Here is a 115,343-nt window from a genome sequence, read left to right on the forward strand (position 1 = left end):
AGTTTGCTTTGTTATTCAATGTTGCAAGATCGATTTCTCTATCAAATGTAAGTGCAACAGTTCTGTTTGCGTTATTTACATCAATTCCATAAGTAGTATTCAACGCAGGTGCAGCACTATCACTTGCTACGAAAGTACCTTCGTAGTTAACCATAGTATTTTTCAAAGCAGTTCTATCTTGAACTCCAGAAACTTTAAGTGTGTAAGTTCCGCTGAGGTTAGAATAGAATTCCAAATTAAATACTTTGTTATCAGATCCAGGAGCTACTGTAACGTTTTTAACTGGAATTACATCGCTACCTTTATTAACTGTGAAGTGTTTGATATCAGCAGCATCAACTGATTTGTCAAAACGTACAGTCAATTGGTTAGCAACTTCTGTTCCGTAAGAAACATCAATTAATTTAGGTTGAACCAAGTCTACACTTGCAGTAACTTTATGCTCTTTTGTAGAGTTAACGTTACCTGAGTAGTCTTTAACATCAACATAAAGTGTAGTTTCATATCCTGGCAGACGGTTTTCAGTGAAGTCCACTTCGTATACGTTACCAGAGATTTGTGTTGCCTTACCAGTTTTCTTAGTAGTACCAGACAACCAGTAGAAGCTTTCACTTGTCAAAGCTTGTGGATCGATTTCTTCGTCAAATGTTACAGTTACTTTTTCCAAAGTTGCAGTGATTTCAGTCACTTTAGGACCTTCAGTATCAACTGCTGCTGTAAAATCAGTAGTTGCAGACAAAGATTTCAGACCAGCGTAATCTTCAACCAAAGAAGTTGTCAGCTTGTGAGCTCCTTCAGCGATTGTGCCTGTGTAGTCACGAAGAATTACTTCTCTTTCGTTAGCACCCAGAGTTACAGATCCAACATAAGCTTTGTCATCCAATTGGAAGTTGCTGCTTGTTGGAGTTTTGATTGGCTCAGAGAAAGTTACTTTGATAACTTTAGTTCCCAGAGCTTTAACTTCTGTTACTGTAGGCAAAGTGTTGTCAGCAGATGTGAAGGAAACTTCACCTTGTGGCACTACTGTACCTGTAGAAGATTTCACGTTTTTCACAAGTACTTTATAAGTAGTACCTTGGGAGAAACGACCTTTGGAAGTTGTATCCAAAAGTACACGAACTGTTTTACCATCTTCCAACAGAGTTACTGATTTAACCGCTCTGGAACCAGCATCTACAGTGTAGTTAGCTTTGTCAGTTGCAGTAGCTTTATCTACTTTACCGTCGAAAGCAACGTCAACTTCTTTCAGGTTAGTGGAAGAAGCGGATTGTACTTTAGTTGCAGCTTCTACAACATAAGTAACTTTTTCAGTGAAAGATTTTTCTTTGTAAGTAAATTTCACTTCAGTTTCTTTGTTAGCTTCAAGAGCTTTATCCAAAGTAACTTTTACAGTTTCGCCGTCGCTGATTTTGAATTCAACAACTTTTCCACCTTCAGTTACTGTGTAAGAAGATACTTTCAAGCTTTGCGCTTGGTCAATTGAGTAAGCAGCGCCTACAAGCAATTCACGGGAAGCGTTAGCTGTGAAGTTAGTGTTTGCATCAACCAAACCAGCGTTGATTGCTGCTTGCACATAACCTTTAGCCCAAGCTGGAGCAGTGTTGTTTGTTTCAGCTGGGATTTCAAGATCCAATGCACGAGTCAGGATTGTAGCCATCTCGGACACAGTCACTTTACCGTTGAAGTCGAAGATTTTCTTCTCAACGTTTTTACCTTCCATGATACCAGCAGCAGTTACTGCTTCGATGTAAGGTACAGCCCAGTTTTTAGCTGTGTAGTTTTTGTCAGTGTAAGAAAGAGTTCCAGTGATCTCTTTCAGACCCAGCAATTTAGTGATAACTTTTGCAAACTCAGCGCGAGTCATGTCTTTGTCAAGACCTGCTGTACCATCCGGATAACCGTTGAAGATACCTTTTGCTTTCAATGCATCAAACTGTTGTTGCGGGGAAACTGCTGTGTCACCGAATGCTACAGATGCAAACATTGAGAATGCCATTGCTGTAGACAATGCTACGGATAAAATTTTCTTCATAACCTTTTTTTCTCCTCCTTGGGCGTTCATAACATTTGAATTTTCTTTTTTAATAGGGTCGCTCGTATTCCTCATATATTGTTGCACCCCCTTTCCAGAGTTGTGAGCAAGTTAATATAAATGATGTCTGTGAGCATATCACAGAAACTTGTAAACTAGTTTGTAAATCAGAATCACACGTAAATAGAGTAGTTTCCTAATCCTACCTTACGTATTATACAATGGGTCTCTCGTGCCGTAAAGCAATTTTTTCTAAAAAATAGACAAGATTCTTCACGAGGTCATTCTTGGTAACAGGCCCAATGTTTTCGACTCTACACTTTAAACGCAGTAGATTTCAAAAAGTTGCGGATTGCACAAAAAAAGTTTTGATTTTTTTTATGTATAGGTACAGTGCGGGTATTGAAGCCATTCAAAACCTTTTCAAACCGTTGATACAGCAGTGAATCTGGAATTGTGATCTCTGGTTTACCTGTGCTACCAACGTTTATTTATACCCGCAACTTCAGCCCATGAAGCGACAAAATTCACAAAAAATAAAATAAAAAAGCACCCCTATTGGGATGCTTTTCCTGCATTTCTGGAAATATAAGTTATTTAATCTTCATCGCGAGTTCAATGATTTGAGCACGCATATTTGGATCACTATTCAATCTCAGATACATATCGTCAATTGGTTGTCTGTTCTCACGGTACGTTTTCTCATGCTTCATCGTTGTGTGAGACCATTCAATCAACTCATTCTCAGCCAGAACCAGATTGTTATACGCATCATGGAAGCCAGTGGACTGTACAAGCCCTTCCATAACTTCCTGAGAGATCTCCTGAGTCTTGCGTGTATCTTCCAACTTTTTCTCCAGAATGACTGCCTGCTTCTCAAACTGTGTCTTTGCCTTCATGTAGCCCAGCTGGGCTTTCGAATAAATCGGTTTCATTAGCTAACTTCACCCTCTAGATCATTGTGTATTTACCGTTATTGTATCTTAAACTCTAGCAAATTACAAAAATAGTTATTGGTAATAATTCTGTTTCTTCTATTATAAAAGTACTCTATGTCAATTCATTGACAGCCATGAAAAGGACCTGCCCCTTTAGAGTAAGGGACAGGTCCTTCCTAAATTGCATCGATGTATCAAATGAATTAACTCAAGGTTTTAGGGAATACTTTTGTGCTCTTCTTGAGCAATTCTACTGCAATTTTACCCGCTTCTGCACGTGTCAGATTTCCTTTCGGGTTGAATGCAAACTGTTGCTTGCTCTGACCTGCTACTGTGACTGGAGATCCCTCCATAATTTTAGCCTTCGTAACCGCTTGTATCGCTGGTCTTGAATAAGCTTCCATGCTTCCTGAGTCAATAAAGGATTTGGCCAATGCACTAGTTAACTTACTATCATTGCTTGCTAACTTTAACTCAAGAGCTCTTGCGATCATTACAGCTGCTTGCTCACGTGTAAGAGGTTGATCTGGACCAAAGTTTCCGTCCGTAAGTCCTGATACAATACCTGCTCTGGCTGCCGTTTCAATACTTGCATAGTCCCACGTAAATGAACTTGTCCCTGCGCCTACATCTGTAAATGTAGGTTTATTATCCGAAGTAATCGGCAAGTTCAATCCTTTCACGAGAATGGTAGCAAATTCGCCACGGGATGCACGATCATCTGTTCCGAATTGTTCGAAACGAATCGGTTGCATGAAACCTTTGGCATACAGTGCATTCAGAATATTTCTAGCCCATCCATGATTCGTGATGTCGTTGTAACTTCTTCTTAATTTCATGACTTTATAATATCCGAACTGATCAAATGGCACAGTAACTGTGTGTTTCTTGGAATCCACTTCTCCACCAATTCGTTTCCACTCGCGTCCTGGTGTGTAATAGAAGACGGAAATAGTCGTTCCAGCATCATCTACTACATTTGAATCATAGGTCAGTGTCAATGTTCCACGCTGTGAAGGCTTGATTGTACGCTCCGCTGGTACCTTAACATCTCCGTATAGAGCGTCAGGTGTATACGGTCCGATACCATTCGTCGGCGCTTTATACGTTGTTGAATCTCTTGAACCATATTCGCCCAGACCACCGCTGACCCAATAAATATCAGAAATTGGACTGAAGTTCAATGTATCTCCTACAATGGCAGAAAATCTTCTGAAGTATTCTTCTTGTACATCGAAGTTGACTGGGTCACCCTCACCTCTCTCTGCACCTACGCCCATGACAGTACCATAATCATTGCGACGCTCTACAATACCATTATTGGGATCTGCGATACCAAAGAGAAGTTTATTGTCTGGATAAAATTTCTTGATTCCGCGAATATCAGTACTTTCCATAACTGTACCTTTCGGGAAACTCAATTCCAGCTTTTTATTAAAGGCTGAATACTTATTAGCTACTTTCGGAGCCATGTATTGGGAATCTATACCTGGACTTGTTGTGTAGAATACATCAATAGTGTCGGTGGTTGTTACACCATCACGGTTAATGGTTAGTTTAATTTTATTAGATTTGTCCGGCTTCAACCCTACATAATCCAGGACAAAGCGATCTGTCTCTACACCTTGCAGCTTCTGTGCAGGTTCTTTATCAATGATAACCCCTGTTGCACCTTCTGCTTCGATGTCAAAATGAACAAAGTTCTTATTTACAACTACACGATCACCTGAAGTCGGTTTAGGTGATAAAATACGGTATCCAGTTACTTCTTTAACAATTTCAAGTTTCTGACTGGTCTTCGCTCCCGTCCGATTGAAGAGGTCTAGTGTATAGATATACGTTCCTGGTGTATCCATTTTGAGATTACGCAGACGAATAACAAAGTCCTGTTGGCGACCTGCTCTGTCAACTGTAACAGTACCATTATCCAGTGCATACTGAGGATCAATCTTTGCATTGTCCCAAGTTGCCGTGTTTCCATCTGGAATGTCCTGATCGAATATCTTCTGAGTCCCCATGCTCAAACTCATCCGTGTCGCACCTGCTCCGCGAATGACAATATCAAAGTTCTTCAAGCTGGTGGTGATTTTATTATCAGAATACACAAACTCTGGTGACATATTGAAAGCATCTTTGACCCATTGTGCATCCTGGTCTAATGGTTCAATAAATTCTGGTCGACCTTTCGTAATTGCAGGTTGGAAGTTTCGAATGTTCGAAATATTATTATCATTAATATAGATTCGAAGTTCCTTAGATACCTCTTTAAGTTGTCCGTTCTCATCCTTAGTTGTTCCTGTCAGCACAATTCGGTTCTCACCGAAAAATAACAAGCCATCGGGTTCTCCAATAGGAATGATCACGCTATTAATTGTTCCATCTGCCCCCAGGTTCAACTTGCGTGGGAAATCCGTATTTCCGCTACCCTCAGTAGAATATGCTTTTGTACCGTTGGCAAAAATTTCAGCTACAAAATATGGACTGCTAAGCGTATCAAATCCAATGTACTGACCCAGAATTGGAACGCCTGTGGCATTGTCTTTCAAATCATGAGTTTGACCATCAGTAAGATTTTCTACAGAGATAAAGCTCTTTGAAGCGAATGAAATCGTTGCATTCCGACCTGTGCTCGATCCGGAATACTTAAATTGAACAACTTGATTTCCCGTTTTGAACCCTTTAATCTCGTAAATATTTTTTGTAGTATCTGTCGCACTAAGCGGACCTACATGGTTCACGGTAATTGTGCTTGTTCCTCTAGGCAGATAGTCCGCAACCAAAGTTTTTGGATCACTCGGTGCTCTGCTAGTCTCCACTAAAATATAAAAGTTAGATCCACTTACGCTGGCACCATCAAGTGGTATTCCATCTGGAACAGTACCAGACCCATTGTAGTCTCTAAGATACTTCAATCCTGTAATTACAACTGCATCTTGTACATATTCAAAATTCATACTTGTTGTAACTTTTTTATCCCCATAGTCTACCGATAGACTATGATTCTGTAATCGGTCAGGAGCTCCGTTGAATGTGATCGGGTTAATATCAAAGGAAATTAGGACATAAGCCGGTGTGTTTTGTCCCACGCTAGGGATATGTTCCACATTTACATTACTTACACCCGTGTTCCCATTTCCATCGACATCAATGACCGGAACTTCAGTAACATCAGCTCCCGGAAGCAATAACTGTGCTTTCACATTGGCACTAGCAGGAGTGCCTCCATAGGTCGGTCTAGCTGATGAAAGCATACTCTGCGGCAGCCCGTTTGCACCTTCAATTAAATCCAACTGAGTGAATGGTTTTGTTTCATCATAATATAACAAAGAATAATTAAATACTTTCTTATCGACGCCACTCTCAATCGTCATTCTTAGGGTATTCTCACCTGATTTTAGTGTCAGTACCGGAGAGAAGAATGTACCATCCTGCAATAGTGATGTAGGCAGCTCCGAGCCACCATTCAACGATATCGTTACTTTGGATGAGTTCTGCGCAACACCTTGAATTGTAACTTCGCCGGTGTTAACCACAACCTGAGATCCCTCATTCAAGTTGAGGTTATCCGCTCCACCAAGGACTTGCAACTTCTCAATGTATGGGACGGAATCGTATAAAATATAAAAACTCTCAGAGCGTTCACTTGGTCCTTGGGAACCTGTAAACGTAATTTTATTCATCCCTGGGAACAGTGTAATGGTTGATCTAAACCGATTATCCGGTCGATTAGGATCAACAGTTACTACCCCTGGTGCAACACGTGTACTATCAGGAGTCCAAGTGTCACCTTTGAGATTCATCAGCTGAACATTCACTCCGAGTGTTGAACCTGTAACATTGGTGAATGTTCCTGTTAAAACCTGTTCCTTTCCTGTAACAACAAAAGCTGATGTACGAGACAACACATCCGCATTGGCACTGTTTCCGCTCAACTTCAGTCCTACTGTATCTTTCAATTGGACATTCCCAGCATTGTCAGGAGTAAAGTAACTTGTCTGTCCCGCGGCCGATGCAACTGGTGCATAGCCAGCGGGAATCAGAGTTACTACCAGCGCTATCAGCATTAGCCAAACAATTGGCTTTTTCATACGCAGCATTAAATATCATCTCTCCTCTTTTTAAGTCAGTTACCTTTATATATCGGCAAAAGGTACCAATTATTTAGTAAAAATCTCAAAATAAACAAAAAACCTTATCCACTAGGGATAAGGTTGGGTCTGGAATAATATTCAAGAATAGCTGTAACCATTACATTTATCTATTTATGATTTCGAACGGGTCTCCGGATTCAACTTGACGCGCATACGCATCAGGAAGTTAATAACCGGTCTTCTCGTTTTGCTAACAAGCCCGATAACTTCTGCTCCCACTTGGAGGAAGAACATCATGATACAGATGACCACAAACGTTACCCAGTTCGCTTCAAACATGGCAGCGGAAGATTGGATAATCGCCAGAACTCCGAAGAACGCGGCAATTCCGTATATGATCAGTACCGTCTGACGGTGACTGAATCCAAGTTCACGCAAGCAGTGATGAAGGTGACCTTTGTCCGGTGCGAAAATCGGTTTCCGTTGTACCGCACGACGGATAATCGCGAAGAAGGTATCCGAGAGCGGCACACCGATAATGATAAGCGGTGTAATAAAGGACACGATAGCAATTTGTTTGAATCCCAGCATGGACAGCATCGCCAGAGAGAAACCAAGGAATAGTGATCCGGTATCCCCCATGAAGATCTTGGCAGGGTGGAAGTTGAAGAATAGGAATCCGATAATACTACCCAGCAATACAAGACACATCAAGGCAATCATCATGTTACCCATCAGGAAGGACATCACGGCAATGGTACCAATTGCAATACCAGATACACCGGCAGCCAGACCATCCAGACCATCAATCAGATTAATCGCATTGGTTACACCAACGATCCATAAGATCGTCAGAGGAATGGATACCCAAGCTTCGAGTGAAGAATAGGAATCCTGAAAAGGAATGTTAACGAAATCTACCCGGATATTAAATCCAAATACAACGACAGAAGCAGCAACGATCTGACCAAGCAACTTCACTTTGGCCGACAGTTCAAACCGATCATCGAGTGCTCCGATCAGCACGATAATTGTTCCACCAATGAGAAACGCACTGACAAAACTCATATCCCGAGTTGTGAACCATGCCGATACAAAAGGAAGCAATGCAGCAACTGTAATAATAAAGGCCAGGAATATCCCCAGACCACCAAGACGTGGCATGATCCGTGTGTGTACTTTACGTGCATTCGGCGTATCCATTGCGCCAATGCGGACTGCGAACTTTTTGACAAGTGGTGTCAGGGCAAGAGCCAGTCCCATTGACACGATAAATCCAATGATAAAGATCGCTACCATTTGAACATTCGACCCCCAATTATAATACCTGTACGAAATTATAAATCCCCTGATCTCTTTTTATATATAAAAAATTATTGTTAGTCACTTTTGATGAAAAATCTTGTTACACGATAACGGAGAGTGCAAGGAAAACCTAGAGAAGTGTAACGTTCGCATTTATCACCGGATTTCATCCTTTAAAAAAGGATAAAAAGAAATCTGGGGATAACGGCGATCGACAGGTTGCCTTGCAATCGTAGTGCCAAGTGTAACGCTTCTGTTTTCATGGAGTGGCGCACATGTAATCCGGAATGAATTATACGCTCATCACACCCGAAAAGCCATCCTCAATTTCTAGCAAAAACACGCATTTATCTCGCAATTACCTGTTTTTAACGGACTTTCGTCACGTTTTCTTTGTCACGCATCACCTTAACAGCGAATTTCGGAAGCGCAAGCATCCGTCCAGCCCGGCTTGGTTCACGCAATAAGCGATAGAACCACTCCAGTCTTAACTTTTGGAACAGCATAGGCGCACGTTTGGTTTTGCCCGAAATCACATCAAAGCTGCCGCCAACGCCCATGGTTACAGGAACCCGTAGTGCATCTTTGTGCTTGTGAATCCACGGTTCTTGGGTGTCCGCCCCACGTGCTACAAACAACAGATCAGGTGCCGCTTCCCGAATAGAAGCGATGACCTGTTCATCCTCAGCCGGACCAAAATAACCGTCGCGATAACCCACAATTCGAATCGCCGGATATTGCTGTTGTAACCGAACTGCCGTTTCTTGAATCACCTCAGGGGTGGAACCAAGCAGATATACGCCCCATCGATAGTTTTCTCCAACACGCAGCAATTCATGTAAAAGCTCAAAACCCGGCACTCGCTCAGCTACAGGATCTCCACAATAGTTTGCAGCCCATACGACACCTGTTCCATCAGGAACAATCAATTCCGCAGCTTGCATGACTTCCATGATTGCGGGATTTTCCAATGCGGCCATAACCATAATTGGATTGGCTGTAATGACCTGATGTGGTGTCTGCTTGGATAGCACAGCTTCCTGGAGAACCTTTACCGTTTCTTTCATCGTCAGTTTGGAAAAAGGAATGCCGTAGATCGAAACGGTAGGTATTGATCCGGTCTGACTCATCTTTATCTCATCCTTTGCGGCCTAAATAGTTAATAATCTGCTGTGCAGGCACTCTGGCTTCCTGCTTCAGTTGGGTGATGCTTTCTTCATGTTCCTTCAACCACTGTGAACGTTGATCCAGCAGTCCAACAACAGTCTTAGCGAGTTTGTTCCCATCGAGTGTATCCGTATTGCCTGCTGGCTCACTGTCCAGACGAAGCAAGAATTGATCAATTTTCGGATCATACGAGATACCCACCGGAGGCACATATTGCGAAGCTGCGTAGATCAGACTGTGCAGACGCATCCCAATGACGAGATCACAGTTGCTGACTTCCTCCAGCATAAGCTGAGGGTCGGTCAGATCTTCTGTGATGCTAATCTTGCTGCCTTTGCTAGTCACATCACCGAGCATTTCCATAAGGAATCGTGATGCCTGTTCATCCACTGGCAGATGAAATGGCAGAAAACGCAGGTGCACCGCTCTTTTGGAGCACAGCTTTTTTAATCCGGCGGCAATAGCCGTAAGTTCCTTCCGGTCTGACTCCCAAAAACGTACCGATACGCCGATCACAGGAAGCTTGGTATGTCCTCCAGTTGAAGGTTCCACTCGATTAGCTTGAGTAGCAGCATTTGCTGAGACAGCACCTACGCCCCTCTCAACTTTTGTTTCAGGTAATGGCAAACCCATTACGGGGTCGGGTACAACATGGATCTGATTCCACTGTAACCCGAGCCCACGCAGGTAATCTGCAGATTGTTCATCCCGAACGGATACATAGGTGCAGGCCTTAAAGACCGATTTGATCATCGGATTGAAAATTTTACGATTCACTGGGCCAATCCCCTGTGCATAGATAAACGTTGGTTTTTTCAGCCACTGGGCCAGCTTGATTACACTCAGATAATAAGGAATGGATTTCAGTCCAGTTGCATCCTGCAATAGACTTCCTCCGCCACTGATTAACCCGTCGCTCTCCTTGAGTGCTTCACGGACTTCCTTCAATTTCATACGATGCACGGAGCGCACACCGTACATGGCGGTTGTCGACTCGGGATCACCCGAGAGAACAATAGGTTCAATCGTTATGTTCGACCTTTGGCTTTCCTCTTCCAGCGCTGTCAAAATCGACTTTAGCACCGCTTCGTCTCCGCTATTGCGGAATCCGTAATACCCCGAGATGACTAACTTTTGAGAAGTGGTGACCATTTTTTCCAACATCCTTCCGCTACTTGCCACACACCCACAGCAATGATACCGAAGATTAAGCCAAGTCCCAATCCCATCACTCCACGAATGAGTGACAATACAGCCGGCGTATGGATATGAGCGAACGTATCCACCATGGACAACTGTCCAATCGCTGCAATAATGAGCACAAAGATGACTTTACGATATTTTAAAGCGGCGAACACGCCAACGATAAATAGCGGGTGTCCCAGCATAAATTCTTTGAATCTCGGACGTACACCGAACGTATCTTCCAACGTGGTACGAAGGAACATCTCTAATGGTGTTACTGAACCCGAGTTGCCTGTACGGCTCAAGTAATAGTATCCAACAACGGCAGCAACAAGTGCCAAAACAACCATTAACACATTAATTGGCATACGAAGCATTTCTTTAATTTTCTTAATAGAGAACGAACCCGAACCACGATAAAACACAATATAGATCGCTACCAGTGCCATAGGTGCAAAGTGCAACAGACTCACGCCGCGGAACTGGTTAATCACCAGACTGTACGTAATACTGTTAAGCAATGCGATGACAAAAGGTACCGCCAGGAATGACAGAATCGAAGTTCTTACATATAACACCAACGTTTGTTTCAAACGACGACCCGCAGATGCGTCGGGTTGACGCTGTTGCTGATAGTTCACTGTACGAACGGCCAGCACCATCGCTATGGTCGGCGCGGCGATTGCCACAAGCAAGGCAATTCCTTGCTCCAGCAGCGTTGGTTTCAAAAGGAACAATCCTGCACTGCCCACCAAAGCGACCACAAATGCGATCAAAGTCAGTAGTGGGATAAAATAAGAAACCATAAGTGCAATCATGGCAATTGCACCAACAAGAGCAACCAGCTTGGCATAACGCTGAATCGAAGAATCCTTAACTGTAAATGCTTCAGCTTGTCCTAACTCGAATCCATGCTTCGCCATGCGTTCTACCGCATGACCCGGCTCACCTAAGCTATTGATCAGATTCTCAATTGGATCTGTAATCATAGCCTTTGCTGTATTCCGGCTTGGCGATGCATTCATATAGAGCATACGAATGTTACGATCCTTGGTTGCGAGAACAAAACGGTCAGCAATCGTGTCTACGTCCAGATTGGCATCTCCATCACTAAGCGAGTACAGACGCGTAACGTTGTAATCCGTTTTATATGCAAGGGTCTGGAATCCAGACTGCGGTTTCTTCAAGTTCTCAATGGCTGCAAGACCAATATTGTGCTTGTTCAGCAACTGTGCAAATTGGTCGAGACTTTTCATCTCTGCATTATCATTGTACCCTTTCACAGCATCACCATCAAACAAGATGCGCTTTACGCCATTCTCTTCGAAGAAGGTAAGCAAGCGCTCCATCGATTCCTGGCTGTATGGCACACTGTCCGAGATCCGCGGCAAAATGTAGAAACCTTTATCACGCAGCATCTTCACGGCAACCGGATCGGGCTGCAAAGGCTGCATGTTGGCATTCTCCGGAGGAGTCTGCAATATTAAGCCGCTACGACCTTCGTATTCCCATGGTACTACCGGAATCTGCCGATCAGCGAACGTTTGTTCAATAATAGGGGTATACGTCTGTGCGTTTTCCTCTGATGTAAATAACACATACGTGTAATTTGCATTAGAAGGGATCACATCTTTGGTCAGGTTCGCGAGATCCTGGCCGTTATATACCATAAGTCGGCGTGTCTTTCTCAGCTCGTCCAATGTGCTTTCGAACACAGCCATCGTTGTTACGCCTGCGTCTTTTAGACGAGTCAATTGTTCATTCATGAAATCTTGCGGATGTGCCTGATACGCTGAGATATCCAGCAGTCCTCGATAGTTGAAAACAAGTTCCACCTTTTTGGCAGAAGATTCTGTCTGCACCCGATCACTGATTACAGGGATGGACGCGACCAGACCGATGATAACGACGAGCCACAACCACTTCCGAGAAGCGTTATTCCAATAAAGCCATTTTTGACGCACTACATGTACCTCCTCAAGTGTTGGAACCAAATGCACGTTCAGCTCAAGTAATTCGTTCATTTAACATTTATACAATAGGTTACAAACAGCTTGTGTCAACAAGCCCTCTTATATGCTAGAACCATCTACACTTTTATTTCAAAGAAAAACCCCTCCGCCAACCAACCTTACGGTGCGGAGAGGCCTTCTCATGTTCTTGCTCATTGTTGCATTCGTATTATTGTGCGTCTACACGCGACATCACTGTAGTCACCAGACGCTCGATCCAGCTTTCCGCATCTTCCAAATTCTCTCCACGCACGGCGAAGTATACTTTGATCTTCGGTTCTGTTCCTGAAGGGCGCAAGCAGAACCATGAACCGTCTGCCAAAATGAACTTCAGTACGTCCGCCTTCGGAAGACCGTCCAGACCAAGGGAGTAGTCCAGTACATCTTGTACAGCAATTCCCGCTACTTCTTGTGGCGGATTGGAACGCCAGTCCGTCATTTTGGCTTGAATCTGAGCCACGCCGTCTTTGCCTTTCAGCGTACGGGACTCCAGCTTCTCCAAGAAATATCCGAATTGGTTGTACAGCTCTTGCAAGACATCATACAGCGTTTTGCCTTGACTCTTATAATACGCAGCTGCTTCAGCAATCAGCATCGAGGCAAGGACAGCATCCTTGTCACGGGCATAGTTACCGGAAAGGTAGCCATAACTCTCTTCATATCCGAACAAGAATGTATGACTGCCTGTTGCTTCGAACTGGTTCATTTTTTCACCAATATATTTGAAGCCCGTCAGTGTGTTCATCACTTCTGCACCGTAATGTTCAGCAATAACAGCACCCATCTCACTTGTTACGATTGTTTTGACAACCGCACCATTGCTTGGCAGTGTACCGGTCTCTTGCAGGCGACTGAGCAGGTAATGTACCATAATGGCACCAGACTGGTTACCGGACAAGACGAAATATTTGCCATCATTGTCTTTCACGACAGCACCCATACGGTCTGCATCCGGATCTGTTCCGATCAGAATGTCAGCGCCTACGGATTCTCCCAGCTTCATTGCAAGCGTAAACGCTTCGCGTTCTTCCGGGTTAGGGGATTTCACGGTAGAGAACTCAGCATCCGGCTGTTCTTGTTCAGCTACAATGTGCACTTGCTCGAATCCGATCTGCTCCAGCACGCGACGTACAGGGATGTTACCTGTTCCGTGAAGCGGTGTGTAAACGATTTTGAAATCACGGCCTATGCCGGATTGGATCAGTTCACGGCTCAGACTGCGGCTCGCTACGGTATCCACAAACGCTTGGTCTTGGTCTTCACCCAACCAGATCAGGAGTCCTTGAGCTTCTGCTTCTTCTTGCGTCAGCTTTTTCACGTCAGCAAGGGAAGGCACTTCCTGGATGTACTGAATGACTTTTTCCGCTTCATCCGGTACCAATTGACCGCCCTCATGATTGTAGACCTTATATCCGTTATATTCCGGTGGGTTATGGCTCGCTGTTACAACGATCCCTCCAGTTGCCTTCTGATGACGCACTGCGAATGACAGCTCAGGAGTTGAACGCAGGGATGGGAATAGCTTGGCTACAATGCCGTTTCCAGCCAGTACAAGCGCAGCATCCAGAGTGAATTCAGGTGAGAAATGACGGGAATCATGAGCGATGACTACAGAAGGTTTGCCTTCTTGGTCACCATGCTGCTCAAGCAAATAACGCGCAAACCCTTGCGTTGCCCGACCTACAGTGTAACGGTTCATCCGGTTGCTTCCGGCACCAATGACTCCACGCAATCCACCTGTACCAAACTCCAGGTTTCTGTAAAAACGTTCCTCCAGCTCTTTCGGCTGATCCTGCAAGTCACGAAGCTCCTGTTTCGTTGCTTCATCAATCGAAGCATCCTCCAACCATTGCTGCAACGTCTCTGCTGCTGCTGTGCTTAACTGTTCCATTCCGATAAACCCCTTCCGTCTATATAAATTCAGGTTTGCTGAGTTACTTCAGCATCTTGCATCATTCGGCCCGACTACGTTCCTGCATGATGTAAATGCTCACGTATGTAATCAGCTTGGGTCAGACAGTGCAAACATGATCTCGCCTTCAGCGACCACTTTGTCGTTCACTCGGGCAGTTGCTTTACCTTTACCAATAGAACCCTTCAGACGTGTAATCTCCACTTCCAGAATCAACGTATCTCCGGGCACAACTTGTCCACGGAATCGGAAGTTGTCCAGTCCCGCCAAAAAGCCGATTTTTCCTTTGTTGCCTTCCAGATTCAGAATGGCTACTGCACCAACTTGCGCCAGCGCTTCTGTAATCAGTACACCCGGCATTACCGGATACTCTGGGAAATGACCAATGAAGAAAGGTTCGTTAATGGTTACGTTTTTCAAACCAACGGCACGTTTGCCATCCTCAATCTCTAGAATCTTGTCCACCAGCAGAAACGGGGGGCGGTGCGGGATGATTTCTTGAATCTGTTTGATATCGAGCACAGTGTAATCTCCTCTCGGGATGTTTATATGAGCGTTCTTCATCATGGATTTTTCCTGTGCGCATAGGTGACCGTTACGGTTACGGATCGTTCTTTCGATCGCTGTTGTTTCCTAATGTTTCTGAACTATTTTTCAGATGGATAACATTAGGAAACAAAGGCGAGCGCTTCGCTTCTTTCGAACGATTCCGTTCCCTTCACTGACTTTAGTGCGGACATGGAAAACCTGATTATGATCAAGTCGAAGCTCATATAAAAGGTTTTTAATTTTAAATTTTGTATGGAAAGCATATTTTCGGTTAACACTAGTTATATCCTTCATGACTGCAGTAGTGAAGGTTAAGATAAGGGGTCTCTCTTCGCGATGACGAATGTCTTTCGCAGGGGAGGCCTCTTTTGTGACGTCAAACGTCATCCATCATTATACTGTTTTCAACGTCAAAAAGAAAACTCCTGCCTGCGCAGGAGTTTTCGCTTTACTCGTTACATTATGGAGCGAATACCAGATTATATACATGTTCCCATGTACTCCATTGCCATACGGAACCGATATCCTGTTTGCCCAGTACCACATATCCAGCTACCATTCCGCCAGCGAGGGCAAGAACAAGCAGGACCGGAACCAGGAACCATCTTGCGATGCGCCATCCACTCTTCTTCTTCTTCTTGACTTCCTTCTTCTCTGGCTTACTGTTCTGCTGCTGTGTTTCTGTCATCACATTCACCTTTTACGCTCTCATAGTGTTGGCAAGACCCATCATGGAATCACTTGAAGTTAGCGCCCGTGCCGCCAGCTGATATGTCCGCTGTCCTTGCATAAGCAAAGCCATCTCCTGTGTCAGATCCACATTGGATTGCTCCAGATAACCTGGACGGATCATGGCTGTCGCTTGACGTGTAGCTGCATCAGCGCCAAATACATCATCCTCGGTTAATCCCGCATCCAGTCCAAATAGGTTATCCGCATACTGTACGAGCCCCTCAGGGCGTTCAATGTCTACCACTTGCAGTTGTGCTCCAATGGTTGCGTTTGCCGCATTACCGCGTCGGATTAACAGGTTGCCATTTTCATCAAAAGCAACTTTGCTATTATTCGGTGCCGTAATACGATTGCCTTGACGATCCAGGGCAAAGTGGCCTTCGCCATTGACCATCACCATCATATCAGGTGAATTCGGAGTAGGCTTAGGTCTTGTATCAGGTACAAAATGAAATGCACCCTGACGTGTCCACATTTTCTCCCCATTCGCTTCAACTGCAAACATCGCATTTCCTTCAATGGCCAGATCGGTCGGAAGACCAGTCTCGTTCATGGGGCCTTGCGACATATCCTTCGTTACATCTGCCAAACGAGCACCAAAACCGAGGTTATATCCCATCGGTGTGGAACGCCCATCCAGTTTGTACTTGTCCGGTTGTTGTTGAACCCGGGTTAGCACATCCTCGAAGGCCGCTTGCTTGCTCTTATAGCCTGCCGTATTCACGTTGGCAATATTATCGGAAATGACATCCAGACGCTGCTGTATCGCAGTCATGGACACCTTGGCACTAATCATGGAATTATTCATTGGTGGTATACCCTCCCTTGTGTCCTGTCCACCCTCCCAAACCCTCCCTAGTAGGGAGGGCCCCAGATGGCGCTGCCCTCTGGACTCCCGAAACAGGCGGATTAGGTAAGTGGGGTACGATCTTGCTAAGTGACGGTGGTGTGTGTGCGCCGCGACTGCCCGACTATGATTCCCGCCATCGTTTCACATGGCTGAATCATAGTCGGGCACGCTCTTTATGCGGCGTGTAGCTCCGCGTGGTCTCTTCCCTGCTTTGCTCCGCAAAGGACTGTCGAGACCATCGCTTCGCTCAGGTACTGCCACGCATTCCTCGCATAGGCTCGGCTGCGTCTACGCTCTTGCGCTCCGCGGGGTCTCTTCCTTGCTTTGCTTCGCAAAGGGCGTTTGGCTCTCCGCTGCGCGGTTATATTTAAACGTCGGCGTTATACACGCCCGACTTCATTGACGGCTTTATCCAGACTGCGGTCGTAGAATTGTACGATCTTCTGGTTTGCTTCATACGCACGGAATGCGGCGTTCATATCAACCGTTGCCTGTGAGGCATCAACATTGGAACCTTCCAGGTATCCCTGACGGATCTGCACATTATCACCGGCAGCCATCATCCGGGACGTTGCCCCGTTTGCATCGCTGAGACTGAAATTTCCATTACCCTGACGAACCAGTTGATTCGGCTGGTCAATGACACTAATGCCAAGAGTAACCCCTGTTGGTGCACCCGTTGCTGCATCTACCAAACGGCCTTGCTCATCCACTTTAAATTGCTCCACAGAACCTGTCAACACTACAGGTTGTCCATTATTATCCAACACTTGTGAACCTGTTGAACTCAGCAATTGTCCCGTTCCAGTGATCTCGAAGTGACCATCGCGTGTATATCCGGTGTTACCTTCTGCATCCTGAACTGTAAAATACGCCTGAGGCTGGTAAGTCACCGTGCCGTCGGCCCGTACAAATTTGCCTGATGCGTCAAACGGGACAGGTTGTCCAGTCTGCGGATCATTGACCGTCATATTGGATGAAATGGAAAAATCATTTTTCTGCCCAGTCTCCATAATGGTCCCCTGCAAATTCATGGACAAACTCTCTTCCGCGAACACCCCCGTGTTCAGCTTGCCCAGCCGCTTTGTTGGAAGATTTGCATCTCCGCCTACCAAAGTAATGAGCATTTCCGGGAAGGAACGGCTTACGCTGTTCACCTGTTTGTATCCCGTGGTGTTCATATTTACGATATTCTGTGTTGCTGTGTCATGGCGGCGTTGTTGCGTAATCATTCCCGCAGTAGCGGTGTACAGACCTCTTAACATGAATTAACCCCTCTCCTCAAGCGCTTGACCTGCATCACAGGTTGGCTGCTTGTCCGTTCTGCTTTCCGAGCATGGCGAACCTTTGCTATTTATATCGGCAGATTAGAACTTTTTCTTAACCACCTGATCCAAATTATTAAGCATTATGCCTGTCCCCTTCACGACACAGTGCATCGGATCTTCCGCAACCCATACCGGTACATGCAATTCATTGGACAAAAGCTCGTCCAGTCCGTTCAGCAACGCACCTCCGCCAGTCAATACAACACCACGGTCGATAATGTCCGCTGACAATTCAGGCGGTGTACGTTCCAATACCGATTTGGCTGCCACGATGATGGATTGCACGGAATCCCAAAGTGCTTCCTGTACTTCATTTCCCGATATCGTTACGGTAACAGGAAGGCCGGATACCATATCGCGTCCGCGAATGTCCATCTCCGTTTGATGTCCACCCGGATGTACGGTACCAATCGCAATTTTGATATCTTCAGCGGTCCGTTCACCGATCATGAGCTTGTACTTGGCTTTGATAAACTTGATAATGGCTTCGTCGAACTTGTCCCCTGCGACTTTAATAGAAGAGGCGGTGACCACGTCGCCCATAGAAAGGACTGCAACGTCAGTCGTACCGCCGCCGATATCCACGACCATATTGCCGCTCGGCTGAAAAATATCCATTCCCGCACCGATCGCTGCCGCTTTCGGCTCTTCTTCCAGAAACACTTCTTTGGCACCGCTGCGTTCTGCCGCCTCACGGATGGCCTTCTGCTCCACGGAAGTAATGTTCGTTGGTGCACAAATCAAAATCCGAGGGTGGCTGTACCAGCTTCTTGCACCCACACGATTAATGAAATGTCTGAGCATCGCTTCTGTAATCTCGAAGTCCGCAATAACGCCGTCACGCAGCGGTCTAATGGCAACAATGTTACCTGGAGTACGCCCCACCATACGACGCGCTTCTTCCCCAACAGCAAGGACACGCTTCGTATCTCTTTCAATGGTCACGACGGAAGGTTCATCGAGGACAACCCCACTTCCTTTCACGTGAATAAGCACGTTGGCCGTGCCAAGATCAATACCGATATCCTTGCTAAACATAAAAGAGCCCCCAAAGTGATATTATTTGGTCAGCGTATCCTGTGAAAAAGAGTCCCTTATCACGTCACCGCTCGTTCGACAAAGTGCAACATATATATGTAAAAATCGGGCTGATAAGATGTCATAATTCGATCCTGTACCAGCATTTAACATATCATACTTCAGGGGAGGGATTCAATGCATGTGTGAGCTTTTTGGCCTACGTCTTTGTGAAGATGCTTACGATTTGGCGGAAGCCAACACCTCACGTTTCTTGCCACTCGTTTTTTTGTATTTAATTTTGGTCGCTTCACCGCCCCGCAAATGGCGGATGGACTTGTGATACTCCAAAATGTGTTTCACCTGGTCAGCAAGATCAGGGTTGATTTCCGGCAGACGCTCCGTCAGATCCTTATGCACAGTACTCTTTGACACGCCGAATTCTTTGGCTATGGTACGGACCGTATTCCTCGTCTCAACAATGCAGCGACCAATTTTGATGGTCCGTTCCTTGATGTAATCGTGCACGCTCCCGCCTCCCTACTGTGTGGATAGTTTGGTACATTATATGAGGAGCATGCCTATATATTCGCGGTTTAGAGGTGTGACAAGCTTCGAAGGTCCCATTATTTTCTAAAAAGCACAAAAAGAGCAGAGGTTTAACCCCCTGCCCGTCATGTTGCTGCGGTAAAATTCATTTATTTTTCCGGAAGATATCCTTGCGGGTTAACCGGCTGTCCGTCTTCGTACACTTCAAAGTGTAGGTGGTTGCCAAGCGTTTTACCCAATTCATTGACGCCAGCGGATGCAATCGCATCTCCCTGTTTCACTTCGTCGTCCTGTTTCACTTTGACGTCTGCCAAGCTTTGGTATACCGTTTTCAGGTTATCGCTGTGTGTGATTTCCACAACTTGACCTGTGAGCGGATTTTGCTCAACCCGGGTAACTTTACCGGCAAGCGCTGCTTTTACTTCAAACGTTTTGTTATCCCCACGTGCCAGATCCACACCTGTGTTCGGGATGAATGTATCATTGTACTGCACCATTGCCGCTTCATGTTCCTCGGTTGAAGCTTCGCTATCATAGAAAGGTTTTACTACCGAAATTTCAGACGGTACCGCTACCGGCCATACAAAATTCTCCGACTTTGCAACAACTTCCACACTTTCTTCTTCTCCGCCTACTGCTGTTCCTTCTGTACCCGCCGATGCGCCTGTTTCTACTACCCCGCTAGCAGGGTCCGAGTTCAGCGTTTTGTCGCCTGTGCCCTGATAGACCCACACTAAGGTTAGTATAATGCCTGCTGCTGCGATGTAGGCTGCCGGGAAGACCCAGCGTTTGGACATTGCTCTTTTCCATGAAGAGGGCTGGCTAGCCGGTACTCCTTGAGTTGTTTTAGGAGTTTCTTCTTGGTTTGTTTTTTTGTTTTGTTCATTCATGTTAATCACCTCAGTAACAAGTGTTACCGGGTGCAACTCTTTTATACACGCGCGACTCTAATTATTTTCACGGAGGTTTCAGAGAGTGCTATATATGGAGTGTGTGTGCAGCTAGTTGGTGCGCCGCTTCGGGGCCAGAAAACCTTTCGACCGCTGGTTACTACCAGATTTCTTCTATCACCTTCTTAAGAGTGAAATCCGGTAGTAAAGACGGACACTTTGTTTCTACAGGTCTTTTCTGTCCCCTGTGCTCCCCATACGCTAGCACTCTCCTCATATATAGCCGAATCTCGAAAGCTCCGGAATGGGTGGTTGGTAGACTGGTCTGGATTGGCTGTAGAGGCCAATCCTTCTATGAAGTGCATTTATCGGTGAGAGCGAAATGATATAGGATGTGACTGGATAATGCAGATTTAAACCGCCCAGGTTCTTTGAAAGTGAGATGTGAGATTAGAGATAGACAAGGCACGCCAATACTGACTGTTCCATCTAACATCTAGATTTGAAAGAAGCTAAATCATGAATGGTTACAGTATAGTTAGAAGTTGCTTGGTAGACAGGGAACATAAATCAATTTTTTAACCTTAGGGCTTGGAAACTTGATTTCAACGTTCTGGTTCTGGTTCTGGTTCGGCTTGCTTATTGCGAATGAGCATGTAGTGAACGGCAGTAACCTAAATTTTGCTAATGATTAGGATATTAAAATAATTCTAACGAACTCAGGCGGCCTTAATGGCGGGGAAATCGTGGCTTAGAAATTCTAACGAACCGTAGACACGCTAATCACTCTTTTGGGCGCTATTATCGAATCAGTTCGGTGGTATGTCGTGATATAACGCGTCTGAGATTCGTTAAAATTTCCATTCGTTGTAATATCGCCTGATAAGGCCTCCCAGGTTCGTTAGCGTGCAACTGCTCTCATTCACATACATTTGTATACATTCGCACATACTCCTACTCATTCGAATTATTTCGCTTTATCCATCCGTGTTCATCTCTCCTACTTCGATGCAAGCATCTTGGATGCCTGTCCGAATGAAATGCCGGTATAGTAGTGTTTGAGAATTTGGGTGGCCGTGTGTCCCTCCTGCGCCATGCCGTTTGCTCCCCATTGGCTCATGCCAACCCCATGACCGTAACCGTACGTTGTAATCTGGATTTCGTCACCTGTGGTCTTCCAACTGAACTGGCTGGATCTTAATCCAAGCAGTTTACGAACTTCGGGTCCGCTGAATGTTTCACCTGCGATCTGCATTTCCTTAATCCGATGCCCTTTGGTTGTAGACAATACTTCCATCCACGATCCACCCTTCTGGGCGGTAACCGGAATGGCATCCAGGTTTAACTTCTGTAGAATATCATTACGCTTCATGGTGACGGTCTGCTTGAATCCTGGTGCCAGGTTTTTGTCCCACGGACTGTCTACACTTTGCAGATACGGCACGGCGTTCCCCCATACATCCTCAGCATTCTCGGTATACCCATTACTTGTGGAAAAAAAGGATGCGGTGATTGCCTTGCCCTGATATGTCATCACCGTATCTCGACTTTCGCGCACAGCCTGTTGTAGCTTCTCCCATTCCTTCGCCTTCCCTAGACGCGTCCAATCCGCTTTCACCTGGTCTGGCGGAATAAACACCTGATGGCTGACCGTATCCGTTACATCCGCCGCACCTGATGGAACACCGCTTGTATCACTCGCAGCTAACCTACGCACGATAAATGTACGAGCAGCTATTGCCTGCGCCTTTAACGCCTCCAGTCTGAATTCCGCTGGCATCTCAGCTGCCACAACCCCGGTAACATAGTCTTCCAATGGCAGATTCATCGTTGTGCCCGTTGCAGACAGGTATACGCGCACTTTAGGTTCAGGGTACGTAACAGGAACGGCTGGCGCAGGAGCTGGGGTTCTTGTACTGCTTGAATATGTTGGAGCAGGGATCGGCTTAGGTGATTCACTTGTCCGCGGCCATACCAGAATTACCGGAATCAGCAGCGCCATCGCCAATAAGGAAGATACAGCGGCAGCAGGTTGCCATCGCGTCGTATTACGTCCCCATCGGGGTTTTCGTCCAAATGTCCGCATTCGGCGACGCTTCACTCGGCGGAACTGGTCCAGCTCAATAACAGGTATATGAATATGCTCGGTTGTCTTTCGGTTCAGTTCATCTGCCGACACCCGTCCTGGATTGGATAATCTTGCAGGCTGTGATGGAACAGTCCTCAGGTTCAATGGGGCAGGCTTGTCTTTTTCCACTCCAGAAACGGTATTTCCCTCCGGCTCTTGCATACCTGGACGAGGGACAAGGGGTACCTTTACCTGTACACGAGCTTCTTTCATTCGAATATAACCCTCCGTTATCTATGGCCGGTCATGTGCCGGTCGTGTTGTTCAAATCCATAGTTTAGGTTATGAGCTGGCTTGATCTGATAGAACCTGATTTGAGAGAAACGAGGCCCTTTTCGTTATGTTCAATTTCTTGTTTTCTTTTGCTATGTACATCTTAGAAACGTTGATCTGTCGCTGTATACCGGTGTTTAGCTGGATCCGACACCCATATAAAGTATGCTCTTTCATTTGGTTCAGAATCGATACAGAATACGATGTTATGCTATACAAGTTAGGACCAGCTATTAATAGAATCAGGTATCAAATATCTCGTTGTCTTCTTAAAAGTAAACACAAAAAAAGCCAAGCCAGATGGCTTAGCTTTATCATTTTTTACAATATACGTTCCATCGCATTCATAATCCACACAACCGTGTGACTCATAATAGAGGGCCATATTTTTTCTATTCAATCCAGTGTTAAGCCAAAGTTGGTTGTACCTTAAACATCGGTACTTCTTTCTCCACTTTTTCACTAGGTGCTTTGGTTGCTTCCAGCTTAGGCTCATCAACCGAGATCCGATAGATGTCAGCGCCAAGTCCGTTAAGCTTCTCAGCGAGATGTACATAGCCACGGTCGATGTGATGAACACCGCCCACTTCCGTTGTACCTTCAGCAACAAGACCTGCAATAATGAGTGCGGCACCCGCACGCAGATCGGTAGCCGTTACTTTGGCACCCTTCAGTTTGGCATTACCTGTGACGATGGACGAACGTCCTTCAACTTTGATCTCCGCATTCATCAATTGGAATTCATCCACATGCATGAATCGGTTTTCAAAAACAGTCTCTGTCACGACACTTGTTCCTTCAGATGCAAGCAAAAGTGCCATCATCTGGGATTGCATATCGGTCGGGAATCCTGGGTATGGTAATGTTTTCACATCCACAGCCTTAAGAGGGCGATCTGCGATTACACGCACGCCATTCTCATCCGGTTGGATTGTAACACCCATCTCTTCAAGCTTCGCGATAACGGAGCCTAAATGATCAGAGATTGCACCTTCAATGTACACGTCACCGCCCGAAATTGCAGCAGCAGCCATATACGTACCAGCTTCTACCCGATCCGGAATAACGGTGTGTGTAACACCTGTCAGTTTCTCCACACCTTCAATGCGGATCACTCCAGTACCAGCACCACGTACGATGGCACCCATCCCATTCAGGAAGTTGGCAAGATCCACAATCTCAGGTTCTTTTGCCGCGTTCTCCAGAACAGTTACACCTTCGGCCAATGTTGCAGCCATCATAATATTTTGAGTGGCACCTACGGAAGCCACATCCAGATAAATTTTCGCGCCACGCAACCGACCTTGGCTACGAGCTTCGATATAACCTTGGCCCAAGCTGATCTCTGCGCCCATGGCTTCAAAACCTTTCAAATGCTGATCAATAGGCCGTGTACCGATGGCACATCCACCAGGAAGTGAGATTCTTGTATGACCCATTCGAGTCAACAAAGGCCCCATGACCAGGAAAGACGCCCGCATTTTACTTACCCATTCATACGGGGCTTCACAGGAAGTAAGTTTCTCCGCATTTACGGTAATCACTTCGTCCCGGTATGTAACTCCCGCTCCCAGCGATTCCAACACCTTGTTAATCGTCATCACATCGTCTAGAGGAGGCGCGTCAATAATAACGCTTTGTCCTTCTTCCCCTAAGAGAGAGGCAGCGATGATCGGAAGAACAGAATTTTTAGCGCCGCTAACTTTGACACTTCCGGTCAACCTTTTGCCACCGCGGACGATAAATTTGCTCATCATGGTTCCCTCCGCGCTTTTATTCCCTTTTCTTCATTCCGGAATACGTAAGCCCCACTATGCTAGAAAGGACTGTTGCTGTGTGTGGAATTTCGACATATTCTGGCATATTGCCACAGATGTCTGTTCAGAAAAGAATTGGTTTTTATAATCCATATCAATGATACCATGTGCCGTGCATCTTGCTATTCAGCATGTAAAAATCAGTGTCTTACAAGCCAGCAGAGCATCAGAACAGACAGAGTGGGATGGTTATTAGCCGGCATGAACCGGATATCCCGTTTATAACTACAAAATAAGTGAACAATTGTGAATTCCCTAACTTCCATCATAACATTGTTGAATTGTACGATACAAGCATTTTTACATAAAACATCTCAAATTCATCCAATTTTACGTCACATTTTTTTCTTAATTTCTTTACCGACAACTCATACTCTAATTGTTAACACAATTAATCGATGTTATTCGACAATGAGCAGCTTGAAGAACCTAACAGATGATTAACCAACCATCTCAACATTAAAACAAATTACGCAACATTTGAGTCCAGGACAAGTAGTCAATGACAAAGCCAGCAACGGCATGCCCCAAAATGATGGCGAGCAACAAATGCAACAGTCTTCCCTGAGCACCTCGTGGCTGCCTGATGATTAAATCCAGTTTGAGATTTGTCAAAGCCCACCAAGACAACGCAATACATAACAGGGAGACGATGATTGAGACCAAGCCATTGGTGCTTAATGCTTGGTTCACCTGATTCGTCAGATCAGTATCCATATATTCTTTACCTCCACATTTGTTGCAGCGATCAGCATATCATATGCCCGGCACCCATAACTTGTTAGTATACTGAATGTCTTAAGCACAACATACTGAGCGTACTGTCAGATTTACTCCTGCCAGGCAGGAATCTCCTGATGCCCAATCACCGAGCAGCAACAATGCGGCTGTGCATGACTATGGAATCTACTACGCAGCTTCCTGCTTCTGCTGACTCTATGGAATATAGGCTCTTTCATCATACATTGTCAATTACATTGATTTCCACTTCTAAAATATTTTAATTTTAAAATGCCGGGATTTTGTGACTAAAACGACATAAAAGAGCGCTATTTCGATATCGATTCTGTCATTTCCTCGGAAATAATTTAAATTTACTCATGAAAAAAATGGTTCTCTTAGTGGTAAATGCGCCCACTACTTTAGTCCTACATTCTATTCAAATAATCATAATCGGTGAATATTTTGCTTAAAATACTTCTGTTTACTGAAGGGATAGGATGGATTTGTGGTCAGCCCTTTTGATATATTCGATAAAACAATTCTATTAAACAAACTCAAAAAAGCCCGGCAGACTAAGCCGCCAGGCTTCAAAGAATCGTTTATTTGCCGAACACATTAATCCGGTTAACCGCTTTTTGCAGCGCAATCTCTGCACGACGGTGATCAAAGTGGTCCTGATTGCTTTGGCTTGCAAGCCGACGTTCTGCCCGCTCTTTCGCCGCACGCGCACGATCCACATCAATGCTTTCCGGGAATTCAGCACTCTCTGCGAGTACAACAACCTTATCTTTACGAACTTCGATAAACCCGCCACCGATAGCAACTCGTTTATTTTCTTTTCCGTTATGGATATAGATTGGTGCAATCTGCAAAGGTGTAACCATAGGAATATGACCTGGCAGAATGCCCAGTTCCCCTTCAATACCACGAGCCGTAATGCTATTCACCTGTTCTGAATAGACCAAACGCTCGGGTGTTACGATTTCCAACAAAAAGGTGCTCAATTCCATCCCTCCTGAAACTATCCGAAGGATAGCCCACATAAGGACAATCCTGGATTCAGACTAAACCAGTGTTTTGGCTTTCTCCACTGCCTCTTCAATTGTACCAACAAAGAGGAAAGCTGCTTCCGGAAGATCATCATACTTACCTTCGAGAATCTCTTTAAAGCTGCGCACCGTTTCTTTAACCGGAACGTATTTACCTGGAATACCGTTAAATGCTTCAGCAACGTGGAAAGGCTGGGACAAGAAACGTTGGATTTTACGAGCACGGTATACAAGCGCTCTATCTTCTTCACTCAACTCGTCCATACCCAGGATTGCAATGATATCTTGCAATTCATTGTAACGTGCCAAGATACGTTTAACGCCTTGAGCTACGCTGTAGTGTTCTTCACCTACAACTTCAGGGGACAAGATCCGGGAGCTGGAAGCCAGTGGATCTACCGCAGGGTAGATACCCATCTCGGAAATTTTACGCTCCAAGTTCGTCGTTGCATCCAAGTGGGCAAACGTCGTTGCAGGAGCCGGGTCAGTGTAGTCATCCGCAGGCACGTAGATGGCCTGGATGGATGTTACAGAACCTTTTTTCGTTGATGTGATACGTTCTTGCAGTTGACCCATTTCTGTTGCCAGCGTAGGTTGGTAACCTACCGCGGAAGGCATACGTCCAAGCAAGGCAGATACTTCTGAACCCGCTTGGGTGAAACGGAAGATATTATCGATAAAGAGCAACACGTCACGGCCTTCTTCATCACGGAAGTATTCCGCCATCGTCAGACCTGTGAGGGCTACACGAAGACGTGCGCCTGGAGGCTCGTTCATTTGTCCGAAGACCATTGCTGTTTTGTTGATAACGCCGGAATCACTCATCTCGTGATACAAGTCATTACCTTCACGTGTACGCTCACCAACACCCGCAAATACGGAGATACCGCCGTGCTCTTGTGCGATGTTGTTGATCAATTCCTGAATGGTTACCGTCTTACCTACACCGGCACCACCGAAGAGACCGATTTTACCACCTTTAGCGTAAGGAGCAAGCAAGTCGATAACTTTGATTCCTGTCTCCAGCATTTCTGCTTGGGTAGTCAGTTCATCAAATGCAGGTGCTGAACGGTGAATCGGGTTCTTGTGCTCAGCAGCTACGGCACCGCCAGTATCAATTGCTTCGCCGAGTACGTTAAATACACGACCCAGTGTTGCTTCTCCGACGGGTACAGAGATTGGTGCTCCTGTATCTAAAGCTTCCATACCACGAACAAGTCCATCCGTGGAGGACATCGCAATACAACGTACTCGGTTGTCACCCAGATGTCTCGAAGCTTCGAGTGTAAGGTTCACACTTACGCCGCTCTCACTTACTGTAGTGATCGTAATGGCATTGAGGATTTCCGGCAGACCGCCGCGATCAAACTCGACGTCAACAACCGGACCCATGATGCTCACAACGCGTCCTTTGTTCATCTTAACGTTCCCCTCCTACAAGCCTGCTACTTTTGCAAAAATAATGTACCGTTCGTTTATCTTTGCTCTGCAAGCCTTCATTAATAAAAAAACGGTTAGCCTTGTGCTGCGTTGGCACCTGCCACAATTTCCGTAATCTCCTGCGTAATCGCCGCTTGACGGGCACGGTTATAGGTCAATGACAAGTCGTTAATGAGTTTAGATGCATTTTTGGTTGCATTACCCATTGCCGTCATTTTCGCGCCGAGCTCACTTGCCTTACCGTTCAGAAGTGCACCATAGATCAGCGTTTCCGCGTAACGCGGAAGCAGAACCTCCAGTACAGCTTCAGCAGACGGCTCGTATTCGTAGCTTGCCGTTGGTCCTTCCGCAGCAGTTACCTCAGGTGTTTCCATCGGAAGAAGTTTTTCTACCGTAGGAATCTGGGTCAACGCATTCACAAAGCGGTTATAACAAATGTACAATTCATCAAATTCAGCCAGTTCAAACCCATGAACAGCTTCGTGTGCGATGGATTTGATGTCTGCAAATGAAGGCGAATCCGACAGATCCGTTGTTGTGGATGCCATCGCAATTTCACGACGTCTGAAGTAATCGCGTCCTTTACGTCCAATGACGAACAATTCGTAGTCATCCTGGGAGTTGTGGCGCTCTTTGAGCGTCTGATTAACCTGACGCAAAACGTTCGCATTGTATCCACCTGCAAGACCACGGTCCGATGTAATGATCAGGTAAGCTGTCTTTTTGACCGGACGGCTCTCCAGCATCGGATGCTGTATACCTTGCGTGCTTGATGCAATACTAGCTACAACTTCTTTCAGTTTCTCCGAATAAGGACGGGCTGCTTCCGCTTTTTCCTGCGCTTTACGCAGTTTTGCAGCAGCTACCATCTCCATTGCTTTGGTGATCTGCTTGGTGCTTTGTACGCTTTTAATTTGCCGCTTAATTTCGCGCATGCCTTTTGCCATGATTTCACCACCTTAAAGTTTTGACAAAGTCAAAACTACATCGTAAGCACAACCCTACTTTGACGGGGTCAAAGTTACTTCGTAAGCATCATCTTTTTTTGACAGAGTCAAAGTATTACATGCAGACATGCGGAATCGGTTAGACAACTCCGCACCTGCAGTCATTTATTTAGACAGAGACAGCAAAGCTCTTTCTGAACTTCTCAATTGCACCTTTCAGTGCATTTTCGTTGTCTGCAGTCAATTCTTTAGTATCACGGATGGATGCAAGAATTTCCGGATGACTGCTCTCCATGAAGGCAAGGAACTCACCTTCGAAACGAGTCACATCACCTGTAGGAATTTCATCCAGGAATCCTTTAACGGCTGTGTACAAGCTGACCACCTGTTGTTCTACGGCCAGAGGCTGGTTTACACCTTGCTTCAGGATTTCCATCATACGTGCACCACGATTCAGGCGAGCCTGAGTCGCTTTGTCCAGATCGGAACCAAACTGGGAGAACGCTTGAAGCTCACGATATTGAGCGAGGTCGAGACGCAGGGAACCTGCAACCTTTTTCATCGCTTTGATCTGAGCAGAACCACCGACACGAGATACGGAAATACCTACGTTGATTGCCGGGCGTTGTCCAGCATTGAACAAGTCAGCTTCCAGGAAGATTTGTCCGTCCGTGATGGAGATTACGTTCGTTGGAATGTATGCTGATACGTCGGAGGCTTGTGTTTCAATGAACGGCAGTGCGGTTAAAGAACCACCACCCAGTTCATCATTCAGCTTCGCAGCACGCTCCAGCAAACGGGAGTGCAGGTAGAAGACGTCACCCGGATAAGCCTCACGGCCCGGTGGACGACGAAGCAACAAGGAAAGCTCACGATATGCAGAGGCTTGTTTGGTCAAGTCATCATAGATAACCAGAACGTGCTCGCCTTTGTACATGAAGTACTCACCCATCGAACATCCGGAATACGGTGCGATGTACAAGAGTGGTGATGGATCGGAAGCTGCTGCAGTTACAACGATTGTGTACTCCATTGCGCCTTTACGACGAAGAGTTTCCACAACTTGAGCAACCGTAGACTGTTTCTGACCAATAGCCACATAGATACACTTCATGCCGCTACCTTTTTGGTTCAGGATCGCATCAATCGCGATGGATGTTTTACCTGTTTGACGGTCACCGATGATCAACTCACGTTGTCCACGACCGATTGGAACCATTGCATCAATGGCTTTGATCCCTGTTTGCATCGGCTCATGAACCGATTTACGATCCATTACGCCTGGTGCTTTACCTTCAACCGGACGGAATTCCGTTGTAGCGATTGGCCCTTTGCCATCTACAGGAATACCGAGCGGGTTCACAACGCGTCCAATCAATGCTTCGCCTACAGGCACTTGCATGATTTGGCCAGTACGTTTCACTTGGTCACCTTCACGAATATCGTAGTAAGGTCCCAAGATAACGACACCGACATTGCTTTCTTCGACGTTCATGGCGAGTCCCATAACACCGCTTGGGAATTCAACCAACTCGTTGGACATGACGTTCTCAAGTCCGTAAACACGAGCGATACCATCACCAACCTCGATTACCGTCCCGACTTCGACTACATCGATATCGGTCTTGTATTGTTCGATTTGGCTCTTAATTAATGTACTGATTTCTTCTGGTTTGATACTCAAGTGTCCTCACCCCAATCTACTGTACTCGTCTGTTAAAAGACTGCTCAAGACGTTCGAGCTTGCCAGCCAAGCTGCCGTCATAGATCGTATCGCCAATGGCGACTTTCAATCCGCCCAGCAGAGTCGGATCAACAATGTTCTCGATACGAATCTTTTTATTCACACGGCCACCGAATTCACGGGCTACCGCTTCTTTTTCTTCATCATTCAACGCATAAGTGGAGTAGACACGTGCATCAGCGATGCCCAGCGACTCACCTTGGATCTTCCGATAATCATTCAGCAAGTCTCCCAGCAATTCAACGCGTCCGCGTTCAATTAACAACAAAACTGTACGAAGGACAGGTTCGGATACCTTACCATCAAGACTTGAGTGAAGCACGTTCTGCTTGACTTCATCAGAGATATTAGGAGATACGATAAATTTCTCGATATCTGCATCTCCGGTCAATGCACTGACTACCGCAACCAGTTCCTGTTCAACCTCAAGCACCTGCTGTTGCTGAAGAGCAACTTCGAACAATGCTTTCGCATAACGCTTGGCAACTATCGTATCGCGGCTCATTGTCGGCCTCCTACCTCATTGAGGTATTGGTTCACAAGTTCTTCTTGTGCAGGACCGTTCTCAACTTCTTTTTTGATCAACTTGGATGCAATCTGAACGGAAGCTGTACCCAGTTCGCTGCGAAGTGCTGCGACTGCTTTGTTCTTCTCGCTCTCGATTTCGCGTACTGCATCGTCTTTCAGACGATTAGCTTCAGCTTTTGCATCAGCCAAAATCGATTCAGCTTGTTTGCCACCTGTTTGTTTGGACTGTTCAATGATGTCGTAAGCATCTTGACGTGCTTGTTCAAGAGCTTGTTTTTGTTCCTCCACATAGGCAATGGCCTGTTCCCGAGTCTGTGCAGCCTCATTCATCTGCGTCATCACGAGTTCACGACGTTTTTCCATAATGGAGAACAAAGGCCCGAAGGCATAACGGCTAAGCAGCCAATATAAAATTGCAAATGCAACAATCGCAAGAAGCGTATTTTCCCATATGAAACTCAATCTGTTCACTCCTTCCTGGAGGTATCCTTGAAACGTCATCCGTTAGAACGGACATTACCTAAAAAGAAGGCGCGGATGGCTATGGCCTTCCCCGCCAAACCTTTAAAATTTGATTAAGCCATACCGTAGAACATGAACGCGAGTACCACACCGATGATCGGCAATACCTCGATCAAACCTACACCGATAAACATTGTTGTTTGAAGAGTGGATTTTGCTTCCGGTTGACGGGCAATACCTTCCACCGTTTTGCTGATTACCATACCGTTACCAATACCTGCGCCAAACGCGCCCAGTCCTGCAACAATTGCTGCTGCGATTAATGCCATTGCTCCCATTTGTATATCCTCCTTAAAATGATAAATCGAATTTTTTATTGTTCAGCCTGGTGAAGAAATCTTCGTAGGGCTTGAAACTTAATGCTCGTCATGCGTCTCGATGCTCTGTGAAATGTACACCATCATCAAGATAACAAACACAAATGCCTGGATCGCGCCGATAAAGATACTAAAGCCTTGCCACACCATAAGTAGCGGAATCGCTGCAATAGCACCAAACACTTTGAATGTGGTCAGTTTCAGGATCGTTGCGATCAGTACCTCACCAGCGAAGATATTCGCGAATAAACGCATACCGTGTGTCAACAGCTTGGATGCCGTCTCAATCAAGTTGATTGGCAAGAACAAGGCGAATGGCTTGAAGTAATGCTGGAGATACCCTTTGGTGTTACGGAACAATCCAAGTCCATGAGATACAAGGAACGCTACGAGAGCAAGTCCCATCGTTACAGACAAGTCAGCTGTTGGTGATTTCCACCAGGCCAGTTCAACGTGTGGGTGTGCTTCAGGGTCCTTGGCATGCGCTTTTTCAAACGCCTCCACCGCTGTAACAATCGGCTTACCGAATACCTGTGCCTGATTAACATCTGTTACCTCAGATACAGCCACGAGCGGAAGTCCGAGCATGTTCCCTACAAAAATGAACATAATCATGGAAAGAGCGAGAGAGATAAAATGTTTACCTTTCTTCATATCCATTGTACTGGAAATCAGATTGCGGACGAATTCTACTGCCCACTCCATAAAATTTTGCAGCTTGCCGGGATTTTCAACGGATAATCTCCGTGTTGCCAGTACAGCAAAAATAAAAACAATTGCACCTGTAACTACCAGCATCAACAGAACCGATAGATCCAGTCGAAATCCGCCAAGCATAATAATTGGAGCTTCATGCATATTTTTCTCACCCCTTTCTCGACTTGAAAGCTGCAGCCCTTAACATCATTCTGCTCTGCGGGAATAGACAATCCCTATAATCAATAAGGAATATTGTGCAATGACGAGACCGCCTGCAACCGCATATGTATTGAAGTACTGCGGAAAGCGCATCGATATGAATATACCGAGCACAGCGAATGCCGCTCTTGTCAAAAATCCCAAGTTGACACGCTTCAAGTTACCTTCTGCCGCATCATCAGACATTTTCCTTACTTTGTAGCCCAGGTAAAATGCATTGATCCAGCTAACTCCTGTACCCAGGGCCAGTCCCAAAGCAATTGTCTCCACACGTGGCATAAAGGCCGCTGCGAGAAAACAAATCATAAGAAAGTACATGACGAAAACAGTCATCGATCTGCGGTATCTGGTTAGTTCACTCATCACTTTCCCCCATGATTTTTTTCGCGATAAAGTAGATGCTTACACCGCCTGCCGCAAGAAAAAAGAGAACGCTTACGGCGATCCATATTCCGTTACCTCCGATGGTCTTGTCCAACCAGGAGCCAGCGTAATATCCGGCAACAGCGAGAATGGCAATCTCGATCCCAAAAGCTGTCACGAGTCCCATCGCTTTCCATACATTATCGTCATGGTTACGGGATGAATTTGGTTTGTTCGAATCGGCCATTTTCCACGCCACCCTTGCAATCCCAGTTAATTTTACTGAATGATGAGAGCCTTTGTCAATTGAATGATTTTAGCGTTTTAAAGGGGGAAACGACGGGAATACAGACCCTCAAAGCCCATAAACCCGCGTAAACCGTACAGTTTAACTGTATGCTTGCCCTTTATAAATCCGTCAGAAAAAATGTATTATTTTTTGAATTTTCTGTGAAATGATTCCGGACGTTCACTATTTACACCGAAATGATGCAAAATCGCATTGACAATTCTTTCCGAAGCATGTCCATCACCGTATGGATTGGCAGCCTGGCTCATGCTTGCATACAGGGTTTTGTCTGTGAGCAGAGCTTTGGTCCGTTCATACACACGTTCCTCTTCGGTACCTACCAATTCCAGCGTTCCGGCTTCAATACCTTCCGGGCGTTCTGTTGTATCGCGCAATACGAGCACAGGCACACCAAACGAAGGTGCTTCTTCCTGCAAACCGCCTGAATCGGTCAAAATCAAGTGAGTGTGCGGGTAAAAGTTATGCAAATCCACCACGTCTAGTGGATCAATTAATTGAATACGGGGATGATTCCCCAAGATCGCGTGAGCCGGCTCCTTCACAGCAGGACTTGGATGCACCGGGTACACGATGGCAATATCTTCGAATTCGTCGGCAATCCGTTTGACGGCCTGGAAAATGTTGCGGTGAGGCTCGCCTTGAGATTCACGGCGATGAGCTGTCATCAGCACAAGGCGTTTGCCTTGGGCCCAATCAAGTACCGGGTGTGTGTAGTCCTCCCGTACAGTATATTGAAACACATCTGTTACCGTGTTGCCTGTGACGTACGTACTAGACTCCGATTTATTTTCTTTGGCAAGATTGGAAGAAGACCAATCCGTAGGCGCAAAGTGTAGATCAGCCAGTACTCCCGTCAGCTGACGGTTCATCTCTTCCGGATATGGAGACAGCTTGTTCCACGTCCGCAGCCCCGCTTCCACATGTCCTACCTGAATCTGTTGCAGGAATGCTGCGTAGCTCGCTACAAAGGTAGTTAATGTATCCCCGTGAACCAGTACAATATCCGGCTTAGCTTCGGCTAACACTGGCTCCAGACCGCCAAGAACACGAATTGTAATTTCATTCAATGTCTGACGGTCCTTCATCACATCCAGATCATAATCGGGATGAATGTCGAAAACTTCAAGTACCTGATCCAACATCTGGCGATGCTGCGCAGTTACGCAAACAATAGATTCAATAGACTCAGGGTGTTTCTGCAATTCCAAAATAAGCGGAGCCATCTTGATGGCTTCCGGACGCACCCCGAAGATCGTCATAACTTTAATTTTGTTGGACATTCGAGCAAGCCTCTTTTCTACTCCGCATGCAATATGCTTATTTAGTGCCGTATAGACGGTCTCCTGCATCTCCAAGCCCTGGAACGATATAACCATGATCATCCAGACGGTCGTCCAATGCTGCTACATAGATGTCCACATCGGGATGTGCATCTTGCACAGCTTTTACGCCTTCCGGTGCCGCAACCAGGTTCATCATCTTGATTTGGGTACAGCCACGTTTTTTGAGCACGTCAATAGCTGCAATTGCCGAACCACCCGTTGCCAGCATCGGATCAATTACAATCAATTGACGCTCTGTTACGTCTGTAGGCAGTTTGGTGTAGTATTCTACCGGTTGCAGTGTTTCCGGGTCACGGAACAGACCCACATGTCCAACTTTTGCCGCTGGCAACAATTTCACAACGCCATCCAGCATTCCGAGTCCTGCGCGCAGAATCGGCACCAGTCCGAGCATACGTCCAGAGATAACTTTACCTTGTGTTGCAGCTACAGGTGTCTGTACATCAATCGTTTCCAGTTCAACATCTCTTGTAATCTCATAAGCCATCAACGTTGCTACTTCATCCACCAATTCACGAAAATCTTTCGTATTCGTACGCATGTCGCGTATAAACGTCAGTTTGTGTTGAATCAAAGGGTGATCACATATTACTAATTTTCCCATCTAATTTGTCCCTCCGGTAAGTTCTTCATGTTCAGCATTTCCAAATATACCTAGCCACCATTCATGGGCTCGATAAATCCTGTATATTATATCATCACCAACAACGAATTACACCATCAAAGGGCACCCAATCATTACAGATTACCGAATCCTATAAAAAACAGGACCGGAAAATGATCCATCCGGTCCTGTTTTGCTCCTGCTGTTATGTCGTTGAGAAAATGAAAATGATGAATACAATGGCACTCCGCCTACAGAATGATCCTTCGATCGCTGTTATCCCCAGATTTTTTTTATTCTCCTTTTAACAAGGGAAAAATCCGGGGATAAAGGCGAGCGCTTCGCTTCTGCGGTCTCATTCTGTCTGCTTCGTTTTTTTGTATCCCATTTTAAGAACATCTCAAATACAAACAGCATGAGCAAAGTTTTTTAGTATTTAAGATCGGTATAGAGCGGGAATTGGTCTGTCAGTGCAGTCACTTCTGCACGAGCTTCATCCAGCTTCGCTGTATCTTTTGGATTTTTCAGCGTTTTGGCAATGATCTTACCGATCGCTACCATCGCTTCTTCGTTCATGCCACGGGAAGTTGCAGCAGGTGTACCAATTCGAATACCACTCGTTACAAACGGGCTTGTAGGGTCGAATGGAATTGCATTTTTGTTCACGGTAATACCGATGGAATCAAGCACATGCTCAGCTTCCTTACCTGTGATGTTCACACTGCGTGTGTCGATCAGCATCAAGTGGTTATCTGTACCACCAGATACGATGTTCAATCCTTCAGCGATCAGTGTTTCAGCCAGAACCTGTGCGTTTTTTACGACATTCTCAGCATACGTTTTGAACGAAGGTTGCAAAGCTTCTCCGAATGCTACCGCTTTGGAAGCGATCACGTGCATCAGAGGTCCACCTTGGGAACCTGGGAATACGGCTTTATCAATCGCTGCTGCCCACGCTTTGCGGCACAGAATCATACCACCACGAGGTCCACGCAGCGTTTTGTGTGTAGTTGTTGTTACGAAATGCGCATGTGGAACCGGGTTTGGATGCAAACCAGCAGCAACCAGTCCTGCGATGTGAGCCATGTCCACCATGAACAAAGCGCCTACATCATTGGCGATGGAAGCTAGCTTTTCAAAATCAATGGTACGCGGATATGCACTTGCGCCTGCAACGATCAGACGAGGACGGTGTTTGAAAGCCGCTTTGCGTACTTCATCATAATCAATCAGGAATGTATCTTCCTGTACGCCGTATGCTACAAAGTTGTACAGCAAACCAGATGCGTTAACCGGGCTACCGTGTGTGAGGTGTCCACCATGGGCAAGGTTCATACCAAGTACAGTATCACCAGGTTTCAACGCTGCAAGATAAACTGCCATGTTCGCTTGTGCACCGGAGTGAGGTTGAACATTCACGTGTTCTGCTCCGAACAATTCTTTTGCACGATCACGCGCGATGTCTTCAACGATGTCCACATGCTCACAACCGCCATAGTAACGTTTACCTGGATATCCTTCAGCGTACTTGTTGGTCAGAACAGATCCCATTGCTTCGATTACTGCTTCACTTACGATGTTCTCGGATGCGATCAGTTCGATGTTGTTCTGTTGACGTTTCAGTTCAAGATTCATCGCTTCCAGTACTGCCGGGTCATTCTTGCGCAATTGTTCCATGATTAAATTCCTCCCAGTTATAAGTGAAGTTATAAAGTGAAACTAATGTTTACACGAAAACGGCGAGTGCAACACCAATCTGAAGAAACGAAGTGGTCGCCTAGAAGCTTTCTTTAGAAAGCTACTCCGGAAGCATAGGCTATCACCGGATTTCCCCTTTTAAATAGGGAATTAAAAAATCTGGGGATAACAGCGATCGGAAGATGGTGATGCAATCAAAGTCAGGAGTGTAACCCAATTAGTCTCGCTTTATATGTTAGTCACAAAATGTCGAATCTGGTTGTTCTTCCATACGATACACCGCGCGTTCGCCGCCAATCAACTTCGGACGGGTCAACGCTGTGGTTACACGAGCATCTCCAACATAGCGAAGCGCTGTACGATAGGGTACGGCTACATGCCGGAGATGCATCCCAATCATCGTCTCCCCAATGTCCAGTCCCGCATGGGCCTGCACATGTTCAGCCAGGCATGGATCGGTCAGCGAACGATATGCTGCGGATGCCATTGAACCTCCGGCCTTGGGCACGGGTACTGCACCAACCTCGGTCAATCCAAGTCGAGTAAGCACAGAACGTTCCATTACCAGCGCACGGTTCAGATGCTCACAACATTGGAATACCGTGTCAAAACCGAACTCTTCCTGCACCTCGCGTATACCCGCAAGAAGCTGCTGCGCCACTTCAATGGCACCACTCGTACCAATCCGAGCGCCTGCGACTTCACTTGTGCTTGTACCGATCACAACGATCTGTCCAGGCCCAAGCTGTCCGGCAAGCGCCAGTTCATGCAGAATAGACGCGGTCTGTTCCTGCAATCCGGGTTGTTCCGAATCTAACTCTATAGTCATCCTATTATCGCCTCCCGATAAAATCATGCCCGCTAACTCTTGGTTGTCCTTCGTATTCTTGCACGGCATCTCAGGTACTATTATAGCGAATAATCAGATGAAAGACGAAAAAAAGAGCAGTCTGCGGGTAACGCAGAATTGCTCTTTTGCCCAGGCGACCGGCCGTTTGTTCCGGTGCTCCATCGTGGTTATGCCCACTTCGTCGCCAGTTACACCGGATCCCTGTTTTCCCCTTCATCATAAAACAACCCGCGGCTAAAATCAACGGTTAATTTACATCACGTGTCCTATTTCTATAACCTGCCTCGCAGGATCAGAATTATCCCAGCTTATCCAAAAGCCGGTCCAATGCCGTCCGAATCTCAGCTGCAGCTATATTGTAATCATCACGACTTCCTCCAAACGGATCGGAGATGTCGAAACTTGGAATTCGTTGTCTAATCTCAATGGCTCGCTCACGCTCCGATGCCAGGATCTCTTGGCCAAGGGCACGTTTCATCTCAAGCGTTGCAAACAGGCTGTCCAACTCCTGAACATCACTTAATACCTGTTCATCATCCTCCACATATTCTTTCAATGTATAGGTTTTGTGGACTGAATCGGGAAAAACCTGCATGACATGTTGCTTATGACTCCGTGTTAATGTAAGAACCAGATCGGCCCAACCTACCAGGTTAGAGCTAAGCTGTGTGGAATGAGGTGGACCTTCAACGTTATGATCTCTCAAAACTGCTTCAGCATGTCGGGAGATCGGCATACCCGACGTTGCTGCCACACCTGCGGAGCGAACCTCTACCTGAATGCCACGCTCCGATGCCAATTTTCGCAAAAGCCCCTCTGCCATGGGGCTGCGGCACGTATTTCCTGTACACACGAATAAAATATGTTTCATTGTGTTAGCCTCCCCATTTTACATATGATGCGAATGATATGATATCTCAAGTTTTATTCTAAAATATAAACAAAAGTCCAAACGCAAGCAAGATTGCGCCACCAATAGCTTCGCCGTAATCCCCGAGATTCTGACTCACCCGACGGCCTAATAACAGCCCCATAACCGACATCACCCCGCCACAAACGCCGAAAGCAAGTACGGTCAAGATCAGATCACTGCTAAACATCCCTAAGGATACGCCAACGGAGAATGAATCCACACTTACGCTGAGGGAGAACAAAACAACGCCGAGCAGGGAACGGTGGTCCACCAGCTTTGTATCGCCTTCACGGAATGCATTCAGAATCATATGAGCACCCAGCAAAACAAGCAATCCACCTGCCGCATACGTCGTAATGTCACCGAGCAGGGAGCTGACGTATTTGCCCATATACATGCCGATGAGCGGCATGATGATATGAAATAGCGCCGTTACAATACTGATTCGCAATACATCCCGCAGCCGAATGCCCTTCATGCCAATTCCGATCCCGAGTGAGAACGCATCGAGGCCAAGCGCAATAGCCATGATCAAAATGGTTACCAACTGCCCTACATGGACAGACACATCCCACATCCCCATACCCCCAAGTCACGTAAAGGTTCTTGTACACGATATGCGGACAAGGACCTAAACATGACCGATGAAAGGCAAACGGCGACGGATCTCTGGTCAGATGCTGGCTTTATAGAATCTTGATTTTGTTTTGGAAAAAGAGTGATTACTCTCCTGACTGTATGATCAGGAGAGGTTATGAGGGTTGCTGGTTGCCAACTTGTATGAGTTGGTTCCCCGCAGCCTTGAGCAGCCGATTCATGACGGCTGCTCCCAGCCCTTCGCGTGAGCAGGCTTCAGCCACAATATATGTGGCGCCTTGCTCATCGCAACTGCGCAGCGCGGCGTATAGCCGGCGCGCTGCTTCTTCCAGCTCGCTGGCATCGCCCAGCGAGAACACGGCATCGGCGCGGTACTGCTCCGCGTGCTCGGCGAACGCCAGCACAGCGGTGCGCTCTCCGCGCTGCGCCGCCTCTGCGAGGGCGGCGCAGATCCAGGCCGCCACCGCTGTGGGCGGCCCCTCTACCACGCACAGCGCCCCTGCGGGTGCGTAGTGCGTGTACTTCATGCCCGGCGAGCGCGGCGCCGGGCTGCCCACGCCATCGGCCCCCTCCGCGAGTAGCGCGGGGTCCGTGGCGACACGGGCGGCAACGGCGGACAATTGTTCCGCCGTAATGCCGCCAGGGCGCAGGATGGTGACGGTACCGTCGTCACCGACCTGCACAACCGTGGACTCGACGCCCACCCCGGTGGGGCCGCCGTCCACAATGCCGCCGATGCGGCCATCCAGATCCTCGCGTACATGAGACGCGAGTGTCGGGCTTGGCCGCCCAGAGCGGTTGGCGCTTGGCGCAGCTACAGGGCATGCCGCCGCCGCGATTAACTGCAAGGCCACCGGGTGGTCCGGCATGCGCACGGCCACCGTGTCCAGACCGGCGGTGACACGCGGGGACACCGCCCCCGGCCTAACCGGCAGCACCAGCGTCAGTGGTCCCGGCCAGAAGGCCGCCATCAGCGCTTCCGCCGTTTCGTTCACTTCCGTGACCAGCGTATCCAACTGGTCACGGTGCGCGATATGCACAATCAGTGGATTGTCGGAAGGTCGGCCTTTAGCGACAAATACAGCCTCCACGGCTGCTGTGCTACGCGCATCAGCACCCAAGCCATAGACCGTCTCGGTCGGAAAGGCCACCGTCTGACCTTGACGAATGCAGGCTGCGGCAGCCTGCAAGTCGGCGAGCGCCTGTTGATCGGCGCTCCCCTTTTTCACATCCAACATTTCAATATTACCCAATCCGTGATCGTTCTCAGCGCTCACCAAGACACGTACATCCCACATCTCAGTGACCAGCTCTCCCGGAGCTTTCATATCACGTTCTTCTCTATCATCCCTCATCTCAGAGGTGTGTTGCACTGGTTCGTTTTCTCTGCTCATATATCATCATTCCTAAACTTCAAGTAGGTTAGTTCATATCCATATTCAATATAAGAGGTTGTTCAAAAAGTACGCTTTTGATTACGATAGATGCCTAGCGGCATCATCAACGTCGAATATGAAATTCAGCCGAAATAAGCGGGAGGCTTACGAAGTATGTTTCCGAAGGAAACATTTTGGTTGCTCACGTAATTTTCCTACGCTCCGCTACTCCATTTCTAGCTTCATTCCATCTTCTTGGTACTGAAAACCAGACTTTTTGAACACGCACTATAAGTAATTATAACATACCTGTCCCAACTCGGATGCCCTTCAAACTTCGCCCGGAAATTCACCACTAAATCATATCAAAAGGGCAGCTCCCTGAATCGAAGTCGCCCTTATTTTCAGTATAAATCCGTTGTTATGCGAACAATCCAGTCACCCAACTCCATAGTTTCACAGCCATATCCCACAGAAAGAATCTTGCTTCCGGTGTGTCTCCCTGCACAGATGCCTCTGCATCTCCTGGTTCAGCTGCAACGGCCGATACGGTTGAAGGTTTCGCCAGTGCATCCCCGGTCCCTGCATCAATGAAACACAGCGGCGGGAACAACACACACCACCAGTTCTGACCTTTGCCTTCGCCCAGTATGATTCGAACCGCTTCATAATCTCCGGCAGGATAGACGGTACCCCCATACAGCTTGGTCGGGAAAGGAACAGAACCCAGCTCCACCTGATACTCATAATTTAAACCGCGACTGGCCAACTCTTCTCCTACTCTATTCTCGATCTCGGACAAATGCTCACGAATAACCTTGCGCGCTTCATCTAGACTTTGCGGATTCTCCAGCTCGGCTACCCACTCGCCCATCTGAGCAACGACAGCATCCCGAATCTCGCGTTTCACCAATTGATCTCCTGGTGCATCCGAGTTTGCTAGAATACGCAAGCGAATTGATTGTTCTGGAATTGCTGTGGCCGCCACAGCTGCATCCGTTTTCTGACCTTCCCACATCATGATAATCAACATAAGACATACAATAATAAGTCCAATTTGCTTTACAATTCGTCTGCTCATTCCGTTCTCCCCCTCGGCTCTCTGATCACGTTGCCTGCAACTCTCTCATGTCTATCAGTATGCCCCGTAGAGACAGAAGTAAACCTAGCATTTGCAATAAATCTACTAAATCGTTTCTATGATTTACACTTTCTCACCTATCATGTTAAAAAGGCTGATCCGCACCTGGTTACAGGGCAAATCAACCTCTTCATTCCTATAAACGATCACGTTATACGTCCCACCGCTTTACTTTTCACCTACACCGACTCAACAGTTACACAGCACTTTTCTCTTTCTTGAGCATATTCCATAAACGTTCCGACAACCGGGGTTGTTGCTCTCCCATCAGAAGTTCATCCTCCTCTTCTTGCCCGTACAACTTAATGCTCATGACTACACCGATGCAAGCCATATTAATAAGCAAAGAGGTGCCGCCGTAACTGATGAACGGTAACGTAATACCTGTGAGTGGCATCAGTCCGAGAAACGCCCCCACGTTCTCAAACACCTGATACAACAACATTCCTATAATACCTACAATGATGACGGGTCCCGCGCAATCTCTACATGCCAGAGCAATCAGCACCATGCGGTGGATCAGGATAAAGTACAACAGAATCAGTACGGATGCACCAACAAAGCCAAACTCCTCTGCGATCACAACAAAAATGGAATCAGAATACGTATAGGGGACTCGTCCACTCTGAACGGATGTTCCTTGCAAGTAACCTTTGCCGATGATGCCCCCTGAACCGATGGCTAAACCTGCATTTTTTGTATGCCAGGAAGCTTTGGAGGTAGCCTCCTCCGGTACAAGCCAGGGATCAATACGCTCTGCCCAATGCTCACGTTTTATCTTTTCAAGAAAAGTGAATACTTCATCATGGTAGAAGGTATAGGCTTTGACAAAACCAAAGAACGCTACCCCCACAATCGCCAGTGCAATCAATGCGTGCTTCAGCCTCATATTTCCGATCCAGAATACCGCAGCCAGAATCACCACATACCCCAGCGCATTTCCCAAATCATTCTGAGCCATAACAAGGGCAAACGGAATAAACGCCCAACAGCCAATCGGCACAATATCTCTCCAAAATTTCAGTGTGCCTCGTTGTCTCTTCACGATCAAATGGGCGAGGAACAAAATCAGAATCATCTTGAACAGCTCTGCCGGTTGAAAAGAAAAGTTTTCGCCCAGCTTCAGCCAACCGTTGGCGTTATTGATTGAACTTCCCAGGACATTGGCCAGGATCAGCAGTATGATCCCCAAGCCATACAAATAAAACGCATATTTCACGTATAACTTGTAATTCACAAGCCCGATCACAAGCACCGCAATGAACCCGGCCACATAGAAATACATCGTTTTGACATGATGATTCGCCAGGTTGGCATCTGTCTGCGTTCCGCTATAAATCGCAAATACACTAATAATCATGAGCAACAGCATTACAAAAAGAATCACACCGTCCATCTTTTTCAACATTCTCAACATGACGCTGTCCATCCCCCTGAAATCTAGCATTCTATCATTTCCAATTGAACTCAATATTACTATTGTATAAAAATGGATGATAAAATGGAAATCTGGATGCTTCAGGATGACTATTAAACCATTCAATGGCCCGACTCACACTCTAAAAACAATAAAAACCCCAAAACATCCACCCCTTGTAACTTGGGTTGGTCTGTTCCAGGGTTTAATAGTTATATCGTTATTTACGCTTATACACATATATCTTACGTTCTGTTCACGAGAGTTATTGCTCTTGCTGCGACTGCTTCCGTCTGAACAACTTCATGACCATCTCAGTGATACTGAGTTGTTCTGACGAACCCAGGATATCTTCATTTTCTTCCGTATGAACTTTAATACTCATGACAACACCCATACTAAGCATGTTGAGCACAAGAGAGGTACCGCCGAAACTGATAAATGGAAGTGTGATCCCTGTTAATGGCATCAGACCGATAAACGGACCAATATTAACAAAAATCTGATAGAGAAGCATCGAAATAATACCTACAATCAGGTACGGCCCAGCCCGATCTTTGCACTCCAGTGCGATCAACACCAGCCTGTGAATCAGAATAAAGTAGAGCAGTAACAATACCGATGCTCCAACAAAACCGAATTCTTCACCAATCTGCACAAAGATGGAATCCGCATATGCGAGCGGTACTCGATTGGACTGGATTGTCGTACCTTCGAGATACCCCTTACCACTGATTCCTCCGGAACCGATGGCTAACTTGGCATTATAGGTCTGCCACAATACATCTCTGGATGTCTGTTCTGGCACGAGCCAAGGGTCAAACCGCTCAGCCCAGTGAGCACGTCCAATATCTTTGAGGAAATTGGCAACTTCATCATGATAATGAATATAGGCCTGTGTTCCACCAATAAAGGCAGCAACAGCAATCACGAAACCAATCAGTGCATGGCTGAATTTCACATTGCCAATCCACAACAGACCGACAAGAATGACTACATAACTCAAAGCATTCCCCAAGTCATTTTGAAGCAGAACCAACAACAAAGGAGGCAAAACGCACAGTGCGATCGGAATGACATCACGCCCGAAGAATAAGGGTCTGTTTTTCTTTCTCGCAAGCAGAGCAGACAGGAAAACGATTAAACACAACTTAAATAATTCCGCAGGCTGCAAACTCAGGCCAAATATGGATAACCAGCCTTGGGCTCCATAATACGTAACACCGAAAAAGTTAACGATAACGAGTAGCAGTAAGCCCACACCGTAGATATATAAATAGTTTTTGATGATCACTTTATAGTTAATCATGGACATTCCGAAGAATACGATGAAACCTATAATATAGAAAATCCCTGCCTTTTGAGGGTAGGATTCCCATCTCGGACGACCAAACGTTGTACTGTAAATCGATAAAATACTGATACCCATCAGAATAACGAGTATAAAGACAATAGAATAGTCTATCTTTTTAAATTTGTGCAGCATGTAATTATGTTCCCCCAAGCATTCAGAAATCTTCGGTATATCTCATTGTAGAGGATTTCACGGCAAAAAGAAAACCCGCGGAACCTTACATTTTCGTCACCTGTTCCGAAGTACGAACACCCAGGACATGCCGCTCGATTCCGGCAAGGTCCGGTACAATGATAATTTCCGGCCAATGTCCCGCCGTTTCAAGCAAAGCTGCGATGTCGCGAGCCTGCCCTTGGCCCAGCTCAAAACCAATGATCTGCGGCGGCGCAGGCAACAGCGCCAACTGCTCCAGCATGATACGGTACGGTGCAAGCCCGTCCGGACCGCCGTCCAGTGCCATGCGCGGTTCATGATCGCGCACCTCTTGTTGTAACCCGGCGATATCAGCCGCCGGGATGTATGGCGGGTTGGACACCAGGATGTCCACCCGTGCCCCGGCGAACGGGGCCAGCAGATCGCCTTCACGGAAGTCGATCTGTACCCCGTTCGCGGCCGCGTTCCGCGCGGCCACTTGCAGGGCAGCCGCCGAGAGATCCCCGGCGCCAACCCGCCAGCGCGGGCGCAGTGAAGCCATCGTCACCGCGATGGCGCCACTGCCCGTGCCGATATCGACGGCGAGCGGAGCGCCGTCGGGAAACACGCGGTCGGCTTCGCGTAGCACAGCCTCGACCAACAGCTCGGTCTCCGGCCGCGGAATCAGCACGGCCGGCGTGACCTCGAACGGCAGCCCATAAAATTCCTGGCTGCCGATAATGTATTGCGCCGGCTCACCCGCAGCCTTGCGCGTGACGGCGTCCTCCCAGCGGCTGCGATGCTCGCTGGGAAAAGGCTCCGGCTGCATCATGTAATACGCGGCGCCATAAACGCCGAGTACATGTTCCAGCAGCAGCCGGGCATTGTTTTGCGGCTCGTACACGCCGCACTTCTCCAAAAAAGAGGAAGCCTCCACGAAGGCTTCCCGACAGCTCTGTTCCGGCGTCATGACAAACTGCGCGCGGGTCACAGATTATTCTCCTCTATCCATCAACTCGGTCTGCTGAGCAATCGTCAGTGCAGACAAGATATCTTCAATCTCCCCGTTCATGATCTGATCCAGCTTGTGCATCGTCAGACCGATACGGTGATCCGTCACACGGCTTTGCGGGAAGTTGTACGTACGAATACGCTCACTACGGTCGCCCGTTCCCACTTTGCTCTTCCGCTCAACAGAGATCTTCGCTTCCTCTTCCATACGTTTCATATCGAAGATACGTGTACGCAGAACCTGCAACGCTTTTTCCTTGTTGGAGTTCTGTGATTTTCCATCCTGACATGTCGCCACAATTCCCGTTGGAACGTGCGTTACCCGTACTGCGGATTTCGTGGTATTAACCGATTGTCCACCTGCACCACTGGAACAGAACGTATCAACACGGATGTCTTTATCATGAATTTCGATATCAAAATCTTCGGCTTCAGGCATAACCGCAACCGTTGAAGTTGACGTATGAATTCGTCCGCCGGATTCGGTTGTCGGAATACGCTGTACACGGTGTGCGCCGCTTTCGTATTTCATTTTGCTGTATGCGCCACGTCCGTTGATCAGGAAAACAACCTCTTTGAATCCACCGAGATCATTTGTGTTAACGTCCATCAGCTCTACACGCCAGCCTTGTGCATCTGCATAACGTGTGTACATCCGATACAGATCTGCTGCAAACAACGCTGCTTCATCTCCACCAGCTGCTCCGCGAATCTCAACAATAACGTTTTTGTCGTCATTCGGATCTTTTGGCAGCATGAGTACACGAATCAATTCGTCCAGTTCCTTCTGGCGAGTGCTCAGTTCGTCAATTTCCATTTTGACCATTTCGCGCATCTCATCATCCAGTTTCTCACCCTGCATTTCCTTTGCAGCTTCGAGATCCTGACTTACCTGTTTGTATTCATTGTACGCTTCATAAGTTGGTTGCAGATCGGATTGTTCTTTGGAGTATTCCCGCAACTTTTTGTTGTCACTTGCCACATCCGGGTCACACAAAAGTTCGCTCAACTTGTCATAACGGTCGGCTAACGCCTGTAATTTATCCAACATGTATAGTCACCTCACACATTATTTTGTCCATGCAAATATCGTTTTTAATAATTATTTCGGTTTCATTATTCATAACATCTATAATCTATATTCCACAACGCACAGGATTCACACCGAATCCCCTGACCGCAGCATGTATTCACATTCCTGTATGATCGACGTATAACATCGCTACAACGTCATCAAATCCTTTACTTTTAAAGTGAAATCAAGAAATCGCGTACCCTGTATGAAACTCGCTTAAGCTCATCTGTTCAAGCGCGAATTTTAACGTGGTATACGACTCTTAATTATAGCATATTCTTATGGTTCTGAATAGTAACTGTTCCGCATGCGGATGAACTAATTTTTATAATTCAATTTTCTCAACTTTCACTCGTTGTCATTCCGCTGATGGATTCGCCTACCGAGAATGTTTGTAACAAATAGATCATTCAAGTTTATTTCTGATGTTGTAAAATATATACAAGGGCTCTATAATTCATAGTTTTGATATTTTAGTTTAGGAGGGAATGGATGCTATGAACTTAACACCAGCTGTTTTTCCAACAGAAAAATTAAAGATTGCTTTGGCACAATGTTCTTCGATCGACGGAAATATTGAAGAGAACGTTAATAGGGCTTATGAGATGATTGAAGAAGCTGGAAAAGAGCACGCCGATATTATCATGTTTCCAGAAAAATATCTGACGGGATATGTGCCAGAAATCGTAGAATCCAATGTAACTGAATATACACTCTCCATTAATGATGCGAGGATTGATAAGTTGCGTCAAGCATGCAAAAAGTACGGCATTTGGTCAATCATCGGAACCCCTGTAATAAGAGGCGAGGATGTGTTCATCTCTTCAGTTATAATAGATTCCAATGGACATGAAGTGGGTGTTTATGACAAGTCTCATTTATTTCAAACGGAGAAAGAAATGTTCTCAACCAATAATGAGCAGGTCATCATTAAATTAAAGGGCTGGAATATTGGGATGGCCATCTGTTATGACGCAGGTTTCCCTGAACATTCTCGTCTTTTAGCACAAAATGGCTGTCATTTATATATGGGTAGCTCTCTTTTTAGTAAAGGAATGGGGTACAAAGAGTCACGAGTATGGTTTCCTGCCCGCGCTCTGGATAATACGATATTTACAGCGATGTGTAATCACGTTGGAACAACCGGAGTCTGGGATACGTGTGGACATAGCGGTGTATGGAACCCTCTAGGTGATAATATAATTGATGCCTCGCAAGACAACGTTGAGTTGCTCATAGCTGAATTAGACCCCGATCTTCTTAATCAAGCTAGAAATGGCGAAAGAATGCTTGCGGATTCGTTTGATATAAATAAAGAACACTATTCTTTCAAGACTATTGTTGGTAACTAAGCAAACCTCGTATGAATTGAGCGTACATAAGTACATTACGATTGAGGTGGCCCCTTACATCGATACTAAAAACCCTACAATCTTCACAAGAAGATCGTAGGGTTTTGGTTATTGAATCTAAATATAAACGAGTAACAACTTATACGTTGAAACGGAAGTGCATAACGTCGCCGTCATTTACAACGTACTCTTTACCTTCAAGACGAAGTTGTCCGCGCTCTTTGGCACCGTTCATGGAACCCGCTGCAACCAGATCGTCGTAGGAAACCACTTCTGCACGGATGAATCCACGTTCGAAGTCGGTGTGAATGACACCCGCTGCGCCAGGCGCTTTGGTACCTTTGCGGATTGTCCACGCACGAACTTCCTGTACACCTGCTGTGAAGTATGTGTACAGACCGAGCAATTTGTAAGCCGCTTTGATCAACAGGTTCAGACCGGAATCCTCGATACCGAGTTCTTCCAGGAACATTTGTTTATCTTCGCCTTCCAGCTCAGAAATCTCTTCTTCAACCTTCGCACTGATTGGCACCACTTCTGCGTTCTCAGCAGCTGCGAATTCTCTTACTTTTTGCACGTAAGCATTGTTCGCCACGTCGCCGATTTCGTCCTCAGCTACATTGGCTGCGTACAGAACAGGCTTCAAGGTAAGCAAGTGCAGATCGCGCACGATCAGAAGCTCATCATCCGTAAGTTCCATGCTGCGTGCCGGCTTGTCATCGTACAGAACAGCCTTCACTCTCTCCAATACTTCTACTTCTTGAGAGGCAATCTTGTTGCCGCCCTTCATGTTTTTCTTGGAGCGATCGATTTTCTTCTCAACACTCTCGATATCGGCCAGGATCAGCTCCAGATTGATCGTCTGGATGTCGCTCACCGGGTCAATTTTACCGTCGACGTGTGTGATGTTCTCATCTACAAAGCAACGTACCACGTGTACAATTGCATCTACTTCACGAATGTGAGCAAGGAACTTGTTACCAAGACCTTCGCCTTTGCTCGCACCGCGAACAAGACCAGCGATATCTACAAACTCAAACGCCGTTGGTACTGTTTTCTTAGGTACAACGAGTTCTGTCAGTTTGTCCAGACGCTCATCCGGTACTTCAACAATCCCCACGTTAGGGTCAATTGTACAGAACGGATAGTTTGCCGATTCGGCACCTGCTTGTGTAATTGCGTTAAACAATGTAGATTTACCAACGTTAGGCAAACCCACGATTCCAGCTTTCAAAGCCATGTATATGACAACTCCTCATTGATTACTTGTTCGGTATGGATAATCCTATACATTATATATGACAAACCTCAAGGCATCAAGGAACTTCGCCAATTCGACCAGAGTCCCATACGCTTCCCGAAATCCCCGGTTACTGCGGATAATTCGTTTTGCGCAGATCTTAAGTTTTGCCTAGAATATCCGCTATTAGGTTTACCCTTTTATTTCCTTGTACATGGTTAGATCCGTTACCTCATATCCCATCTTGCGATATAGGCTGCTCGCCCGCACATTATGTCCAAAGACATGCAAACCAATGCGATCCACGCCAAGACTCAAGGCCGTCTGTTCAAGCGCCTGCATTGTCTCTGTTCCGTATCCCTTACCACGGTGCACTTCTTCAACCACGATATCCAGCAAAAAAGCATCTTTTCCACGACGATTATCCGTGATATTAAACCAGATATACCCTACATTTCCGTCCACAGGATGCACCAGATTGTAGAGATATGCTCCGGGTGTGTTCAAGCCTTCTGGCAGATAACGTTCATAAGATTCCTCCGCCAGTCGCTGCGCCTCTTCCTCAGCCCAGGTACCCGCTTCTACTTTTTCCTGTGCAAAATCCTTAATCGATCGAATGCAAAAACTCGAATAATCTTCCTGATTCATTGGAGAAAGTTCCATGTTGTTTACCTCCTTATTTCGAGTGATCTTAATTATGTATCATCTCTGTGCAGTCCTTTTTGCACTACTAGTATCTTATTGTATCCTGTTCTTCCGCTTAGCGCATAAAGTTATTCTGACGATTCGGTTTTCAATTTTCATATTTATCCATTTTAATCAAAACTTTTGATCTCATCCCATCGTTTATACCTCATAGGAAAGGAGTGGATCTTATTGAACACACGTCGCCGATTCTCCAAAAAGAAAATGATTATCTTATCCGCTATCATACTCGGAATCGCCATAGTCGCTTTTATGAGCTTTCTGAATGCAATGGATCCCTTTCGCCACTTAAGAATCACGATCCACAATCAGTCCGACTATGACCTCACCCATATTCAGGCCAGCCTGGTTCAAGGCGACAACTCGTTTAACAACAACGAGAGTGGCTCCACCTACATATTCGACAAGGATATTCCCAGCGGAGCAAACGTGAAATTCGCCCCGCAACTGAAACGTTCCGGGGAGGGGGTCGTCTCCTTGGCGTTCACGGACAGTCGCGGAAAAACCTATAACAAAACGGTTTGCGGTTATACGGAATACTTGTCCGGCAATTCCTACGTCACTGTAACCAATGAGAATGTCACCGTGAAAGAAGAATGTATGTAAAAGGTAGATCAGTCAATCATCAAATAAACATGCAATCTCCCTTTAGGAAGATTGCATGTTAGGGTCCTATTTTATTTCAACATCGTTTATCACCGTTAAAAGTTAGTAAAAAGAACTTTACGGGCCTTTTACTTCTTGCTATGCAATAGGTTATAGATTATCATTGCAGCCTCCTGTCGGGTTAGCTGCTTTTTAGGCATAAACTTCCGATCGGGGTATCCTTTCATAACAGATTCTTGAGTTACAAGACTGATACTATTTCTAGCCCAATTGGAGATCATTTGGTTGTCATCGTAAAGTGTGAATGATGATAATACATAACCTTGTTTTTTCATTACGTTCTCAATCATACTTGATGCTTCTTCTCTCGTAACGTCCACATTCGGTCTAAGCGAACCATCACTGAATCCTTTAAGTATACCTTGTTGTAATGCAGGAGTTATCTCCGAATAGTACCAAGAGTTAGATTGAACATCGTTGAATTCATTAATATAAGGAACCACAGAATTATATCCAAGGGCTCGTTTTAAGAAGATTGCAAATTCGGCTCTCGTCACTTTTTGATGTCCACCAAACGAACCATCGGAATAGCCTTTGACAATTCCCTTCTGTGCCAAGTAGATAATAGCCTCCTTCGCATAACTCTTTTCTATATCTCTAAAAGTAACACTTGCTGGATTTTTCACTTCTCCATTTGAACCCACAACTTGAGTATCAATTGTAATGCTGTCGTTTTTCCCCGTAACCGCACTAGGGAAAGGGATATTATTAACATTATGGTAAGGAGGAATAGGATAATTATATCCATATACCGTTGCACCACTTCCATCTGCTGGAGTTGTTACAGCAACCGTCTGCTTGCCAATGACCTCTTCTGATCCATCAGGTCTGACACGAACAGCGATGACATTATACTCATAATATTTATTTCGTTCGACGCCCACTTCACTAAACTGCAACTTACCGTTCACAGCAGTCACCATACCCTCATCACGTGTTTCTCCAGTGGCAGTATTCAAATACGTCTTACGATAAACACCGTTTCCTAGAGGTTCGTACTTCGTTTGTGGATTACGTTCAACGTAATGAACTGCTCCTTCAATAGGTTGATATTCAAAGGCAATCGTTGCGTTCGAGGCATTCATTGGAGCCACATTCATTGGTTGAGGTATGCCCGCCGTCTGCACTTCGATTGTACTAGATTCAACCTTTCCGTATTTGTTACTCGCTACAACCCGATAGGTATATGTTCTTCCTGGCTGGAGCGTGTACGCTATCATCGTATTTGAATGACCTGACCATACTTTACTCACTTGATCCTGGTAAATCTCATAATGGGTTGCTCCCTCCACCAGATTCCATTGTAGGTCCACTCTATTATCGTACACTCGATTGACTCTGATGTTAATTTGGCCTTTCGGTGCCACGTCCTCAGTCACCTTAGGTATCTTCACACTTTTAACTGCAGGAGGACCTTCATTGTCTCCGTCCCGGCCAATCACTTTATAGATGTATGTGGTGTCAGGTGTAACATTCCCATCCTCGTATGAGGTTGACTTAGTGATCGCTAAAGGCTGATCATTACGAGTAATCACATACTCTACTGCATGGTCTACCTTGCTCCACGTAAGTCTAACTTTGGTGGAATCCAGCGCTTCAGCTCGGAAATCTGGTGGATATGTAATAAAATTTCTAATTCCGATTGTAAATTTCGCTTCTTCACTGTAAACATCGCCTTTGCGAGCTACTAATGTATACTTAGTGATCGAATTAAAATTCACACCTTCATGCACATATTCTAAAAGCGGACCCTCATATAGAATTTCAGAACCACTCTTGAGAATATATTGTTCAGCACCTTCCACTGCATGCCACTGCAACCGAATCGCATTATTACCCACAGCACTCGACTGGGAGTATCTAGGACTATCTAGTTTCGTGATCACAGGTTCCCCATCAGCTAGCGTCGGAATAACGTAAGGATCTTCAGGAGTCCCCTGTCCTTTAAATTCCACATTATTTTTTAAGAAGGCTTTATATTTGAAGTTTTGTACCGCGCTGCCTGCTGCAACAGAGTTTATATGATTATTTGGGAATGCATCAGATCCAGTGGCTATCTCCGTAAAAACAGGCCCCTTATTACCATGTTTTGCATTTTCATATGTATTAGGATTAGCCAAAGCCAGACTGGATATCATCTGATTCGGACGATTAGGATCATTTAGAACAACCCCTGTATATTTCTCTAAATCCTCCTTGGTAACGATCCCTACAGGAGATGAATAGCCATGAACGTACTCCCCTGTATCAAACGCATTGACATTCCACCATAGCGTGTTAAAAGGAGACTGCTTGTCTTCTTTAATTTTATTTAGTTCATAGCCCACACTATCTGCGAACTTGGAATACAGGTCTACTCTCCATCTAGCACTATCACCTTGTGTATCAATGTATTTAGAAACGGTATTCTGAGAGATTAAGGTTTGATTATCCACGAGGTACCATTTACCGTATTGCTTAAGATCAACGACTGATCCAAACCCCGCCTTGGAAACTCCTAAAGTATAAGCATCCTTTGCAGGAGGCGTAATAATAAACTCGACTGAGTCTTGAGTGGAGTCTGTAGAATTCGTCCAAGCTAACTTGATCACATTTTTCTCACCTTGTTTCAAACCATTAATGAGAGCACTTGAGCTGGATTGGCTGTTCAGATCAGTATTTTTCACGTCATTGACGTACACCTCAGCCAGTACATTGGCATCTTGCTTGTAAAACAGACTGATCGCATTGCCATTCACAAGCCCCCAGTTTACATAAGCGAAGCCACCATTAACAATCTCTAATTCACCTGAAATTTTCCCCGTAAAATCAATTCTACCCGCATCATCGTAGATTGGCGCAGGTCCCTTCAATCTAACGAAGAGTAACTCTTGTTCTCCGTATTTTTCCCCGTCATAAGCGAGAACTCCGATCCTATATGTTTCATCTGGTGCAACTCTTGTTATTGTGTACGTTCTTATATTTTTATCCATAGCAACTTCTCGATTGACAGTAACAGCATATTTAGTTGCTCCGGGAACTTCATCCCAAGACACCGTTATGGAGTTTTCCGTTGTCGTTACCGTTACGTTAGGTTTCGGCAAATATGACGTAGTAATAGTGTCACTTATTGTTTCAATTGATGCAGACGTATTAGTCGTGTTGGTATTATACGAGTCTATAAAGTTATCACTCGACTTGGAAGACTCCGTAGTTATTTTATCTGTACGAGGCTCATAATTTGCATGAGCTACTTCTGTCCCTGCTCCTGAAATCAGTAGATTAACCAACAATAAATTAATAACTAGCATGAAAATTAATACGTTCTTGAACTTCATGTATGTATCACCTCTTAGAAATTGTGTTTAATGCCTCATATGTATGATCTTAAAAAACCTGCATTATTACTTTGGATATCTAAAACTTAAATATATACTTATAATTTCGAAATTTTAACTTCTAGTCTTGAATCAATCCATCCTTTCCTTAATTTCAAGTGAGTCTTCGTGCCTATAAAATTATTAAAAACCATTCCTTAAGACTCATCAATCATAAAGTGTAATGTATTAACAAACAATAAAAAATTTTACTTTGAATTAAATCTTCATCTTGTTATACATTACAAAAAAGCATGCCGTTGATTATCGACATGCTAAAAGTAATACACCAATATTAATCAATTGACTTGTCGCAGTCTACAGTTGAAGTGCCAAGTTCGGTCCATGAACCGTTCCACGTTTCCCTCACATTCTAACGAACCCGAGAGACACTATTCAGCATTTTTCCTGCGTTTTGAAAATCTAACGAACTATAGACTCGTTATTTACTCTTTCTTTGGCGTCATCCGCTGCAAATCGCAGTTTTCTAACCCATTAGCGTGTGTGAGATTCGTTAGATTCCCAACTAACGCCTATATTGCCAAATAAGGTGTTGCAGGTTCGTTAGCGGAAGTTGCTCCATCGGGCCCAGCGCATACTCTCACAAGTCAAAACTGTTCAGCAAGACTTCACCTCTGGTTTTATCTAACGCCGTTCCACCAGACGTGATGTCTGCTTCAGATCCTCAATCCGACCTGCACCAATGCCAAACATGACAGTACGAAGTTCAAACTCAACCTGTTCCAGCCGCTCATTCAGCGCATCATCGGAAGCTACTGCGGATTCGAGAAGAGATCGACCAAAACCAGCGAGATCCGCACCGAGCGCGAGGGCTTTGGCCGCATCCACGCCAGTGTGCAGTCCACCGCTGCCAATCAGGGCACCAGTAGGATTCAGCGCTCGTACTTCCTGAATACACTCCGCTGTCGGAATGCCCCAGTCGGCAAAAGCTTCAGCTGCTGCCCGGCGTACCGGGTTATTGTTGCGGTACTTCTCTACCTGCACCCAGCTTGTGCCCCCTGCTCCGGCTACATCAATGAACGCGACACCCGCTTCATATAGGCGTTGAGCCGTCACGCCATCGATGCCAAAACCTACTTCTTTTACGCCAACAGGTACGTCTAGCTCACGACACAAGTTTTCAATCCGCTGAAATAATCCGCTGAAGTTGGTGTTACCTTCCGGCTGAAAGACTTCCTGCAAGGTGTTTAGATGAAGCACGAGCATGTCCGCACCCGCAATATCTACAGCACGCTGGAAGTCAGCTGTTGTGAAACCATAGTTCAGCTGCACCGCACCCAGGTTGGCAATGACCGGGATGTCCGGTGCCCAGCGCCGCACATCGAAGGTACTTGCAAGTTCCGGCTGTTCTACGGCAGCCCGGATCGAACCTACGCCGAGCGCCCAGCCTCTGGCGTTTGCTACTCGGGCGAGGCGCTCATTGATGGCGCCTGTTGTTTTGCTTCCACCCGTCATCGAACTGATGAGCAAGGGTGTACGTACTTTTTTGCCAATAAACGAAGTCTCCAGATGCACCTCTTCAAAATCCAGTTCCGGCAGTGGGTGATGGCGAAACGCAAACCGCTCCATACCGCTGGTTACCCCTTCTCCTGCCACATTCTCCTCAAGACAGAGGCGCACGTGCTCTAGCTTCCGTTCTCCCGTAGCCACTTCGGGAAGCAGCCGTTCGCCGGCTCGCTCTTGTTCATTCATGATGAGACCTCCTATGTGAGAATCGTGCGGATCGACAGGATAACCTGCCCGTTCCTTACTTCTATGTATATACGTCTTTTGCAAAAGACAAAAACATTAATCCTATAAGCATTGCAGCTCAGCAGTTTAACTCTATCCAGTATAACGTTCCAAACCGGCTATTGAAAGGATGCCCCGACACCAAATGTCTCACTTAAATCCCGGAGCACCACTATCTCATACCTACTCAACAGCACGGATCATCTGTCGCATCTTCGAAGCTGGTTAGCAGAGACGATACACACGCACATGGATCAACAAAACACATTTTCACTCCATCATCTGCACAACAAACTTATCTCAAGATTTCCGATGCCAATTGCTCCCCAACAAGCTGTCCGGACAACGTCACTATCGGGGTTCCGCCGCCTGGATGTGTCGTTCCGCCGACGTACCAGAGTCCTTGTACATCTTTGCTTCGGTTGCCTGGTCGCATAAAGGTCTGCTTCACCGAGTTGGACGAGATGCCGTAGATCGACCCTTGATGCGCCAAGGTATCCCGTTCGATATCTCGCGGTGTGTACCGGATCAGCACATCGGATTCATTCAACCCGGTAATTCCCCGCGCTGCCAATTGTTCCAGCACAAACGCTCCGTAACGTTCCGTCTGCTGCTCCCAATTCCATGAATCCGACAAATAGGGGGCATTGACCAGAATGAACAGATTACTGGCTCCCACCGGAGCCATGCCCACTTCCGAATAACCGGAATAACAGATGTAGATCGTGGGATCGGCGGGCATTTTACGGTCACGGAAAATATGGTCGAACTCCGGTTCATACCGTTCCGGGAAAAAGACCGTATGGTGTAACAACGCATCATATTGCCTTCGCACACCTGCCAGCGTCACAAATCCTGAAATGGATGGCTCATACTTCTGTATGCGCGCATCGCTCATCTCTTTCCGGTGTTCCGGTGCGAGCAACAGTCGATTCACGCTAAGCACATCTCCATTGGCAACCACTTGATCTGCTTCGTGAGAGCCTTGATCCGTATCCACGCCTGCCACTTTGCCATTCCGAACAACAATCTGTCGGACCTCCGTGCCGGTAATGATTCGTACGCCTTTTTCCTGTGCCAGCCGGGTCATTCCTTCGATCAGTTGATAGGTTCCGCCTTTGACCCCGTAGATGCCGACTTCTGCTTCCACATGCCCCATCATGGCAAAAATGGAAGGCGATTGATACGGCGATGATCCCACATAGGTCGCGTACCGTCCGAACATAGCCAGCGTATGCGGATGTCGGAAATACGAGCGTAGCAGCTTATCCAGCTTCACCGTTGGCCGCACGCGGAGCAGGCTGCGCAGCATCTGAAGATTGTATTTGTCAGAAGGAGACAGCAGCAACTTACCCAGAAAATGACGATTGGCTTCCGCATACAGTGCAGCAGACTCATCCATAAACGCATCATAACGAGCCGCATCCTCCGGACTGTACGCAGCGATCTGCTCCTTCATCCACCCGCGATTACCTGACAAATCTACCACTGTGCCATCTGCAAATATATTACGTGTCCGCGGCTCTAACTCATATAATTGTACGTAATCTTCCATTGCTACACCCGCATGGTCGAAGACTGAACGAAAGGTCGATGGCATCGTGATTGTGCTCGGTCCACGGTCAAAATGATACCCGTCCCGCTCAATCTGCTGTAGCTTGCCACCTACGTGTTGCTGCCGTTCCAGAATCGTTACCTGCACACCTTGTGAAGCCAGTCGTATCGCACACGACAGACCTCCAAATCCTGCACCGATTATAATGACGTTACCTCTCAACTGTACCGCCTACCTTTCCATACATACCCCTTGCCGGAGCGGCCTGCCTGCCAGGAAGCGAATCCGATGGCAATGACACAGGCCATGCTGACTGGTTGCAGAAGGGCAAGCCACCAGGGTTGTCCGCCAGCATGATCCGCTACTCTTTTCACAGCCATACCTAATAATGTTCCTAACAATCCATACAGAATGGACATCGAACTGCCCATAAGGAGTCCAATAATCAATCCTAGTGGAGGCACAATATACATCAGTGTATACATCAACATCGTGCCCAGCAGCAGTACGTCTTTACGTCCCATACCTTCGTACATGTTTTTCTTATATCCGTTCCATACTTCTTCACCGTTCTGATACATGCGGGTATTCGTTACGTCATGCACGTCTGTCAGCATCACCGGATGACCTGCACGCTTAACCGCTTTGGCGAGACTCATGTCATCCACCAGATGCGCCTGAATGGCAGCATGACCACCGGAAGCTTCGTAACTGGAGCGATGAATCAGCAAAAAAGCCCCCGTAGCGGCCACAAACATCGGACTGGATGATCTGCGTATCATGAAAATGGGCAGATGACTGATGATGGTGAAGACCATCATGGGTACAACAAGCTTTTCCATCCACGTCTTCGTTACCTGATAAGGAAAACCGGTTACCAGGCCCCCGCTCTGCTCACACCCTGCCGCGAGAGTCTGCCGAATGGCACTTGGCTCCAGACGCACATCCGCATCCACGAACATATACCATTCTCCCTTGGCCTCCTGAACCAGCCTGTGGCACGCATGGGATTTCCCCATCCAGCCCTCAGGAAGATCGACACCATGCAGCAAACGCACACGTGCATCCCGATCCGCAATCGCTTGTACCATGGCCGCTGTCTCATCTTCGGAGCGATCATCCAGCACCAATACTTCCATCCGGAATCCTGACATATCGCTCGCGAGCACACTTTCCAGACATCCTTCGATATGTAGTCGTTCATTTCTGGCTGGAATCAGCACCGAGACCAGCAGGTCTGGTGGTTGTATTCGGTCTGCTCGGAATGAACGCACTTTGGGCAGACAGGAGACGTTCCATAGAGCGAATAGCAACTGTATGCCCAATATGCAGGTAAGCACAATCCAGAAGATTTCAGATGCATTCATGCTAACGGTTCACCCGCTTTCGTGCCGCATCGTATTTTTCACTTGTCGAACGTACATGACGAATCAGTGGAATCGCATCTGGCAAACTTCCCTGCCCCATCCGTATAAGCTCTGATCTATGATCGTCTAACTGCTGTTCCAGCACATGGCCGAGTCTGGCGGCAATCTCTTCACTCTTCAACGCCTTCCAGTCTTCCATCACAGCCGGGCCCGCCTGCATCGATATTTCCGGTAAATCATGCTGGACCATCCCATGGCACAAGGTTACCGGTACAGCAATGGCATTTGGAGAACGACGAAGTAACAATCCGATGCCTGGACGGAACTGAATCGGTCTGGCCTCCTGATGCAGAATTTCTCCTTGGGGAAAAATCCAGACCCTTTTACCTGAATCCAATAATTCACTGGTGTACTGTAGAGAGGTCCGAATACCGGACGCACTCTCCTTATTGATCGAATACGCACCCAATTTACGAAAAAAAGCATATTGCTGAAGCTGTTGCTCCTCCATCATCACATAATGATCACCCCGCGATGTCTGCCTGGCCGCATGATAGAGCAGCAGACCATCCCACCAGGAGCTGTGATTCATGAAATAGATCACCGGACGAGTCGCTTCAATCGGGGAGTTGTCCCTGATGTCCACCTGCGGGTCCAGTGACCCTGTGAGCGTGAAGGAGCGGAAGCGCCGACGTAGCAGATAATAGTGATTGTATAAGGCAAAAATACGATTAAACGGTTTTGATTTTACGGCGCGAATCATAGAGCCAGCTCCCTTCGGCAAGAAGCACACCAGCAATGGCGATGATAAAGCTGCCCGTAATCCCTTCCTTTAGAGCAAGCAGGCCGAACAGAAGAATAAACAGCTGATACAACCATTTTGCACGCAGCAATGAGCTACGGTCATTAGGCATGGCCGGAAGGAAAAGGGACAAGAATGCACCCATGATAAACCAGCTTATGTAATTGGACCACGGAACACCGTAGAATCCACCTGGGGCTTGCCACTCCCAGAATCCTCTTGCATGCGCAACAGGGTCGAGTACCAGATCAAGAACAATCGCCCAGAACCCGGTCTTCACTGCTCGAAGCAGTCTGCCAGTCCACGTTGAACCACCGCCACTTAACAGCGCCGAGTTACCCACCACTGCGATCCAGGCGAAACCCAGCGTAACTGGCACACTGAACAGATGAATCCCGAAGAAGTCTGAGTAGGCATACTCGCCAAAAGGCCAATGCGTATGAACGCCTACCCACTCTACGCCCATACCTCCAAGCCAGATAATCACAGAGGATATCCAGAGTCCGGGTTTCAGCCAGATGACTGACTGGTCGGACAGGCCTGTCCGATTACGCCCTTGATAGATCAGATCCAGCACATACAATGCGTAGAAGATTAGAAATAAACCATTTGAAAAAGATAATACGTCAGGCACACCGATCGTTAGCATCAAGGTTGCTCCAATGACATACCACGCCCAGTAAAGCCACTGGATCATCAGGATACCGCCGTTCGGGAGGCTTGATAGGCCAGCATCGGGTAACGTTTCACAATCGCACCCAGCATCTCCAGTTTCAATTCATCGCTAACATATGCCCGCTTGGTATATACGTCATAGTCGTTGCGTTCAACGGCGTGTAGAATGGTGGAGTAAAAGGCTGCTGCCAGCTCGATGGAAAATGCACTTTCCGTTGGGTACGTATCCAGACGATCCATGCCAATACGGAACCAGTTCAATGCTGCAGCTTTTAATTCATGAACAATGGCAATAAAACGTTCGTCCACAACCCCGTCTTCAAAGTCCTGCTCGGTGTAACCATGCTTCTCCATGATTTCCAGCGGAACATACCGACGCACTCTGGCCCGATCTTCACCAACATCCCGAATAATATTAACGATCTGCATCCCTTTACCCAAAGCAATCCCGTTCATCGCTACTTCTGCGCCGTTATCATCTCTCAATACAGGCAACAACATCTCGCCTACGGTTCCGGCCACCAGATAACAATAATGCTCCAGTTCCTGCATCGTTGTATAATGCGTTACTTTAAGATCTGTGAGCTGCCCTTCCATCTGACGGAAAAATGGCCCCTTATCCAGATGAGGGAAACTGCTGAACAACCATCTCAGTGCTGGCCAGATAAAGTGTCCTTCCGCATCGTCTAGCCGATCAAACAAATCATGGATCTCGTGAATCGTATATGGCGAATGTTCCGGCTCGTCTACACTGTCATCAATCATGCGGCAGAAGGCATAAATGACATATACCGCTTCCCGACGTGGACTTGGCAGCCCTCTAAAGGCCTGATAAAAAGAGGAAGAACCCTTTTGCATCAACTCTTCACACCTGCTCAAAATCGCTTCATTCATGTTCCCATCTCCTTCATGAGTTGATTGACGGCCATCCGTGCACTCTGCATTACAATCGGCACTCCGCCACCTGGATGTACAGATGCTCCTGCGGCATATAATCCCTTTATATTAGGGAATGGTTTGGGTTGCGGTCGGTATACACCGGACTGGAATAATACAGGTGCTATACCAAAGCTTCCGCCCCCATAGAGCCCGTCTCGCTCTGCGTCAGCGGGTGTACGTACCTTTTTCCACTTGATCGCTGCACGAAGTCCCGGGAATCCACGTTGCTCCGCTTCTTCCAGTACCCGTTCTGCCAATGCTTCACTCTCCTGATCCCAGTCGACACCTTCGGCATCTGGTACGGGAATGAGGAAATATAATACACTCTGTCCTTGAGGCGCTGCAGTTTCATCCAATGCGACCGGATTAAATACGTAAAATGAGGACTTTGCCGGAATGCGTCGCTGATTGAACACTTCCTGCAAACTGCCTTCAAGACTCGGTGGCAGGAAGAACTGGTGCGTCGTTGCATCTTCCCAGGTTTTGTCCACGCCCACATAGAGCAATACACATCCGGAAGAGGGACGATACGGTTTTCTTTTACGTGCTACCTCTGGTGATTGTCCAAGCAAACCTGATAGATGGGGGAAATCACCATTGTAGATAACTGCATCCACATTTTCTGCGCCTGCTGCCGTTTCTATACCTTCACACACACCATTTTTAATCTTGAGTCCGGTCACTTCCGAATTCAGCACGACACGCCCACCACGTGATATCAGTTCCTGTTCCAGAATAGCCGGCAATGCTGCATATCCACCTTTGACCATCCAGATGCCATATTCATGCTCTGCGTAAGGCAAAAGGGAATAGATACCTGGCGTTCCAAACGGTGATCCACCGATGTATAAACTTTGCAGAGAGTACGCATCAAGCAATTCCTCATGCTCAAAATAATCGCCTACCGCTTTCCGGACACTTTTGTGTGCACGCAATCTGCCCATGAGTGACATGAGCGAAGGGGTGAAGAAATCCCTTTTGCGCGGAAAAGCCCTTTCCAGAAACGCTGCCCTGCCTGCCGGAAACAACGTGTCCATATCTTTCATGAATCGTGAGAATCCCCGGCTCTCTCCCGGGAACAAACGTTCAATCTCCGCCGTCTGCTCTTCACGTGAGGTCATCTTGGTCATGACACGACCACTGTGGTAATGCACTCTGTATAACGGATCACAGCGAAGTAACTCAATCTTCGAACGATCTACGCCTGCCTCCTCCATGATGCCAAGTAACATCTCCGGCAACAGTACGATCGTTGGCCCCTGATCGATCCGATACTCGCCTTCCTGCTCATATCCAATGCGTCCGCCAACGCGGGAACCCCGTTCATACACGGTGACATCCCAGCCTTGACGGTTCAATAACAGTGCCGAAGTGAGTCCGCCAATCCCTGCGCCTACAATAGCGGCCCGCTTCATGAATGCCCTCTGGCTTCTGCCGTCTTCACATAAGAGGATGGCTTGGAACGTGTGCGTGCGTCCTCTTCCTGAATCAGTCTGACACTGATCCGTGCCGATTCGAAGATCGTGGGCAACCCGCTACCCGGATGTGTTCCGCCGCCTACCAGCCATACACTTTTCAACTCTTCAAACTGGTTATGGGGACGCAGATACATCATCTGACCCAGGTTATGTGCCATATTAAACGTTGCTCCGCGATACACATCTAGTTCAGTCTGCCAATCAAGTGGAGTGAACAGCATACATTCTTCAATACGGTTGCGTATGTCTGCCAGCTCAGGAATGCCTTCCATGCGTTTCATCATGGCCTCCTGCACATTCTCCCGTTCTGCCTCCCAATCAATATCTGCGGTAAGGTTAGGCGTAGGCATAAGAACATACAAAGCAGATTTCCCTTCCGGTGCCAGCGTCGAATCAAGTCTGGAAGGGTTATGAATATATAGAGATGGATCGGCTGATAACATTTTATGCTTTGTAATCTCATCAACGTTTAACCGGTAGTCCTCGGGAAAATAGATCGAGTGATGCGGCAGATCCACATCACCATCCACGCCCAGATACAGCATTGCTGTAGAGCAGGAATACTTTTTGCGTTTCATTTTCTCCGGGGTATATTTCTTAAGCACGCCTGGTTCAAACAGATGGTTAACCGCATGTGCAAAGTCGGCGTTCACCACCACATGGTCTGCTTCGATGCGTTCACCGTTCTCAAGCAACACACCTTCTGCACGACCATTGCGAACGATGACCTGTTTCACCGGGGTGGAAGTATGTATGCGTCCTCCGTATTCTTCCACGACATCGGCCATGGCTTGGAAGATCCGATTCACGCCGCCAATGGGGTGGAACAATCCGTAGTGATGCTCAATAAACGATAGTATGGTAAAGGTGCCCGGACAATCCCAGGCAGACATGCCAAGGTATTTGGATTGAAATGTAAATGCCCAGCGCAGACGCTCGTCTGTAAAATAGCGGGACAAGATTCCATAGACTGTATTGTGGACATCAAGCTTAGGTAGAGCTGTTACCGCATCCTTGCGCAAATAGTCAGTCAGCTTGCCAAAAGGACGACGGAGTAAAGGCATGACTTTGCCAAATTTCACTTCTTCTTCTTGCATGAACCGAAGGTAATTGTCTTCATTACCCGGAAACAATTCCTTAATCTGTGCAGCTGTATCTTCCCGATTACGAGAAGGCGTGAACACCTTATCACCAAAGTTCAGTGCGTACAGTGGGGTTAACTCTTTCATATGCACATAATCGGATAACTTACGTCCCACCACGTCAAACATCTCTTCAATCAGCTGAGGCATCATCAAAAATGTAGCACCGCGGTCGAATCGATATTCACCCAGTTCCAATCTGGCAGAACGCCCCCCGATGACTGGCTGTTTCTCATACACATCTACCTCGTACCCCTGACCGGACAATAACATCGCTGCTGCAAGTCCACCTGGACCTGCGCCAATGACAGCTGCACGTTTGCGTTGTTGATTCGGTATCATGCCACTCACCTTTCTATGTAGGGAATTCTATAGTTCTCTAGCCCCTAACCTATTATTAAACCGCCCAAGAATACTTTAAGCGGTAACTAGCAAAAACATTATACAAATATAATACAAATATTATACGAGCTTGTAAACCAAAAAATGACCCGTCGGTCAAAATACACTACTACTCCATTTATAAACACAAAAAACACCCTTTGATCACTTTCGTCAAAGGATGTCCTTTATACACTAACCTATTCATATCATTTGAGATTATGTTTAATTATTGGCCTGTCCAAACCGTGCACCAGGTGACCGCTCGGAGAGATATTCACGCTCCATCCACGACTGCCAGTCCGCAGAACTCTCCGGCATAATCCATTGCGGATAACGTGCATGCTCTGCACGCTCATAGCCTTTACCTCCAAGTACAAAGCGAATATGCGGGAACTCGTTCATAATCCGCTCGACGAGCTGATCACACCGTTCAAGAAGCCCTGGACTTGTGATCGACAGGCAGACCAACTTGATCTTCTGCTCCCGGATAATCGGGAAGATACCTTCTTCTGGCGTGTTCGCACCCAGATACAGTACTTCCGCTCCATTTTTGCGCATAAAGAGAGAGAACAGCAGCAATCCGACCTGATGGTGCTCCCCCTCCGGACACAACGCCAGAACTTTGGGCAGATGCGGATAGATCGGGAACAGATGGAAAAACTGATAAAACCGCTGTGATATCAGCTGTGTCATGAAGTGTTCCTGAGCCACCGAAGCCCTGCCTTGCTCCCATGCATCTCCAACCCGGACCAGAATGGGCACCAACACATGATAGAACATCGAGTCATACCCATACATGGTGAACCCAAAATCAATCAAACCATTGGCACGTTCACCCTGAAAGTTGTAGAGCGAGTCATAGATCTGATCAGCCATGCGTGCGTAGGCTTCTTCCATCGTAGGCACCGAAGCCATGATCGGCGTGGGCACAGCCTCGGGCGGATTTAATTTGTTTACTTTCAACATCCGTACCGCTTCCGAAATATTGGTCTGATGTAGCTCAACCTGTTCTTTCAACCAGCGCAGATCCGCAACATTCTCTTCGGTATACATTCGATAACCCGATTCCGTCCGTTCAGGGGTGACCGCACTATACCGATTCTCCCAAGCCCGGAGCGTCACCGTCGGGATACCGAGCATGGCAGCGACTTGTTTGATGGAATACACCTTATTACCCACTTTCTTTCCTAAATGTCCAGATTTCAAAGGTTATATCATTGGTTCCCCGTCCTTGTCAGGCATATGAAAACCCTAACATTCTACAAAAATAATACACTCATTATACACAACGCTCAGACACCTGTCGATTGCATACTGCCAATTTTGCCATATGCGTTTTACTGCTACATTCGTTATGCTAGCGGGTTCTCCTGCGTCAACGTTATCATCCGTGTGGTAATAGAAGTCAGCAAGTACAGAAGGGGGAGTCCACCGTTGGTCTCATTACGCCGCCATACATCAGACCGCAAGTCTTCACGCGGCAAATTTCCATACATACGAACAGGACTTGTCCTATTAGTCCTATGGCTCATCGCCGTCATGCTCTATCAGACCTACAAACCATTACCAGCGGGCATTTCCTACGAAAGTCCGGAGTATCGTGTGGATCAAGTCGAGTTCCTGCATGACCTCACTTATCCTTCCTCCGACGGACAGATGCAGCATGAACAACAGATATTCCAGCGCATGATGCAGATTGTCGAGGAAGCAGAGCAGTTTGTCCTGGTGGATATGTTCTTGTTCAATAATTATCAACATAAGGGACAGAACTTCCCACCTGTCAGTTCCGAATTTACCGAAGCGCTGGTCGCCAAAAAAAATCAACATCCTGATATGGACATCTGGTTTATTACAGATGAAGTAAATACCAACTATAACTCAGCACCCAATCCGTTGCTGGAACAAATGAAACAAGCAGGCATTCATGTGGTCATCACGGATGTGGACCCTTTGCGTGATTCAACTCCAGTATACTCTGCGGTCTGGCGGACCTTCTTCCAATGGTTTGGCCAATCTGGAGATGGCTGGATCAAAAACCTGATGGCCACGGATGGTCCGGATGTCACTGTGCGTTCCTATCTCAAGCTGCTCAATGTGAAGGCCAATCATCGTAAAGTTGTTGTTAGTGAGAAGACAGCGATTGTCTCTTCTGGCAATATCCATGATGCGAGTGCCTACCACTCGAATATTGCATTTGAAGTAACAGGTCCAATCATTGGCGATATTCTTCAGTCCGAGCAAGCTGTTCTAGACATCTCAGGCGGAGGCAAGGTTCCTGCCTACACAGCTCCTTCCTCGAATTCAAACACGGGAGATTTGCGAATACGCTATTTAACTGAAGGCAAAGTGAATGACGCTGTACTCCATGAGATCAATCAAGCTGGCAAAGGTGACACCTTATGGATGGGCATGTTCTATGTGGCCTCTCCGAAAGTATTGGAAGCCCTGCTGGAAGCCGCAAAACGAGGAACCGAGATCCGGCTTGTACTAGATCCAAATGAAAATGCTTTTGGTCAGGAAAAGATCGGGATTCCGAACCGTCCTGTCGCCGCTGAATTGCATGATAAATCCGACGGTAAAATACAGATCCGCTGGTATAACACCACCAAGGAGCAATACCATACCAAGATGATCTATCTTGCCAAAGCAACCGGAGATCATATTGTCCTAGGGGGTTCAACCAATTTCACCCCCCGAAACATGAATGACTACAATCTGGAGAATGATCTATGGGTTGCTGCACCTCCAGACAATAAGTTCACACTCGATATCGCGAATTATTTTGAGCGCATATGGAATAATAATGATGCCGAGTTCACGTTAGACCTGGATGAGTTCCAGGAGAAGACTACGTTTTTGAAAGGTATCCTATATAAGTTGCAACTGATTCTGGGTCTTACGACCTTTTGATCAGAAACCACATCCATACCTGTTATATCCGCCTGTACTCTACTGTGCAGGCGGATATTTTCATCTTGACAGGTGATGTAAAGTGTGAAAATATAATTACCTAACGACCGTTAGGAAGGTGATTGAATGACTGCACAATCCATTCGGGATGCAGCCCTGTTCCATTTTGCCAGAGATGGCTATGAGGGAGCTTCTCTGAAAGCTATTGCTGATGAAGTCGGGATTAAAAAACCGTCCATATATGCGCATTTCAGCTGCAAGGATGACTTGTTTTTACACACACTGGACTTTGCATTTCACGAGGTAAAACGGCACACACTGGAATATTTCCGCGATCATGCGGATCTGCCATTGGAGCAGAGGCTGAAAGGCTTGTTGATCTGGTTCGAACAAGAATACAATGCCCATGCTTCGGCTCGTTTGATGTTGCGTAATTGTTTTTACCCCCCCCTTTCTCTGTATGGCGAAGTGATGGATCAAGTGTATCCGTTTATCGATGGTATGGAACGCGCACTGACTCGTCTGTTGCAAAGGGCAATGCGTAATGAAGATATACCGCCCCTACCCGCGGAACAAGCCGCCATTGCATTTATGACGTTTCTCGACGGTATCACAGTGGAGATTATCTATGGAAGTTCCCGTCGGTACAAGAGACGGTTGGAAGCAGCCTGGCCTGTATTTTGGCATGGCATTCATCATTTGAACGACGAGGCACACAGCGTTGTGCCGGAAGGAGATTCAACAACATGAACCGCAACTGGTTATATGTATTTATCGGCGGAATTATTGAGATTGTCTGGGTAAGCGGGCTGAAACATGCCTCGAATGCCTGGGAGTGGACTTTAACGGGGATTGCCATCGTGATCAGCTTTGGACTGATCATTGCCGCTTCCAAAAGGTTGCCTGTGGGTACGGTGTATGCCGTCTTTACGGGAATTGGTACGGCGGGTACTGTCCTTACGGAAATGGTATTGTTCGGTGAACCGTTCCGCTTGGCCAAAGTATTGCTTATCGGGCTGCTGCTCTGCGGCGTAATCGGACTGAAGCTGGTTACGGATCAGCAAGAAGCCAAAGGAGGTGCAGTATAATGGCTTGGATGGCAATTGTAGGTGCAGGGATATGTGAAATTTTCGGCGTAATCGGTATTAATGGTGCTTCCACCAAGAAAGGATGGCCATACATCGTACTTATGCTGGTGTCGTTTGTGTTCAGCTTCTCGTTGTTGTCCTACGCCATGACGTCTATTCCGATGGGCACAGCGTATGCCGTGTGGACCGGGATCGGGACGGTCGGCAGTACGTTAACAGGCATGTTCCTGTTCGGTGAACGGAAAGAAGCGAAGCGTATCCTGTTTATCGCGATGATTTTGGTGGCAGCCGTTGGTCTGAAGCTCATCACGTAACGAAAGTAAAATGAAGTTATACTTTATATCTCCGATTGCAGTACCACTTTTCCAATCTCCGTTATCGTGTAATTCTTAGCTTCCATTATGATATCTATTAAATTCTGTAATATAAAAAAGACGACTTCGATCAGAAAGTCGTCTTTTTTGGGGAATGATATAAATAGGGAACCTCTTTATACTTTGCCACGTAAGAAAGGATGTCGTAAATCATGAAAAAGTTATTGGCACGCATGGGCTCTTATACAGGGTATACCCTTCTGATCGGCATGGCCATTTTCTATCTCATCGCTCTAGTCGCCATTATTATACTCGCCTTGTACGCCTTCACTGGAGGAAACTAACTTAAACGTTCTTGATACCTTATCCATATCGTACATACAAGCTACGCCTTGTTACTTGCCGTCTCTCCTTCCCTTTGATCAGCCACTTTTCCCCATATACATTTTCCAATTTACTACCATTTGAATTCCTTTAACCAGATCGTTTATACTTATTTTGACCTTAAAGTCAATTCAAGAACTCACAAGTTCCCTGATGAGGTGAATGCATCGTTAATGAACCCTATACATGAGATGAATGAGAAGAAAAAGCTCATCATTACTACAGCACTCAAGTTATTCTCATCCAAAGGCAGTGCTGCAACATCCATGCAAGAGATTGCAGAATTATGCGGGATGTCCAAAGGCAGCCTCTACATCATGTTCAAATCCAAAGAGGAATTAGAAGCCAGTACTCTGGAGTACTGCATGTACACGCTCATGGACGAGATGACACAGATTGAGCATGAAACCAGCCTTACCTCGCGTGAACGTCTTCACAAGCAGATTGAGACACTGTTGATCCATGTTGCCGAGCTCAAGGAATTTTTGCGAGTACAGATGCGCAGCATGATGATGGATGATGAACAGCAACGCAAGGAACAATGCCATCCGCTGCAAAGAGATCTGGAAGTCCGTACCTTACATTGGTTTAAGGATAAGCTGGAGGAGCAGTACGGATCGGAGATTGAACCTTATACGATTGACCTTATTTTGCTGACACAGGGGCTATTCCTTTCCTACGTCAAGATCTGGTTTACAGAGATGCCGTCCCTTACTGTTACCAAAATGGCAACAAATTTACTGCAAATGATGGATTATGCAGCGCACGGATTCCTTAAGCAGCGACCTTTGCCTTTGATTCCTTTGGAGGACTGGCCTGCATGGATTACCGAACCCCATCCGGATTCCACGGTGATGCGTCATCCCATTCACATCATCAAGCAAATGCAGGATATCGCTGGTTCCGATTTGCCCGCAGGGCAAACAAAGAATGATGTTCTCGAAACCATCGCCATCCTCAGACAGGAGATGATGGAATTCACACCGCGGCGTGCCATCATTCTCGGCATGATGCACAATTTGGAGAGCGTATCTGCCATCAAACCTTTGCACTCTGAGCTTAAGCACAGTCTGGATGCCAAGTATAGCCGGTTTATCCAGGCTGACTCGTCACACATATAAACAGGAGAAACAGAGAGGAGAAGAAACCATCGTATGAAAGGTATTATTAATTTTTCACTGAACAACAAGTTTGCGATTTGGATTCTGACGATTATCATCTCTTTCGCAGGTTTGTACAGCGGATTGACGATGAAACAAGAGACAATCCCGAACATCAACGTACCGTTTCTGAATGTCACTGCCATTGATCCGGGGGCTGCACCGGAGGGAATTGTTGAGGATGTCACGAAGCCGCTGGAAGTAAAACTACGCAATGTAGATGGCGTGAAGACAGTTACCTCCACTTCCATGGAGAACGCAGCATCGATCACACTCGAATTTGATTATGGAACAGATCTGACCAACGCAACTGCAACCGTTCGTGAGGCACTGAATGAAGTTCAATTGCCTGACAGCGTGCAGAAGCCGACCATTTCCAAGTTCAGCATTGACTCTTTCCCGGTTGTATCTCTGAGCCTGTCAGACAAGGACGGCGGTGACCTGGAACAATTGACACGACTGGTTGAATCGGATATTCAGCCTGCACTCGAAGATATTGACGGTGTAGCTCAGGTCCAGGTGTCCGGTCAATATGTGAAAGAAGTTCAATTGAAGTTTGACCAAGCCAAAATGGCCGAGCTGGGCCTGACCGAAGATACGGTAAACGGCATCGTTCAAGGTTCATCCATTCGTGTGCCCCTTGGACTGTTTGAACTGGATAAATCCCAGAAAGCCGTTGTTGTAGATGGCAACATCATCGACATCGATGATCTGAAAAACCTTGCCATTCCAGTTGTACCCGGCGGTGCCGGTACTTCCACAGGCAATGGTTCAAACGCAGCCCCTCAAGGCTCTGGAGCACCAACTGGTGAAGCTGGTCAAGGTACCGCTCCAGGTGCTTCACAAGGAACGGACCAAGCCGCTGGTGGTAATGCCGGTGTAGGTAGCCCTTCAGGTGCTGCCAACGCAGCTGGTATCCCGACAGTAAAATTAAGTGAAATTGCCAAGATCGAAGTCATCGGTCAAGCGGAATCCATTTCCCGGACAGACGGCAAGGAATCGATTGGTATTTCCATTGTAAAATCCAACGATGCCAACACGGTTGATGTCGTTAACGCAGTCAAAGATAAAGCGGAAGAGTTGCAATCGCAGTTCAAAAATGCTGATTTGACTGTATTGCTTGACCAAGGTAAGCCAATTCAGGACTCGGTGAACACGATGTTGGGCAAAGCCGTTTTTGGCGCCTTGTTTGCCATCCTGATCATCCTGCTCTTCCTGCGTAATATTCGTTCAACCATTATCTCCATTATCTCGATCCCGCTCTCCTTGCTCATGGCATTGACTGCTCTCAATATGATGGATATTACTTTGAACATGATGACGCTGGGTGCGATGACGGTTGCCATCGGACGGGTTGTCGATGACTCCATCGTTGTTATCGAGAACATCTACCGCAGGTTAACACTCAAAGGTGAGAAACTGAAAGGCCGTGAACTAGTCCGCGAAGCAACTCGCGAGATGTTTGTGCCAATCCTTTCTTCCACGATCGTAACTATTGCGGTATTCCTGCCACTGGCATTGGTAAGCGGTATGGTCGGTGAGTTATTCACGCCATTTGCACTGACCATGGTATTTGCTTTGCTGGCATCCCTGATCGTTGCCATTACCATTGTGCCGATGCTTGCGCACACCCTGTTCCGTGGAGGGTTGAAGAACAAACAGAATCACGAAGAAAAACCAGGCAAAATGGCGGAAGGTTACAAACGCCTGCTGAACTGGACCCTTTCACACAAACTCATCACAGTCAGTATTGCAGTGATCTTGCTGGTCGGCAGTTTGTTCCTGTACCCGTTCATCGGTGCAAGCTTCTTGCCAGAACAACAGGATAAATATGTGACCATTACGTACAGTCCTCAAACAGGAGCTTTACGTGAAGATGTAGAAAAAGAAGCACTTGTTGCCGAGAAGTGGTTGCTGGAACAACCGGGTCTGGAGAAAATGCAATATTCCATCGGCGGAAGTAACCCACTGAGCAGCATGGGTGGCGGTGGTTCCAACTCGGCTCTATTCTATATTGAATATAACGAAGATACGAAAGACTTTACCAAAGTGAAGGAACAGCTTGTAGAAGGTCTGAAGAAAGAAGTTACCGTAGGTACCTGGAATGAGCTCGACATGTCCGGCGGTCTGGGTGGTAGCGGCCTGAGTCTCTCCATCTATGGCGATAATGTAGAGCAACTCAAACCTGTATCGGATGAAATTCTGAAACTGGTTGAAGCGGATAAGGATAATTTTGAAAAAGCAGATACAACACTTGCTGACACCTACGGGCAGTATACGCTCGTGGCGGATCAGGAGAAATTAAGTTCCCTGGGCCTGACTGCAGGCCAACTGGCGATGACGCTGAGCCCGGCACGGGAACGTCCTGTGCTTACGGAAGTCGATATTGATAACAAAACGTACAAAGTATATGTAGAAACAGACAACAAATCATTCAGCAGCATTAAAGAGATTGAGGATGAAACCGTCACTTCACCGCTTGGCATCGAAGTACCAATCAAAGATGTTGCCAAAGTGGAAGAAGGTACATCCCCGAACTCCATCATGCAAATTGATGGTAAAGTTGTTGTACAAGTCACAGCCAACATCCTGGCTTCGGATGTAACGAAAGCTTCGAGTAACCTACAGGCTGAGATCGACAAGCTGGATCTGCCTGATGGCGTTGAAGTGAAGTTTGGCGGTACAACCGAACAGATTAATGATACCTTTACTCAACTGGGTCTCGCCATGCTGGCGGCCATCGCCATTGTATACTTCGTGCTCGTTGTTACATTCGGCGGCGGATTGGCACCATTCGCAATCCTGTTCTCCCTGCCATTTACGGTCATTGGTATTATGGTAGGTCTGTTCATCGCTGGTGGTACGCTCGACGTCTCCGCCATGATGGGTGGACTGATGCTCATCGGTATCGTGGTCACCAACGCTATCGTGTTGATCGACCGTGTTATTCACAAGGAAAAAGAGGGTATGCCTACCCGTGAAGCCTTGCTGGAAGCCGGTGCAACTCGTCTGCGTCCAATCCTGATGACCGCTCTCGCAACTATCGGTGCCCTGTTGCCACTGGTTACGGGCCTCGAAGAAAGTGCGGGGATCATCTCGAAAGGATTAGGAATTACCGTAATCGGTGGTCTGATCAGCTCCACGCTGCTCACGCTGGTTATCGTACCGATTGTGTATGAGTTCCTGATGAAATTTAAAAAGAAAAGAATCGACGATTAAGAAGTCGTTGATTGTACTCATGTAACGGTTCGAGTACAACTTAAATGTAGACTATAATATTAGCTTCTCGCCCCTTAGCGCATATTGGAATGATTGAATTCCGATGTGATGTTAAGGGGCTTTTTTTTATGTAATTCACACGAGACATAGACTGACATATAAATTATTTATTTTAATCAAAATCACAAAAAGAACAGTCCCATTTGTCATTTGAAACAAATGAACGTTAGATTTCAGCCCATTGGCTGTAAATAGAATTATAATATGGATTAATTATGTAAGTTGACGGATTCCAGACTCCAGATAGATCACATGTGATTTGGGAAGGATGGTGGTTGTGTGGGGGAGACAACGCTTCATATTCAAGTCAGAGACATGTTAAAACGTCCCGTGTTTCGCAAGGCAGAAGTCCTGGCCAGTGATCGTGCGCTGGAGCGGTATGTTCGCTGGGTTCATATCATGGAGGTTCCCGAGGTGGGGGACTTGCTCAATGGCGGGGAATTGGTGCTGACAACAGGCATTGGCTGGCAGGAGGGTGAGCAGCAAGGCCTGTCTTTTTTGCGTCAGTTAATTGCACGCGGGGCTGCCGGACTCTGTATGGAACTGGGGGATCACACCAAGTCGCAACTCAGGGCTATGAAAGAAATTGCAGTAGCAGCGGATTTTCCGTTGATCTGGTTTCACGAACAAGTCCGTTATATCGATATTACGCAAGACCTGCATTTCACCCTGATTCGCAGTCATCAGCGGATGATCGCTGAACTCGATAGTCTCACCACCTCATTTAACCAACTTCTTCTGAATGGAGATGGCGTACAACCTCTGCTTCGATTATTGTCACGAACAACCGGATATGCCGTGGCGTTATATCCACTTGAAGGGGAAGCAAGTAGCGTTCCCTACTGCTCTCCAGAGCAGCTGGAGAAGCGACGGCAGGATTGGTTTTTGCAGCGGGAACATTTGGCGGGGGAGGATATTCCGAATTTAATGCAGCTGTCAGATAACACATTGGATGTGATCAGCATGCCTGTTCAGGCGTTGGACTACACCTTTGCCGACCTTGTGCTGATGCATCAAAAGCTGACGGATCAAGATTCAAGCATACCGATCAAACCTTCGGATGAATTCGTCATTCAGGCACTGGAACGATGCGCGGCCGCGATTGCTCAGGACTGGATGCGAACCAAATACATGGAAGAGAAACGCCGCTACAAAGAAGATATGTGGGTCATTGATTGGCTTAACGGACACCACTCCACGAAGGAAATCCATGAATATATATCTACCGTTAATCCCCTTCTCGCAACGAGCAAAGCCACTATTATTTTATTCGACAACAATCCAGCATACACAGATAGCCTCAGACTTCAGAAGTTGTTGATCCAACGTAACATCGTCGCCCGGTCGGTATTTGCTCGGGAGAACTTCACCCTCTACAGCACCGTTCTGAACCACCAGATCATTCTTATCATTCTCGACCCACTACCTGGATCTCAGCGCAAAAGCAGTCTCTGGCGCTGCATCGAACAGCTGCAGCAGCACGAGCAGGAACAGACCCACTGCCTCTTCTCAGGCCTGGTCGGAATCGGTCATAACTGCACAGACCTCTCCCGTCTCAAGGATAGCCTGGATTCCGCGAAGGAGACACTGCGAATTCAGAAGGACATCGGTGAGATGCAGCAGCCTTTTTACAGTAACCTTCATTGTTATCGCATCATTGCCAGCATGAAACAGAGCGGTAATCTAGATGATTTTATCGAAGAATACCTGGGGCCGCTCATTCGTTACGATGTAGAGAAAGGAGGTCAGCTGCTGCGCACGCTCAAGCAATATTTGGTCCTGTGCTGCTCCAAGCAAGAGACGGCCACCGCTCTATATATCGTCAGACAGACACTGTATCACCGTTTGGACAAAATCGAAGCCCTTCTGGGAGAAGACTATATCCTCCCCGAGAAAAGGGTCGCGATCGAACTTGCCATCTACGCTTATGAATATGTTCATGGTCCAATCGCGTGAAGAGCTGGGCATGGTCTAAGCGCCCCGCTGCTCCTGAAGCTGACGAATCAGAATATGACTGAACCACTTCCGCCCAGATGCCGTGCCCACGTATTGCTCTTGTTTCTCTTCGGGAAGATCGGGGTGCCCCCATATGACGTGAGCACCCTCCAGATGTTCCCGTACCGAATAGATCCGATAACCCTGTGCAACCATTCGCTCTATGGCGATTCTCTCGGCCTCAAACACATCATGATCCGACATCAGCTTCTCCCTCCATTCACTACCGTCACAGGCTGTTTCACCGGTATGGGTGCGCCTGCATCATACTTGTTGCGCTTCACATATTGGCCTGCCCCTGCTGTTCCGGCATACTGCCGATCTCGAATGACATACTCCCCGCGGCACAACACCGTCACCGGACATCCTTGTACCTGCATACCTTCAAATGCGCTGTAATCCACGTTCATATGATGAGTTTCTGCCGAAATCACCCTGTTTACAGATGGGTCAAAAATAACGATATCTGCATCTGTCCCGACAGCCAGAGTACCTTTCTGCGGGAATAATCCAAATAACTTGCTCGCTCTTGTCGAACATAGATCGACCCACTGATTGAGCGTAATCCGCCCCTTGGCTACACCTTCTGAATACAGAATGCTGAGGCGATCTTCGATGACGGGCCCGCCGTTCGGAATTTTACTGAAATCATCCTTACCCAGATCCTTCTGCCCTTTGAAATTAAACGAACAATGATCGGAGCCAATCGTCTGCAACTGACCGCTTTTCAATGCATTCCACAACACGTCCTGATGAGCCGCTTCCCGCAGCGGTGGTGACCAGACATACTTTGCACCCTCAAAGTCCGGCTGATCCATGATCGACTGATCCAACGTCAAATACTGAGGACAGGTCTCCCCCCAGATTCGGTAACCCATTTCACGCATACGCGCAATTTGCTCCACTGCTTCCGCACAGGTCACGTGCACCACATACAGCTGTGAATCCGCAAGTGCAGCCAGACGCGCCGCACGCCCTGTTGCTTCTCCCTCCAGCATGGATGGACGAGTCAGCGCATGATGAATCGGCTCCGTGCGCCCTTCGGCGAGCGCCTGTCGAACCAGCAGGTCAATGACATCCCCGTTCTCGGCATGAACCATGACGAGTGCGCCGTACTCTTTTGCCTTTTGCAACGTCTGGAAGAGAATCCCGTCATCCGCCTGAAACTGGTTTTTATACGCCATGAACACCTTGAAGGATGACACACCCTCTTCTTCAATGATCTGCGGCAGCTCTTCTAACACCTGATCATTCATCTCGCCAATCATGAGATGGAAACCGTAGTCGATGGCAGCTTTACCCTCGGCTTTGGCATGCCACTCCTGGAGAGATTCGATTAATGGACGGCCTTTTTGTGTCAGACAAAAATCAATGATCGTCGTTGTTCCTCCAAAAGCTGCAGCTGTCGTTCCTGTCGCAAAATCATCCGCCGTTACCGTCCCACCGAAGGGCATATCCAGATGCGTATGCGGGTCGATCCCGCCCGGAATGACGTAACAGCCCGCTGCATCCACGACTTCCATTCGTTCGTCAGGGATGAGCCCAATGCCAATCTGTGTGATTTTACCTTTTTCGATCAAAATATCTGCTTCAAAGGTATCTGACGCTGTGACCAACACACCATTACGAATCAATTTGCGAGTACTCATGATATCGCCTCCTTGGTTGATTGATCTCTAACGGATTGCAGCATGGCAATCGCAGATTGACGTTCATTCCAGGTTACAGGTTCCTGCTCAGGTACAAGTTCAACCATCTCAATCGCCCCATCCACCGGGCAAACGATCGAACACAGATTACAGCCAACACAGTCCTCTTCCACCACTTCCAGATAGGAACCGGACGGGTCGGTCAACATATCAATACACTGATGCGAGGTGTCCTCACAAGCAATATGGCATTTGTTGCAATTGATGCAGACATCGCGGTTGATGCGGGCGACCACTTTGTAGTTCAGATCGAGATTGCCCCAATCGGAGTAACGCGGAACCGTCTGACCTACCAGTTCTGCTACACTGCTTAGACCCTTTTCATCCAAATAATCATTCAGCCCATCAATCATGTCCTCCACAATGCGGAATCCATGATGCATCGCTGCGGTACATACCTGAACCCCTGTAGCGCCCATGAGCAAAAACTCTGCCGTATCCCGCCAATCAGATATGCCACCAATCCCTGAGATTGGAACACCTACCTCCGGATTACGGGCACACTCCGCAACCATGTTCAGTGCGATGGGCTTTACAGCTGGGCCACAATATCCACCGTGCGCTCCTTTGCCGCCCACATGCGGCACGGTATTCCACGAATCCAGATCCACACCTGCCAGGGAGTTAATCGTATTGATCAGGGAGATCGCATCCGCGCCACCGCGGACAGCTGCCCGGGCAGTCGCCGTAATATCCGTGATATTCGGCGTGAGTTTCACGATCACCGGTGTGGTTGCCACTTCCTTCACCCACATCGTCTGGAGTTCGACCAGGTCAGGCTGCTGACCAGAGGCGGCTCCCATACCACGTTCGGCCATGCCATGCGGGCAGCCAAAGTTCAGTTCCAGGCCGTCGACGCCGACGGCTTCCACCTTCTTCACAATCTCATGCCACTTCTCTCGCGTAGGTTCCACCATCAGTGAAGCGACAACCGCACGATCCGGGAAGCGTTTCTTGGTCTCGGCAATCTCCCGCAGATTCACTTCCAGCGGACGATCGGATATCAATTCGATATTGTTAAACCCTGCCACCCGCTGCCCACCAAAATGAACCGCCGCGAAACGCGAGGATGTATTGATAATTGGTTCACCCAGCGTCTTCCACACCGCGCCACCCCAGCCCGCCTCGAACGCACGCTGGACCTGATATCCCGTATTGGTCGGTGGTGCAGAGGCCAGCCAGAATGGATTGGGTGATCGAATACCTGCCAGATTAATGGATAAGTCAGCCATAACGATCCCTCCTTGGTGTTGTTTGAACATATTAGTTACACTGGACACTCCGTACCTTGTCTCGCTCACAACTCACGCCGTCTCTTCCACCTGTCCAGGCAGTGCCTTCATGACAGCGGCGGCAGCCAGCTTACCCTGCTGTGCAGCCGAGACAACCATCGCCTCACCCTGGCCCTGACCAAAAATAACATCTCCTGCCGCATAGATCTGAGGGTGTGAGGTACGGTACGTATGCGGCTCGATCTCTACGACACCCCAGTGGTGACGAAGCCCAAACGCTTCGATTAATGGTAATAAACGATGCTGCCCAATCGCCCGGATGACGGTATCACATTCAATCATGAACTCCGATCCCTCCACAGGCACGGGCAACACACGCCCACCACCAGGCGGGGTAATTAGCTCCATTTTCACACATTCCACAGCTTGAACCCGACCATTCTCGTCTCCAATAATACGCTGCGGAATCGTAAACCAGCGGAACTCCACACCCTCCTGCTTAGCAAAAGTATATTCAAACGCATACGCCGTCATCTGGCTTTCCCCGCGCCGATATAACATCTGCACCCGCTCGGCATTAAGACGTACCGAACAGGTTGCTGCATCTACCGCCGTATTGCCCGCGCCAATAACGGCAACCTTCAGACCATTCAATGCGGGCGGAACACCCTGCTTGGTAGACTCCACCAGTTCAATCGCATCATAGACACCTTCCAGTGTCTCCCCTTCAATGCCCAGCATGGGTACTGAACCCATACCACATGCCAGAATCACTGCTTCATGCTGCTCCAGCAACTGCGAAGCAGGAATATCCACACCGATGCGTACCCCATAACGGATCTGTACACCAAGCGCTTCTACCTGCTCCACTTCCCATAGCGCAACCGATTCGGGCAGACGGAAGGACACGATGCCGTACGTATTCAACCCGCCACCTTTGGGTTTGGCCTCGTAGATCGTCACCTCATAACCCGCACGCCCTAGTTCACGTGCCGCCGACAGTCCTGCTGGCCCCGCTCCCACAACAGCAACGGTTCTCCCATTGGCAGGTGCTGCCTGGAATAACGGCTCATTCTTCGCCCGCGCCCAGTCGGTGGCGTAACGCTGCAAGTCACCAATGCGAATCGGCTTCGACGATTCGTTCAGAACACATGCACCTTCACACAATTCCTCTGTAGGACACACGCGTGCGCAACTGGCTCCAACCGGATTCGCATCCATGATGGTGCGGGCCGAACCTTTCAGGTGACCTGTGGATATTTTGCTAATAAAAGAAGGGATATTAATGTCGGTTGGACAGGCTTTGATACAAGGTGCATCGTAACAGTACAGACAGCGGTTTGATTCCTCCATCGCTTCCTTGCCTGTCATGGCGGGTTTCATCTCGGCAAAACGACTCTCCCACCCATAATCGGATAACGTTGTTCCTGAGCTGTTCATCAATGTCATGCACCTCCTGAAGTTTGATCCGCGCAGCTTCCAGCTACTTTTACAGACTAACCAGATGTTCGTACGTTTCCGGCCTGCGATCTCGGTAGAACTGCCACACATTACGTACCTCACGAATCATCTCCGTATCCATCTCGCCAATGACGACCTCATCCTGATTCCGGCTACCTATCGCTACCATTCTGCCTCGCGGGTCGACCAGGTACGACTGTCCATAAAATTCACCCATATTCCATGGCGCTTCCACGCCAACCCGGTTGATGGCCGCTACATAATAGCCGTTAGCTACCGCGTGAGCAGGCTGTTCCAGTTTCCACAGATATTCCGATGTCCCCGCAACCGTAGCGGACGGATTGAACACTATTTCAGCCCCCGCCAACCCGAGCAATCGTGCCCCTTCCGGAAAATGACGATCATAACAGATGTACACACCCACTCTGGCGTAGGCTGTATCAAAAACCGGAAACCCAAGGTTACCTGGTTTGAAATAATACTTTTCCCAGAACCCATTCGTGCCCTCACCTGCTTCCACATGCGGGATATGATGTTTGCGGTATTTGCCCAGATACGTACCATCCGCATCTATAACGGCTGCCGTATTGTAATACGAAGCAATGCCCTCCACCTCGTATACAGGTAAAATAATCACCACCGCAAGCTCCTTTGCCAGCTCCTGAAAACGTCTCGTCGTCGGTCCTTCCGGCACCGGTTCAGCGGATGCATACCATTTGGGATTCTGCTCTGTACAAAAGTACGGCCCATAGAACACTTCCTGCAACCCGATGATCTTGGCCCCTCGTGCAGCAGCTTCACGGACCAGCGTTATGTGTTTCTGAACCGCAGCTTCTTTGTGTACCTCAACGGGAGCCGAACCTTCAATTTCATGAGAAGCCTGGATTAATCCGATGCTGATTTTGCTCATAACGTCACAACGCCTCCTCAGGTAAAATGATTGGTTGGTTCATTCCACTACACATCCTCCGAATGGTGCGATATAACACTTCCGTGCCGAGTCCAATATCCTCCGGGGAGGAATATTCGCTGGGATGATGACTGATGCCGTCTTTGCTGCGGACAAAAATCATGCCATAATCACACACAAGCGAAAGGGCCAACGCATCATGGAACGGACCACTCATCAGTTCTGGCAAAGTAACCCCGATCTCTTCCGCGGATGAACGAATCACCGACATGATTGGCTCTGCACAATACCGCGGCTCACTATTCGTATCCTCTGTCAGCGAGTAGGTTAGACCATATCGGAAACTTACGTCATCCAAAATGTTCATCAATCGGGCTTCAAGCCGGTTCCTGCGCTCCATCTCCATGTCTCGCAAATCAACCGTGAAGCTGACTTCCTCCGGAATGATGTTCCGTGAGTCTGGAAACACCCTCAAACTTCCCACCGTACCTACATTTGGAGCTTCCGGGTCTTCTCTCACCATATCGTCAAAAGCCGCAATGACTTTGGCGCTGCCTACCAAAGCATCATGCCGCATCCCCATCGGAACAGAGCCAGCATGACCCGCCATGCCTTTCATCGTGACCGTAAGCCACAGCGGGCCCGAGATGCCCGTAACCAAACCTACTGGTGCATTCAACGCTTCCAACACCGGCCCCTGCTCAATGTGCAGCTCCAGATAACTGCCTATGGAACCTGGCGGGTAGATCGCTTCTTCAAAATCCGAAGGAGAACAGCCAAAGGCTTCCAGTGCCTCCCGGCGGGTCACTCCATTTTTATCCCGCCGCTCCAGTTCGCCCTCTTCCAACTGACCCGTTATGCCACGTGAACCGAACAGGCCTTTGTTAAAACGGGAACCCTCTTCATCGCAAAAAGCAATCACCTCAATCGGCATAAGGGGCTGAATGCCATTTTCGATCAGGCATTGCACCGCTTCGAGTGCGCCAAGCACACCAATCGCTCCATCATATCGACCGCCGTAGGGCTGAGAGTCGATATGGGAACCAATCATGAGGATCGGCAACGCCTGATCCTCACCTTCCAGACGACCAATCAGATTGCCAAACGGATCAAGTCGTGTCGTCAAACCGACATTTTCCATCCAGAGACGAACCTGTATGATGCCGTCCATATCTTCCGGGGTCAGGGCAAGTCGGCAGACACCCGTCTCCGCGATTCGCCCAATCTGTGACAACTGCTCAATTCGCTCATTCAGCCGATGCTGATTAATGACTTTGCCTGTTGTGGTCTGCATCCTCCCTCGCCTCCTTGCGCTTATTTATCGCGTAATGATTTTGCTTGCTAAATCGTAAACGTCTGTCGTACATGTGTTTTATCCATCCACGCCAACTAACCTGCGTCCAGACTACGTAGTGCAACGAGCAAACTTCCAGCGATCAGATCCAGCTCTTCCTCGGTGGTAACAAACGGCGGAGAGATCGTCAAAATGTTTGCAAACCCCGGCACGGTATCGCCGTTCTTGCCAATCAGAATGCCGTCCCTTTTACAACTGGCGAGTACCTTCATTACTTTATCCGCCTCCGCAGGAGAACCATCAGCTTCAATCAATTCAATGCCACAGGCGAATCCGAATGAACGGATATCCCCCACAATGGACAGCTCGAGCAATGGCTCCAGCTTCTCACGAAGCAGATATCCCAGTTCTTCCGCCCGGCTGACCAGATTCTCTCGTTCCAGAATCTCCAGATTCGCCAGTGCCACCCGGCAGGACACGGGATTCCCGCCAAATGTATTCACATGGCGAAAATGGGCATCCGGGCCGGGTTCCCGGAACGTATCATACAGATCGGCTCGCACCGCCGTTGCTGATAGCGGCGAATACGCACTGGTCATGCCTTTTGCCATCGTCACAATATCTGGCTGTACGCCATAGTTCTGATGACCAAACTTCTGCCCAGATCGGCCAAAACCGCAGATTACCTCATCTACAATGAGCAGCACGCCATAGCGCTGACAGATCTCTTGCACGGTACGCATATAATCCGGTGGGGGTACAATCATGCCGCCCCCTGTGATCACCGGCTCCATAATTACTGCGGCAACCGTCTCAGGACCTTCCCAACGAATCACCTCTTCATAGATGGTTGCACATTCGAGTCCGCATCCATCCTTGTTTCGTCCAAACGGACAGCGGTAACAATACGGTGGTGGAACATGAGAGAAACCTACGCCGAGTGGCTCGTATTTGATCTTGCGTGCGGCTTGCCCAGTGGCGCCCAGCGCTCCTATGGAGTTACCGTGATAGGCACGGTGACGGGAGATGAATTTGTGCCGAGTAGGCTCACCATTCTGATGGTGGTACTGACGGGCTATTTTGAAAGCCACCTCATTCGCATCTGAACCTGAGTTGGAGAAGAATATTCGATACTCCCCCTCCAGCCATTCATTCAGCTTCTCCGCCAGCAAAATCGCTGGTTCATGACTCTGCGTCATCGGTACATAAGCGAGTGCTTTCATCTGTTCGTAGGCACTTCTCGCAATCTCCTCACGGCCATGCCCCACATTCACACACCACAGTCCCGACATCGCATCCAGATAACGCGTACCATCCTGATCGGTGATCCAGCTGCCCTCTCCACTTACCGCAATCATTGGATGATCGTTATGAGGCGAGATGTGATGCCACACGTATTTGCGATCCTTCTCCAGCCATTCTTCCTTCGTACCGCCAAGCGGCTGAGGCTGCTGATCCACAGAACTCATTCGTCATCCTCCTCCACACGCTTATTTCACAGCTTCTTCATAGATACTCTTCTCCAGCGCTTCATCCAAATTTGCGGCTTTTTTGATCAAGCCATAGTTCAGTGCAATATCCGCAGTTCGGGTAAATGACTCATCCACAAAGCTGCCAACTTGCTGCTCCGTAAATCCTTCCGGGCGAATCAGCTTTGCAATCTCTTCCAGCATCGTGACCTGATGTTCACGGGTGGTGCTGCCATCCGTCACATTACTCATCACGATATCCACCGTCTCATCCTGTTGATCAATGGCGTAGTTCCAGCCTTTCAAAATGGCACGGGTCACTTTGACCGCAAGCTCACGGTTGCTGTCTACCCAATCCTTCTTGGCAATCAGCGTATCCTCCAGCATGCCAACACCGGCATCTTCAATGTTGAACACATCCAGATCGGACTCTTTCGTTCCACTTTCCAGTACAACGTGGTATTCGTTATAGATCGTCGCCGTAGCTACATCCACCTGATCGTTGAAAAACTGATCCATCGTGAACCCCTGCTTCACCAGTTCAATGTCTTTCTTTGGATCCAGGCCATTCTTCTCCATGAACGCGAGCACCTGAAACTGCTGACTGCCGAACCAAGTACTGACCTTCTTGCCTTTCATCTGAGCCGGATCAGTAATGCCTAGGGACTTCTTGGCGATCAAGCGATAACTACTCTTCTGCGAGATCTGGGCGAGCGAGACGAGTGGCAGACCGTTATCCCGGCTGACCAGCAGACTGTCTACTCCTGTGATTCCCACATCGGCCGCACCATTGACCACCTGCTGCTCAATCACGATATCCGGACCACCCGGAATAATCTCGGCATCAATGCCTTCATCTGCAAAAAAACCTTTTTCCTTCGCTGCATAAATCCCGGCAAATTGCGCCTGCGGCACCCATTTCAGCTGAATTTTCACTTTGGTTAAGGGTTGATCTGCTTCTCCAGCCCCTCCTGAACTCGCAGCGACAGGCTCAGCCGCCGGCTCGGACTTCGTAGAACATGCGCTCAGCATCGTAACAACCAACAGGACCAATACCAGCAAACCCGGCTTCAACGTTTTGTACATGTACAGAACAACCCCCTGTTTATATACGATTTATCAAGCATCAGTCCGTGTTCAAAAAGTCTGCTTTTCAGTACCGTGGACTTTTTGAACAACCTCAATCACGTATTACGATCTATGGAAGGTTGGTACCCTGATGTATGTTAGTGATCTGTGCGTGCACGATTCCACGGAATGAGTCGTTTTTCTGCTAGGACAACCGCTTCATACAACACAATGCCGAGCGCGGCTGCGATGACAATGCAGGACCAGGCCAAGGGCATGTTTGCCAGTCGAATCTGATCCGAGAGCAAGTACCCCAGCCCCTGGGAGGCGATGAAAAATTCACCCACAATGGCCCCGATAATACTGGTCGACATATTGATCTTCAGACCGGCGAAGAGGGAAGGCAGCGCATGAGGCAGTCTCAACTTCCAAAAAAACTGCATCCTGCTCGCGGCTAGACCACTCAGCAAATCACTGTACTGCGGCTGAATGGAAGTCAGTCCTTTGAACAGGCTGACGGCCATGGCGGCCATCGTAATCACCGTGACTACTGCAATACGCGACCAGATCCCGTCTCCGAACCAATTGTTCATAATCGGGGCAAGGGCCACGATCGGAACAGCATTAAGTGCAGACAGAACCGTAACCGCGGCCCTGCCGCTTGTTGGAAAGAACGATGCACCCGCTGCCGCCAGAGCACCCAACAATGAACCGAGCAAAAAACCTCCCAGCATTTCGGTTCCGCTATACATCGCGTATCGAAAGAGCATATTGGCATTTTCCTGAATGGATGCCGCAATCGCGGAAGGCACAGGCAGTTGGTAGCTTTCCAGCGAGAATATCCAATGAAACAACCTGAGCTGCCAGAGGGTGAGAAACAACATACCCGCACCCCAAGGAAGCATGCTCAGTACAATTGAGCGCCTGCGAACGCTAGTATCCAATCTGGCCTTTTCGGCTTGTCCCTGTTGTCCATGAATTTCTGATCCTGGAGCAGATGTTATCTGTGAACCCGTGAGGGGCGTAGCCGCGCCAGTTACAGTAGCAATAGCCACACCTTCATCACGCTTCCGTTGCAAAACTCTACCTTCACTCATGTGGCATCGCCTCCTTTGGCCCTGAATTCAGGCTGCCAAGGGGTTAGCCAACGTTCAGCCAGACTGATGGCCAGATACGAGATCAGGCCAATGCCAATGCTAAGCATGATGGTGGCCCAGAACATGCCAACTTGGGCATGGCCGTAATATAACGAACTGACCATCAGGACGCCGAGCCCGTCGGGGGCGCCCATCAATTCCACAACGATGGAGGAGGTCACCGCCAGCGGAGCGGCTATTTTCATACCAGAAAATAGTCCCGGCAGTGCTGAGGGTAGCAGACATTTGATATATCGTGCAGTCAGTGAAGCTCCACAGGAACGCATAAGTTCCAGATGCTCTGGTGCTGCACTTTTCAATCCTTTTAATGTATGGATGATGATCGGGAAGAAAGTGACATACGCGGCCATAACAATTCGGGCCCACTCCGCATTGTGGATGATCCCGTACACAATTGGTGCGAGACCAATAACCGGAACCATCTGTGAGGAGACAACATATAGAGATAACGTGCGCTCTAGCCAGACAGCCCCGCTCATGAGTAGAGCCAGACCCAGACCAAGCAACGTTCCCCCTCCAAAACCAATGGCTGCATTGCCAAACGTGACAGCCCCCTGCTCTGCGAGCGTACTCGAGTAACGAAACAAGGCTGCAAGGACTTCGTGCAGATAAGGAAGGCGAGACGCCGCCTGCTGGGGTGACAAGAACAGTTGGAGTATCCAGGCGATTCCTTCCCATAGCACCAATATGGTCATAATCCAGATGACAACCCAGGATCGATATCCCGGTTTAAAGAACCGCAGGGACATGAGATTCATCACGCTCCTCGTAGAAGCAGTTGCGAATGGTTGTAATCATGTGGTAGAAGGCTTCCGTTTCTCTCAGTTCACTATGACGTTCGGAAGGCAGATTGACGGAATGAATGGAATGTACTTGCCCCGGATGTGCCGAGAGCACGATGATCCGGTCGGACAGAAATACGGCTTCGGGGATGCTGTGTGTGACAAAGAGGAAGGTCTTGCCTGTTGAGCGCTTGATCTCAAGCAGCTCCAATTGAAGCTTTTCTTTCGTGAATTCGTCCAAGGCAGAGAAGGGTTCATCCATGAGCAGCAATGGCGGATCAAGCGCAAGTGCACGCGCAATGGATACACGTTGCTGCATCCCTCCACTGAGTTGCCATGGATAATGGTCGGCGAAGCGGGTTAGCCCTACCATTTCTAGCAGCTCACCACTAATGCGGCGGCACTCCTTCCGGCGGGTACCGAGTAGCTCCAAGGGCAATTCCACATTGTGACGAACCGTGCGCCAATCGAACAAGGCTGGTGTCTGGAAGACAATACCGAACTGTCGCTGTAGCCGAGCCCGCTCAGGCTCCTGACCTGCAATGCGAACGGTGCCTGAGGTGGGCTGAAGTAGATCACCCACCAGCCGGAGCAAGGTGGACTTGCCACAGCCGGAAGGGCCAAGCAGCGAGACAAACTCATTGGACTGGATCTGGAATGTAACATCCGACAAGGCAGTGACTTGTTGTGTACCTGTGCCAAAGATAACGGACACATGATCTACATCAATATGGCAGGCTTCGGCGACTGTAGCTGAGGGTGCGGAGGACATGGGCATTCTCCTTTGTGGAAGTTGTTTTCATTACACACCAAGGCTGAATGGGAGGTTTATATACATTAACGTAACAGGTTTTGCTTGTTAGATAATACTATATCGCTTTGGGCGCGGATTACATTATACAGTGTGTTTTGAGTATGGGCCTGTTCATGTTACACAATGTAAAATGAGACGGATTCTCAGATACATACATGTGAGTTTTCTTCGTAGATAGCTAACATTCATTTCACCTAACAACAAGCGCACAATCATTTGTATTTATTGATTAAATATTCGGAAAATATGACATATGCCCTCGTATTCTTGCTCATTTTCTTGTATAAAGATTGAATAGAGAATCCAGAAATCGGGGTGGTCATGATGTTTGATTGGCTGGGATGGAGAAAAGGATTGCCGCTGTGGCGATCGTATCGGTTGAACGCACATATGAAGGAAGATGTGGAACAGATTTTTGAGGGAATTGCCGAAACGAGACGGCAGCTTATGATGGACTGGGCAGATGAACAATGGAATCACCTGGATCGTTTGCTTCAACAGATACAGTCAGTTCAATTACAGGATGTATTACAAGGTTCACAGCAACTAAGCAAACTAGATGTATGGTTTCAATCCAGTTATATTCGAGCCGTAGACAGTACGGAGCTATTCATGCTGAACGAACAGAATCAGGTGGTATTCTCTACATATAAGAAACATATTGGACAGATCTATGAAGATTACGAAGCTTTAATTGGACCAGGATTGAAATACTCCAGAGCAGATTGTCATGGGAAAAAGTGTTTGTATGGCCCATATTCTGATCCACTGACGTTGGATATTGGTCCACGCTCGTCCGCTTTTCACGATGATGTCACCTTGCTGTTTATCTCCCCAATCCTGCAGGAAGGTCGATATGTCGGTTCATTATGCAGCCGTGTTCCCGGGGATGTACTCGGTGACCTGATCCAACGAGAATCAGGTCATATCTATCCCGATTCCGGTGACAATTACCTCTTTATGGCTGAGTCGATATTACGGCCCCATCTGCAACCCGGCACCGCCTTATCCCGAAGTCGATTCGAAGACCGTACCTTTACACATGGGGAAAATCTCAAAGATGGTGTCACCACCGAATGGGGTATCGTTTCCGTCAAGGAGCATACCGAACTGGAACTCATGTTCACTGATCCGTCGACCGGAGAACTACACCCCGGAGTAGCAAACACCATTCAGAATGGTTCCAATCTGTTCGTAGCTTTTCCCGGCTACTCGGATTATCGCCATATTTCTGTGATCGGTAAAGGCATCACCTTCCAGCTGCCATACTGTCCTGATCGCTGGGGCATGATGTGTGAAGGGGATCTGGAGGAAGTGTATCGGATACGAAGCATCGGCTGGCGCCAGTTCAAACAGCACAGTCTCTTCACACTTTTGTCAGGCGTTGCAGGAGCAGCTCTTGTCTATGCCTTCACTGGTAGTGGGTGGAGCGCAGCAGCAATGGCCGCTGTTAATGTGTTATTCGGATTCTTCACTGCATTACAGCTGCATCGTAGCCAATATCAACGAGTTCATGAAGACTTGCGTCGCATCAGCCGATTTATTCGAATTAACGCCGAAGGCAGGGGTGATCTGACCCAGCGCCTAGACACGTCTGCTTTTGCCCAAGACGAATCAGGTGAACTGGCGAAGTGGATCAACAACATGATTGACTCTCTGGAAGGCATTATGCTGAAGGTACAACTTGCCACGGTAGACGTTATGGACAACCAGTATCAGATGCGAACTTCAACAGAGACAACCCAAGGTACGACTGAGCGCGTGAACTACAAGCTTGGTTCGATGATTCAGGCCATTCGTACCCAACTGGAAGATCTTGACCAGGCCAAGATCGCTGCTGATCATATGCGCATAACGCTGCAACAACTGGAGACCTCTGCTACCGAACAGATCAGCGTGGCCCAGCAGGAAGTGGAACGAATCGGCGACAAAATGACCCAAATCTCAGGAGCGGTGTCCGATACCAACCGTACCATCCTGTCCTTCATGGATACCATGAAAGAGATTTACCGTGCACTGGCTGTCATTGATGAAATTTCAGCTCAGACCAACCTGCTGGCTCTGAATGCCACCATTGAAGCTGCACGCGTGGGCGAACATGGCCAAGGCTTCTCGGTCGTGGCAGGGGAAATCCGCAAGCTAGCCGAGTTATCCCGCTCTTCAACTGAAAATATTCATCAGATTCTGGACCGAATCTCAACGGCAGCAGGAGCTGCATCTCAATTGATCACAGAGGGTGATCAGGTACTGGCTGAAGGAACAACACTGGTTCAGGCCGCTTCGCAACTTCTGCAAAACGCTACCGCTGAAGAACCTGAGCGCACACAAGTTGTGGATCAAGTGGTCATGCTGATGGAGAATATTGCTGCAATCAGCCATCAAAATCGGGCGACTTCTGCTGAGGTAGAAGCAGAGATGATGGAGCTGATCCGTGATATGTTGCAGGTTCAGCATTCTTCGCATAATGTGGAAGCCATTACGGTCTTTCTGCAACAACTCGTGGGACAATTCCATCTGAATCACCCCGCCAAAAATGCTGTCATCTGACGTCATCGTTGACGCGGATTGGAGAAATAGCTAAAATTTGATGCAACTGTTCCTTTTGAAATTGTCGTATCATTTATAATAGAAGATTTCCAATCTGAACCGATGAAAGGGTGGTCTGCATGGAACTGCTTCAGGATTCATTTGGCCGGATACATGACTACATCCGTATTTCTGTTACGGACCGCTGTAATTTACGCTGTGTGTATTGCATGCCCGCAGAGGGTATGGAGTTTGCTCCGCATGATGAGATTATGAGCTACGAAGAAATAGCACAGGTGCTGAAGGTACTTGCCCCGATGGGCATGCGCAAAGTCCGACTCACCGGGGGCGAACCGCTGGTACGCAAGGATCTGCATAAGCTCGTCAGCATGATCTCGGCAATTGACGGGATTGACGATATTGCCCTGACTACCAACGCTCTTCTGCTGGACAAACAAGCTCAGGCGTTGAAAGATGCTGGGTTGAACCGGATTAACATCAGTCTGGATTCCCTGCGCGCTGATCGCTTCTCCATGATTACCCGCGGCGGAGATGTGAACAAGGTGCTGAAAGGCATTGAAGCTGCAACTGCCGCTGGCCTTGCTCCGATCAAGCTGAATGTTGTGCTGATGAAGGGTATCAACGATGATGAGATCAAGGATTTTATTGCAATGACGATTGATCAACCTCTTCATGTGCGTTTTATTGAATATATGCCGATTGGACAGGCTTCGGATTCATGGCGCAAATCTTATTTGCCGCTGGAAGCCGTGACAGATGTATGTGCTGAATCAGGCTGGACGGTAGAAAATACAACAGGCCCTGCGGGCAATGGCCCATCACGTAATATGAAAATTGCGGGCTCCGAAGGCACATTTGGATTGATTCATCCCGTGAGCGATCACTTCTGTGACAATTGCAACCGACTTCGGCTGACCGCTGACGGACATATCAAAGCCTGCCTCTACTGGTCCGATGAGTATAATGTTCGCCGCTTCGTGGATGATCCGGACGCTATGGCGGCGCTTTTCCTCAAAGCGCTGGGTACGAAACCAAAGAATCATGAGATGGCTCTGGCTTTGGAACAAAAAATGCAATCTCATACACCGACGGTACGCCGCATGTCCCAGATTGGCGGATAGCAACCTTACGTAATATAACTCAACCGCGTATTCCTGCGCACAGATACTATCTGTACCCGTCAGGATGAAATTCGCATACAACGGAGTGAGGTAACGCTGATGGGGTGAACCCTTACGTAACTCAGCATGGATCACGGGAAATAGAGCATTGCACAGAATAAGTGGATAGCAAAGCAGACGAGAACTTGATTGTTCTCGCCTGCTTTTTTGTTATGTTTTCATAAATTCCTGAAAATCATCAATTCTCCTGTTTCATTTGTTGAAAATTTAATTAATATACCTTATTGCCCTTGTTGGGTCTTCAAGATTCCGATAATTCTGACGATGTATATACTTACATCTAGATGATATGCACACATACACTATAGGAGCTGAACCTTATTGAACATTGTTGAAGCACTCGTTGCAGCGAGTCCATATTTTAAAATTATGCTCAAAGAACACGATATCATGATTGCGGTAACCGATACCGAGAAGTTCTGGTATTATGTTCCCAGCAACGAACTCGATCTGGGCATCAAGGCAGGAGACCCCGTTTCCCTCGATGACCCTACACTCCGCCGGGCACTTATACATGGGGAAACTTCAGCGAACCGAATTGATGCAAAATTCTATGGCACATCAATCAACTCGGCGGCCACCCCGCTTCGGGATGAGCAAGGAAATATCGCGGGTACACTTGCCATTGGTTTCTCTCTTCAGAATGAGGAAAAACTGGAGTACTTCACTGAATTGATCGGGGGGATCAGCGGAAAATTAACAGATATGGTGCAGACGGTAGCCGCCCAATCCGAGCAATTGACGGCCTCTTCGACGCAAATTTTGGATAATACCCGCATGGCTGTGCAGAACTCAGGTGAAGTGAACAAGGTCGCCGCATTCATCCGTGAAATCTCAGAACAAACCAATCTACTGGGCCTGAATGCGGCTATCGAAGCAGCCCGAGCAGGCGAAGCAGGCGCCGGATTCAGCGTTGTTGCATCTGAAGTGCGTAAACTTTCTACGGGCACCAAAGAAGCTACGGTGAATATCGAACGTTCCTTGAAGGATGTTCAGCATTCCATTCAGCAGATGGAGCAAGAGATCACATCCATCTCGCAGTCTAGCAGCCAACAGGCTGTGATGGTAACCGAGTTCAGCGAGGTCATTGATCAGTTGAACAGTGTAAGCCGTGATCTGAAAGTGTTTATTGAATCCATGCTGCTAAAGGCAGAATAGATCCGATTACGATGATCTTAACTCAAATGACTAACCATATATAAGAGACGCTACACCAAAGCGTTATCGAGCACTACATGTTCCAACTCAATAACTAGATCAGCAGGTTATGCTGATCACCAAATTCAGCACTCATATTGAACTCCCTGCGCGATTAACGTCACGGGGAGTTTTTTTATTTTAAACAAGACGAGCCACATCACGGTCCTGCTAGGAATAGATGAGCTTCCACAGCATCATACACGCCAGCCCAACCATGACCACAACGGACAATCGATTGAACACCAGACTGATGCGTCCAGTTCGATCCGTTCTCCCAATCACCCTGCCTGCGCCTGCAAGTCCCAAGAACCATATCCAAGATACTACCGCGGCTGTCAGGGCAAAATAGATGCGCTCCACCCCTTCATACTGAAGTGAACTGGTGCCAATCACGGCAACCGTGTCCAGCAGAGCATGGGGATTGAGTAAAGATACCGATGCGGCAAACGCAATCTGTCGCCCCGCTGACATTACCGTCCCCGAACCTTCCACAGATTCGGATGACCTCCAGATACTCCAAGCCGTATACAGCAAAAACAAGCTTCCTGCGCCATACAACACATTCGCCAGCAATGGCCAATGCAGCAAAATGAGCGATACTCCTCCAACGGCTGCCCCGATCAACAGCGTATCACTGACCCCTGCCGTTATTACAGCAGGCAGTGCATGTATATAACGCCTCTGGCTCATGCCCTGGTTAAAAATAAATACATTCTGCACACCCAGTGGCAAGATCAGGCCAAACGCCAGAACCACTGCATGAATAACAACCTCCATCGTTCTTCCCCCTTATCTCTGTACTCCATAGTAGGGCAGATGATGGCTGACGTAACCAACCACTTGGATGGCATCAGACCCAACCAAATGATATAGTTTTGATTACTAAGTGTCATTTCAGAAGTTATCTATATAAAAAATAAAAATTTACACGTAAACGGAGAGGGCAGAAATAACCTGAAGAAGCGAAGCTAAAAGCTTTCTGAAAGAAAGCTGCATCGGAAGCATACAACTCGCCTTTATCCCCAGATTTTCACCTTTGTAAAAGCGAATTTAAAAAATCTGGGGATAACAGCGATCGGAAGGTTGTTCTGCCATCGAAGTACCAAGTGTAAATTCAAACGGAGGTAGTTCTGCTGTTATGGAACGTTCTGATTCTCGGCTAAGCATGGGGTGGAAGCCGAACCCTTCTCTCGACTTGCCCTTATATCGCCAGATTGAAGCCTATATCCGGCAGAAAATCACAACGGGCGAATGGTCCGCAGGATATCGTCTCCCCTCACAGCGATTATGGGCTAAGTCCATGGGCGTAAACCGCAGTACATTGGTCACCGCCCTGGATAATCTGGCCGCCGCGGGTCTACTTGAAGGCAGACATGGCGGGGGAACCTATATTTCCGGCTCCGGTTGGCATGGTATGGCTCACGAAGCGATGCCCAACTGGAATGAAGCCATTGAGGAGGGCTGGTATTATCCCAACCTGCCCGAGATCCAGCAGATTAATCAGGCTGAATTCCGACCTGGCATCATACGTCTTGGTACAGGGGAGCTTTCCCCGGAACTGATGCCTCAGGATGCTTTCAACGACATTCTGTACTCCCTGTCCCATCGTTCTCGTACACTCAACTATCTGGAACCTCAAGGAAGCTTGGAGCTTCGTGAGGCTTTATCCGTCCATTTGCAGACTACCGGCATTCAAGCCTCTCCAGATTCCATACTAATCGTATCGGGCTCTCTTCAGGCACTGCATTTGATTTCGGTCGGACTGCTCCCTCGCGGATCAGCGGTTCTGCTGGAAAAACCGTCGTATCTCTATTCGATTCACGCCTTTCAGTCAGCAGGGTTGAAAATGAGTGGTATCCCGATGGATAACGAAGGCGTACACATTGCACGTCTGGAGGACGCGGCGCAGCATGTCAAAGATCAAGACCACATCTCGCTTCTCTATACGATCCCGAGCTTCCATAATCCCACCGGCTCTGTGATGGGTGATCACCGCCGGGAAGAACTGATGACCACCGCTCGAACACTAGGCATCTCCATACTGGAGGATGCCGCCTACAGTGATCTGTGGTTGGATAAACCTCCTCCGTCATCGCTGAAGGCGCGTGACCAGGAGGGACGGGTGCTGCATATGGGCACCCTGTCAAAGGCAGTCAGTCCTGGACTGCGCCTCGGATGGCTGGTTGGGCCAGAGCCGGTCATTCGTCGTCTCGCAGATATCAAGATGCAGACCGATTATGGTACCAGTTCACTCGCCCAAGAAGCTGCTGCCCTGTGGTTCGCAGAAGGACATCACGCTGGACATATGGAACGCCTTCGTCCTGAACTTCGCAAACGCAGAGACTTCATGCTGGAGCTGCTTCAACGTCACTTCCATGGGATTGCGGAGTGGGAAATACCCGCTGGCGGGTTTTACATCTGGCTGCAATTCACTGTCTCTCCGCTCTCTATCCGCCAATTGTTCCATACCTGTCTGGAGCAAAATGTACTTATCCACCCGGGTTATCTGTATGACCGGTTAGATGCGAGTCATATTCGGCTGTCTTACGCTTATGCTTCCCCCGATGAGATGGAGCGTGGACTACAATGCCTGGCAGAGGCTGTCCACAGGCTTATGGATTCTGGCTCCTGACTTCGACGAATGCTTTTTCCTGATTTCACAATCAAAAAAAACAGCCTTGACCTTGAAGGACCACGTCCTTCAGATCAAGGCTATTTGCGTAAGTTTCGAAAGTTTGGCCGAATAACAGAACGGGCAAACACCAGATGCGCTGCGGGATACCTTTGAATGTTTTACCCTTTTACCGCACCCTCCGCAATGCCCTCCATGATGAACTTCTGGAAGAAAGCATAGATCAGAATAACCGGAATCGCAGTCAGTACCAGGGAGGACAGAATCAATGGCCATTCCTTATTATATTCACCAAACAGCATGTTTGTGGACAGAATCAGCGTATAACGATTCACATCGGTCAGCATGAGCAGTGGCAACAAGAAGTCATTCCAGATCCACAGGAAGTCCAGAATCGCGATGGTGACTGTGATCGGTAACAATAGCGGGAAGATAATCTGGAAGAATGTCTGGAACTCATTACATCCGTCCATCTGAGCTGATTCTTCCAATTCACGCGGAATGGACTTCACAAACCCGTGATAGAGGAAGATTGCCATGTTCACGCCAAGTCCGATATAGATCAGGGCCAATCCGTACGTGCTTCCCTGTACACCCATGCCTTTGGCTACCCGTGTCAGCGGAATCATGATCGAGTGGAACGGTACCAGCATGGACGCAACAAACAGGAAGAAGATCAGGTTGCTCAAACGGCCTGAGGTACGTGACAGCTTGTATCCCGCAAGTGAGGCACAGAAGACAATTCCCCCGATCCCCAGAAAGGATACAATTGCCGAGTTCATGGAACTGCCCAACAGATTGATTTTGTTAAAGGCGTCCGAATAATTCTCCCAGTGCAACGTTGTTGGCAGCGCGAGAAAAGATTGGAACATCTCACCCTGTGTTTTGAAAGAGTTCACCACCGCCATGTAGATCGGCAGCATGGCGACGAGAGAGCCCAGAATCAGCAGCACTCGAATCAGATAACTGTTCAGTCGTTGCATCCTCATGCTTCCACCTCTTTCTTCTTCATGACGGTGATCTGGATGAGTGTAAAGATGAGTACGATGATGAACAGCACAACCGATTTGGCACTCGCATAGCCATATCTGAAGTTGTTGGAGAATGCTTCTTCATAGATGTTCATCGTGATCACCTGCGTGGCCCGGCCCGGTCCACCACCAGTCAGTCCATACACCACTTCGAACACTTTGAATGCTCCGTTCAGCGTCAGGAAGAAACAGATGGTCACGGCATGAGTAATCATTGGCAACACCACATTGCGCAGTACCTGGAATGCGTTGGCCCCATCAATAACAGCCGCTTCTTTGAGACTTTTCGGCACACCCTGGAGAGCAGCCAGATAGATGATCATCATATACCCTACACCGTTCCAGAGCGATACGATCAGAATGGAGTAAAATGAAAACTTCGGATCACCCAACCATTGCTGGTCGAGGAACGAAAAAGCCAGTTTCTCTGCGAGCTGTGGCAGCACCTGAGAGAAGATGAAGGTCCACATGAAAGCACTGATGATTGTACTGATCATGTTAGGCATGAAGAACAACGTCCGGAAAAGCCCTTTGCTGCGCGTTCGTGACTCAATCAACACAGCGAGCAGCAAGGCAATTCCATTTTGCAGAATCAGCATAAATATTACATATTTCATCGTGAACCACAGAGAGTTCAGAAAGTCAGGATCTTCTTTGAACAATTCCACAAAATTGCCCAGACCGATAAAGCTGTAATCCTGATTGAGTCCGTTCCAATCCGTCAGACTATAGAACATACCACTAAACGTGGGATACAGCAGGAAAATCGCATAGATGACAAAGGCAGGCGCAGTGAACGCGAGCAGTGACAGATACTTCTTGAACACATTCGTAGCCATTGGTTCTCCCCCTTTTCACTCAAAGCGGATGATTGTAAACGAGGGAACAAAGAACGTTCTGCCTGCCGTATCATCTGCTTGAAGACTCTGACGAAACAAAGTACCGCTCATTTGTTGACAAAACTCTCAGACCGTTGAGATTTGCCAACAAAAGCGGATACTCCATTCCTCACAGCTCCTTACTTGTTGACTTTGTTGTAGGATTTCCACGCCTTGTCGAGCGCATCGATAACCTGCTGTTGATTTAATTGCCCAGAGTAGTAGCCTTGCAACGCTTTGCCTGACTCGTCTTTCACCGCTTGAGGGAGGGATGGGTCCTCATAAGCTTTACCTTCACTCACATATTTCTGTGCATCGTCTACCCACGGGAAGCTCTTGAAGTCATGGATCTTGGCAATCGGATTGAATTTGAGCGCTTCGAAGAATGCACTTGAATCCTTGTCATCGAGAATGTAGTTCACGAAATCGAGTGCCACTTCTTTGTTTTTGCTAGATGACGATACTGCCAGTGAAGTGGAGGTGCTCAGATTGATTTTGGTATCATCCGGATTATCATTGATCGGCATTGGTGCTACACCAAAGTTCAAGTCCGGGTTGGACTTCAGAATGGTTTCGGCAAACCATGGTCCCTGAATCCACATCGCGGCGCTTCCTGATGCGAAGGCTGCTGAACCATCATCTCCGCCCACTTCCAGCGCTTTGTCCGTTCCATTGGCATTGACGAGATCAAAGATATCAAACAATGCTTTCATATCGGAGAAGGAGCCCTGATCCTGATTCATCTTCTCCACGAAATCTTTGTGCTCAGATTGAGTTAATGCACCCACAGTAAGTGGCAGGAATAATTGCGGAATCCAGGCTTCTTTGTAAGACAGTTCAAACGGTGTAATGTTGGCTGCTTTGAGTTTCTCCACGACCGCTTTCATTTCTGTTAACGTCGTTGGCACTTCCAGCCCTTGCTCTTCAAAAATATCTTTATTGTACAGATAGCCCCATGATACTGTTTCCAATGGAATAGCTACGATTTTACCCTCCGCATCCGTTATGGAGGGTTTAACCGAATCCAGCAGCTTATCGACAAAAGGTTGGCCCGACAGGTCTTCCAGATATCCAGCTTTGCTGAACGGTGGAATCTCATTGACCGCATGCAAGGCGAACACATCCGGTGCATCATTGGAGGCGAGTCGTGTCTTCAGAATCTGAGGTGCATTATCCGCAGGCGGCATCTCCAGTTGCACGTTCACTTCAATGTTTTTCTCTGCTTTCTCCTTAGCTTTGAACTGTTCTATATATTTGTCGTAGTGTTCTTTCAGCCGAGGTTGTGCAACGAATACTTTGAGTGATACCGTGCTGCCTGATGCCGATTCCTCCTGCCCATTGTCCGTTCCTGCATTGGAACCGCAACCTGCGAGCAGAACACTGACCAGTAACGCACTTGCTACGCTTTTCCATACTTTCATCTCTTATGACCTCCCGGTGTGTAACTGGTTTGTCTTTCATAGGCTCATTATATATCAGAAAATGAAAGCGCTTCATTGGACAAAATTAGACTTGTGTATTGGATTATTTTAAACCTTAATCCTGCCGCAAATGCTCTCTCGAACGACTCATTCCGTACTACTGCTTGAATTGCCTGACATACGAGGTTGTCCCTTCCGCATCTCTCCCGGTGAAACTCCAAAATGCTTCTTAAACACTCGATAGAAGTAAGACACATCCTCATAACCCGCCATCTCGGCAATATGCTTGAACGGAATCTGTTCATCCATCACCCATTCTTTCGCTCTCGTCATACGTAACTGGACAACATAATCGGTCACATTCACCTCATACTCTTTCTTGAATACCTTACTGAGATATTCCTTGCTGACAAAAAAGATCTGGGCGAGCTGCTCCAGCGTAATCATCTCCATACAGTGTTGCTCAATGTATTGCTTCACCTCGTCCAGGTTCAGCTTATTCTTGAACTTACGCTGCGCAATCAGCTGCTCCAAAGCCTGATAGTACGGAGTCGAAATCCATGTGATCGTGGATTCGATGGAAGCCAGCGCAGACGCAGGAGGTAGCGCCGTTGCTTCGGGCCGCTCGTACAAGCCATTGGAGACGCACAGTTCGTCCAGCAAAGCCTGTAATTCATGAGCCACCCTTCCAAGCTGCCGAGGTCTGTTAATCTCGCATCGTTCCAGCTTCTGCTGTAATTGCTGGAACCACTCACGCAGACTCTGACCGTTTAGGTCATTAAACCGCAAGCGAGCCTGCTGCTGAAACAGGGAGAACTCACCTGCGAACGAAGATGGGTACGATTCCCATGATTCAGGTGCTGATTTAACCTTTTCCAATTCCTTTGCACATTTAGCAAGTACACCATTCAGTTCATCCGGATTCACCGGTTTGAGCAGATAATCTGCAGCCCGATGCCGGATCGCATGTTTTGCATAATTGAAGTCATCATATCCGCTCACCACGATCACCTTGATCTGTGGGTATTGTCCGCTAAGCGTCTGCAACAGCTCCACACCGTCTGTGCCGGGCATGCGCATGTCCGTAATGATAATGTGAGGCTGATGCTGCTTGACCAGTTGAATGGCCTGCTCGCCATCCTCTGCCTCACCTGCAACGGTCATGCCAAGTTCATTCCAATCTCCTAGGTTACGCAAAATATCCCGGTTCCACGGTTCATCATCCACCAACAGCACTCTGTACAGTTCCTTGTTCACAAGGCTTCGCCTCCTGTATTGCAGGGGATTCGTACCGTAACGCTTGTCCCCTGTCCGTATTCACTTTCTATGCTCATCCCATATTCAGGTCCAAAATGCATTACCATTCGTGAGGCCGCATTGACCAGTCCAATACTTGTACCTGAACTCCACACCCGATCAGCCTGCCGGGTAATCCGCTCCAGTCTGGACTGCATCTCCGTTAGTTTCTCAGCATCCATACCCACGCCGTTATCACAAATTCGAATGGTTACATCTGAAGGTTCACAGACGACCTCAATGCCCAGCTTCCATTCGCCCTGTTTCTTCTCCAGACCATGCAAAAATGCATTCTCCACAATGGGTTGCAAAGACAACTTGGGGATATAACACGCCCGAAGTTCTCCGGTAATCTCCAGTGTATATTCAAGCCTGCCGGCAAAACGTTGCTTCTGAATCAGCATATAATGCTCCAACTGATCGAGTTCAGACTGCAGGGGCACCAGTCCATCCGGCGCTCGCACAATATAACGAAACATCTCGCTTAAGGCTCGAATGACTTTGTAACTGTCTGCCGGTTTTTGCGAGTAGACCATGCCGCCAATCATCTGCAGTGTATTTTGTAGGAAATGCGGATGGATCTGTGATTGCAGTGCTTTGAGCTCGGCCGTCTGCTTCTCCAGATTCATTAGATAGTTGTCGCGAATATGTTCCCGGATACGACTAGCCATGCCGTGCAGATTTTTCTCCAGCAGACCAATCTCATCTACCCGGCCACTTCGCACCACTTCCCTGTCCTTGATCAGTTGAATACCCTTCATGGAATTCGCCAGTCTGACAATGGGTTTCGATGTACGCCAGGCTACGAGCGCAGCTAGTCCCACAGATATGACAGTGGCCAGGCCACCCACAACCAGTCCGTATTTCATCGTGTCCAAAGCACTTTCGTTAACGACATGGGCAGGTACAATCTTGACCACACGCAGTCCTGACGGCTCGATGGAGTGAAAGAATACGTATTCCTTGGCTGTCCGGATGAAGCCCGAACTTTCTTTTGTGCCTGCCAATTTCTCCAGTGCTTCCGCAGACGGCTGAATCTCTTGGTTTGGCTGATAGACCGGACTGCCCGTGCTGTCAGCAATGTATACCCCATAGTCACCCCGGCTATCCAGCAGCTCCAGCGTCTGATTGAACTCAGCCCACTTGACCTCCAGACTGATGGCACCGATCTGTGCCTGATCCTCGAAGCGGTTCATGCTGCGGGTCATGTGAAACTTTTGCGGATCGTCCGGATCATTGATAATCGTAAAATCTTTATGTTGTGCAAAAAGCTCATGATACCCTTCCGGTATTTCCGATACCGCTTTGATGCGAGAATCCATGGAGTTGAAGGTGAACAGGGTGTCCAATTCCTTCAGATAGAGTTCAACACCAAATACATAATTGCCAGCAGAATAGTATACACTGTTCAGCATATTGAACATGGCCTTCTGTTCATCGAACCGACTGGCTGCAGGCGCTTCTTCGTTCAACGCCAGATATTGATGCAATTCGTCACTGATCTGAATCGAATAGATAATATTGTTCATGCGGGCGAACTGTTCACCCAGATAGATGGAGGCCCAGTTCATATTGGCTCGGTTGGTCTCCATAATCTCCTCTTCCATGGAAGAGCGGGTATTCTCAGCTGCCATAGCGGTCATGGCAATGACGGGCACAACGGCCAGCAGCGTCATGGTAAGAATCAACTTATTGCGAATGCTGCGTTTGAAAGGATCTATCAGCTTCCGATAACATTCGGTAAACACAGCGCATCCACTCCTGAGCTAAAATAGACAAACGCCCCAGCATGGAAGCTGAGGGCGCTTTGGTCTTTATATTCGTTTGGAAATGTTAAAATATCACGTTATACAATAGAATGAATGGTTACACGAGATCACTACGTGGTCAGAACAACCCTCTGATCGCTGTTATCACCGGATTTTTTTGATTCCCTTTTCTAAGGGGAAAATCCGTTGATAAAGGCGAGGTATATGCTTCCGATGCAGCTTTCTTTCAGAAAGCTTTTAGCTCCGCTTCGTTATGTTATTTCTGTCATCTCCGTTTTTGTGTAAATTTATAGTTCAACATCCATTGCCTACTCTATTATTTCCTATTATTGTTCGATAATCCGTATGCCCCATGGCTCCAGTTCGATCTTCTCTCCTGCAGCAATCGGGATTCCTGCCAGAAGTTCAGTCCCTTCTCCATAAGCATTCACGAAAGATGTTGCCTCATCCGCATAATTGAAATAGTAGCGAATCGTGTTCCCCTGATCGTTCACACCTGTCTTCACAATGATAGGAAAAGCCAGCTCCTGATCCGCTCCCCAGACGCCCGCTTCCTTCATGACACGTTCCAACACCTTACGGATCACCGCAGAACTGGTGTAACAGCCGACATAGGTGGCTTTGCCTTTTCCATAGGCATTCTGGGTAATTGCCGCATATTCACCCCAATGTGGATGATCATACCAAGCGAGTACTTCAGCCGTTGTCGGCGTAATCAGTTCCATCCAGGTGAGAACCTGGTTCTGCTCCTCACCAACCTTGAATGGATCATCGCGCAGCGAAACATGTTTTGGCTCTACAAAAAGGTTATAGCTGATCCCGCATGCCTCACTAATCAGGCCGGGCTGGCGGGTAGAGCGTACCTTGATATGGTCATTTGCAAATCCACTTTTGAACGAGTAGACGATATGTCCGCCATGCTCTACGAATTGATTCAATTTTTCCAGCAATGCATCCGAAGCAGCATACAGAGCAGGTACAACGAGCACATCATATTCCGCATAACTCTCAACCGATGGATCGATCAGGTCACAGCCAATGTTCATCTTGTACAATTCATCGTACATCCAGCGCACCACGTCATTGTAGTTCTTGTCACTGGTGAAGTTAAACCCAAACCACTTGATGGAAGTCAGGGCCTCATTGCTGAACAGCACGGCCACCCGATTCTTTTTCTTCAGATTCACAAGCTTAGGACTGAGTCGGGCAAAATCCCTACCAATGGTCTTTGCTTCGTTGTACACCGGATTCGGTTCGAAATCATGACTGAGCAATCCTTTCCAATACGTCTCAAAGGAATTGTGCAACGAATGCCAGTGCCAGTAAGCGACCATGTTCGCCCCTGATGCCAGATGACTGAATGCCTGCAAACGCAGCTGTCCCGGATAGGGAACCCAATGCCAGAACGCCTGCGCTTCGGTCTCCAGTACCAGATAATTCGATTGTTTGGTGGAACGCGCCACATCGCCGCCGAATGAAATCTCAATGCCCGTCAGATCATCCTGGGAAGGATGGTAGATGTCCACACTGGTGATGTCAAAAGGTTTCGATGCGGCAAAATGATCCACATCCCCTTGAATGCCGTACGAATACCCACGCCAATCAAAGTCAAAATTCTGGGTAACAAACTGTCCTTCCTGTTTGTATTCATTCACGATCCCCACTTGCCAAGCCAAAAAGTTGGTTACCAGCTGCCGCTGGAACTTGGCAAATTCAGCGCCAAGACTACCGTTGATCGTTCCTACAACAGACGGGAAGTCTTCCCAGCTATTGATTCGATTGCTCCAGTAGTCGAGGCCAAATTCCTTGTTGAGTTCATCCAGAGAACTGAACTTGTTCCGCATGTATTTGACGAATTGCAGTTGTACATTATCTCCGGCCGTATTGTAATGCTTCGTCTCGTTATCTGTCTGATAACCGATGACCGCTGGATGTGTGCTTACCCGAGAGATCAGCTTGCGGATGATCCGTTCAGCATAGAATAGATAGGTTGGGTGTGTAATATCCATGATCTGTCTTGCGCCGTATTTGCCAGGTCCCTGTGAGGTGGTAGCCAGCACGTCCGGATGTTCCTTGACCATCCATGTAGGAACAGCATACGTTGGTGTGCCAACGATAACCTGAATCCCTGCCTCATTCATGGCATTGAGCACACGGTCTACGGAAGAGAAGTCAAATACGCCATTCTGTGGTTCATGGGTACTCCAGGTTGATTCTGCAATACGGACCACGTTGATCCCTGCATCCTTCATCATCTGAATGTCTTTGTCCAATCTTTCGTAAGGCATATATTCATCATAGTAAGCTACGCCATATAATAATTTGTCCATGATTTAATCTCCTTTTTGGGTGGAAAATATAATGATCTTGACGTGTGCAAGAGTTGACATATTCCAATCCATAATGGTAGCGTTTACATTAATGTCGGTTGAAGAACTTGGATTGTTCAGCAACCACTTGAAAAGCTGATGTATTCCATGGATTATCCCTGCTTGCGTTAAACTGATTATAATGAAGTATACTACGGGTGCCGATTGTATAAGGCAAGTTGTTTTTACCCTTTTCCGAGGTGAATATGATGGATATCCGATCACAGCTCCGAGAAATGCCACATCATACGCTGGCCCACTGGCTGCCTATTATCGACTGTAACATCAAATTCTATGGTGCTCACAGCCAACAAGTACCCTATGGATGGGCGATGCCCGAGGAATCACATCCGGGCTTTGAGATTATGTTGATCATCGAAGGTACGCAGGAGAGTGTGATTCATGGTTATACCTATACCGTGGAGGAAGGTTCCATTCTTCTCATTCCTCCCGGGTTCAAACATACAAATCAATGTGTATCCACGGAAGGCATGACTTATTTTAGCGCTCACTTTAATGTGGATGATCCGGTCTTCACCCTGAAGCTGATGTCACAGCACAGCCGAATCTACGCAGCAGGTACGGCTGATAATAGGAAAATGCGCGTTGTGCTGGAGGGTTGGATGGGGATGATTAACATATCTGAGGCCTACACATCCACTGACAAAATGATCATGCAGGCACGCATGTTTGAACTGTTCGCCCTGTTGTCCCAAGCCGCTGACAATGAACCGGAGGCCACCACTTCCGTTGCTGTTTCAGATGCACCAGCTCCAACAGCCATGCATTATGCGGGAGCTATAGCGGAGGCAATCAAGCAGGCATTCCATGCCCAGCTTCGAACCAAGGAAAGCAGTGTATCCACCGTCAAAGTAGAGCAGATTATATCCTCGTTTGGCATCAGCCCGGGATATGGTCTACAGGTCTTTCGCAAGGTGTACGGGCGATCGCCCAGGGCTTACCTGTCCAGCTTGAAGTTGCAGGAGGCCAAAGTGCTGATCGAACAGCCAGAGCTGTCGCTCGGGGAAATTGCGTGGAAGCTCGGTTACACCCATCTGTCCCATTTCAGCAGACAATTCAAACGTTGGACAGGCCAAAGCCCGCTTCAATATCGCAATCATCATGCAGATGCATCAGGTGATCCTGTATCCTACAGATCGGAATCGAGTCCAGAATCTTGATTACGGATACGCTCGTACTCTTCCGGCGTGTTCATATTACTCATTTGCATCGCTACTTGATGAACGCCAGCTCTCTCAAGCTCTTCCGCTTCGACATAACAGCATCCGATCTCTTCAAGCCATCGCATGACTCGAAGATGATCCTGTATCAGACGCTGCTCCAGATCAGGGAGCACTCGTATGTGGTAAGCCCCTGCAAGAGGGTGGACATGTCCATCCACGCGTGGAACGATAGCAGAATAAGAGTCATGCGACTCGGCCAGCTTTTTTATCCCATCAAAAAAGGACGTTTGCAGGAGCGGCATATCGCAGGCGCATACCAGATTCCAGTCTGTATCGGAAGCTTCCAGCGCTGCGTGAAGACCGGCGAGTGGCCCCTTCCCCGGATAGTGATCCTGAACGCAGTCGTAGCCCATTGCACCGTAAGTTGTCACATTGGGTCCGGCAGACACGATGATACGGGATACGGCGGGTCTCATGGCCTTTGTGACATGTTGCAGTACAACGGAACCGTTCAGTTCCAACATGGCTTTGTTGGTCCCCATGCGGCTGGATAATCCTCCTGCCAATATGATGCCTGTCCATTCACGCGTGTTCATGTTGTTATCCTCCCTCCTGGTAACGATATGTGTTTGACTACATCAATTTCAAAACGTTCGCTATGCATTGAATCCCCTTTCAACAAATGATACATTGAACAATATGCATTTGAAAGGAATGGCTTAATTGGACAGACCTGCACCTTCAAGAGGCAATCCCTCATTGGTTTCTCTGAAACTATATAACTTTTTCATATATGGAGCCATCTCCATCTTCGCCGGATTCCTGCAGTTGTATCTGCAAGAGATTGGTATGACCAAACTGGAGATTGGCAGTCTCATGGCGATTGGACCCTTTGTATCCTTGTTTGCCAACCCGTTCTGGGGTTTCTGGAGCGATAAATCTCGCAACATTCGCATCATTCTGATGATTATGATGGGAGGCACATTTGTGCTCGCCCAGGGTGTATTCTATGCGCCCACTTATACATGGATCTATGTAGCCATGATTTTCTTTTATTTTTTTCAAAGTCCATTATTTGCTCAAACGAACAGTCTGATTCTTGGATATATCGATGGTACAACCCAGAAATTTGGATCATTCCGGCTCTGGGGTTCACTCGGTTGGGCGCTGACTGCCGTCGCAGCCGGACCGCTCATTGACCGTTTTGGCATCGGCAGTGTATCCATTATATTTGCGTGCATGATTGCCACCGCCTTTGTATTATCCGTATTTCTACCCAGACAGCCGATCGCTTCGGATACACCGGTGGTTACTTTTCGGCGGTTTGGCAAAGTCATGTTCAATCCGTATTTTATGGCATTTATCGGCCTGGGTGTACTCGTATCGGTGCCTAATGCCATGAACAGTACTTTTATGTCACTATACATAGTAGAGATGGGTGGCGATAAACAGATGGTCGGCTGGGCCATCTTCACCTCATCCATTCTCGAAGTCGGCGTATTCCTGCTGCTCGACCGTTTACTCAAACGCAAAATGAGCATGCTCCTGGCATCTCTCATTCTGATCAGTGTGCTGTTTGCACTTCGCTGGCAGCTCATGGCAATGGCTAACAACCCACTGGAGATTGTATTCATTCAGTTGATGCACTCCATTACGTTTGGTGGGTACTTCTATGTGGGTACGCAACTGACCATGCTGTTCATTCCAAGACCTTATCGTTCTTCCGGTCAAGCGGTCTATACGATGGCCTGGGGAGGTCTCTCCGGCGTGATTGCCGGTCTGTTCGGCGGCTGGTTGTTCCAGAGCTTCGGTGCAGAAATCATGTATAGCATTGGCGTATTCTTCTCGCTCATCGGCGCTGTTGGATTTAGCATCATGTGGTTATCGAATCGACGTAACGGCTATCAGCCGGTTGTGTTGACGGAGATGGGCAATATGGATGAGGACAGATAATCTTTTGTTAGAAAAAGTTGAAAAAGATTTCCACTGGAGCACTACGAGGACAGAAGAATCTTTCGATCGCTGTTATCCCCGGATTTTTTTGATTCCCTTTTCAAAGGGTAAAATCCGGGGATAAAGCGGAGCTGTAATTCGTTCTATCATAATATGAACACGATGCTAGTTTCTCTATAGATTTTAACTAATCATTAAACTGAACAAACACATGCATATACTTATCTAATCCTGGAAAACCGGTTGTACCTTTGATATCCAAGAAATTCAGTTTCTCTTTCCAGTCTACTCTTTCTTGATCGGAGTCATCAGTCGAGAGTTCAAAAATATATGCTAAGACAAATGCATCCATACTCGAGACCCCGTTTTTCAATTGTACCCACTCTTGAGGGAGCACAACTTGATTGTTACCCGCTGTGATTTCTTTGCCAGAGAAATTAAGAATCAGTTCTTGTCCTTCATTTTTAATCGTGGTGATTTTTTTCTTTCCATCCCATTTAAACGTTGCTCCAGATCGTTTAAAAACATCTTTCACTGGGATATAAATGGATTTATAAGTTGTTTTTGTTGCCTTTCCATCCTTTATGACACTTAGTTCAACTTTTTTTAGTGATGAATTGTACACATTCGCCGCACGTTCCTTAAAGGGTAGATCCATTAGGGATTGGTCCAAAGCAGCAGAGGCAACAGAGCCTACACAGACAGCTAAAGTTAACATCAACAATAAAGAAACAAATCGCTTCATCTTGATTCCTCCTTGAAATTATTGTTCACATTAACTTAAACGTCGAAAGTTGGAAAATTGTTCATTTAAGTATCCCGTTGTATTAATAATTATTTTTTGTGTATCCACGCAGAACCAGGACTTGTATTAGTACAACCTTCTTTAATCAATTGCAGGCGCACAAGAAAAAGGCGTCTCCATTGGCTTATTGCCCTGGAGACGCCTTTTACGTTCATAGATTTAAGTTTACTGCTAACCTATCGTCCTACCTATGTTCACATTACGCCTTCGGCAGTTGGAACGAGCTTTTCAGAGATACGACCCGGTTAAATACAGGACGTCCTGGCTCGGAATGTTTCGGATCTACACTGAAGTAACCATGACGGAAGAATTGGAATTTATCCTGAGCGTTCGCTTCCTTCATCTCTTGTTCCACATACCCATTAACAATCTCAAGGGAGTTCGGGTTCAATTGATCCAGGAACGTTTTCTCTGGTTGCTCTTCCACAACCTCAGCTTCAGCACCAGCTACTGCCACTTCAACCTCTGCTTCCGGTGCTTCATCCAGGATCAACGGCTCATACAGACGGAATTCAGCAGGTACCGCTTGAGTCGCTTCTACCCAGTGGATTGTTCCTTTGACTTTGCGGCCAGTGAATCCACTGCCGCTCTTCGTCTCTACATCATAGGTACAATGAATCTCAGTTACATTACCTTCTGCATCTTTGATCACATCGTTACATTTGATGAAGTATGCATGTTTCAGACGAACTTCGTTGCCAGGGAACAAACGGAAATATTTGTTCGGCGGATTTTCCATGAAATCGTCTTGTTCAATATAAATTTCACGGGAGAACGGAATTTGGCGATTACCCATCTCTGGGTTCTCCACATTGTTCTCTGCTTCAAGCCATTCCACTTGTCCTTCAGGATAGTTAGTGATGACCACTTTGAGCGGATGCAGCACAGCCATCGTGCGCGGAGCTTTCAGTTTCAAGTCTTCACGTACAAAGTGCTCCAGCGTTTGCAGATCGATAACTCCATAGTTTTTGGAAATGCCTGTCTCATATACAAAATCACGAATAGCTTCCGGTGTATAACCCCGGCGGCGCAGACCCGAAATCGTTGGCATACGTGGATCATCCCATCCATCCACATGTCCTTCATCTACGAGCAGTTTCAGCTTCCGCTTACTTGTCACCATCTGGGACAGATTCAGCCGACCAAATTCATATTGACGTGGTTGGTTCTCCATCTCACACTCGGCAATAACCCAATCGTAGAATGGACGTTGATCCTCGAACTCCAGGGAACAGAGGGAATGCGTTACACCTTCAATTGCATCTTCGAGCGGGTGAGCAAAGGCGTACATTGGATAGATACACCATTTGTCGCCCGTGTTATGATGATGTGCATGAGAAATCCGGTAAATAACCGGATCGCGCAGATTGATATTTGGTGCAGACATATCGATCTTGGCACGCAGCACTTTCTCTCCGTTCTTGAATTCACCTGCACGCATACGTGTGAACAAGTCGAGATTCTCTTCCACTGAACGATCACGGTACGGGCTGTTCTTACCCGGCTCCGTCAGCGTTCCGCGCATTTCACGGATTTCGTCGGCGCTTTGGTCGTCGATGTAGGCTTTACCTTTTTTAATCAACAAGACAGCACGGTTGTACATCTCGTCAAAATAATCCGAGGCAAAACGTTTCTCGTTCCACTCGTATCCGAGCCATTTCACGTCTTCCTGAATCGATTGAACATACTCTACATCTTCCTTGACCGGATTCGTGTCATCAAAGCGCAGATTCGTTTTGCCGCCAAATTCGCCGCCCAGCGTAAAGTTAATCCAGATCGCCTTGGCATGGCCGATATGCAGATAACCGTTCGGTTCCGGAGGAAAACGGGTAATAACTTCCTGGACTTTCCCAGACCGGAGATCTTCGGTAATAATATTTTTGATAAAGTTAGGTGGGGTTGTACGATTGTCCACAGGTATCAAACCTTTCATGAATGGATTGGAGCCTTAGGGAATTGCAGCAATTCCGGCTATAATTCCTTAATAACGAAGTCATTTCCTGAAAAAAACTATTTTCTTGGAAAGTTTCGTACGCGTTTCATTTAAATATACCTTTAACGGGGGAGGAGTTCAATAAAGAACGGCACCAAAGTCAGGATAAGCCGTGCATAAATAGGCCCTAAACCATTTTGACGGGTTCGCTCGAATCATGTAGCATAATAGTAAAAACAAATTAAAGGGAGGGTTTCCCATTCCATCGAACTCGCTTAAACTGACCAAAGAACAGCAGGATGAAGCCATTCGCACCATCCAGTCGTATTTCGAAGAGGAACGTGGCGAAGAACTCGGCGATCTGGCCGCTTGGGGTGTCCTCGACCTGTTCATGACGCAGCTCGCTCCCTACATATATAATCAGGCACTCCGTGACGCACGCACAACGGTTAATCAACGCATGGCCTCAATGGAAGAAGACCTGTTTGCACTGGAGCAAAAGTTACCCAAGACTTCCCGTTAATCCACTACAAATACGTGTTCAAAAAATCTGGTTTTCATATTCGATGCTAATAATGCCGCTAGGCATAATTCGTAATCAAAAGTGGACTTTTTTGAACAACACTATACAAAGAAAGAAGGTTGCATTCATGTTTACCTATTCATTGGATGAATATACCGAACTCCGGCCACTAGCCATGGAACATACCAAACCGCTGTTCGAACTGACGGATCGCTCGCGGGATCAGCTGAGACATTGGTTGCCGTGGGTGGACCATGTGACAGAAGTGGAACACACCTCGAACTTCATTACCAACGCGTTAAAACAAGGTGCCGAGAATGGCGGATTCACCGCCGGAGTATGGTCAAAAGGGGATCTAGCCGGCGTCATTGGATTCCACGAGATTAACTGGACCAACCGCTCGGTAAGCATCGGATATTGGCTTGGAAAAGGCTTTGAGGGTCAGGGCTTGATGACAAGCGCTTGTCGCGTTCTGGTTGATTATGCTCTGGTGACCCTGGATCTGAATCGCGTCGAGATTCGCTCGGCAACGAATAACAAACGGAGTCGTGCTATCCCTGAAAGACTCGGATTTGTTCTCGAGGGTGTCATTCGTCAGGCAGAGAAACTGCCTAAAGGTTACGTGAATCATGCGGTGTACGGCATGCTTCAGCATGAATGGGAACTCTTGCGCTAATTCGCCTACATAATAAATCGGAGTGATCTCTCCCAACATAATGGATCAACACGAATACCCTCGATCTCCACGTAATGTGGTGACAGAGGGTATTTTATTGCATCCATGACTTTTAGAGTGCTCGGACCATGCCACCATCCACAATCAATGAGGTTCCGGTAATGTACGTATTGGCCCCGGATAACAGGAACACCACCGCTTTGGCAAACTCCTCTGGTTGACCATAACGGCCCAGTGGAATCTCTTTACGGAATTGGTCAGATACCTCTTCCTCACTGATTCCATTCTGCTCAGCCCGTGCTGCATCCAGCTCACGTATACGGTCTGTTGCAATACGTCCTGGCGCCACCGTGTTGATCAAAATTCCGTATGGAGCAAGCTCTTGAGACAAGGTCTTCGCCAATCCAAACACGCCGGTACGGAACGTATTGGACAGCATCAGACCCGGTATGGGCTGTTTCACCGAAGTTGAAGCGATATTCACAATGTGTCCTCCGCTTTCTTTCATATAAGGAAGAGCACCGCGAATCAGCCTTACATAACTGAGCACATTTAATTCAAATGCACGTTCCCAATCTTCATCCGTCAGTGACTCAAATGAACCCGATGGCGGGCCACCCGAATTGTTCACCAGAATATCAATCTGTCCAAACATTTCTGCTGTCTTGTGAATCAGAGCCTCAATATCTTCCTTGCGTGTCACATCGGTTGCACAATATTCCACACGTCCGCCAACACCAAGCGCCAGAAGCTCCTGCTTCACTGCTGCGAGCTTTTCTTCGCTCCGGCTGGCAAGCATGACGTCAGCACCTTCTGCTGCCAATTGAGCGGCTACGGCTTTGCCCAGCCCGCGACTGGAAGCCAGCACCAGTGCTTTTTTACCTTGAAGTCCCATGTCCATCGTTGTTCCTCCTCCTCAGCTAGTTTCTATTTGGTCTGGATAAAATAACCCATAAGAATATCGTCCACATACTTGTCTCCAATATAAAACTCGGACACCAGCCTGCCTTCCGTCACAAATCCACACTGTGTATAAAACGTAATCGCTCCCGGATTGCTGGAAAGTACACGCAGCCTGAGCTTGCGAACGCCTTGTTGGGCCGCATGCTGCTTAATGGCATCCATTAAAGCTGTGGCAATGCCACAACGCCGATCATGAGGATGAACCGCAATATGAATCTCGTAGACATGACGGTTGACGGGCATACCTGTGGCTGGATTAAAGCCCACATAACCACATACCCGCTCTCCCTGCACCGCAATCAATTGACTGCCTGGCGGGCAATGCTGCAGATATTGTTGTCTGGAACGCCATTGCATCGGTGCAGGAGAGGTGTATTTGTCCCATACCAGGGCATCCAACTCCATTAGCTGGGATGCATCTTTAATCTCGGATGGACGAATCGTAAATGTATGGCTGGTAAGCATAATGATTCAACCTTTCGTGCTATAGTCGACAACGCTGTGCGTTACAACGTCGGGAAAGTTAAGAGAGTTCAGAACGTTGAGAAACTTAGGAATAGGAAGACATTGTTCGTTTACTCCACTATTTAAGTTTTTTGTTCTATATATTGTAGCATAGCCTCAGCTTTGACTAAAATTCCACTCGGTATTGAACCTTTTCGCAAAATGAAATAAACACTTAACCTTGCCGTAACGTCATGGTTTATACTGATTCGATAAGGAGGGGGATGCATGATGAACATCAAAGAGGCAGCAAGCAGGCTTGGTATATCGGCGAGAGCCATTCGTTTTTATGAGGAAAAAGGATTAATTCTCCCCGCCAAACAGTCCAGTAACGGGTATCGTACCTATACGGAGAATGATATCTGGCGGCTTCAGACCATTGCTGCGCTGCGTGAGATTGGCATGTCGCTACAGGATATTACACATGCGCTCGGAGAGATTGATCAAGGGAATCAGCAGCGGCTGGAAGAATATCTGGAGCTGCAACAGGCCGTCATGTATGCCCAGTGGATTGAGCTCAAACGTATGATGGATACAACCCAGCGCATGATTGACCTGAATCGTCAGGACGGCCCGTTGGATGTCAGCCATCTGCACGATCTCGCAGACAGTGCCCGTCGCCTGCGTGAAGCACGGCAGAACTGGCATGATCGGTGGAATTATGACATGCAGGCAGCCATCCATGATCAGCGAGTGCAGGCAGAAGGCAGAGTCAGTACTGAACACCCCAATTCAGAGGACAGGCATCATTCGGCCAACCCCTCGCCTATAAGCGATGAGAATGAAGTTTCACATCCAAACCATAATGCAGGTCATTCCACGCCGGGCGATTCCAATGATACGGTACAGTCTTCCTTTTATCTGTATCACAACTATGACGAAGCGCTCGAACAGACAGCTCATTGGATCTCTCCCGCCCTTGGTGAGAAAGGACTTGATATTGGTACAGGCACAGGTAATCTGGCTGGGAAACTGCTACAGCACGGCGCAGACATGACTGCAATCGACCAATCCCGGGAGATGCTACGCAGATGTCGTACCAAATATCCTGAGATGCATGTGAAACTTGGTAATTTTCTGGCGTTGCCTTTTACCGATCATTCCTTCGACTTTGTTGTATCCAGCTTTGCTTTCCATCATCTAAGTCCAGATCAGCAACTATTGGCTTTACAGGAGATGCAGCGGGTATTAACCTCGCGTGGACGTATCGGTCTAACGGATCTGATGTTTGTTGATGCGACTCACCGTGATTCCTATATTCGGCAGGCAGAAACCACAGGACACGAGGAACAGCTGCGCGCCTTACGCGAGCGTCACTTCCCTCTGCTGGGTGAGCTATGCAGCTGGCTGGAACAACAGGGCTATGTAACCAAGCATGTGCGGCATAATGAGCTGTTGTACACGTTGCTGGCGGTCCCGCTGCGCTAGTGGATTATGAGCATATGCCAAAAAGGCCATCCCGCCTTGATTAAAGGAGGATGACCTTGGTGTACATCATGCTATGAAATTACATATAGATATCAACAACCGTACGCTCAGTTGCACTGCGTGCTTGTCTGAACTCATCCAGTGAGATGCTTACTCCGCCTTGACGGTAACGGTTCGCTGTACGCTCAGTACGAATGTCTTTGCCATTCACCGCTACACGGCTCACAGCACCTTCGTTCAAGTGATAAATGAACGTCACTGGCTCACCCGCATACTCGAATTCGAATTGCATGCCGTTCAGCTCAGCTGGCAATACCGGGTCAATGACCAGATCGCCGCCCTCTTGACGAATGCCAAGCGCATTGGAGATCAGCTGGTTCATGTAGATTCCAGGGCCGCTGGAGTAGATTCTCCATCCGCCTTTCACTTGTACAGTCCCTTTACGAAGCTGGTCAAAATGCTCCTGTGCCTCGTAACGCGTATTAAACTTACCGTCCGAACTACTGAAGTATGAGTTCGCTTGGCGAATCTCCGCGTTAGGTACAACCTCGCCGATACCAACCGGGTTGATCATCGCGAGACCATTCCACACCTGATCTGTCTTACCCAGCTTCGCCATCGCTTCCACGTAACGGATATGGGCGTGCACATATTGCAAACCAATCTCACGTCCGAAGTTGGACGCTTGCTCTGCACGTTTGAAGTGTGTGCTTACACCACCAGCATATTGAGCTGGACGATTCATCAGACGCACGCCATCCGGGCATAGGAACTGCTCACGGATCAAGGCATAATGCGATTCTGCTTGCTCCGCATTCAGCAATTCACCGATCATGCTGCGCGTCATTGGCAACAGTCGATATTGAATGCCTGTCTCTGTGTCTGTTGGATGAAGCATCAGCTTCGCTTGGTCCGCTTCTTCCATGTATACAAAACCTGGAATCACATCTGTGCCCAGCATGTAACGGTTAAAGTCCTCACGGATGCCTTGAGCCAGCATGTCAAGCTCCTGTGCAAAGTCCGCATCCTTGAATTTCAGCGCTTGCGAGAGCACATTCACGGACTGATACGTCAATGCCACCGTCCAACTGCTCACCATGTATTGCTTCAACTGTGCATTGGCTGGTTGGAGCGTATCATCCCAGTCACCATCGCCGTAGGAAGACAGGAACGTATCGTGCAGGAAGTGCGAACGGATATATTCAATCTCTTTTTTCGCGTGATCCAGTACAGTTGCCGTCTCTTCCGTGAACCCGAAGCTATGCTTGACGGTATAAGGTACTTTCTCATCCAGGATTGCATAGTCGCGAGTCGCTGTCAGGTAGTCCGCCAATACTTTCAACGGCCATACGATGATATCGCCATGGCTCTCTTCCTGTTGAATCGCAAAGTATTTATCAAACATGAACCATTGCGGCCAGTTGCCATCATCTTCGTATTGGTGAGTGTAGACCATTTTGATGA

General features: G+C 47.5%; 95 protein-coding genes and 1 riboswitch (2 of these 96 running past the window's edge). Of the genes, 19 read left to right on the top strand and 76 right to left on the bottom strand.

Annotated features, from left to right (window positions below):
* The 40 genes from MKY95_RS30130 to prfA all read right to left on the bottom strand — a co-directional run.
* Window positions 1-2,107: the 5' portion of an S-layer homology domain-containing protein gene (locus tag MKY95_RS30130; RefSeq protein WP_339195808.1), read on the bottom strand. The gene continues 1,433 nt to the left of window position 1, outside the view; the window shows 2,107 of its 3,540 coding nt (coding positions 1-2,107); it begins with the start codon at window positions 2,105-2,107; the stop codon falls past the left edge of the window.
* A 518-nt stretch (window positions 2,108-2,625) separates the two neighbouring features.
* The gene (locus MKY95_RS30135) at window positions 2,626-2,967 is read right to left on the bottom strand and encodes a hypothetical protein (protein ID WP_036612519.1); all 342 of its coding nucleotides are present in this window, start codon (window positions 2,965-2,967) and stop codon (window positions 2,626-2,628) included.
* A gap of 206 nt (window positions 2,968-3,173) precedes the next feature.
* Entirely contained in the window at window positions 3,174-7,067 is a 3,894-nt protein-coding gene (locus MKY95_RS30140) for an S-layer homology domain-containing protein (protein ID WP_339195810.1), read from the bottom strand.
* Between the two features lie 165 nt (window positions 7,068-7,232).
* Window positions 7,233-8,360, bottom strand: a complete 1,128-nt coding sequence (locus MKY95_RS30145; protein ID WP_036612523.1) for an MraY family glycosyltransferase — start codon at window positions 8,358-8,360, stop codon at window positions 7,233-7,235.
* Between the two features lie 374 nt (window positions 8,361-8,734).
* Window positions 8,735-9,496, bottom strand: a complete 762-nt coding sequence (locus MKY95_RS30150) for a WecB/TagA/CpsF family glycosyltransferase (protein ID WP_339195813.1) — start codon at window positions 9,494-9,496, stop codon at window positions 8,735-8,737.
* A gap of 7 nt (window positions 9,497-9,503) precedes the next feature.
* Window positions 9,504-10,685 carry a polysaccharide pyruvyl transferase CsaB gene (csaB, locus tag MKY95_RS30155; RefSeq protein ID WP_339195816.1) on the bottom strand — a complete coding sequence of 394 codons (1,182 nt, stop codon included), beginning with the start codon at window positions 10,683-10,685 and terminating at the stop codon, window positions 9,504-9,506.
* A complete protein-coding gene (locus MKY95_RS30160) occupies window positions 10,661-12,682 on the bottom strand; it encodes a DUF5693 family protein (protein ID WP_253503683.1) in 2,022 nt (673 codons plus the stop codon). The genes csaB and MKY95_RS30160 overlap by 25 nt, the downstream gene beginning before the upstream one ends.
* A 217-nt stretch (window positions 12,683-12,899) precedes the next feature.
* Complete coding sequence (locus MKY95_RS30165) at window positions 12,900-14,621, bottom strand: phospho-sugar mutase (RefSeq protein WP_047840692.1); 1,722 nt, start codon at window positions 14,619-14,621, stop codon at window positions 12,900-12,902.
* Window positions 14,622-14,732: 111 nt separating this feature from the next.
* Window positions 14,733-15,164, bottom strand: a complete 432-nt coding sequence (fabZ, locus tag MKY95_RS30170) for a 3-hydroxyacyl-ACP dehydratase FabZ (RefSeq protein WP_036613058.1) — start codon at window positions 15,162-15,164, stop codon at window positions 14,733-14,735.
* A 487-nt stretch (window positions 15,165-15,651) separates the two neighbouring features.
* On the bottom strand, window positions 15,652-15,879 hold the full coding sequence (locus MKY95_RS30175) for a DNA-directed RNA polymerase subunit beta (protein WP_100528405.1): 228 nt from the start codon (window positions 15,877-15,879) through the stop codon (window positions 15,652-15,654).
* A 12-nt stretch (window positions 15,880-15,891) separates the two neighbouring features.
* Window positions 15,892-16,731: a flagellar hook-basal body protein gene (locus MKY95_RS30180; protein ID WP_339195821.1), complete on the bottom strand. Its 840-nt coding sequence runs from the start codon at window positions 16,729-16,731 to the stop codon at window positions 15,892-15,894.
* A gap of 422 nt (window positions 16,732-17,153) precedes the next feature.
* Entirely contained in the window at window positions 17,154-18,038 is an 885-nt protein-coding gene (locus MKY95_RS30185) for a flagellar hook-basal body protein (RefSeq protein WP_105600129.1), read from the bottom strand.
* A gap of 102 nt (window positions 18,039-18,140) precedes the next feature.
* Window positions 18,141-19,139: a rod shape-determining protein gene (locus tag MKY95_RS30190; RefSeq protein WP_036612542.1), complete on the bottom strand. Its 999-nt coding sequence runs from the start codon at window positions 19,137-19,139 to the stop codon at window positions 18,141-18,143.
* A gap of 219 nt (window positions 19,140-19,358) precedes the next feature.
* Entirely contained in the window at window positions 19,359-19,646 is a 288-nt protein-coding gene (gene spoIIID, locus MKY95_RS30195; protein ID WP_024632710.1) for a sporulation transcriptional regulator SpoIIID, read from the bottom strand.
* Between the two features lie 170 nt (window positions 19,647-19,816).
* Window positions 19,817-20,557 (bottom strand): M23 family metallopeptidase, encoded by a 741-nt coding sequence (locus tag MKY95_RS30200; RefSeq protein WP_036667765.1) that lies wholly within the window; start codon window positions 20,555-20,557, stop codon window positions 19,817-19,819.
* 1,000 nt (window positions 20,558-21,557) lie between these two features.
* Window positions 21,558-22,898, bottom strand: a complete 1,341-nt coding sequence (gene spoIID, locus MKY95_RS30205) for a stage II sporulation protein D (RefSeq protein ID WP_339195825.1) — start codon at window positions 22,896-22,898, stop codon at window positions 21,558-21,560.
* Window positions 22,899-23,365: 467 nt separating this feature from the next.
* Window positions 23,366-24,712 (bottom strand): UDP-N-acetylglucosamine 1-carboxyvinyltransferase, encoded by a 1,347-nt coding sequence (gene murA / locus MKY95_RS30210; RefSeq protein WP_017691942.1) that lies wholly within the window; start codon window positions 24,710-24,712, stop codon window positions 23,366-23,368.
* 522 nt (window positions 24,713-25,234) lie between these two features.
* A complete protein-coding gene (locus tag MKY95_RS30215; RefSeq protein WP_017691941.1) occupies window positions 25,235-25,492 on the bottom strand; it encodes a DUF1146 family protein in 258 nt (85 codons plus the stop codon).
* Between the two features lie 605 nt (window positions 25,493-26,097).
* Window positions 26,098-26,502 (bottom strand): F0F1 ATP synthase subunit epsilon, encoded by a 405-nt coding sequence (locus MKY95_RS30220; RefSeq protein WP_036612555.1) that lies wholly within the window; start codon window positions 26,500-26,502, stop codon window positions 26,098-26,100.
* Between the two features lie 60 nt (window positions 26,503-26,562).
* Window positions 26,563-27,966, bottom strand: coding sequence for a F0F1 ATP synthase subunit beta (atpD, locus tag MKY95_RS30225; protein ID WP_036612557.1), 1,404 nt, complete (start codon window positions 27,964-27,966; stop codon window positions 26,563-26,565).
* Between the two features lie 95 nt (window positions 27,967-28,061).
* Window positions 28,062-28,934: an ATP synthase F1 subunit gamma gene (atpG, locus tag MKY95_RS30230; RefSeq protein ID WP_036612560.1), complete on the bottom strand. Its 873-nt coding sequence runs from the start codon at window positions 28,932-28,934 to the stop codon at window positions 28,062-28,064.
* A gap of 169 nt (window positions 28,935-29,103) precedes the next feature.
* The gene (gene atpA, locus MKY95_RS30235) at window positions 29,104-30,618 is read right to left on the bottom strand and encodes a F0F1 ATP synthase subunit alpha (protein WP_036612563.1); all 1,515 of its coding nucleotides are present in this window, start codon (window positions 30,616-30,618) and stop codon (window positions 29,104-29,106) included.
* A 16-nt stretch (window positions 30,619-30,634) separates the two neighbouring features.
* Window positions 30,635-31,183, bottom strand: a complete 549-nt coding sequence (locus MKY95_RS30240) for a F0F1 ATP synthase subunit delta (protein WP_036667767.1) — start codon at window positions 31,181-31,183, stop codon at window positions 30,635-30,637.
* Window positions 31,180-31,668, bottom strand: a complete 489-nt coding sequence (atpF, locus tag MKY95_RS30245) for a F0F1 ATP synthase subunit B (protein WP_036612568.1) — start codon at window positions 31,666-31,668, stop codon at window positions 31,180-31,182. Before atpF ends, MKY95_RS30240 begins: the two co-directional genes overlap by 4 nt.
* Before the next feature lie 113 nt (window positions 31,669-31,781).
* Window positions 31,782-32,006 (bottom strand): F0F1 ATP synthase subunit C, encoded by a 225-nt coding sequence (gene atpE / locus MKY95_RS30250; RefSeq protein ID WP_017691934.1) that lies wholly within the window; start codon window positions 32,004-32,006, stop codon window positions 31,782-31,784.
* 78 nt (window positions 32,007-32,084) lie between these two features.
* The gene (atpB, locus tag MKY95_RS30255) at window positions 32,085-32,903 is read right to left on the bottom strand and encodes a F0F1 ATP synthase subunit A (protein WP_017691933.1); all 819 of its coding nucleotides are present in this window, start codon (window positions 32,901-32,903) and stop codon (window positions 32,085-32,087) included.
* 45 nt (window positions 32,904-32,948) lie between these two features.
* Window positions 32,949-33,326, bottom strand: coding sequence for an ATP synthase subunit I (locus MKY95_RS30260; protein ID WP_017691932.1), 378 nt, complete (start codon window positions 33,324-33,326; stop codon window positions 32,949-32,951).
* Window positions 33,319-33,573 carry an AtpZ/AtpI family protein gene (locus tag MKY95_RS30265; protein ID WP_017691931.1) on the bottom strand — a complete coding sequence of 85 codons (255 nt, stop codon included), beginning with the start codon at window positions 33,571-33,573 and terminating at the stop codon, window positions 33,319-33,321. The genes MKY95_RS30260 and MKY95_RS30265 overlap by 8 nt, the downstream gene beginning before the upstream one ends.
* A gap of 185 nt (window positions 33,574-33,758) precedes the next feature.
* A complete protein-coding gene (gene wecB, locus MKY95_RS30270) occupies window positions 33,759-34,916 on the bottom strand; it encodes a UDP-N-acetylglucosamine 2-epimerase (non-hydrolyzing) (RefSeq protein WP_036667768.1) in 1,158 nt (385 codons plus the stop codon).
* 37 nt (window positions 34,917-34,953) lie between these two features.
* On the bottom strand, window positions 34,954-35,583 hold the full coding sequence (gene upp / locus MKY95_RS30275; RefSeq protein ID WP_017691929.1) for a uracil phosphoribosyltransferase: 630 nt from the start codon (window positions 35,581-35,583) through the stop codon (window positions 34,954-34,956).
* A gap of 429 nt (window positions 35,584-36,012) precedes the next feature.
* The gene (gene glyA / locus MKY95_RS30280; protein WP_164783303.1) at window positions 36,013-37,260 is read right to left on the bottom strand and encodes a serine hydroxymethyltransferase; all 1,248 of its coding nucleotides are present in this window, start codon (window positions 37,258-37,260) and stop codon (window positions 36,013-36,015) included.
* 256 nt (window positions 37,261-37,516) lie between these two features.
* Window positions 37,517-38,110, bottom strand: a complete 594-nt coding sequence (locus MKY95_RS30285) for a TIGR01440 family protein (protein ID WP_076254013.1) — start codon at window positions 38,108-38,110, stop codon at window positions 37,517-37,519.
* 141 nt (window positions 38,111-38,251) lie between these two features.
* A riboswitch (ZMP/ZTP riboswitch) is annotated at window positions 38,252-38,333 on the bottom strand.
* Window positions 38,334-38,429: 96 nt separating this feature from the next.
* Complete coding sequence (locus tag MKY95_RS30290; protein ID WP_036612575.1) at window positions 38,430-39,002, bottom strand: low molecular weight protein arginine phosphatase; 573 nt, start codon at window positions 39,000-39,002, stop codon at window positions 38,430-38,432.
* Between the two features lie 58 nt (window positions 39,003-39,060).
* On the bottom strand, window positions 39,061-39,621 hold the full coding sequence (locus tag MKY95_RS30295) for a manganese efflux pump MntP family protein (protein WP_036667772.1): 561 nt from the start codon (window positions 39,619-39,621) through the stop codon (window positions 39,061-39,063).
* Between the two features lie 175 nt (window positions 39,622-39,796).
* On the bottom strand, window positions 39,797-40,879 hold the full coding sequence (locus MKY95_RS30300; RefSeq protein ID WP_339200073.1) for an L-threonylcarbamoyladenylate synthase: 1,083 nt from the start codon (window positions 40,877-40,879) through the stop codon (window positions 39,797-39,799).
* Between the two features lie 559 nt (window positions 40,880-41,438).
* Entirely contained in the window at window positions 41,439-42,098 is a 660-nt protein-coding gene (gene spoIIR / locus MKY95_RS30305; protein ID WP_339195833.1) for a stage II sporulation protein R, read from the bottom strand.
* 256 nt (window positions 42,099-42,354) lie between these two features.
* Window positions 42,355-43,575 carry an FtsW/RodA/SpoVE family cell cycle protein gene (locus MKY95_RS30310; protein WP_339195837.1) on the bottom strand — a complete coding sequence of 407 codons (1,221 nt, stop codon included), beginning with the start codon at window positions 43,573-43,575 and terminating at the stop codon, window positions 42,355-42,357.
* 265 nt (window positions 43,576-43,840) lie between these two features.
* Entirely contained in the window at window positions 43,841-45,061 is a 1,221-nt protein-coding gene (locus MKY95_RS30315) for an FtsW/RodA/SpoVE family cell cycle protein (protein WP_076319224.1), read from the bottom strand.
* A gap of 85 nt (window positions 45,062-45,146) precedes the next feature.
* Window positions 45,147-46,031: a peptide chain release factor N(5)-glutamine methyltransferase gene (prmC, locus tag MKY95_RS30320; protein WP_339200074.1), complete on the bottom strand. Its 885-nt coding sequence runs from the start codon at window positions 46,029-46,031 to the stop codon at window positions 45,147-45,149.
* 24 nt (window positions 46,032-46,055) lie between these two features.
* Complete coding sequence (gene prfA, locus MKY95_RS30325) at window positions 46,056-47,123, bottom strand: peptide chain release factor 1 (RefSeq protein ID WP_017691918.1); 1,068 nt, start codon at window positions 47,121-47,123, stop codon at window positions 46,056-46,058.
* A 521-nt stretch (window positions 47,124-47,644) separates the two neighbouring features.
* Here prfA and MKY95_RS30330 point away from each other — a divergent pair.
* A complete protein-coding gene (locus MKY95_RS30330) occupies window positions 47,645-48,499 on the top strand; it encodes a carbon-nitrogen hydrolase family protein (protein ID WP_051447271.1) in 855 nt (284 codons plus the stop codon).
* A 139-nt stretch (window positions 48,500-48,638) separates the two neighbouring features.
* Here the strand turns inward: MKY95_RS30330 and ychF are convergent, their stop codons facing one another.
* Window positions 48,639-49,739 (bottom strand): redox-regulated ATPase YchF, encoded by a 1,101-nt coding sequence (ychF, locus tag MKY95_RS30335; RefSeq protein WP_339195840.1) that lies wholly within the window; start codon window positions 49,737-49,739, stop codon window positions 48,639-48,641.
* A 192-nt stretch (window positions 49,740-49,931) separates the two neighbouring features.
* On the bottom strand, window positions 49,932-50,402 hold the full coding sequence (locus MKY95_RS30340; protein WP_036612595.1) for a GNAT family N-acetyltransferase: 471 nt from the start codon (window positions 50,400-50,402) through the stop codon (window positions 49,932-49,934).
* A 213-nt stretch (window positions 50,403-50,615) separates the two neighbouring features.
* On the opposite strand from MKY95_RS30340, the gene MKY95_RS30345 reads away from it, so the two are divergent.
* Entirely contained in the window at window positions 50,616-51,050 is a 435-nt protein-coding gene (locus MKY95_RS30345; protein WP_036612598.1) for a hypothetical protein, read from the top strand.
* 128 nt (window positions 51,051-51,178) lie between these two features.
* On the opposite strand, the gene MKY95_RS30350 is transcribed toward MKY95_RS30345, so the two are convergent.
* The 10 genes from MKY95_RS30350 to MKY95_RS30395 all read right to left on the bottom strand — a co-directional run bounded on the left by MKY95_RS30350 (window position 51,179) and on the right by MKY95_RS30395 (window position 65,727).
* A complete protein-coding gene (locus tag MKY95_RS30350; protein ID WP_339195844.1) occupies window positions 51,179-54,427 on the bottom strand; it encodes an S-layer homology domain-containing protein in 3,249 nt (1,082 codons plus the stop codon).
* A gap of 684 nt (window positions 54,428-55,111) precedes the next feature.
* Entirely contained in the window at window positions 55,112-56,179 is a 1,068-nt protein-coding gene (gene fni, locus MKY95_RS30355) for a type 2 isopentenyl-diphosphate Delta-isomerase (RefSeq protein WP_339195847.1), read from the bottom strand.
* 334 nt (window positions 56,180-56,513) lie between these two features.
* Entirely contained in the window at window positions 56,514-57,995 is a 1,482-nt protein-coding gene (crtI, locus tag MKY95_RS30360; RefSeq protein ID WP_315370814.1) for a phytoene desaturase family protein, read from the bottom strand.
* The gene (locus MKY95_RS30365; protein ID WP_315370813.1) at window positions 57,992-59,140 is read right to left on the bottom strand and encodes a glycosyltransferase family 2 protein; all 1,149 of its coding nucleotides are present in this window, start codon (window positions 59,138-59,140) and stop codon (window positions 57,992-57,994) included. Before MKY95_RS30365 ends, crtI (MKY95_RS30360) begins: the two co-directional genes overlap by 4 nt.
* Before the next feature lies 1 nt (window position 59,141).
* Window positions 59,142-59,903: a lysophospholipid acyltransferase family protein gene (locus tag MKY95_RS30370; RefSeq protein ID WP_036612609.1), complete on the bottom strand. Its 762-nt coding sequence runs from the start codon at window positions 59,901-59,903 to the stop codon at window positions 59,142-59,144.
* On the bottom strand, window positions 59,872-60,639 hold the full coding sequence (locus MKY95_RS30375; protein WP_127549021.1) for a carotenoid biosynthesis protein: 768 nt from the start codon (window positions 60,637-60,639) through the stop codon (window positions 59,872-59,874). The genes MKY95_RS30370 and MKY95_RS30375 overlap by 32 nt, the downstream gene beginning before the upstream one ends.
* Window positions 60,639-61,511, bottom strand: coding sequence for a phytoene/squalene synthase family protein (locus MKY95_RS30380; RefSeq protein ID WP_127549019.1), 873 nt, complete (start codon window positions 61,509-61,511; stop codon window positions 60,639-60,641). Before MKY95_RS30380 ends, MKY95_RS30375 begins: the two co-directional genes overlap by 1 nt.
* Window positions 61,508-62,971, bottom strand: coding sequence for a phytoene desaturase family protein (crtI, locus tag MKY95_RS30385; RefSeq protein WP_315370812.1), 1,464 nt, complete (start codon window positions 62,969-62,971; stop codon window positions 61,508-61,510). Before crtI (MKY95_RS30385) ends, MKY95_RS30380 begins: the two co-directional genes overlap by 4 nt.
* A complete protein-coding gene (gene crtI, locus MKY95_RS30390) occupies window positions 62,968-64,518 on the bottom strand; it encodes a phytoene desaturase family protein (RefSeq protein WP_315370811.1) in 1,551 nt (516 codons plus the stop codon). The genes crtI (MKY95_RS30385) and crtI (MKY95_RS30390) overlap by 4 nt, the downstream gene beginning before the upstream one ends.
* Before the next feature lie 264 nt (window positions 64,519-64,782).
* Window positions 64,783-65,727, bottom strand: coding sequence for a MerR family transcriptional regulator (locus tag MKY95_RS30395; RefSeq protein ID WP_339195853.1), 945 nt, complete (start codon window positions 65,725-65,727; stop codon window positions 64,783-64,785).
* A gap of 267 nt (window positions 65,728-65,994) precedes the next feature.
* Between MKY95_RS30395 and MKY95_RS30400 the strand changes: the two genes are divergently transcribed.
* The 8 genes from MKY95_RS30400 (at window position 65,995) to MKY95_RS30435 (ending at window position 75,651) form a co-directional block, all read left to right on the top strand.
* Window positions 65,995-67,470 carry a phospholipase D family protein gene (locus tag MKY95_RS30400; RefSeq protein WP_315370810.1) on the top strand — a complete coding sequence of 492 codons (1,476 nt, stop codon included), beginning with the start codon at window positions 65,995-65,997 and terminating at the stop codon, window positions 67,468-67,470.
* Window positions 67,471-67,596: 126 nt separating this feature from the next.
* On the top strand, window positions 67,597-68,220 hold the full coding sequence (locus MKY95_RS30405; protein WP_315370809.1) for a TetR/AcrR family transcriptional regulator: 624 nt from the start codon (window positions 67,597-67,599) through the stop codon (window positions 68,218-68,220).
* Window positions 68,217-68,558, top strand: a complete 342-nt coding sequence (locus MKY95_RS30410) for a multidrug efflux SMR transporter (RefSeq protein WP_017691902.1) — start codon at window positions 68,217-68,219, stop codon at window positions 68,556-68,558. Before MKY95_RS30405 ends, MKY95_RS30410 begins: the two co-directional genes overlap by 4 nt.
* Window positions 68,558-68,872, top strand: coding sequence for a multidrug efflux SMR transporter (locus MKY95_RS30415; protein WP_017691901.1), 315 nt, complete (start codon window positions 68,558-68,560; stop codon window positions 68,870-68,872). The genes MKY95_RS30410 and MKY95_RS30415 overlap by 1 nt, the downstream gene beginning before the upstream one ends.
* Window positions 68,873-69,084: 212 nt before the next feature.
* Window positions 69,085-69,216, top strand: a complete 132-nt coding sequence (locus MKY95_RS30420) for a hypothetical protein (RefSeq protein WP_280523080.1) — start codon at window positions 69,085-69,087, stop codon at window positions 69,214-69,216.
* A 213-nt stretch (window positions 69,217-69,429) separates the two neighbouring features.
* Window positions 69,430-70,377: a TetR/AcrR family transcriptional regulator gene (locus tag MKY95_RS30425; protein WP_339195858.1), complete on the top strand. Its 948-nt coding sequence runs from the start codon at window positions 69,430-69,432 to the stop codon at window positions 70,375-70,377.
* A 33-nt stretch (window positions 70,378-70,410) separates the two neighbouring features.
* Window positions 70,411-73,635: an efflux RND transporter permease subunit gene (locus tag MKY95_RS30430; protein ID WP_339195861.1), complete on the top strand. Its 3,225-nt coding sequence runs from the start codon at window positions 70,411-70,413 to the stop codon at window positions 73,633-73,635.
* A gap of 339 nt (window positions 73,636-73,974) precedes the next feature.
* Entirely contained in the window at window positions 73,975-75,651 is a 1,677-nt protein-coding gene (locus tag MKY95_RS30435) for a PucR family transcriptional regulator ligand-binding domain-containing protein (protein WP_339195864.1), read from the top strand.
* A 15-nt stretch (window positions 75,652-75,666) separates the two neighbouring features.
* Here the strand turns inward: MKY95_RS30435 and MKY95_RS30440 are convergent, their stop codons facing one another.
* From MKY95_RS30440 to MKY95_RS30490, 11 genes are all read right to left on the bottom strand, one after another.
* Window positions 75,667-75,894 (bottom strand): hypothetical protein, encoded by a 228-nt coding sequence (locus tag MKY95_RS30440; protein WP_036667785.1) that lies wholly within the window; start codon window positions 75,892-75,894, stop codon window positions 75,667-75,669.
* A complete protein-coding gene (gene hydA / locus MKY95_RS30445) occupies window positions 75,894-77,339 on the bottom strand; it encodes a dihydropyrimidinase (protein ID WP_339195868.1) in 1,446 nt (481 codons plus the stop codon). The genes MKY95_RS30440 and hydA overlap by 1 nt, the downstream gene beginning before the upstream one ends.
* A complete protein-coding gene (gene preA, locus MKY95_RS30450) occupies window positions 77,336-78,631 on the bottom strand; it encodes an NAD-dependent dihydropyrimidine dehydrogenase subunit PreA (protein WP_062836927.1) in 1,296 nt (431 codons plus the stop codon). The genes hydA and preA overlap by 4 nt, the downstream gene beginning before the upstream one ends.
* 72 nt (window positions 78,632-78,703) lie before the next feature.
* Window positions 78,704-80,071 (bottom strand): NAD(P)-dependent oxidoreductase, encoded by a 1,368-nt coding sequence (locus MKY95_RS30455; protein ID WP_339200075.1) that lies wholly within the window; start codon window positions 80,069-80,071, stop codon window positions 78,704-78,706.
* 49 nt (window positions 80,072-80,120) lie between these two features.
* Window positions 80,121-81,002 (bottom strand): nitrilase-related carbon-nitrogen hydrolase, encoded by an 882-nt coding sequence (locus tag MKY95_RS30460; protein ID WP_339195871.1) that lies wholly within the window; start codon window positions 81,000-81,002, stop codon window positions 80,121-80,123.
* Between the two features lie 4 nt (window positions 81,003-81,006).
* Window positions 81,007-82,296 (bottom strand): M20 family metallo-hydrolase, encoded by a 1,290-nt coding sequence (locus tag MKY95_RS30465; protein WP_339195873.1) that lies wholly within the window; start codon window positions 82,294-82,296, stop codon window positions 81,007-81,009.
* 95 nt (window positions 82,297-82,391) lie between these two features.
* Window positions 82,392-83,765, bottom strand: a complete 1,374-nt coding sequence (locus tag MKY95_RS30470) for an aspartate aminotransferase family protein (protein WP_339195875.1) — start codon at window positions 83,763-83,765, stop codon at window positions 82,392-82,394.
* A gap of 21 nt (window positions 83,766-83,786) precedes the next feature.
* A complete protein-coding gene (locus MKY95_RS30475; protein WP_338707188.1) occupies window positions 83,787-84,851 on the bottom strand; it encodes an ABC transporter substrate-binding protein in 1,065 nt (354 codons plus the stop codon).
* 140 nt (window positions 84,852-84,991) lie between these two features.
* Window positions 84,992-85,930, bottom strand: a complete 939-nt coding sequence (locus MKY95_RS30480; RefSeq protein ID WP_338707189.1) for an ABC transporter permease — start codon at window positions 85,928-85,930, stop codon at window positions 84,992-84,994.
* Entirely contained in the window at window positions 85,927-86,748 is an 822-nt protein-coding gene (locus MKY95_RS30485; RefSeq protein WP_339195878.1) for an ABC transporter permease subunit, read from the bottom strand. Before MKY95_RS30485 ends, MKY95_RS30480 begins: the two co-directional genes overlap by 4 nt.
* Window positions 86,720-87,544: an ABC transporter ATP-binding protein gene (locus tag MKY95_RS30490; RefSeq protein ID WP_339195880.1), complete on the bottom strand. Its 825-nt coding sequence runs from the start codon at window positions 87,542-87,544 to the stop codon at window positions 86,720-86,722. Before MKY95_RS30490 ends, MKY95_RS30485 begins: the two co-directional genes overlap by 29 nt.
* Window positions 87,545-87,907: 363 nt before the next feature.
* Here MKY95_RS30490 and MKY95_RS30495 point away from each other — a divergent pair, with 363 nt between their 5' ends.
* The 3 genes from MKY95_RS30495 to MKY95_RS30505 all read left to right on the top strand — a co-directional run bounded on the left by MKY95_RS30495 (window position 87,908) and on the right by MKY95_RS30505 (window position 92,472).
* Window positions 87,908-90,133 (top strand): methyl-accepting chemotaxis protein, encoded by a 2,226-nt coding sequence (locus MKY95_RS30495; RefSeq protein ID WP_339195883.1) that lies wholly within the window; start codon window positions 87,908-87,910, stop codon window positions 90,131-90,133.
* 119 nt (window positions 90,134-90,252) lie between these two features.
* Window positions 90,253-91,254: a GTP 3',8-cyclase MoaA gene (gene moaA, locus MKY95_RS30500; protein WP_338707193.1), complete on the top strand. Its 1,002-nt coding sequence runs from the start codon at window positions 90,253-90,255 to the stop codon at window positions 91,252-91,254.
* 381 nt (window positions 91,255-91,635) lie between these two features.
* Entirely contained in the window at window positions 91,636-92,472 is an 837-nt protein-coding gene (locus tag MKY95_RS30505; RefSeq protein WP_339195885.1) for a methyl-accepting chemotaxis protein, read from the top strand.
* Window positions 92,473-92,682: 210 nt separating this feature from the next.
* Here the strand turns inward: MKY95_RS30505 and MKY95_RS30510 are convergent, their stop codons facing one another.
* Window positions 92,683-93,291 (bottom strand): LysE family transporter, encoded by a 609-nt coding sequence (locus MKY95_RS30510; protein WP_339195887.1) that lies wholly within the window; start codon window positions 93,289-93,291, stop codon window positions 92,683-92,685.
* 361 nt (window positions 93,292-93,652) lie between these two features.
* Here MKY95_RS30510 and MKY95_RS30515 point away from each other — a divergent pair, with 361 nt between their 5' ends.
* A complete protein-coding gene (locus tag MKY95_RS30515) occupies window positions 93,653-95,146 on the top strand; it encodes a PLP-dependent aminotransferase family protein (protein WP_339195889.1) in 1,494 nt (497 codons plus the stop codon).
* Between the two features lie 161 nt (window positions 95,147-95,307).
* Here MKY95_RS30515 and MKY95_RS30520 read toward each other — a convergent pair whose 3' ends face one another.
* The 6 genes from MKY95_RS30520 to MKY95_RS30545 all read right to left on the bottom strand — a co-directional run bounded on the left by MKY95_RS30520 (window position 95,308) and on the right by MKY95_RS30545 (window position 103,871).
* On the bottom strand, window positions 95,308-96,135 hold the full coding sequence (locus MKY95_RS30520) for a carbohydrate ABC transporter permease (RefSeq protein WP_036612676.1): 828 nt from the start codon (window positions 96,133-96,135) through the stop codon (window positions 95,308-95,310).
* Entirely contained in the window at window positions 96,132-97,016 is an 885-nt protein-coding gene (locus MKY95_RS30525; protein ID WP_047840741.1) for a sugar ABC transporter permease, read from the bottom strand. The genes MKY95_RS30520 and MKY95_RS30525 overlap by 4 nt, the downstream gene beginning before the upstream one ends.
* Before the next feature lie 179 nt (window positions 97,017-97,195).
* A complete protein-coding gene (locus tag MKY95_RS30530; protein WP_076319255.1) occupies window positions 97,196-98,476 on the bottom strand; it encodes an extracellular solute-binding protein in 1,281 nt (426 codons plus the stop codon).
* A gap of 147 nt (window positions 98,477-98,623) precedes the next feature.
* Complete coding sequence (locus tag MKY95_RS30535) at window positions 98,624-99,733, bottom strand: response regulator (RefSeq protein ID WP_245838288.1); 1,110 nt, start codon at window positions 99,731-99,733, stop codon at window positions 98,624-98,626.
* On the bottom strand, window positions 99,730-101,520 hold the full coding sequence (locus MKY95_RS30540) for a sensor histidine kinase (protein WP_076319256.1): 1,791 nt from the start codon (window positions 101,518-101,520) through the stop codon (window positions 99,730-99,732). The genes MKY95_RS30535 and MKY95_RS30540 overlap by 4 nt, the downstream gene beginning before the upstream one ends.
* A 347-nt stretch (window positions 101,521-101,867) precedes the next feature.
* Entirely contained in the window at window positions 101,868-103,871 is a 2,004-nt protein-coding gene (locus tag MKY95_RS30545; RefSeq protein WP_076319257.1) for a beta-galactosidase, read from the bottom strand.
* Between the two features lie 275 nt (window positions 103,872-104,146).
* Between MKY95_RS30545 and MKY95_RS30550 the strand changes: the two genes are divergently transcribed.
* Window positions 104,147-105,091 (top strand): AraC family transcriptional regulator, encoded by a 945-nt coding sequence (locus MKY95_RS30550; protein ID WP_245838284.1) that lies wholly within the window; start codon window positions 104,147-104,149, stop codon window positions 105,089-105,091.
* Here the strand turns inward: MKY95_RS30550 and MKY95_RS30555 are convergent.
* On the bottom strand, window positions 105,061-105,690 hold the full coding sequence (locus MKY95_RS30555; RefSeq protein WP_339195895.1) for a molybdenum cofactor guanylyltransferase: 630 nt from the start codon (window positions 105,688-105,690) through the stop codon (window positions 105,061-105,063). The genes MKY95_RS30550 and MKY95_RS30555 overlap by 31 nt on opposite strands.
* Before the next feature lie 163 nt (window positions 105,691-105,853).
* On the opposite strand from MKY95_RS30555, the gene MKY95_RS30560 reads away from it, so the two are divergent.
* Window positions 105,854-107,047 (top strand): MFS transporter, encoded by a 1,194-nt coding sequence (locus MKY95_RS30560; RefSeq protein WP_036612688.1) that lies wholly within the window; start codon window positions 105,854-105,856, stop codon window positions 107,045-107,047.
* 187 nt (window positions 107,048-107,234) lie between these two features.
* Here the strand turns inward: MKY95_RS30560 and MKY95_RS30565 are convergent, their stop codons facing one another.
* Both MKY95_RS30565 and MKY95_RS30570 read right to left on the bottom strand, forming a co-directional pair.
* Window positions 107,235-107,792 carry a stalk domain-containing protein gene (locus MKY95_RS30565; protein WP_036612690.1) on the bottom strand — a complete coding sequence of 186 codons (558 nt, stop codon included), beginning with the start codon at window positions 107,790-107,792 and terminating at the stop codon, window positions 107,235-107,237.
* 259 nt (window positions 107,793-108,051) lie between these two features.
* Window positions 108,052-109,785, bottom strand: a complete 1,734-nt coding sequence (locus tag MKY95_RS30570) for a glutamine--tRNA ligase/YqeY domain fusion protein (protein WP_127548964.1) — start codon at window positions 109,783-109,785, stop codon at window positions 108,052-108,054.
* 280 nt (window positions 109,786-110,065) lie between these two features.
* Between MKY95_RS30570 and MKY95_RS30575 the strand changes: the two genes are divergently transcribed.
* Both MKY95_RS30575 and MKY95_RS30580 read left to right on the top strand, forming a co-directional pair.
* Entirely contained in the window at window positions 110,066-110,308 is a 243-nt protein-coding gene (locus MKY95_RS30575; RefSeq protein ID WP_244988428.1) for a DUF2164 domain-containing protein, read from the top strand.
* Window positions 110,309-110,435: 127 nt separating this feature from the next.
* Window positions 110,436-110,984: a GNAT family protein gene (locus MKY95_RS30580; RefSeq protein ID WP_036612698.1), complete on the top strand. Its 549-nt coding sequence runs from the start codon at window positions 110,436-110,438 to the stop codon at window positions 110,982-110,984.
* 112 nt (window positions 110,985-111,096) lie between these two features.
* On the opposite strand, the gene MKY95_RS30585 is transcribed toward MKY95_RS30580, so the two are convergent.
* Both MKY95_RS30585 and MKY95_RS30590 read right to left on the bottom strand, forming a co-directional pair.
* Window positions 111,097-111,885, bottom strand: coding sequence for an SDR family oxidoreductase (locus MKY95_RS30585; RefSeq protein WP_036612699.1), 789 nt, complete (start codon window positions 111,883-111,885; stop codon window positions 111,097-111,099).
* A gap of 26 nt (window positions 111,886-111,911) precedes the next feature.
* Window positions 111,912-112,412 (bottom strand): GNAT family N-acetyltransferase, encoded by a 501-nt coding sequence (locus MKY95_RS30590; protein WP_036612701.1) that lies wholly within the window; start codon window positions 112,410-112,412, stop codon window positions 111,912-111,914.
* Window positions 112,413-112,679: 267 nt separating this feature from the next.
* Here MKY95_RS30590 and MKY95_RS30595 point away from each other — a divergent pair, with 267 nt between their 5' ends.
* Complete coding sequence (locus MKY95_RS30595; protein ID WP_051447276.1) at window positions 112,680-113,879, top strand: methyltransferase domain-containing protein; 1,200 nt, start codon at window positions 112,680-112,682, stop codon at window positions 113,877-113,879.
* Between the two features lie 79 nt (window positions 113,880-113,958).
* On the opposite strand, the gene MKY95_RS30600 is transcribed toward MKY95_RS30595, so the two are convergent.
* Window positions 113,959-115,343, bottom strand: partial view of a cellobiose phosphorylase gene (locus MKY95_RS30600; RefSeq protein ID WP_036612703.1) — the 3' portion only. It continues 2,008 nt past the right edge of the window; 1,385 of the gene's 3,393 nt are visible here — the last part of the coding sequence; its start codon lies off the right edge, out of view; the stop codon is at window positions 113,959-113,961.

This window comes from Paenibacillus sp. FSL P4-0176 (assembly GCF_037975265.1).
GTDB lineage: Bacteria > Bacillota > Bacilli > Paenibacillales > Paenibacillaceae > Paenibacillus > Paenibacillus amylolyticus.

Bases quoted from the DNA above. Each gene is read 5' to 3' on its own strand.
- MKY95_RS30165 (WP_047840692.1), bottom strand. From the start codon at position 14,621: ATGGAACAGTTAAGCACAGCAGCAGCAGAGACGTTGCAGCAATGGTTG.
- MKY95_RS30285 (WP_076254013.1), bottom strand. From the start codon at position 38,110: ATGACTATAGAGTTAGATTCGGAACAACCCGGATTGCAGGAACAGACC.
- MKY95_RS30350 (WP_339195844.1), bottom strand. From the start codon at position 54,427: ATGAAGTTCAAGAACGTATTAATTTTCATGCTAGTTATTAATTTATTG.
- MKY95_RS30150 (WP_339195813.1), bottom strand. From the start codon at position 9,496: ATGAGTCAGACCGGATCAATACCTACCGTTTCGATCTACGGCATTCCT.
- MKY95_RS30310 (WP_339195837.1), bottom strand. From the start codon at position 43,575: ATGTTGAGAATGTTGAAAAAGATGGACGGTGTGATTCTTTTTGTAATG.
- MKY95_RS30570 (WP_127548964.1), bottom strand. From the start codon at position 109,785: ATGAAAGGTTTGATACCTGTGGACAATCGTACAACCCCACCTAACTTT.
- MKY95_RS30260 (WP_017691932.1), bottom strand. From the start codon at position 33,326: ATGAGTGAACTAACCAGATACCGCAGATCGATGACTGTTTTCGTCATG.
- MKY95_RS30440 (WP_036667785.1), bottom strand. From the start codon at position 75,894: ATGTCGGATCATGATGTGTTTGAGGCCGAGAGAATCGCCATAGAGCGA.
- MKY95_RS30510 (WP_339195887.1), bottom strand. From the start codon at position 93,291: ATGGAGGTTGTTATTCATGCAGTGGTTCTGGCGTTTGGCCTGATCTTG.
- crtI (WP_315370812.1), bottom strand. From the start codon at position 62,971: ATGAAGCGGGCCGCTATTGTAGGCGCAGGGATTGGCGGACTCACTTCG.
- MKY95_RS30470 (WP_339195875.1), bottom strand. From the start codon at position 83,765: ATGAGTTCTGTGGATCAGCAGCCTCAGCCGCTTGGCGGTACGAAGGAA.
- MKY95_RS30455 (WP_339200075.1), bottom strand. From the start codon at position 80,071: ATGAACAGCTCAGGAACAACGTTATCCGATTATGGGTGGGAGAGTCGT.
- hydA (WP_339195868.1), bottom strand. From the start codon at position 77,339: ATGAGTACTCGCAAATTGATTCGTAATGGTGTGTTGGTCACAGCGTCA.
- ychF (WP_339195840.1), bottom strand. From the start codon at position 49,739: ATGGCTTTGAAAGCTGGAATCGTGGGTTTGCCTAACGTTGGTAAATCT.
- MKY95_RS30490 (WP_339195880.1), bottom strand. From the start codon at position 87,544: ATGTCCTCCGCACCCTCAGCTACAGTCGCCGAAGCCTGCCATATTGAT.
- MKY95_RS30475 (WP_338707188.1), bottom strand. From the start codon at position 84,851: ATGTACAAAACGTTGAAGCCGGGTTTGCTGGTATTGGTCCTGTTGGTT.
- MKY95_RS30425 (WP_339195858.1), top strand. From the start codon at position 69,430: ATGAACCCTATACATGAGATGAATGAGAAGAAAAAGCTCATCATTACT.
- MKY95_RS30135 (WP_036612519.1), bottom strand. From the start codon at position 2,967: ATGAAACCGATTTATTCGAAAGCCCAGCTGGGCTACATGAAGGCAAAG.
- prfA (WP_017691918.1), bottom strand. From the start codon at position 47,123: ATGTTGGATAAATTACAGGCGTTAGCCGACCGTTATGACAAGTTGAGC.
- MKY95_RS30545 (WP_076319257.1), bottom strand. From the start codon at position 103,871: ATGGACAAATTATTATATGGCGTAGCTTACTATGATGAATATATGCCT.
- glyA (WP_164783303.1), bottom strand. From the start codon at position 37,260: ATGGAACAATTGCGCAAGAATGACCCGGCAGTACTGGAAGCGATGAAT.
- upp (WP_017691929.1), bottom strand. From the start codon at position 35,583: ATGGGAAAATTAGTAATATGTGATCACCCTTTGATTCAACACAAACTG.
- murA (WP_017691942.1), bottom strand. From the start codon at position 24,712: ATGAGCAAATTTATCGTCCGCGGTGGCAAAAGGTTGACCGGAAGTGTC.
- preA (WP_062836927.1), bottom strand. From the start codon at position 78,631: ATGGCTGACTTATCCATTAATCTGGCAGGTATTCGATCACCCAATCCA.
- MKY95_RS30550 (WP_245838284.1), top strand. From the start codon at position 104,147: ATGCCACATCATACGCTGGCCCACTGGCTGCCTATTATCGACTGTAAC.
- MKY95_RS30370 (WP_036612609.1), bottom strand. From the start codon at position 59,903: ATGATTCGCGCCGTAAAATCAAAACCGTTTAATCGTATTTTTGCCTTA.
- MKY95_RS30200 (WP_036667765.1), bottom strand. From the start codon at position 20,557: ATGAATGAACAAAACAAAAAAACAAACCAAGAAGAAACTCCTAAAACA.
- MKY95_RS30185 (WP_105600129.1), bottom strand. From the start codon at position 18,038: ATGTTAAGAGGTCTGTACACCGCTACTGCGGGAATGATTACGCAACAA.
- MKY95_RS30375 (WP_127549021.1), bottom strand. From the start codon at position 60,639: ATGATCCAGTGGCTTTACTGGGCGTGGTATGTCATTGGAGCAACCTTG.
- wecB (WP_036667768.1), bottom strand. From the start codon at position 34,916: ATGTCCAACAAAATTAAAGTTATGACGATCTTCGGGGTGCGTCCGGAA.
- atpE (WP_017691934.1), bottom strand. From the start codon at position 32,006: ATGGGAGCAATGGCATTAATCGCAGCAGCAATTGTTGCAGGACTGGGC.
- MKY95_RS30295 (WP_036667772.1), bottom strand. From the start codon at position 39,621: ATGTGGGATGTGTCTGTCCATGTAGGGCAGTTGGTAACCATTTTGATC.
- prmC (WP_339200074.1), bottom strand. From the start codon at position 46,031: ATGACGCCGGAACAGAGCTGTCGGGAAGCCTTCGTGGAGGCTTCCTCT.
- MKY95_RS30330 (WP_051447271.1), top strand. From the start codon at position 47,645: ATGAACTTAACACCAGCTGTTTTTCCAACAGAAAAATTAAAGATTGCT.
- MKY95_RS30405 (WP_315370809.1), top strand. From the start codon at position 67,597: ATGACTGCACAATCCATTCGGGATGCAGCCCTGTTCCATTTTGCCAGA.
- crtI (WP_315370811.1), bottom strand. From the start codon at position 64,518: ATGATACCGAATCAACAACGCAAACGTGCAGCTGTCATTGGCGCAGGT.
- MKY95_RS30515 (WP_339195889.1), top strand. From the start codon at position 93,653: ATGGAACGTTCTGATTCTCGGCTAAGCATGGGGTGGAAGCCGAACCCT.
- MKY95_RS30300 (WP_339200073.1), bottom strand. From the start codon at position 40,879: ATGTTGGATGTGAAAAAGGGGAGCGCCGATCAACAGGCGCTCGCCGAC.
- MKY95_RS30365 (WP_315370813.1), bottom strand. From the start codon at position 59,140: ATGAATGCATCTGAAATCTTCTGGATTGTGCTTACCTGCATATTGGGC.
- MKY95_RS30565 (WP_036612690.1), bottom strand. From the start codon at position 107,792: ATGAAGCGATTTGTTTCTTTATTGTTGATGTTAACTTTAGCTGTCTGT.
- MKY95_RS30380 (WP_127549019.1), bottom strand. From the start codon at position 61,511: ATGAATGAAGCGATTTTGAGCAGGTGTGAAGAGTTGATGCAAAAGGGT.
- MKY95_RS30410 (WP_017691902.1), top strand. From the start codon at position 68,217: ATGAACCGCAACTGGTTATATGTATTTATCGGCGGAATTATTGAGATT.
- MKY95_RS30215 (WP_017691941.1), bottom strand. From the start codon at position 25,492: ATGGATACTGATCTGACGAATCAGGTGAACCAAGCATTAAGCACCAAT.
- MKY95_RS30430 (WP_339195861.1), top strand. From the start codon at position 70,411: ATGAAAGGTATTATTAATTTTTCACTGAACAACAAGTTTGCGATTTGG.
- MKY95_RS30175 (WP_100528405.1), bottom strand. From the start codon at position 15,879: ATGACAGAAACACAGCAGCAGAACAGTAAGCCAGAGAAGAAGGAAGTC.
- atpD (WP_036612557.1), bottom strand. From the start codon at position 27,966: ATGAACAAAGGACGCGTTGTGAGCATCATGGGTCCGGTTGTTGACGTC.
- csaB (WP_339195816.1), bottom strand. From the start codon at position 10,685: ATGGTCACCACTTCTCAAAAGTTAGTCATCTCGGGGTATTACGGATTC.
- MKY95_RS30595 (WP_051447276.1), top strand. From the start codon at position 112,680: ATGATGAACATCAAAGAGGCAGCAAGCAGGCTTGGTATATCGGCGAGA.
- MKY95_RS30585 (WP_036612699.1), bottom strand. From the start codon at position 111,885: ATGGACATGGGACTTCAAGGTAAAAAAGCACTGGTGCTGGCTTCCAGT.
- atpB (WP_017691933.1), bottom strand. From the start codon at position 32,903: ATGCATGAAGCTCCAATTATTATGCTTGGCGGATTTCGACTGGATCTA.
- MKY95_RS30240 (WP_036667767.1), bottom strand. From the start codon at position 31,183: ATGAGCCGCGATACGATAGTTGCCAAGCGTTATGCGAAAGCATTGTTC.
- MKY95_RS30580 (WP_036612698.1), top strand. From the start codon at position 110,436: ATGTTTACCTATTCATTGGATGAATATACCGAACTCCGGCCACTAGCC.
- MKY95_RS30555 (WP_339195895.1), bottom strand. From the start codon at position 105,690: ATGAACACGCGTGAATGGACAGGCATCATATTGGCAGGAGGATTATCC.
- MKY95_RS30290 (WP_036612575.1), bottom strand. From the start codon at position 39,002: ATGAAACATATTTTATTCGTGTGTACAGGAAATACGTGCCGCAGCCCC.
- MKY95_RS30590 (WP_036612701.1), bottom strand. From the start codon at position 112,412: ATGCTTACCAGCCATACATTTACGATTCGTCCATCCGAGATTAAAGAT.
- MKY95_RS30315 (WP_076319224.1), bottom strand. From the start codon at position 45,061: ATGCTGCACAAATTTAAAAAGATAGACTATTCTATTGTCTTTATACTC.
- spoIID (WP_339195825.1), bottom strand. From the start codon at position 22,898: ATGAAAGAAGCTCGTGTACAGGTAAAGGTACCCCTTGTCCCTCGTCCA.
- MKY95_RS30180 (WP_339195821.1), bottom strand. From the start codon at position 16,731: ATGAATAATTCCATGATTAGTGCCAAGGTGTCCATGACTGCGATACAG.
- MKY95_RS30520 (WP_036612676.1), bottom strand. From the start codon at position 96,135: ATGAGGATGCAACGACTGAACAGTTATCTGATTCGAGTGCTGCTGATT.
- MKY95_RS30420 (WP_280523080.1), top strand. From the start codon at position 69,085: ATGAAAAAGTTATTGGCACGCATGGGCTCTTATACAGGGTATACCCTT.
- MKY95_RS30525 (WP_047840741.1), bottom strand. From the start codon at position 97,016: ATGGCTACGAATGTGTTCAAGAAGTATCTGTCACTGCTCGCGTTCACT.
- fni (WP_339195847.1), bottom strand. From the start codon at position 56,179: ATGAATGAACAAGAGCGAGCCGGCGAACGGCTGCTTCCCGAAGTGGCT.
- moaA (WP_338707193.1), top strand. From the start codon at position 90,253: ATGGAACTGCTTCAGGATTCATTTGGCCGGATACATGACTACATCCGT.
- atpG (WP_036612560.1), bottom strand. From the start codon at position 28,934: ATGGCAAAAGGCATGCGCGAAATTAAGCGGCAAATTAAAAGCGTACAA.
- MKY95_RS30530 (WP_076319255.1), bottom strand. From the start codon at position 98,476: ATGAAAGTATGGAAAAGCGTAGCAAGTGCGTTACTGGTCAGTGTTCTG.
- MKY95_RS30415 (WP_017691901.1), top strand. From the start codon at position 68,558: ATGGCTTGGATGGCAATTGTAGGTGCAGGGATATGTGAAATTTTCGGC.
- MKY95_RS30190 (WP_036612542.1), bottom strand. From the start codon at position 19,139: ATGTTTAGCAAGGATATCGGTATTGATCTTGGCACGGCCAACGTGCTT.
- MKY95_RS30480 (WP_338707189.1), bottom strand. From the start codon at position 85,930: ATGAGTGAAGGTAGAGTTTTGCAACGGAAGCGTGATGAAGGTGTGGCT.
- MKY95_RS30265 (WP_017691931.1), bottom strand. From the start codon at position 33,573: ATGGCCGATTCGAACAAACCAAATTCATCCCGTAACCATGACGATAAT.
- MKY95_RS30465 (WP_339195873.1), bottom strand. From the start codon at position 82,296: ATGCAGACCACAACAGGCAAAGTCATTAATCAGCATCGGCTGAATGAG.
- spoIIR (WP_339195833.1), bottom strand. From the start codon at position 42,098: ATGAGCAGACGAATTGTAAAGCAAATTGGACTTATTATTGTATGTCTT.
- MKY95_RS30145 (WP_036612523.1), bottom strand. From the start codon at position 8,360: ATGGTAGCGATCTTTATCATTGGATTTATCGTGTCAATGGGACTGGCT.
- MKY95_RS30340 (WP_036612595.1), bottom strand. From the start codon at position 50,402: ATGGAACTTTCTCCAATGAATCAGGAAGATTATTCGAGTTTTTGCATT.
- MKY95_RS30495 (WP_339195883.1), top strand. From the start codon at position 87,908: ATGATGTTTGATTGGCTGGGATGGAGAAAAGGATTGCCGCTGTGGCGA.
- MKY95_RS30460 (WP_339195871.1), bottom strand. From the start codon at position 81,002: ATGAGCAAAATCAGCATCGGATTAATCCAGGCTTCTCATGAAATTGAA.
- MKY95_RS30140 (WP_339195810.1), bottom strand. From the start codon at position 7,067: ATGCTGCGTATGAAAAAGCCAATTGTTTGGCTAATGCTGATAGCGCTG.
- MKY95_RS30485 (WP_339195878.1), bottom strand. From the start codon at position 86,748: ATGAATCTCATGTCCCTGCGGTTCTTTAAACCGGGATATCGATCCTGG.